Source organism: Pseudomonas bohemica, assembly GCF_002934685.1.
Taxonomy (GTDB): domain Bacteria; phylum Pseudomonadota; class Gammaproteobacteria; order Pseudomonadales; family Pseudomonadaceae; genus Aquipseudomonas; species Aquipseudomonas bohemica.
The window spans coordinates 11,237-105,207 of sequence record NZ_NKHL01000102.1 but is presented as its reverse complement, the minus strand read 5'-3'; the positions used below and the strand labels follow the sequence as shown (position 1 = coordinate 105,207).

Below are 93,971 nucleotides of genomic sequence, written 5' to 3'. Positions count from 1 at the left end.
GTCACTTTACTGTCTTGTCCATGTAATCGGTTCGGGTGGATTGGTTTGTGATTCCAAAGTTGGAGCACCCAGCCATGAGTAATATTGAGACCGAAGACGTTCGCAAGTGTGTTGTAGGCGGCGTGGATACCTGAAGACACCACGATCATGAACTTCCGGCACCTGCTGGAAAAGCATCAACTGGCCCCTGCGATCCTCTCGGTCATCAACGGTTATCTGCATGAGAAAGGCCTGTCCCTGCGCCAAGGCACCATCGTCGATGCCACCATCATTCATGCCCCTTGCTCGACCAAGAACGAGGAAGGAAAGCGCGATCCCGAGATGCATCAAACCAAGAAAGGTAACCAATACTTCTTCGGGATGAAGGCGCATATCGGCGCCGATGCGGAGTCGGGACTGGTTCATCATGTTCATGGCACTGCGGCCAATGCCGCCGATGTCACGCAGGTCGCCGAGCTGTTACATGGCGAAGAAAACGCGGATTATGCAGACGCTGGATACACCGGTGTCGAGAAGCGTGAAGAGCATGAAAATCGTGAGGTCATATGGCAAATCGCTGCGCGGCGCAGCACGTATTCCAGGCTCAATAAACGCAGCGTCCTCTACAAGGCCAAGCGCAAGATCGAGTACTGCAAAGCTCAGACAAGAGCCAAGGTCGAGCATCCGTTTCGTGTAATCAAGCGTCAGTTTGGCTACGTGAAAGTGCGCTTTCGTGGGCTGATGAAAAACACAGCTCAGCTGACCACGCTGTTCGCCTTGTCGAATCTGTGGATGGCTCGAAAACAGCTAATGGGTATGGGTGAGTTGCGCTCTTAACACGCAGAACCGGGCGAGAAACGCCCTCGACGACCGCTGCACTAGGCCGTTTTCAGCAAATAGCGCTGTGTGCTGAGAAAATTACGACTTGCGGACGCTGTAAAGCAAGTTGATCGGAGCATTCCTTGGCGCTCTCAGTCCCGTTGAGTATCGTGAGAGCCTGGGCTTCGCGGCATAACCAGTCCAAGTTTTTATCCGCATCCCCCATTTATTGGGGCCAGCAAGTTGGACGATTTAGTATTGGCTGCCATGGTCGGATTTCCGCGTCGCTATGATAGAAACCGCGCGCCGCAACTACAGGGAAACGACCCCGTGCGTTACGGCGTCCCTTTCGCAGTCTTACTCGCCGAGCTTCGACTCGACGCAGCCGGTACTGGTGCACTCGCGTTCGCGTTCCTGTAGGAATGCCATGCGTTTCTGAGTCATGTCGACCGCACAGTCCAGATTGACGAAGTAGCCGGTAGATTTCTCTTCGCTGCATTGATTATCGCGTTGCTTGATCCAAGCGACTTGGCCATTTTTCAGAGAGCTCTGCTGTGTTGGATTGAGATGCTTACGCAGGCCTGTATATTCCTGATTCAGATCGCGGTCAGCTTGTGAGAAAAGGTTGCCCGCACAGTAAACCTGATCGAACGCATTACGGGGCTTGGCGCAACCTGCGGCGTATGCCCCGAGGGGGAAAACGACAGTCATCAGGACAATTGCGATTTTCTTCATAGTCACGCTCACTTCTCTTGATTAAAATTCTTGGCTGAGTAGAGATATTCCTGCCCGTCAGGGCTGGCAAGCAATTACCCCTTGCGAATTGCATTTGCGATCTTCGCAATCGTTGCGGGGTTCTGTAAGCGTGGTTCCTCGTCGGGATTGGCAATTACACCCGCTTCAGCGAGTACAGCCGGCATCGGGGTCGTTTTGAGCGCGATCAGATCGTCGAAACGTTGAATACCGAGTCGCTGATCGATAAGCGGCCGGTTTTCTCCTCTGATCGGCGTAGCATGATAAAGGGTGGGCATTTCGCCAGCCGCGAGCAGCTTTTCACCCATTATCTTTGCGTAGACGAGCCTTTGTCGATAATGCGCGTTCAGTGTGGACACGAAAATCGAGTATCCCTTGAACTCTCGAAGGCGACCCGCGTCCCTCCACGGCTGCAGAATCGAGTCATAATGAACTGAGACGAACAGGTTTGCATCCGGTTCGGCATTAGGTCTGTCGGCTAGCGCGATTTCCCGATTGGTGGCACCTGTACGCGTGACGCGATAACCGTCGGCCTGAAGGTCGTGTGCGACTGCCGCGCTCATATCCAGGTTGTAAAGATGCTTGACCCTGCCACTTGCCCCTGTTGCACTTGGATGAGCAGGTGTGTGACCCCCATCGACGATGACCCGGCCTGCGTAGCAAGGCGAACCACACAACATGAACGCAAATGAAATAATTCTCGAAGTCAGCACTTTGAGCATCGTATTTTACAGACCGTATTGGTTGATATATCCTTATCATTTTAACGATGGGTTGGCTCTGGCAAAACTGAAGAAACACTTAGAACCGTATCCGGGATTAGTTGACCACTACAATATCGGCATAAGTCAACACAGGCAATGGTTAGCTAGGCGTCAGACTGGGTTTTGCGACAGCTCGGCAACTGGGTCAAATCGACGTCGGTCCCCACATTTCTATGAGCTCTTTGTACAGTTCCCTCGTACCTGTAGGGAGAGGCGAGCGCTTTATGTCCACCAGTATCGCACCAAATGAAAGAAAATCGGTGCCGCAAAACACACCGAGTCCAGCCGATCCAGCATTCCGCCGTGCCCCTCAATCATGTGGCCCCAATCCTTCACTCCTCGGTCGCGTTTGATAGCCGACATTACAATCCCGCCCGCAAACCCCAGCAAGTTGATCAGCAGTGCAATCAGGAACGACTGCCAAGGGTTGAACGGCGTGATCCACCACAGTGTCGTACCGAGTAGCGATGACAACAGAACCCCGCCGACAAAGCCTTCCACAGTTTTCGACGGTGACAAGTTGGGGGCGATCTTGTGTTTGCCGAACAACTTGCCGCACACGTACTGCAGCACATCCGACAGTTGCACCACGATCACCAAGTAGGCAATCAGCAACAAGTTGCGGCCTTCGTAGCCCGGGATGTCGAGGGTCAGCAGGGCGGGCACGTAGGATACGCAGAACACCGCGATCATTAGGCCCCATTGCACTTTCGAGGCGCGTTCCAGGAAGTGAGTGCTATCGCCGCCGAGGGAGGCGAGGATTGGTAGCAGCAGGAACACATAGACCGGGATAAAGATCGAGAACAGCCCGTACCAGTCGAAATAGATCAGCAGGTATTGCAGCGGCAGGGCCAGGTAAAACGCAGCGACCAAGGCCGGGTAGTCGCTGCGCCGAGTGGGCGTGAGAGTGAGAAATTCGCGCAGGGCGTAGAACGACACCGCGTAGAACAACAGGATCACCGCGCCGGTGCCGAGCCAGAAGGCGATGCCGACCACTACCACCATCACCCACCAGGTATTAATGCGGGCGTTGAGGTTGTCGATCACTGCATTCGGGGCGCCACGGGTGCGCCATTTCAGGGTCAGGCCGATTAGCGAGGCGAGTACCAGGATCGCGCCGATCCCGCCGAATAACATCAGGGTTTGGCTATCCATCTCAGGAATGCTCCGGGGCAAGGGCGAGCAAGGCGTCGCGGGTTCGGGCAAGGAACGCGGCTTTGTCTTCGCCTTCTTCCAATAGCAACGGTGCGCCGAAGCTGGTGGTGCACAGCAGGGGCAGCGGCAGTACGCGGCCCTTGGGCATGACCCGCTTGAGGTTGGCGATCCACACCGGGATCAATTCGGACTGCGGGTAACTTTTCGCGAGGTGATACAGGCCGCTTTTGAATGGCAGCAGGCCGTCTTCCAGATTGCGTGTGCCTTCGGGGAAGATGATCAGCGAGTCGCCGCCTTCCAGCGCGGCGAGCATGGGCTGCAAGAGGTTATCCACAGGGTCCTTGCGCGCGCGGTCGATCAATACGCCATTGAACACTCGATTGATGATGTAGCGGCGTAGGGGGCTTGTGTTCCAGTAATCGCTGCCGGCCACCGGGCGCGTGAATTTGCGCAGGTTCTGCGGCAACGATGCCCACAGCAACACGAAATCGCCGTGGCTGCTGTGGTTGGCGAAATAGATGCGTTGCACCGGGACCGGCGAGCAGCCCAGCCATAGGCTACGGGCGCCGGTGACGGTGCGGGCCATGGAGGTAATCAGCGTGGCGACCACGGGTTCGAACATAGGAATTCCTTATCCGGCGAAGGGTAGCCAGGGACTGGCGAGGATCACGGCCAGGGTCAGCAGCGCTTGCGCGCCCAACAGCCAGGCTTGTTTGCGCAGCAGTTTGAGGGCACCGCGACGGCGTTCGGTCAAGGGCCTGCCAACGCGCTTGGCCGACTGCAGGCCGAGGGTTTGCAGGGCCTGGTCGAGGCACGGGGTACGGTCGGTGTTGCGGGCCAGCAGGGCGAACAGGTCGGCGTCGAACGCCACGCGCAGCGACCAGTACTTTTGCAGCAGGCCGAGGATAATCATCCACAGGCTGAGCAGCAGGCAGATCGGCAAAATACTGGCCATCAGCAGTTGTGCCAGGCCGAATAACACGCCGAGCAGCGTCAGGCCTGTGGATAACTGATCCAGCGAACGGCCACGGCGCAGCAGGCTGGCGACGACTTGGAGTTCCATATCAGCAGGCATGGGGCAAGCCCTCCAAAGCTTCACGGTGAGCAGGATGCAGCACCACATCGGTCCGCGCTGTACGAATAATGACCATCGCTTCATCGACCGTGGCGGCGCGCTCGCTGTGCAGCAGCCAGGCGGCGACGGCAGTGGCGCTGCGCGAGTAGCCGAGGGCGCAGCACACCAGCAGCGGGCCGATTGGACGGAGACGTTCGATGGTTCGCGCGGCTTGCAGGCATTCGGCAGGTGTCGGGGCGATCAGGTCCAGCACGGGGAGGGATTGATAGGCGCGGCCTTGTGGATTAACCGGTAATTCGGCACACAGATCGACGATGGACTTAAATGAACCCTGCTCGCTTGTCGTGGGAATTCGGCCGAGCCAAACGTTATCCATAATCAGGTCGGGTTGTGGATGCTTGCGTGTCCACAGGCGCGAATTGATCCACGCGGCAGCCAGGTAGGGTGCATACAGCCAGCGCGCAGCGGGCGTCAGTCGGCCATCGGCACGTTTCTGGAACCCTGATGCACCAAGCCCCCAGTAATTCGCCTGGATCAAGCCCAGGGATACCGCCGGCCAAAACAGCCATAACCACCAGCCGCCCAGGCCAAGGGCGAAAATCATCAGGGCCAAGGCGCACAGGCCGTAGCGCACACCCAGCCGCCATCGCCTCGAATCCCGGGTAAACCGAGCATTCAGCAGTGGTCCTGAATGTTCCAACGGCCACAACCATACACACAGCCAGCCGGCAAGGGCGCCTGTGGGTAAGTCGATAAAGTGATGTTGATACGTTGTCAGCACCGAAATACCGATCAACGCGAACCAGCCATGTACCAGCCAGCGCCAAAAGCCTTGGGTGTGGCGTTGGTACATGACCCACAGGATCACCAGCAGTGCGATATGCAGCGACGGCGCCTGGTTGAACGGCTTGTCGAACCCCGCCAACACTGCAAACAGCCAACCAAACACGCCATCCAGTTCCGGCCGCTCGAAAGTGAAGCGCAGCGGCCAGATCAGGAAGCAGCTTACGGCGATCACTTGGGCGGTCAGCAGGCGCAGTGCATGTTGTTTCAGCTCATGGCGGCTGTTGGGCAGCAGCAGGGAGAAGCCGTAAAGCAGGTCGATGGACCAGTAGGGCACGATGGTCCAGGCCCAGAACGGCATATGGGTTTCCCAGTCGAATACCAGAGTGCCCACGTCGCTGCGCTGGCTGGTGACCCAGGTTGCGAAGCCATAAGTGCTGAAAAACAGCGGTGCCAACAGCAGCAGCCAAAGGACTGCGGGCTTTAACAGGCCGGGTTCGCGCATGCTCAGATCTTCTGTGCCAGGGACACGGTAAAGATGCCCCACTCATCCACACGCTGGGTGATCTTGCGAAAGCCCGCAGCCTCGACCAGTTGATCCATTTCCGCCTGGCTGCGACGGCGCATCACCCAGGCCTGGCCTTGGCGATGGCTGGTCAACGCGCGGGCGATCAGCTCCAACTGCGGGTGCCACGGTTGACCGGTGTAGACCAGGTAACCGCCAGGCTCCAGCGCTTCGGCCAGGCCGGCCAACGAGCCGCTGACCACGCCGTTATCGGCAAACAATTCATACAGCCCGGACACCACCGCCAAGGTTGGCTTGGGCGCCAGCGCCGCCAGATCCGCCCGGTCGAAGGCGTCACCTTTGACGAATTGCGCAATATCCCCCAGGCCTTTCTCGCGAATCAACGCGCCGCCGTCGCGCACGTTGATGTCGCTGTAGTCACGTAGCAGGATCGATTCCGGCAGCGGCGACACGCCCTGCAAGGCTTCGAGAATATAGCGACCGTGGCCGGCGGCGATGTCCACAATGCGTACTTCGCGATCATCTGAACGCAACTTGGCCATGGCCAAGCGCAGCAGCTCTTCGACGTTCAGTTTGCGCTGGCGAATACCGCGCCAGCCAATGGAGTTGAGGTAGTTGCTGTCGATCATCCGCCCCAGCCCGCCCTTGCCGGTGGGCGTGTTGCGGTACACGTAGTCCAGGGTGCTGCCGGAGTCGAAACCGGTGTCGAAGCCCAGTTTCACCCCGTCCGACAGGTTCTTGCCCAGGCCCATGCCGGCGCGGGTCAGGCGCCAGTACAGGTCGCGCAGGGAGTTGCGCGGCAGCGGTGCGGCGAGGGATTCGGATTCGGCGCAGGTGGCGCCCAGTTTGTCGGCATCCAGCAAGGCGGGGCGGTCCAGCGGGTGTGCGAAGTTCTGCAGGATAAAGCGCTTGGCACTGGCCAGCGCCACGGCGCGGTCGTGTTCACCGAGGGTGTCGTGGAAAAAGCCGGGGAGGATCTGCAGTTCTTTTTTCAGGCTGCCGAGGCGGTCGAAAAATTGCTGCTGGGGTTTGCGGTGCACCACAAAGTCGGCGGCGGAGACCAGCAATTGGGTCGGTACCTGGATTGCCTGGGCATCGGCTACAACCCGGTCGGCCGCTTCGTACAGGCCCAGCAGCACATTCACCGAAATCGCCTTGGTGATCAGCGGGTCGCTGTCGTAGGACGCCACGCGTTCCGGGTCATGGCTGAGAAACTTGGCCTTGACGTAACTGTTGACGAAAAAGTTGCCGCGAAACTTGCGCATCAGCGCCAGGCCCGGGCGGGCGAACGGTACGTACAACTTGACCTTGAACGCTGGCGAGGCGAGCACCAGGGCGCGGATTTTCGGCGCGTAGTCGTGTACCCACGTGGCGGCGATCACCGCGCCGACGCTTTGGGCGATGACCGCGAAGTTTTCTTCGTCGATGCCATAAGTGGTGCCGATATGGTCGCAGAAGGTCTGCACGTCGCGGGCACTGGTGGCGAAGCTGGGGCTGTCACCGCGCTCGCCCGGCGATTGGCCGTGGCCACGGGCGTCCCAAGCAAAGAAGTCGAATTGCGGCAGGTTGAGTTCGTCAACCAGATGCGCGATGCGGCCCGAATGCTCATGGCCGCGATGGAACAGCAGGATCGCTTTGTGCGGCTCTGTATCTGCTGGAGTTGCAGCCGGCCAGTGCCGATAGAAAAGCTCGACGCCATCATGGGTACTGAAGGTGTGTTGTTGCTGTTCGCGCATCGCAAAATCCTTATGCAACAGGAGAGGGGGCTTGAGCTTCTTTGATCCCTTGGCGCACACGGTTAACCAAGGTGCAGGCGAGCAGGGCGGCGACGAGCCACATTACCGAGTCGACCCAACCGGCTCCGAACCAGCCCAGCGCCACGCCAGTGGCCAGCACGCCGAGTACGAAGGCCCGATCACTTTTGCCCATTGGCCCGTCGTAGCGGCGAGAAGCACCGACCAGCGGCCCTAGCACGCCGGCGTATTCACTGAACACCGCCAGCAAGGTCACCACCAGCACCGACGCCATGCTCACGCCGGGGATGAACGCAAAAGGAAGGATCAGCGCGCTGTCGGCACCTATGTCGCACAGCTCATTAAGGTAGGCCCCCAGCCGCGACTGCTGGCCGAATTCCCGGGCGAGCATACCGTCGATGGCATTCAGAGCCATGCGCAGGATCATCCACAGCGGGACCAGCGCAAACACCCATACATGTTGAGCGACACCGCCAACCAGCAATCCCACCACCAGGGAAACCGCCCCGGCCAGCACAGTGATCTGGTTGGCGGTGGTGCCTTGGTCGTGTAGGCACTTCACCAAAGGCCGCAGTAGGTCCTGAAAACGCGGTTTAAGCTGATAAATTGAAATCATTGGAGTGCTGATTCCTTGTACGTTAGCCTCTAACTGATTTGGTGTGTGCCTAAAATTCATACCCGACACAGTGTGGTCCACGAGATAGCTTTCAAAATCAGCAAAACTCCTGCAGCCTACGTCGCTTCTGCCGAAGCCCTCATATCAATCACCAGCAGCAACGGCGTCAACGGAGCGTTCAGATCATCAATGGATGCACGTTCCGTTTACTTTATTGGCTTGAGCGTCAAACCGTTCTCGCCGCTCTCTCTATGCCAACACCAACCTGTCAAAACTCGACGGCGGCGGGATTTTAAGAATTAAAGCTGTCGCAGATAGCTTGACATGTTGATTCGAAATAGCCCCTGAGCCCGTTAACGTCATAATGTAGCCGAGGTCACTTAGTCGCCACCAACGTACGGCACACCTGCCAAGGACTGTTCGCCCTGGCTCATGCGGCTTTGCAGTTGGTTCAGATGTGAGTCAACTATCCCTACTGCCTCAGCGCTGTTCCACAATGCGGAGACAACCTACCGGTTACCAGGCTATGAGAAGACAATGTCGATGATGTTATTGACGCTCAACTGCCCAACCGCCTGTGCTTCGGTGAGGCAAGCTAAGCGTCAAACTGAAATGCACTGCACGAAGCGGTGAGTGTGAAAGGTCCCAGATGCTACCGCTAGAACCAGACATTCGCATTCCTTTCGCTAGTCAAATTGAGACCAAAGCAATATCACATCCGAAAGGCGAAAGACCATACTAAATTGCTCCACGTTTTCCTAGAGGGTGTAGACAAAATCAAGCCGTTAGTCGGCGTGCGAGTATTCGTGCCTCGGCCAGCCACACCCATGCCTCACTCACAGCGAACAACCGGTCGTGGTGCATGATCAGTCGTCGAGCCCTCTCGTTCCAGGCATGAGTTCGCTCCACCACCCATCGCCTGGGCATCACCACGAAACCGGGCGGAGCAGGTGTTAGCGTGAACAAATCACCTTGCTCTGAGCACCATTGCCCCGTTCTTCTATTGTTTGGCCCTCGGATCACTTGAACGTCGACCGCGTGCGTTTGATGCATGCGCTGAGCCCATTTTCCCGCGTATGCACTATCGACGAAGAGCGTATTCAATGAAGGGTATTTTTCCTTCAAATAAGCCACGGCATCATCCGCTGCGTCGCGATCCTGCACACTTGCCGCGCTGATACTCACCGCCAAAAGCAGGCCCAGCGTATCGACTATCAGACTCCGCTTGCGCCCCTTCACCTTTTTGCCAGCGTCGAAACCACTGTCCCCGCCTTGCGGAGAACTGCGAGTCGATTGGGAATCCAAAACAGCCGCTGACGGGGCGTCATCGCGATCTTCCCTCTCCCGCCATTGCGCGCGCAAACGATCATGCATCTGCTCAAATTTGCCCTGCGTACTCCACCGGCGGAAAGTCTTGTAAACATTGTCCCAGTGAGGAAAATCGCGCGGCAGCATGCGCCATGAGCACCCCGTGCGTACTACATAGCAGCAGGCTTCGAGCAGCGTCCGTCGAGAATGACGCGGTGGCACACCACGACCACCCTGGTTTTCAAACAAATCGGCGACCAGCGCCCATTCAGCATCAGTCAAGCAGCTGGGATATCGTTGCTCCGGCAACTGGCGTCGGTGCGTTTCGTTGTAGCCATAGGACTTGCGAGGTTCGGGTGAGACAAAGCTGCCCTTGGCGCGCTGCTTTATGCGTGTAATCCCCGCCAGCTTCAAGGCTTTTGCAAACGTGTCGGGATGAGCGGCGATACCCGTTTCAGCGTGGAATGTATCCGCTAATTCAGCTTGGCTGGAGAAGGGATGGGCTTGTGCAAGCTCGACGAGCATTGGGTAGTGCTCTGCGGCAATCGCCGGCGGGCGTCCGGTTCGAGGCATGATTTTCAAGGCTGTCCAGGCAGAAAGAGTGGTGAGTTTAGTTTATTTTGTCTACACCCTCCTAGGCGGTAAGTTTTTATTCTGACTAGCCATTAAATTCTACAGCGAGTTGAAGCCGATGCTGAACTGACCCCGTTGCCGAGGCAAGACAGACCTATATCCAAACCTGCGCAAATCCAGCACCGCAACAATCCGCGTGAAGTCAGACTGGGACAGTGCTGTGTTGGTGCCGATAGATTGCCAGCAAATAGCGCTGCATTCCGAGCAAATTATGACCTTCCGCCACGGCCGTGCGGCAAAATTGATCCGAGCATTCTAACTGGTTGTGTATCCCTCGACGGGCTGGTGCATAACAGCTATCGCACCGAACTGCTGGAAAAGTAATAATCCACAGACGCATAACGATGTTGACGGCGGTCGGTATTTTAGAGTAAACACAGACTCTTTCTCGCCACGTCCCGAGTATCAAGGTGGATGAGCGTCGACGAAAAATTGAATAAAGTTTGTTTCCTATAGCGAATGCTGCTGTACAGCCATTTGAGTTTCTGATAACACTTTTGTTTGTGTCTTTATGGAGATTAAGTAGGTGGCCGCGCTCGTGTCCAATCATCGACGATACATTGATCAGGGGCACATAAATCATAAGCAACTGAAAGTTATGAGATTGTATGTTTCGTCGTTGACTATTTTTCTCGCAACCACTAGCGCCGCAGCGGAGCCTTCGGCCCAGTTATCCGACCCCGTCAGTGGTTGGCGCTATAACGGCCTGCTCAACCGCAGCGAGAATCCACAAGTTGCCTATCCGACCCCGCCCATCGACCGCGGCATCCAGCGCAACCGAAGTATGATCGAGGGCGCAATTAAGGCCGCGAGCAGTCAGCGTGCCCCGCATACCCTTTCAGTCAATGGCAATCCGCTCAATCTATACACTGACGAAGAAGGGCGCTTTGTCCGCCCCTACGCGTTCGGCGCTGGCTCCAATAGTGTTGAAGTGCGCAGCGCTGAAGGCAAGTCACTCAAGCGTGTGCAATTCTATGAAGCCAACAACCTGCGCACGCCGGTACGTATCCGTGTGGTATTAGGTTGGGACGATCCAAAAGCCGAACTGGACATGCACATAATTACACCCGACGGCCAGCATGCGTTTTTCGGCCATACGGCGTTAACCAACGGCGGAGGTCTGGACCCGGACGGTGTCGATGGTCCCGGCCCAGAGATGTTTACCATGACGGCCCCGCTGCATGGCACCTATCTGGTGTACGTCAACTATTGGGGCAACTACGGCGCCGAAGGTTACAACTTCGACGAAGGCAGTAATCAGAATGTGGTCATTACGGCGAACATCAATCTGGTGCTCAACGAAAATACCGCCGACGAAAAACGCGAAACGTTCGTCGTGCCCATGCGGGCGATCGGTGACCTGCTACTGATCAAGACTTTCAACTATTAAGCATCCCGCACCAAGGATGAATTGGGTTTGTGAACATGGCCGATAACACTGTATCACCGGAAGCTGATGTACTTGCCAGCGACGCCCCTGCTACCCCGACTTCGCGGCGCCGGCCGATCGTGCTGCTGGGGTTGTGTCTGTTTGCGGGTGTCGCGGGTGGATTGGGCTGGTTCATGCACAAGCCCCCGGTGTTGCCGGCGGCGGCCCTGGCCAGTGACAAGCTAGGCATGAGCCGCCCCGATGGCCTGCTCGAAACCAGCTCCCTAAAACAGTTGCCCAAGGATCTGCTGATGGAGCCGTTCCTCAAGTCCACCCTGACCGAAGATTTCGTCTTCTACTACGAGGCCAACGCCGATCGACTGGGCTTGATCGGCAGCCTACGGCGGATCATTTACGAGCATGATCTCAACCTGCAGGATAACTTGATTGAGCAGCTCTTCGACCAGCCTGCCGACGTGGCGCTGTGGCGCGGCGACGATGGTCGTCTGAAAGACTTCCTACTGGTTATGGACCGTGGTGGCCTGGCCAAGGTGCTGGAGCCGCTGGCCAAAGTCGCGCTGGATGACTCGCAGCTGAGCAAGGTCGGCGAGGTGAAGGTTGGCAGCGATGACGTAGCTCTCTATCAATTAACCTATAACGCCAGAAAGTCACTGTTGTTCGCTTCCCATGACGACAAGCTGGTGGTGCTGTCCAACCCGGCCAGACTTGTGGACGCGCAAAACGGCACGCAGCCGGAACCAGGCAACGTGTCGAGCCAGGCCATCGCAGCGTTGCTCAACGGCGACAAGCTTTTCCCAGAAGCCTTCGGCCTGCAACCTCGCGCGCCGGAGGTGAAGCAGCGCCTGTCGGTCAACGCCAGCGTACTGGCCATGGGGTATCAGCGCTTCATCCCCAACTTCGCTGGCCTGCGCTTCGACATGGACGATAAAGGCTGGCACAGCTACCTGGCGATGGACGAGCTGGACAACCAGTTGGACTTCGATTTCAAGCCGATCTGGCAGGCCATGCCCATGGGGGCCAGCGCCTGCGTGGCCTTGCCCCTGGCGGCGGAACAGCAAAAACCGCTGCTGATGAAACTGGGCGCCGACGAAGCCAGTGCACAAGCTCTGACCGAGAACATGGCCGGCGCCGCGGGCCTGTGCTGGTACGCCGATTCGCGCCTGTACACGCCGCTGCTGGTGGCCAGTCTGAAAGATCAAGACAGCGGTAAGCTTGACGGCGAACTGGGCAAGCTGTTCGGCTCCATGTTCGGCGCGTACGAGGGCAACGTCGACGCGCACGTCTTCCCGGTAGTAGAGAAACAAGCAGGCACCAGCCATGAGTGGCAGCGCCAGGTCAGTTCCAGCTTCGGCCCCTATGCGGCCAAGGATGCCGAGAACCCGGACGCCATCAGTGGCAAAGCGTTCATGAAAGTCAGCATGGCCCGGCATGGTTCGACATTGCTGCTCTCCCTTGACGACACGCTGGTGAACAAGGCCCTCGGCACGCTGACCAAGAACTTCCCGCCAATGGCCGACGTGTTGCCCAAGGACCTGTTGATGCCGTTCTACTTCGGCCCGGACGCCATGGCGCAGCTGATGCAAAAGGAAACCCTCGACAGCCTGCCGCAGGACATGGAACCGGTGTTCTACAACGCCGCGCAAACCCTGCTGATTCCCAAACTGCGTACCCTCGGCGGCTATGGCAAATACGCGCTGACCTTGCCCAAAGGCAGCGTGCCGAACGGCCACTGGCAATGGCTGCCACTGGAATGGAAAGCTCTGTGATCGCGCTTGCCAAGGCCATCGCTCGAGCGGCGGTGATCGCCAGTGGCTTGCTGGCGACGCTGTTCGGCAGTGGCGCCTGCGCCAGCGACGCAGCGTCCCTCGACGTGGCGCAATCTCAGGTGTTCCGCGCCTGGTTCGTGCGTATCGCCGAGGAGCAGTTGACCAAGGGCCCGAGCCCGCGCTGGTATCAACAGGACTGCGCCGGCCTGGTGCGCTTCGCCGCCAACGAAGCGTTGAAGGTTCATGACGACAAGTGGCTGCGCAGCAATGGCCTGTCCAATCACTACCTGCCGCCGGAGCTGCAACTCGGTGACGCGCAGCGCAACCTGGCTCAGCAATGGCAGCAGGGGGGCGGCAAGGTTGGACCTTACGTCAACGCGATCAAGCTGATTCAGTTCAACAGCCGCTTGGTGGGCCGTGACATGGCCCAGGCGCGGCCCGGCGACCTGATGTTTTTCGACCAGGGCGATGACCAGCACCTGATGATCTGGATGGGCCGTTACATCGCTTATCACACCGGTACCACCACCCCCACTGACAACGGCATGCGATCCACGAGCCTGCAGCAACTCATGACATGGAAAGACACGCGATGGATACCCGACGCAGCCAACCCCAACTTCATCGGCGTCTATCGACTGAGCTTCCTCTCCCAATGACCGGTGCCCGTATGTTGCGTTTCTGCGCTCGTATTTTCTTGCTTCTGGCCGTGCTGATGCCCGTGGCCAGCGTCAATGCCGATGACAGCGTCGACCCCAGCGGTTACACGTCAGTGGCTGGCGAAAGCTTCTTCCTGCTGGCCGACAGCAGCTTCGCAAGCGACGAGCAGGCCGTGGTGCGCCTGGAAGCGCCGGGCCGAGACTATCGGCGCTTTCGTATGGAGCCCTACGGCGGCGCGGACATCCGCGTGTACCGCATCGGCAAGCCGCTGGACTTCCTCAAGCGCCAGAAGAACCTGCACCGGGTGGTCAGCGACGGTCAGTTCAAGGGCGAAGGCTTGTCCAACACACTGGCGTACCTGTGGGACAATTGGTACCGCAAATCTCGCCGTGTGATGCAGCGGGCGTTCTCCTACGAAACGCGCAAGCAGGTCACCGACGAGGTACCGGAGCTGAAAATGGGCGACGCGCTGACGGCCCCGACGCCATACGACGCGCAGCCGCAATACGCGCTGATCCCTGGCTTGGCGCTGGTCACGCAGTTCCGTTATCCTTTGTGGCAGGCCGAGCCGATCCAGCCGCCCAAAGGCGTGAGTCTGGGCGGGTCCTCTAGTGAATTCGTCAGTCCCAACCCGGGCAACGTCTATATCCCCTTGGGCCACCTCAAGCCCGGCCTATATCTGGTCGAAGCGCTCGTGGGCAAATACCGCGCGACCACCATGGTGTTCGTTTCCAACACCGTGGCGGTGAGCAAGATCGCCAGCGACGAGTTGCTGGTGTGGGCCGCGCGCAAGCACGAAGGCAGTTCGGTGCCCAAGGTCAATGTGCTGTGGACCGACGGCCTAGGCGTGATGAGCAGCGGTGCGACGGATGCCGATGGCTTGGTGCGCTTGCAGCACGCCAGCCCCGAGCGCTCGTTCGTGATCGGCGAAGATGAAGAGGGCGGGGTGTTCGTCTCCGAGAACTTCTACTACGACAGCGAAATCTACGACACCAAGCTCTATGCCTTCACCGACCGGCCTCTGTACCGGCCGGGCGATTGGGTGTCGTTGAAGATCGTTGGGCGTGAGTTCAAGAACGCCCGGGATTCCGTGGCGCCCGGTACCGCCGACGTCAACGTGAGCGTGCTCGATGCCACCGGTACCGCGCTGCAGACCCTGGCACTTAAGCTCGACTCCATGGCCGGTACACAGGGGCGTTTCCAACTGCCGGAAAACGCCGTGGCCGGTGGTTACGAGCTCCGCTTCACCTACAACGACCAGGCCTACAGCAGCGCCTTCCGGGTGGCCGAATACATCAAGCCGCAGTTCGAAATCTCGCTGAACCTGGCCAAGCAGGACTATCGCACCGGCGAAGCGGTCAAGGGCAGCCTGGTGCTGCTCTACCCGGACGGCAAGCCGGTGGCCAATGCCAAGTTGACCCTAAGCCTGCGGGCCCAGCAACTATCGATGGTGGATAACGAACTGCAGTACCTCGGGCAGTTCCCGATCGAGCTGAGCAGCACCGAGCTGACCACCGACGCCAAGGGCAACGCCAGCCTCGAGCTGCCGGCCGCCGACAAGCCGAGCCGCTACATGCTCACCGTGTTCGCCAGCGATGGCGCCGCGTATCGGGTCAAAACCACCAAAGAAATTCTCATCGACCGCGGCGCCGCGAGCTTTCGCTTGAGCGCGCCGCAGCGCTTCAGCGCCGCCGGTGAAAAGGTCGCGTTCAGCTACGTCAACGAGGGCGGCAGCGAGCAGAGCAAGGCCGCGACCCCGAGCAGCTACAGCTGGGTGCGCCTTGAAGATCAAAGCAGCGCAGAAGGCAAGCTTGACGCCAAGGCCCAAGGCTTCAGCCTAGCCTTCGAACGGCCGGGCACCTACAACCTGACTCTGAAGGATGACCACGGCCGGGTGGTCGGCGCCACCGGCCATTCGGTCACGGGCGATGGCATCAAGGCCGTGCCGGGCACTGTCGAAATCGTCCTCGACAAACCCGAGTACCAGGCCAGTGACGAAGCGCTGGCGTTGATCACCTTCCCAGAGCCGGTTAGCGATGCATTGCTGTCGCTGGAGCGCGACAAGGTCGAGGCCACGGCCTTGCTGTCCAAGGGCGGCGACTGGCTGAAACTGGAAAAACTCAGCGACACCCAATATCGCGCGCGTATCCCGGTGCAGGACAACTTCACGCCCAACCTGACCTTCTCGGTGCTCTACACCAAGGGCGGTCAGTACAGCTTCCAGAACGCCGGCATCAAGGTAGTGACGCCGCAGATCGACGTGGCCATCGCCACCGACAAGGACAGCTACCAGCCGGGCGATACCGTGTCGGTCGACCTGACCACTCAGTTCGCTGGCAAGCCGATCCCGGCTCACCTGACGGTCAGTGTGGTCGACGAAATGATCTATGCATTGCAACCGGAAGTGGCGCCGACCATCGACCAGTTCTTCTATCACCCGCGCCGCAACAACGTGCGCACCAGCGCTAGCCTGTCGTTCATCAGCTACGACGTGGCGTTGCCGGGTAGCCCGGGTGCGCCGGGCAAGGCCAACCGCAGCGAGCGCGGGGTCAAGGTGCTGGAGCGCCCGCGTCGCGAAGACGTCGACACCGCTGCCTGGCAGCCCGAACTGGTCACCGATGCCAACGGCAAGACGCGCTTTACCTTCACCATGCCGGATTCGTTGACCCGCTGGCGCATCACCGCGCGGGCCATCGCCGATGACGGTCACGTCGGGCAGAAGAAGCAGTTCGTGCGCTCCGAAAAGCCGCTTTACCTGAAGTGGAGCGGACCGAGCAAATTCCGTAACGGTGACAAGCCGGCCCTGGGTGTGTTCGCCTTCAGCCAGTCCGAGCAACCGGTCAGCGCCGAGCTGGTAACTCATTTCGCTGGTAGTGATCAGCGCGTACCGGTGACCCTCGACAACGGCATCAATTACATCCCGTTGCCCACCTTCGCCCTGGCCAACGGTGACTGGACCGCCGAGCTGGTGCACGACGGCAAGACCGCTGACGCTCTGGCCGTGCACCTGACTGCTAGCGGCGAAGGCTGGCAGGTCAGCCAGACGCAAAGCCTGGACGCGGCCAGCGGCGATACCCCGCTGACCCTGCCGGCCGACGCCACGGCGATTCGCTTGCGCCTGGATGACAGCCCGCAAGCGCTGTTCCGTTCGTCCCTGGATGACTTGCTCAGCTACCCCTACGGCAGCGTCGAGCAGACCGCCAGCCAATTACTGGCGCTGAGCATCGCTTACCCGGTGCTTTCGGCTGACCCGCCAGTGCGTGACCGCCTGCGCCTGATCATGCAGAACAGCCGCCTGCGCCTGGTGCAAATGGCCGGGCCGGCGGCGTACTTCACTTGGTGGGGTGAGGAGGGCGAGCCAGATGCCTTCCTTACGACCTATGCCTATTACGCCGACTGGTACGCCAGCAAGGTCTTGGACCTAAGCCTGCCGGCGGAGCATTGGCAGCGGGTGCTGGAGGTGTATGCCAAGCAAGCGAAGAACACCCCGCTATTGCAACGCGCGTTGATCCTTTCGTTCGCCAGACAGATGCAGTTGCCGGTCAATACCCTGCTCGGCGGCCTGATGGACGATCTGGCGAAAGCCGGCGATGGGTCCGCCGAGAGCCTACTGGACGATGGCGAGGAGAGCCTGGTCATGGGCGCTCCCGACTCGGCGCTGGGGTTGGTAGCGGCGCGTGCGCTGACGGCCTCCCTGGCCAAACAGTTGAAGGTCGCGCTGCCAGAGGCCTTCAATCGCCAACTGCCCGACGCGCAACAGCGCCTGGGGGTCAGTTCGCAGCCATTCGCGGAGGCTTTGAACCTGTCCCTGCAAGCCTTCGATCAAGCCCACGCCCAGGCACTGTTGCAGCGCCTGCTGCCACAGCAATCGACGCTGGAACGGGCCTTGGCGCTGAGCTGGCTGCAACGCAGCATTGAACAGGCCTCGCCGACCATCGCGCTGGCACCGGGTGAAGGCTGGAAGGAACGCTGCGGGGCCGCCGGTGACATGTATTGGACCTGGCAGGGCGCAACGCCAGTGCCGCCGGTGTTGTCGCTGTCGGGCACCCAGGAGCGTCCGCTGCGTGCCGCGCTCAGCTACCAGACGCGACAGACACCGGTCGAGCAGATGGGCGTGACCATCATCCGGCGCCTGTCGCGTCTGGTACCGGGTGACGAAGCGTTCGAGTTCAAGCTCGAGGCCGTGGGCAATAAGCCGGTGTCCAGTGACAGCCTGTATCTGGACGAAGTGATCATCACCAGCAAGGCCGCCAAGCCGCTGCGTTACGGCATGCTCGAAGTGCCGCTGCCGCCGGGCGCCGATATCGAGCGCACCACGTGGGGCATCAAATTGCTGGGCAAGGCGGGCAGCGAACCGTCGGCGCTGGAGAAGGCGCGCTTCGAGCCGGGGCAAATGGCCTACGCGATACCGATAGACGCCTTGAGCGGCGAACTGCGCTTGCGCCACTTGGTGCGGTTCTCGCAGAAGGGCCAGTTCAATCTGCCGCCCGTGCGTTTCACCCAGGTCTATGCGCCGCAGTATCAGGCTCAGGAGCAGAAACCGGCGCTGGGCCAGGTCACGGTCAACTGACATGACCCGGCCTCTGTTCTGGCTACTGCTGTATCTGCTGCCTGCGCTAGCGACGGCGCAGGAAGCGACCCTGCGCCTGGGCCTCAAGGGTGAACTGCTGACCCTCGGCCAGACGCAACTGATCGCCCGCGAGCCCTTGCCGGCGAAGCTGCAGGCGCCGTTGGGCAGCCTGTGGAAGCTGTTCGTCTACAGCTGGCTAGTGGATACCGAGGCCCATGAGCCAGCCTATGCGTGTCGCGGGCAGGCCAAGGACGAAGTCTATTGCTGCACGGCGGGGGGCAGCATCGCGCGCGATCAGGCGTTGGTGAAGTCCTGCGGGCTGTATTTCGAGCCGGCGCGCCTGGGTATTCAGGCGGCTGACTGGCGCAGCTATTGGCAGGCGCGGCAGGCGCCGCAATGGTTGCTCGATCTGCCGGCGCTGCAGCCTTCGATGCGGGTGCCGGTGGCCGAATTGCTCCAGGTGCTGGCGGTGTTGCCGGCGCAGGCGCAGATGCGCCGCGTGTTGCTCGATGTGGTGCTCAATGCCGCGGACGGCAACGTGGTGGGCGAGTTGGGCGGCCGCTTACGGGTGAAAACCTGGAGTTGGCTGGGCGATCAGGACCCGACCTCGCGCCAGGGCGGCTTCGGCGGTTGGACGGCCGATGGCACGCCCATCTGGGCCGGTGGGCGCGGCACCAGTCAAATGGTGCTGCGCCATTACCGTCAGGCACTGGCTGAGGTTTTGCCGGTAGAGTGGCCGGCGGACGCTGGCCGCTGTGTCGAGGTCGGGCTGTTTTCCCGCTATCCCATCGCGCGGGTGCTGAGCGGCGAACGCGCGGCACCGAGCGGGCCGTTGCGGGGCGGCTACCGGGTGGAATTCAGCAACGGCAATCAGCTAGATATTCACAGCGACGGCGAGCTGTTCCTGCTGCAGGACAAGCTGGTCGCGCGCCTGGATCGCGAAGAGTACGTCGCCCGTGTGCTGCAACGCGAAGCCCGGCCGGAACCTGCCGAAGCGGCCAAGGCGCTGGCCATCGCCATTCGCACTTACCTGCTGCAGAACGCAACCCACCATGGTGAGTGCCTGAGCATCGATGACAGCAGCAGCCGCCAGCGTGTGGCGCCGCGCCCGGCCACGGCCGAGTCCCGCGCGATCGCCGCCTGGACCAGCGACCTGGTGCTGGCCGGCAGCAATGTCACCTATCACTCCGATCAGCCGGGGCCGGACAAACTGTCCTGGCATCAAGCCGTCGAGCAGGCCAACGCCGGGAAGCGTTTTGACGCGATCCTGCTGCATGCCTACCCGCGCGCGAGCCTCAGCCGTTGGGACAACCCCGTCGCCTCCTGCGAGGCCCTGCCGGCGGGTCAGGAGTGGCTGCAAACCCAGCGCAGAGCCTGGCGCCCGCGCCTGGAGAGCGAAGTCGGCTACAACGAAATCAGCAACTTCGCGGTCTGCCGCCTGGCGTTCGGTCGCCCCTATGTCAACCGCGAACGCCAGCGCATCTACGTGCGTGGAGTGCTGTCGCTGCAAGACCGTCTCGACCTGACCCACGAATACCTGCACCTGGCCTTCGAAGCCCATCCCAACGGTCAGGATGAAAACTACATCGAAGGGCTCGCCCGTCATCTCTTGCTGGAATAGGCCGTGAAACTCCGTTATCCGCAGGTCCTGCTGTTGCTTTGCTGCTGTGGCGCATGGCCGACGATTATCGCCGCCGTGGCCGGGGCGATTCACTGCTCGGAGGAATCGCGAGGAGATCGCAGATCTGTAGTACGGGAATTGATGAATGGTTTCGATCAAAGAGTTGGGCGATCTGCTGGAGAGAATCGCCTTTCTGCCATTGATCCCACATCTGCTGCTTCTGGTTTTCGGTTGAGTGGATCCGTTGTCTCTGCTTCATCTGCAACACTGCTTCTGTTTACACAGAATTTAGTTGTGTTGCGTCGACCGGATGAATCAACAACCCATAGCCGCCATTCATCCGCGAACGGATTAGGTGGGCAGGCGTTGCCTGTTCCCAACAAAGGTGCTGCTGATGCAACTCATAGATTGGTGCTGAAGGATTCATTGCATGTGGAGCGTTTTTAGTTGCCGTCGCTCGCTACAAATCCTAAATCACTTGATCTCCACCGTGTAATGAAATCTGTCTGCAGGTATGTATGACAGTCGCCATTCGAAAGGTGCGCCAACATGATCGTGCATCGTTCTTTCGATCTGGATTGCCATCGCCCCCTGAGCGAGTTGGAAGAGTTTGGCATCTTGGTCGGTCAGTGGCTGTGCGGTGAGATCGTCGACCGCGCGGGCCACGAGTACATCGCATTCGGATTCGTACACGGGGTACAGCAAGACCGGAGAGTTAGACTCGAGATACGCAGACAACTTCTCAAATTTCGGTAACGGCAGCCAGATATGCTCCACCAGCACAATCTCCCCGCCGAAAGATCTGCATCGATGCATGTAGAGCGCGGTTTGCCCAGGCGCGAGCCGTAATTGCTGCGCAGCTTTTTCTGGAGGGGACAAGATTTTTGTCGCGAGGATTTGGGCGGTGGGCAATTCGTTTCCTTTTGTCCCCCTGAATCGCACGAAGCGCAGCATCGAGGAACGTTCGAAGGAACGCGACACAAACGTTCCCAGCCCTCGGATACGCTCGACCAAACCGTCCTGCACTAACGCGTCAAGCACGTTGCGCATTGTGCTTACGGAAACTGAATACTCTGCGGCGAGTTTGTCTTATGAAGGCAACGCAATGCCCGTCGCCCAAGTCCTCTGATTGATTCTTTGCGCCAGGTCGTCACGGATCTGCACGTAGCGGGGAAGGCGGCTATCCGGCTTTTGGCTAGAAGCGTGATCAGAAACCATTTCACTAATCCTTGAGTTTAAACGTGGCGCGGTACAGGGAGCGCACATTACCAGACGTTGACAGGTCGCTTAATAACTCTATACGTCTGTACAGAACTACCTGTGGAAGACACTTATGACGACCTGCTCAAGCCGCGTTTCAACGGTGGATCTGTGCGATCTCTACTGGGACTCCATCGGGCCCAACATCCAGCAAGCTTTTCAGGGCCTTGTCTCCCTAGGCGGCAAACGCACCTGCGCTGGCCCAGCCATGACAGTCACATGCGTTGATGACAACGTGCTGATCCGGGAACTGGTGTCTTCCCCAGGCAACGGCCAGGTGCTTGTGATCGATGGAGGGACCTCTGCAAACCGTGCCCTGCTGGGCGACGTCCAGACGGCCAAGGCAATGAACAACGGTTGGGCTGGGCTAGTGATCAACGGCTATGTAAGGGATCGAGAGCTCCTATCATTCATGGCTTTACGATTCTTGCTGGGAGTCGCCGAAGCGGGATTTTTTCCCGGTATGGTGCTCTACATCAGCTACTGGTTTCCTCAGGAGTACCGGGGTCGATTGACAGCATTGTTCATGACCGCGATTCCCTTATCCGCTCTCATCGGTGCGCCGCTGTCTGGTTTTCTGCTTGAAAGCGCGAACTTCTTGAGTATCGCCAGCTGGAAGTGGATGTTCATTATCGAAGGCGTTCCAGCGATCGTTTTGGGCGTAGTGGTTCTGATATACCTCACCGACAGGCCGTCTGAAGCCAAGTGGCTCACTCCAGAGGAAAAGGATTGGCTGATTTTCAAGCTGTCCGTGGAAAAAACGGGCGGTCATCTCTCCAGCTTCAAGGACGCCTTCAAAAGCCTGGACGTGATGCTCATGGGCGTTATTCATTTGGGATTCGCCGTTGGCTCCTACGGTATTGCGATTTGGCTGCCACAGATCCTCAAAGCGCACCGCTTGAGCAGCTTCCACATCGGGCTGATGTCGATGATCCCTTACGGTGTCGCAATTGTAGGGATGATCGCTTGGGGCGCTTTGTCGGATAAAAGCCCTAACCGCTCTCTCCATGTGGCTGCCAGTTGCATGCTCGGTGCGACAGGCCTGTTGATAGCTGCCGCTGTACCCACCCTGTTCGGAGCCATTGTGGGCATCTCAATCAGCACCTTGGGTGTGATTGCAGCACGCCCAATATTCTGGACTCTACCGGGTAGCTTTCTCACCGGCTCAGCGGCGGCGGGTATAGCGTTCATCAATGCTTTTGGCAATCTCGGCGGATTCATAGGACCTTACGTGATCGGTCTTATTAAAGACCAGACGGGTTCCTTCACTCTTGGTATCGTGGCCACTTCCTTGCCATTGGCGTTGAGTGTCGTTGCAGCATTAGTGCCGGCCAAACGCCTGGCGCCACTCAGAGCTGACGCTGCGACCAATACTTCTGAATCCGTGCAGGAGCCTATCTAAGGGCTGCCTCAATTATGTGTGGAGTTGTCGATGTTCAAATCACCTATGTTTCCCGTCTCCCAGAATGGCTTTAGCTCTCGGATGCATGCTGGCGTGATGGAGTTGCCAGTGCATTACATGAGAGGAGGTACTTCGACGGGCGTGGTGATTTGGGAGTCCTTGCTACCCCGTGATGAGAGTCTGCGAGCAGAGCTATTGCGCCATCTCATGGGAGTACCTCTTGCTGAAAGTCAGCAGGGTAATCGGCAGATAACCGGTCTGGGCCGGGGCCCAGCTACCAGCAATAAAGTGTTTTTGGCACGGATCGAGTACACGCCTTCGGGGCCTCAAATCGTCAGTACGCTTGCCCAACTGGCCAGTGATCATAGCGACATAGACTGGAGCGTGAACTGCGGCAACATGTCTTCCGCGTTGCCGCTCTGGGCTATCGACTCGGGCTTGATCGAAGTGCCTGCGACAGGGAGCTATGACATCGAAATCAAGAACACCAACACCGGTGCTCTTACCGTCGCACGGATGTCCCGTGATTCCCAGGGAGGATTTGTGAATGCCGAAATTCCAGGGGTTGCCGGCGCATTTCCACGCGTCGATCTTTTCTTGCAGTCCCCGGTCGGCAACAAGACCGGCGCTCTTTTACCTACAGGCAACGTCCTGGACACAGTCGCCGGGCACTATGTTTCGTGTGTAGACGTGGCTGTGCCTATGGTCATTGCCGATGCCGCCAGCTTTGGCAAAACAGGCCACGAAGCCATTTCAGAGCTCGAAGCCGACGCTGTGTTCATGGCGAAGCTGAGGCAAGTCTGGATTGAGGCGGGTTTGAAGATGCAGCTTCGGCGTCGCGACGGCGGGCTCATGAGCCCGGCCGATCTCGAACGAAGTGAAACCATTCCCAAAGTGTGCATCGTCGGCGCACCCCGTCACGGCGGGCACATTGCAGTCCGGTATTTCACGCCTCAGACCGGACACGCCTCGATGGCCGTCTCCGGCGGCTGCTGTCTCGCCGCCGCATGCCTGCTCGCGGGGAGTACCGCCCATGCGGTGGCCGAGGGCCTGAAAGGTATCTCAGCGACGTATTCGGATGTAGAGGTGAGTATCGAGAATCCGGCTGGCAAGTTGGATACCACGGTCAGCGTCAAAGCTGATGCCGATAGCATAGACATTCGCGCCGCTGCTTACCGACGTAATACCCAAATCTTGATGCGCGGCCATGTCCCCTTTTATCGAGCGTCAGCGCACTTGATCGAAGCGATGGAGACAGCGGCGAAATTGGTGATCGATTGAGCGTCATCTTTGAGTGTTTCGAGTCATCACGCGACCAACACCTCACTGTAAGAGGTGACCTAGGGTCTGTTCCCGTTTCGATCTAAGCCATTGTGTTTGAACGAGCCCCATGAAAGACAGGACACCGTTCCCCCCTTAAGATAAGGGATAGGCAAACGGGTATGTTTATGACTAACAGCAACCATAAGGGTGGCGAGCTGCTCGGCCAGGAACGCCGGCGCCGCTGGAGTACCGACCAGAAACTGGCCATGGTTCGAGAGAGCCTGGAACCGGGACAAAGCGTTTCCGTGGTGGCCCGACGCAACGGCATCAACGCCAACCAGCTATTCCTGTGGCGCAAGCTGTACCAGGACGGAAGCTTATCGGCGGTCAGTGCTGGCGAGGCCGTTGTACCGGCGTCGGAACTGAGCGATGCGCTCAAGCAGATCCGCGAATTGCAGCGGATGCTGGGCAAGAAGACGATGGAAGCCGAAGTCCTCAAAGAGGCCGTGGAGATTGCCCGGTCGCGAAAATGGATTGCGCACTCACCCTTGTTGCCGGGGGACGACCAGTGAAACTGGTCAGCAAATGTCTCGGTGTGTCGCGCTCGCAATTAACGGCTCGGATCAAGCAATTGGTATCGCCCAAAGTACGGCGACGTCGGCTCGTGAACGATACGGAGTTGGTCGCCGAGATTAAGCAGCAAGTCAGCGAGTTGCCGAGCTAGGGCTACCGCCGTGTTTGGGGGTTGCTGCGCCGTGAGCGTGAAGTCCAGTCACTGGCCCCGATCAATGTGAAGCGGGTTTACCGCGTCATGCGCGATCACAATCTGTTGCTGGAACGCCGCATCAAGCGGCCTGGCGTGCAGCGCCGGCATGAAGGCCGGATTGCCGTTACTACCAGCGATACGCGCTGGTGCTCGGACGGCTTCGAGTTTCGCTGCGACGACGGTGCAAAGTTGAGCGTGACTTTTGCCCTGGACTGCTGTGACCGCGAAGCTATCAGCTGGGTCGCCAGCCCGACGGGCTACAGCGGTGACGACATCCTAGACTTGATGTTGGAAAGCGTGGAGAAGCGTTTTGGCAATCAGCTACCCAGCGAGCCCGTGCAATGGCTGAGCGATAACGGCTCGGCCTACATCGCCGAGCAGACGCGTCTGTTTGCTCGCCAGATCGGCTTGCAGCCGGTAACCACACCGGTGCGCAGTCCACAGAGCAACGGCATGGCGGAAAGCTTCGTGAAGACGATCAAGCGTGATTACGTGGCGCACATGCCCAAGCCTGATCGAGAAACGGCGCTGCGCAATCTGACGATTGCCTTTGAGCATTACAACGAGCAGCATCCGCACAGTGCTTTGAAATATCGGTCGCCGAGAGAGTTTAGGCGCTTGGCAGCAGCATCAATTTAACGGGGAGTTGGTGTCCGGTTTGGTAGGGGCAAGTCCAGGCAGGAGATCTACTTTTTCAACAGAATCGGTCGGATGCTGCCGATCACTACAGGCCACAACCCAAAGCGGACGCTCACCACGGGGCGCAGATGACGGAGGCATCATCAGGTGTAAATGCCCCAGCTCGAACAGCGGGGCGTTTACGACCGACAGAAGGAGGTAGCGATACTGAGCTACCTGGAAGTGGATGTGCGGCTGACTTTGTGGGTTACACCTACTTTCACTCGCGTTTTGGGCCGCGCTTCCCGAATCACCTGTCTAGCCCCTGATGGCTGTGTCAACACCACTTGCCCGTCCACCACCTCCATCACGGAATGGCCCGCCGCCAAAGTAGCGACATAAGCCTGTCGGCTTGCGCTCACTACAAGCTCCGGGATGAGCGACTCCAGATGGTCTATTTCTTTCTCAGTGAGAGCTTTCATTGCACTTATCCTCACGATAATGCCATTCGGGCACTACAAGCCTATAGACCTCCCACCTGTCCTGGGAGAATTGAGTTTGCTTCGAAGCTCACTGCGAGCCCTCTCTTCAGACAATCCAAGAACAGGGTCAACGGCAACCAATCGAAAAAGATCAGCGTCAGCCCAGCCCTCCGTATCATCGTCAAGCGCTACCCAATCGCTGACTGCTGAGCGAGCTACGTAGCGCAGGATCTGGCTATACCGAGAAGACTGATCCCACAAATTCTCATCCGCCCATCCGCTAGCCATGGAGCTGTGCCACGTAGCCCCTACGACACGCTGCTGGACTGCGAGAGGCAAACGCTTAATTGCTCGGGAATACCCGATATTGCGAATCCAGCTTGTGCTCAAGACGATTCTCACGTCTGGGAGGTCTTGGAGTATGTCCTCAAGAAAACCCACCCACATGAATAGCTCACCCTCGCTGCGCAGCTTCGGGCCTTTGCGACTGAGGAAAACCGAATCAGGGTGCAGCACGCCATCAAAGTCCAAAAAAAGGATCACCTTCCGCCCCCGTGAAAATCTAGCACCAGCATGGGCCGGATAGTGTCGCTCCGAAGACGCCAAGGTCTATGGAGCAAAACACCGGCGCCGAGTCAGCATCCTACGCCACAAAAACTGTTTCTGGGTGGCCTGCCGCCAGTGCAGCGATGTCTAATGCCAAGAGGAGATCAAGAATAGGTGATCAGAAGGACAGTGACGGTTCCGCGCAGCTGGCCGCGACGTGTTAACCCTCATCGTAGGTCGAGTGACTCAAGTTCATCGGCCACATGGGCAAGGATTTCGGACGCAGGTAACCCTTCCTTTTTTGAGTAGCAAATAGCCATCAAGGTAAGCGGATGAACATCAAGCACCCCACAGATCTGCGAAAGCTTTTCGATCGTAGGGATCGTCTTTGATCGTTCCAATAGACTGAGGTTCGTTCTGCTGCTCACACCCGTAAAATCTTCTTGGGTCAAATTGCGAAGGGCCCGCAAATCAAGTAGCGCCGAGGCGAACGCAGATTTTAGTTCCATTTTGCGTACTCACAAAAGGAACGATATGCCCGTATTGAACAATATATGACTACAACATATATTGTTCATATCTGTTATGGAGGCTAGTGAATGATTCGTTCTGCGCCGTGCTTTCCGACTGCCCACTTAAAAGCTCATGACTTCCTATCGACCGAGGTCGTGTGGCACCCAACGGAGTTCCCTTGGTTTAACGTTACAGCCAAGTTAGAAAAAATGGGGATGGTGGTCAGGAGGTATTCATGGTTCCCTCGCTGGAGGGGCTCAAAAAGCTTCTCGGGCAGCAGAACGACAGCTTCCAGATCGACGCTATTGACTATGTCACGCCTGGATTTATGAACGGATCCGGACAGTGGAAGATGGAACGACTGATAGAGCTTTCGGAGCTCTTTAATGATTTTGGCTGGAGCATTCCTCGGTGTACCGTTGACGGAAATCGTGTGTATCGAGGGCTGCATCTCGTTCAGACAGATGAGTGGACCATCGAGCGGCAGGTTTACTCAGCACGCTGATGTGGCGGCGTCGCCTTTTTAGCCAGCAGGATAGGAACCAAAGCCGGGCCCCGCCCCTCAGCCAGGAGCACAGCCAGGAACGAACATGCGCTGATGGATGTAACACTTGATGTGAAACACAGGTTAGAGCGAACCTATTTCAAATGTCCGCCCACCAAGGCTTAGGTGAAATGTTACACCACGTCTTGACACATAACCCTTAAGGATGATCCCGGCAGCGTTATGCGCCAACGCCCGCTTCACCACCTGCCTGGCGTGAACATGCGCCACGTTGATCGAACCCTGAAACAGCGCTTCGAATGCCTGCACCCTGTTTTTGCTGTCCAGAAACAGGCAACCGAACACTTCATGAGGCTCATGCCGAAGTAGCGCCTTGAGATAGCTGCGTACCTGGGCCGGGCTTTTCAGGACGCTGCCACGCCTGAGGCCCTCATCCATGTTCCGTCGCGCCATTTCCATGACTGCCTGCAACTGCGCATATTTCGCAGGTCCAAGACCCAACTCGTTGCTGAACGCGGAGAGGTTGGCCTCGAGCAGTGCGCGCAGGCTGCCGAACCGCGTCAAAAGATGACGCGCAAGGTCAACAGCACTTTTTCCCGACACGCCCGTGCGCAGAAAAATGGCCAGTAATTCGGCATCGGAAAGACTCGCCGCACCTCGCTCCAGTAGCTTCTCCCGCGGCCGCTCCGCAACAGGCCAATCGCGAATACTCATAGCACCTCCCTGTCTGTGTACGCCGCTGTTCCCGTACGGTCGCTGTGCTATCTTAGCCATCTTTTTTGCGCGTCGATCCGGCCCCGGGAGGCCACTTGATTGCCGCGTGTAACTCGACCAAAAAGGCAGGCCTATGCAACGGCTGTATCGGAAACGCATCGTTCTCGGCGTAGGCGGCGGCATAGCGGCCTATAAAAGCGCCGAACTGGTTCGCCGGTTACGCGATCACGGAGCCGAGGTGCGCGTCGTCATGACCAAGGGCGGCGCGGAGTTCATTACGCCCCTGACCATGCAGGCGCTATCCGGCCATCCTGTCCATCTGGACCTGCTGGATCCCGCAGCCGAGGCGGCCATGGGGCACATCGAACTGGCCAAATGGGCCGACATGGTGCTGATCGCGCCAGCCACCGCCGACCTGATCGCACGGCTGGCCCAGGGCATCGCCAACGACCTGCTGACCACCGTAGTACTGGCCACCGACGCTATCGTCGCGGTTGCTCCGGCCATGAATCAGGCCATGTGGCGCGATCCTTCGGTGCAGGCCAATCTGCAGACCCTCCAGGCCCGGGACTTGCGGATGTTCGGCCCGGCCAGCGGCAGCCAGGCCTGTGGCGACGTGGGTTACGGCCGGATGCTTGAGCCCAATGATCTGGCGCAATCGGCGGCCGACTGCTTCCAGCGCCTGAGCCTGACGGGCAAACATGTGTTGATCACCGCCGGGCCGACCCAGGAAAACATCGACCCAGTGCGTTACATCACCAACCACAGCTCCGGGAAAATGGGCTTTGCCCTCGCCGAAGCCGCTGCCGAAGCGGGTGCACGGGTCACGTTGATCACCGGCCCGGTCAATTTGCAGACGCCGGACCGTGTGTCTCGCATCGACGTCGTCAGCGCCCGCGACATGCTCGCCGCCTGCGAAGCCGCGATGCCCTGCGATCTGTTCATCGCCTCGGCCGCTGTAGCGGATTACCGCCCGGAAGTCGTCGCCCCGCAAAAATTGAAGAAAGACCCTACGAACGGCGATGGTCTTCTGCTGCAGATGGTTCGCAACCCGGACATTCTCGCCACCATCGCCCAGCGTCAGGATCGTCCATTCAGTGTCGGTTTCGCCGCCGAAACCGAACACCTGCTCGACTACGCCGCACGCAAGCTCAAGGACAAGAACCTCGACTTGATCATCGCCAACGACGTCGCCAATCCAAGCATTGGCTTCAACAGCGAAGAAAACGCGTGCAGCGTGATCGACCGAGCGTTGCAGACAACGCTCTTCGCCCAGACCAGCAAGGCCAAGATTTCCCGCCAGCTGGTGACCTTTATCGCTGATCGCTTGAACCAGGTTTAATCACGTATGCACGCTCTACAAGCCAAGATCCTCGACCCTCGCATTGGCGGCGAATTCCCGCTCCCGGCCTACGCCACCATCGGTTCCGCCGGGCTGGACCTACGCGCCATGCTCAAAGAGGAAACGGTGCTCGAACCCGGCCAGACCCTGTTGATTCCCACTGGCTTGTCGATATATATCGCAGATCCAAGCCTTGCCGCGCTGATACTGCCGCGCTCGGGACTGGGGCATAAACACGGCATCGTGCTGGGCAATCTGGTGGGTCTGATCGACTCCGATTACCAAGGCGAGCTGATGGTGTCCTGCTGGAACCGAGGCCAGACCGCTTTCAAGATCTCCGTCGGCGAGCGTATCGCCCAATTGGTACTGGTGCCGGTGGTTCAGGCGCACTTCGAAGTGGTTGAGGAGTTCGACGAAAGCCAGCGCGGCGCCGGTGGCTTCGGGCATTCCGGCAGTCATTGATTGTTTGTGAAGCCGCTTGGCAAGGATGTCGCTAAACGCTTGAGTCGGCCATGTCCGATGGATAAAACAACAACGCCTCAGGTAGTCAGAGCAGGGAGACTCAAGTTTGAAAGGCATCAAGCGCACAGCCAAGGCGGCTTCTCGTCCAGAAACGACTGACGCGACGGTCAAGGACTCAAACCTGAGCCTGGCGAGCCCGGGCCTTCTTCCCTCGCTCATCGGCCTGATAGCCGCGGGTGTTCTGGTCTGGCTTGGCATGCTCAGTCAGCCCCAGCAGAAAGACCAGCTGGCTCAGGCTTGGGGCACGGCGCAAGCGGGTGCAATCGGCAAGGCTCTGCGCCTGATCACGGCCGACACCCAAGCGGCAGCCACCGACGAAGCGCTGGCTCAGGCGCTGCAGAGCAACGACCCGGTACAAATCCAGAACGCCCAGCATCGCCTGCTCTATCGAGACAGCGTGGTCGGCGCGCGCCTGAATCCGCTGGGTTTCAACAGCCTCGACAATGAGGGACCACTGCCGATCAGCTTCGCCACGCTGGACATGCTCGCCAAAGCCAGCAAAGGCGAAATGCCGGCACCGGAAGCCCGCAAGGTGGGCGATAGCTGGATGATCTACAGCGTCACCCCACTGCGCGCCGCCTCCGATGCACCGATTACCGGCACCCTGCTGCTGGCCTTCAAGGTTCAAAGGCTGACCAATGCGCTGCCGGAGGCGCCGCCTGAAGTCGGCCAGATTGTGCTCAGCCAGCAGTTCGGCGATGCCACGGCGCAAAGCTTTCTGACACGCGGTCAGAGCGATGGCGGTCGCGCCGTGGATTTTTCGACGGGTTATGCCAACTGGAAGCTGTCGTTCACGCCCGGCCCCGCTCTGCAATCTTCCCCGCCCTCTTTGATGCTGCTCCTGGCTGCGCTGGTGGCTATCGGCAGCGTGCTGTTGGGCCTGTATCTGAATGAAAGCGCGCTCAAACGTCGCGTGGCCGCCGACGCCCGACAGCTGGAACAACTGCTGCAAGAACTCTCGGGGGGTAAAGCCGTCAAATCGTTCGTTTTGAGCATGCCGGCGCTCAATGGGTTGGCGCAGGCCTTGGCGAGGTTTTCGTTGCGTAACCAAGCAACAACGCCCGTCACGGCGGTCGGCAGTGTTTCGCCTGTCGCCACTGCCGATTCTGCAAGCAGTCAGGCCGTATGGTCGTCCGTCGATAGCGATGACAATGATTTGACCGATCCGCTGTTTCAAGACACCGACATTCTCGACATCGACCTGCTCGATGATCCACAAGACTTCCAGAACTCGGAGCGCTCTCACGCAATGAGCAGTACCGTTTCCATCGCCCCCGAATTTCCGGACTCGATCTTCCGCGCCTATGACATCCGCGGCATCGTCGGCGAAACCCTGAGCGCAGAAACCGCCTACTGGATCGGCCGCGCCGTTGGCGCGCAAAGCCTGTCGCAAGGCGAGCCGCACGTCTGCGTGGGTCGCGATGGCCGCCTCTCGGGACCAGAGTTGGTCGCGCATCTGATCAAGGGGCTGTATGACAGCGGCTGCCATGTCAGTGATGTCGGGCTGGTTCCGACTCCTGCCCTGTATTACGCCGCCCACGTGCTCGAAGGCCGCACCGGCGTGATGCTCACCGGCAGCCACAACCCCAAGGACTACAACGGCTTCAAGATCGTCATCGCAGGCGATACCCTGGCGAACGAACAGATTTCGGCATTGCACGACCGCATCAAGCACAACAACCTGCCGCCAGGCAAAGGCAGCGTGAGCCGCGTCGACATTCTCGACCGCTACGCCAGCCAGATCACCAGTGACGTCGTCCTGGCTCGCCGCCTGAAAGTGGTGGTCGATTGCGGCAACGGGGCCGCGGGTGTCATTGCACCGCAACTGATCGAAGCGCTGAATTGCGAAGTCATTCCGCTGTTCTGCGAGGTGGACGGCAACTTCCCGAATCATCATCCCGATCCGGGCAAGCTGAAAAACCTTAAGGACCTGATCGCCAAGGTCAAGGAAACCGGGGCTGACCTGGGTCTTGCATTCGATGGCGACGGTGATCGTGTAGGTGTCGTCACCAACGCAGGCAGCGTCATATATCCTGATCGCCTGCTGATGCTGTTCGCCCGCGACGTGATCAAACGTAATCCCGGGGCAGATATCATCTTCGACGTGAAATGCACACGCCGATTGATACCGTTGATCCAGGAATATGGCGGTCGCCCGGTAATGTGGAAGACCGGTCATTCGTTGATCAAGAAGAAAATGAAGGAAAGCGGCGCACTCCTGGCTGGCGAGATGAGCGGCCACATCTTCTTCAAGGAGCGCTGGTTCGGTTTCGACGACGGTATTTACAGCGCTGCACGCCTGCTGGAAATCCTCAGCCAGGAGAAACTCAGCGCCGAAGAGCTTTTCCAGACCTTTCCGAACGACCTGTCGACCCCGGAAATCAACATCAAGGTCACCGAGACCAGCAAATTCAGCATCATCCACGCGCTGGAGCGTGATGCAGAATGGGGCAACGCCAACCTGACGAGCATCGACGGTGTACGTGTCGATTATCCGAAGGGCTGGGGCCTGGTCCGTGCTTCCAATACCACTCCAGTGCTGGTATTACGCTTCGAAGCCGAGACCGAGGCCGAGCTTCAACGGATCAAGGACGTGTTCCATACCCAGCTGAAAACCGTAGCACCGGATCTAGAACTTCCTTTTTGATCAAACTTTTTTGAGTGGAGCCCAAATGACCCTCGAACGCGATGCCGCAGCCAATGCCGCCAAAGTCCTTTCCGAAGCGTTGCCCTACATCCGACGCTTCGTCGGCAAGACGCTGGTGATCAAGTACGGCGGCAACGCCATGGAGAGCGACGAGCTGAAAACCGGCTTTGCGCGCGACATCGTGCTGATGAAGGCAGTGGGTATCAACCCGGTCGTGGTTCACGGCGGCGGCCCGCAAATCGGCGATCTGCTCAAGCGTCTGTCCATCGAAAGCCACTTCATCGACGGCATGCGCGTGACCGATGCGCAAACCATGGACGTCGTGGAAATGGTACTCGGTGGTCAAGTCAACAAAGACATCGTCAACTTGATCAACCGCCACGGCGGCAGCGCCATCGGCCTGACCGGTAAAGACGCGCAGCTGATCCGCGCGAAAAAGATGAACGTCACTCGCCAGACACCCGAGATGACCAAGCCGGAAATCATCGACATCGGTCTGGTTGGCGAAGTGGTGGGCATCAATACAGACCTGCTGAACATGCTGGTCAAGGGCGACTTCATTCCGGTGATCGCGCCGATTGGTGTGGGCGCTGATGGCGAGTCCTACAACATCAACGCAGATCTGGTCGCGGGCAAGGTGGCCGAAGCACTGAAAGCCGAAAAACTGATGCTACTGACGAACATCGCCGGCCTGATGGACAAGGAAGGCAAGGTGCTGACCGGCCTGACTACCGAACAGGTCAACGGCCTGATTGCCGACGGCACTATCTATGGTGGCATGCTGCCGAAGATCCGTTGCGCGCTGGAGGCTGTGCAGGGTGGCGTGACGACGTCGCACATCATCGACGGGCGTGTACCGAATGCCGTGCTGTTGGAGATCTTCACCGATACAGGCGTGGGTACGTTGATCAGCAACCGCAAGCGTCACTGATCGCTCCATCGCGCAAACAAAGACCCCGCCGGCGAAACTGGCGGGGTCTTTTCGTTTGAATCGGCTACTGCGACAACAACTGCTGCAATCGCGCCCGATCCTGAGCGAACTCGGTATCGGCCTGCTCCCGGGCGGTCTGGTATCGCAAAATATCAACTTTGAGGTTCTGTTGCTGGTCCTGGAGATCAGACATCTGATCGATCAGGGCTTGCTGAACCTGATGGCCGGCGCGCTCCTGATCGGCGGCCTGACTCTGCAACGAGGCTTGTTGGGTTTTCAGATTCTGAATGTCGCTCTGGGCCACGGAAATCAGCGCATCCAGCTCTGCCAACTTGCGAGCTCGTGCCCGATCGACATCGGTCACGCCGCTGTACAGATGTAGCAACTGCGCATCGGCGTCGGACTGAATCTTGGCGGCTTGCGCAGCGGCTTGCGCCTTACGCGCCTGATCAGCGGTCGGTGCCGGCGGGACCACCTGGATCACCCGCCCGCGCTGGTTCAGCACCTCATACCCTTTGCCAGAGTACTCGGCAGGCACGCCTTGCCGATCAAGCACGGTCACACCGCGGCTATCGATATAGCGATAGAACACGACATCGGGGCTCTCGTCGGCTTGAACGCTTCCAATGCAGCCAACACCCAGCACCAAACAAAGACCTACCGCGTCCAGTTTGAGCATAACCATCAGATCCTCTGACGCATCAGATTCCGTACTGAGCCCGATACGCTTCCACGGCGGGCAAGTGTTGCCTGAGCTGAGAATCGTCCGCCAGGAACTCGAGAACCTGGTTCAGCGAAACGATGCTCACTACGGGAATGCCGAAGTCACGTTCGACTTCCTGAATCGCCGAAAGCTCGCCATTCCCGCGCTCCTGACGATTCAACGCAATCAGCACGCCAGCAGCGTTCGCAGCCTGGGCCTTGATGATGTGCATGACTTCACGAATCGCGGTGCCAGCGGTGATGACGTCGTCGATGATCAGCACGTTGCCGGTCAATGGGGCGCCGACCAGGCTGCCGCCCTCGCCATGAGCCTTGGCTTCCTTGCGGTTGAAACACCAGGGCATATCGAGGTTGTGATGATCGGCCAAAGCCACGGCTGTCGCGGCCGCCAGGGGGATACCCTTGTAAGCCGGGCCGAACAGAACATCGAAGGAAATACCGCTTTCGACAACAGCAGCCGCATAGAACTTACCCAGTTGGGCAAGTGCCGAGCCGCTGTTGAAAAGGCCTGCATTGAAGAAGTAAGGACTGGTGCGTCCCGACTTCAAAGTGAACTCACCGAAGCGCAAAACCCCGCGATCGATGGCAAAACGAATGAAATCGCGCTGATACGCCTGCATGAAAAAAGCCCCGAATACCACGGATTTAGCTAATTAGGTAGAGCTCGGGTATCATACACGCACGTGATTTTTGGGGCCATTTATGCGGATCATCAGTGTGAACGTTAATGGTATTCAGGCTGCAGTCGAGCGTGGTTTGCTCAGTTGGCTGCAAGCCCAGAATGCCGACGTCATCTGCCTTCAGGACACCCGCGCCTCCGCCTTTGAAATGGATGATCCAGCCTTCCAACTGGATGGCTACTTCCTGTATGCCCGCGATGCCGAAGTTCCTGCCCAGGGTGGCGTGGCACTTTACTCGCGACTGCAACCAAAGGCGGTGATCTACGGTCTGGGCTTTGAAACAGCCGACCGTTACGGGCGTTACCTGCAAGCGGATTTCGATAAAGTCAGTATTGCAACTTTGCTGCTGCCCTCCGGGATGAACGGCGATGAAGACTTGAACCAGAAGTTCAAGCTCATGGACGATTTCGGCAAGTACCTGGATAAGCAACGACGCAAACGACGCGAGTACATCTACTGTGGCTCGCTCTACGTTGCGCAGCAGAAACTCGACATCAAAAACTGGCGCGACAGCCAGCAATCTCCAGGCTTCCTGGCACCGGAACGTGCATGGATGGACGAGATTGTCGGCAACATGGGCTATGTCGACGCCCTGCGCGAAGTCAGCCGCGAAGGCGATCAGTACAGCTGGTGGCCGGACAACGAGCAAGCCGAGATGCTGAATCTGGGCTGGCGGTTCGACTACCAGTTGCTGACTCCGGGCTTGCGCCGTTTCGTACGCAGCGCACGCCTGCCACGCCAGCCGCGGTTCTCGCAACACGCGCCGCTGATCGTGGACTACGACTGGACGTTGACCATCTGACGTCCAGTTGCCCAAAAAAAGCCGACGTGTAGTCGGCTTTTGTTTGCGTGGCGGATGCTCTTGAAACCCGATCGATGTAGCAGCACGCCGAGATCCCTGTGGGAGCGAGCCTGCTCGCGAAGGCGTCGGCCCAGCCAATGTCATACTGCTTGACCCGCCGCATTGGCGAGCAATCTCGCTCTCACAGGATATGCGTCAGTGGCAAACGCGGTGATCAAACCGCACCACAGTGTTCCATGCCCGAGGGACTACTTAATCAATCGCCAGGTAAACGGATACCGATAGGGAACTCCGTCATTGACCTTGATCCCGGCGATGATCGTCAGCACCAGTGCGCCGATGCCCACCAGCATCAGCAACGGGAAGCCGATGACGATCACCATCAGCAGGAAGCAGATCATCGCGGCGATGGCGACGGTGATCTGGAAGTTGAGGGCTTCCTTACCCTGAGCGTCGATATACGGATCGGTCTCTTTCTTCAACTGCCAGACAATCAACGGCCCCAACAGATTCCCGAACGGGAAGATCAGCCCGAAAAACGCCGCAAAATGGCACAACATGGCCCACTGACGGACTTCCTTGCTCGGCACTGGCAGCGGCGTTTGACTATCGATCATCATGCTTTCCCTGTTCTGATGGAGGTTGAAGGTCTGATCAGTCGGCCAACGCCGCCTGTTGCAACTCGAAAATTTCGTTCATGCCCTTCTGCGCCAGCGCCAGCATCGCGTTCAGCTCTTCGGGCTGGAACGGCGCGCCTTCCGCGGTGCCCTGCACTTCGATGAAACCGCCCGAGCTGGTCATGACCACGTTCAGATCGGTCTCGGCAGCGGAGTCTTCCAGGTAATCCAGATCGAGCACCGGCTCGCCCTGATACATGCCGACGGAAACGGCCGCAACCATCTGCTTGAGCGGGTCGCCAGCTTTCAGTCCGCCGCGCTTCTTGATGCTTTTCAGTGCATCGACCAGCGCCACCATGGAGCCAGTGATCGACGCAGTGCGCGTGCCGCCATCGGCCTGGATCACATCACAGTCGACGTACAGAGTCACATCGCCAAGTTTGGACATATCCAGCGCAGCGCGCAGAGAGCGGCCGATCAGGCGCTGAATCTCCAGCGTACGCCCGCCCTGCTTGCCACGGCTGGCCTCACGCTGGTTACGCTCGCCGGTCGCACGCGGCAGCATGCCGTATTCGGCCGTCAACCAACCCTGGCCCTGGCCTTTGAGAAAACGTGGTACGCCATTCTCGACGCTGACGGTGCAGATCACCTTGGTGTCGCCGAACTCGACCAGCACAGAACCCTCGGCGTGCTTGGTGTAGTTGCGGGTGATGCGGATCGAGCGGAGCTGATCGGCAGCGCGACCACTTGGACGTTTCATCTGGGATACCTGTACTGAGACGGAAAACTGACGTGCATTATAGAGGTGCAAGCTCGCGCTTGGGACATCTTATGAACCATCAATGACCACTGGCGCGTACCCGCGGTTACAAAACGCGTTGCCCGGCAGCAAAATCGCGACATCTGCGACAACGCCACATTTGGGCGCACACCCTGCTCTGAGCTACAATCCTGCGCCTTTATAGCCTGTCGATTGTTCACGACATTTATCGGGCAGCACATCGCCCCGTACGCCTGACTTTATAGAGGTACTTCCCATGGTGCACAGCATGACGGCTTTCGCCCGTGCCGAACGAGCCGGCCCACAAGGCACGCTGAGCTGGGAATTGCGCTCGGTCAACCATCGTTATCTCGAACCACACCTGCGACTACCGGAATCTTTCCGTGATCTGGAAGGCGCCGTACGCGAAGCGCTGCGTCAGGGCCTGTCCCGCGGCAAAATCGAATGTACATTGCGCTTCACCGAGGAGACGGCCGGCAAACCGCTACAGGTCAATCGTGAGCGCGCCAGCCAGTTGGTCGCCGCCGCCGAAACCGTCGCCAGCCTGATCAAGCAACCGGCCGCGCTCAACCCGCTGGAAGTCCTCGCCTGGCCTGGCGTGCTGGTGGCGGATGCAACCGATCCGCAGGCGCTGAACAATGAGGCTCTGGCGCTGTTCAACGAGGCACTGCTCGAGTTGAAGGCCGGCCGCGAGCGGGAAGGCGCGGACCTGGCCAGACTTCTCGACGAACGGCTTGTCTCGATCAAGACCGAAGTCGCTACCCTGCGCACCCTCGTCCCGCAGATGCTCGCTACCCAGCGCCAGAAGGTGCTCGATCGCTTCGCCGATATGAAGGCCGAACTGGATCCGCAACGTCTGGAACAGGAAATGGTCCTGCTGGCACAGAAGAGCGACGTTGCCGAAGAACTCGACCGCCTGAGCACCCACGTCACCGAAGTGCGCCGCGTGCTCAAGACCGGCGGACAGGCCGGGCGCCGACTGGACTTCCTGATGCAGGAACTCAACCGCGAAGCCAATACACTGGGCTCCAAAGCCTTCGACCCTCGCAGCACGCAAGCCGCGGTCAACCTGAAGGTGTTGATCGAGCAGATGCGCGAACAAGTGCAGAACATTGAGTAAGGCCAATCACGACATGACCCACAGCACCGGCACTCTCTACATCATTTCCGCCCCGTCGGGCGCGGGCAAGACCAGTCTGGTCAAGGCCCTGATCGATGCCCAGCCGCAGATTCGCGTCTCCGTTTCCCACACCACGCGAGCCATGCGCCCCGGTGAAGTGGACGGCGTGAACTATCACTTCGTCGATCGCGCAGAGTTCGTGCGGATGATCGAGCATGGCGACTTCCTGGAACAGGCAGAGGTCTTCGGCAACATGTACGGCACCTCGCAAAGCCGTCTGCAGCAGACGCTGGACGAAGGTCATGACCTGATTCTGGAGATCGACTGGCAGGGCGCCGAACAAGTGCGCAAGCTGATGCCCCAGGCCCGCTCGATCTTCATTCTGCCGCCGACTCAGCAGGCCTTGCGTCAGCGCCTGACCAACCGTGGCCAGGACAGCGACGAAATCATCGAAGGCCGCATGCGCGAAGCAGTCAGCGAAATGAGCCATTACGTCGAGTACGACTACATCGTCATCAACGACGACTTCGCCACTGCGCTGGAAGACCTCAAAGCGATCTTCCGCACCAACCTGCTCAGTCAGGAACATCAGCAGCAGCGTCATAGCGAGTTACTGGCACAGCTGTTGGCGTAATTAGCTGTAGGAGCACGCTTGCCCGCGATCGACTTCGCAGCAGTCGCAAACCGACTTCCCGGTTGCGTCTGAAACACCGCGTCGCGAGATGGTGCTGCGGCTACGCGCCAGACCGCGGACAAGCGCGCTCCTACAGGCTGAAAACCGACCGCTTGTGGCTTGCCGCTTGAAGCTTGTAGCTGTCCGCTTGTAAACTACCGAGTCCGCTCGCCCATCCGGGCACCGCGCATCCGCATTTGCTACGAGGAATACCCATGGCCCGCGTGACCGTTGAAGACTGCCTGGAACATGTAGATAACCGTTTTGAGCTGGTCATGCTCGCCACTAAACGCTCGCGTCAATTGGCGACCGGCGGCAAAGAGCCGAAGCTGGCCTGGGAAAACGACAAGCCTACCGTTGTTGCCCTGCGCGAAATCGCGGCTGGCCTGATGGATTACGCCGTCATTGCAGAAGCTGAAATCGTTGAAGATGAACCACTGTTCGCTGCGTTCGAGGACGAGTCCAACGAGGCCGTCTAAGCCTATGCCCGGTCGACGTAGCAAGGCGCAGGGTCAAAGCCTTCGGCAAGGAGTTCTCTCTTGCCGAGCATAGACGCCCTCGCCGATCGCCTGTCGACCTATCTCGGCACAGATCAGGTCAACCTGGTCCGCCGAGCGTATTTCTACGCCGAACAAGCCCACGACGGCCAACGCCGTCGTAGCGGTGAAGCCTACGTCACGCATCCGTTGGCGGTGGCCAATATCCTTGCCGATATGCACATGGACCATCAGAGCCTGATGGCCGCGATGCTGCATGACGTGATCGAAGACACGGGCATCGCCAAGGAAGCGCTCTGTGCGCAGTTCGGCGAAACCGTGGCCGAACTGGTCGACGGGGTCAGCAAACTGACCCAGATGAACTTCGAGACCAAGGCCGAAGCCCAAGCTGAAAACTTCCAGAAAATGGCCATGGCCATGGCGCGCGACATCCGCGTGATCCTGGTCAAGCTCGCCGACCGCCTGCATAACATGCGCACGCTGGAGGTGCTCTCCGGCGAAAAACGTCGCCGCATCGCCAAGGAAACCCTCGAAATCTATGCACCCATCGCCAATCGCCTTGGCATGCACAGCGTGCGTATCGAATTCGAAGACCTGGGTTTCAAAGCCATGTACCCCATGCGCTCCTCGCGCATCGGACAGGCCGTCAAGCGCGCCCGTGGCAACCGCAAGGAACTGGTCAACAAGATCGAAGAGTCGCTGAGTCACTGCCTGGCGGTGGACGGCATCGAAGGCGAAGTCAGCGGGCGACAGAAGCACCTGTACGGCATCTACAAAAAGATGCGCGGCAAACGCCGGGCCTTCAACGAGATCATGGACGTCTACGCGTTCCGCATCATCGTTGATAAGGTCGATACCTGCTATCGCGTGCTTGGCGCTGTACATAATTTGTACAAGCCGCTGCCAGGCCGCTTCAAGGATTACATCGCGATTCCCAAGGCCAACGGCTATCAGTCGTTGCACACCACGCTGTTCGGCATGCATGGTGTACCTATCGAAATCCAGATTCGCACCCGCGAAATGGAAGAAATGGCCAACAACGGTATCGCCGCGCACTGGCTGTACAAATCCTCCGGCGACGAGCAGCCGAAAGGCACCCACGCTCGCGCCCGGCAGTGGGTCAAGGGCGTGCTGGAAATGCAGCAACGCGCCGGCAACTCGCTGGAATTCATCGAGAGCGTGAAGATTGACCTGTTCCCGGACGAGGTCTACGTGTTCACGCCAAAAGGCCGAATCATGGAGCTGCCGAAGGGCTCCACAGCGGTCGATTTCGCCTACGCGGTGCACACCGACGTCGGCAACAGCTGCATCGCCTGCCGGATCAATCGTCGTCTGGCGCCGCTGTCCGAGCCATTACAGAGCGGCTCGACGGTCGAGATTGTCAGCGCACCCGGCGCACGGCCAAATCCGGCCTGGCTCAACTTCGTGGTCACCGGCAAGGCGCGCACGCACATCCGTCATGCGCTCAAGCTGCAACGTCGCTCCGAGTCGATCAATCTGGGCGAGCGCCTGCTGAACAAGGTGTTGAACGGTTTCGACAGCACCCTGGAAAAAATTCCGAACGAGCGCCTGCAGTTGATCCTCGCCGAGTACCGCGTCGAGGTCATCGAAGATCTCCTCGAAGACATTGGCCTGGGCAATCGCATGGCCTACGTCGTTGCCCGACGCTTGCTGGCCAGCGAAGGCGAAGAGCTGCCAAGCGCCGAAGGGCCACTGGCGATTCGCGGCACCGAAGGGCTGGTGCTCAGTTACGCCAAGTGCTGCACGCCGATTCCGGGCGACCCGATCGTCGGCCACCTGTCTGCGGGTAAAGGCATGGTCGTGCATCTGGATAACTGCCGAAATATCAGTGAAATCCGCCACAACCCGGAAAAATGCATCCAGCTGTCCTGGGCCAAGGACGTCACTGGCGAATTCAACGTCGAGTTGCGCGTCGAGCTGGAGCACCAGCGCGGCCTCATTGCGCTGCTTGCCAGTAGCGTCAACGCCGCCGACGGCAACATCGAGAAAATCAGCATGGACGAACGCGATGGTCGTATCAGCGTGGTCCAACTGGTGGTCAGCGTGCACGACCGCGTGCATCTGGCCCGCGTGATCAAGAAACTGCGCGCCCTGACCGGGGTGATTCGCATCACCCGCATGCGCGCGTAGCCAACTGCCAACAGGAGTTTTTCATGAGCAAGACCGTTATCTCCAGCGACAAGGCCCCTGCCGCCATCGGCACGTATTCTCAGGCGATCAAAGCTGGCAATACCGTCTACATGTCCGGTCAGATTCCTCTGGATCCGAAAACCATGGAGCTGGTCGAGGGTTTCGATGCCCAGACCACTCAAGTTTTCGAGAACCTCAAGGCCGTGGCTGAAGCGGCAGGCGGCTCGTTCAAGGACATCGTCAAGCTGAATATCTTCCTGACAGACCTGAGCCACTTCGCCAAGGTCAACGAAATCATGGGCAAATACTTCGAACAGCCTTATCCAGCCCGCGCCGCAATCGGCGTCGCTGCACTGCCACGTGGCGCACAGGTCGAAATGGACGCTGTGCTGGTCATCGAGTAAATCCCTCGCGGAGCGCGTCCACGCTCCGCCTCCCTAAGAGCAAAGGAAGGACTCCGCTATGCGTATGCGCGTTGCGTTCGCCCTCTCGCTGCTGGCCGCGCTGCTGAGCGGTTGCGCCAGCCATTCCAACAAGACCCCTGACGGCGTTTGGATCAACCAGGCGGCCATCGATGCCGCAGCCTCTGGTGGCAATCTGCGCCAATCGCTGCTGGCTTACGGGCCAACGCTGGAGTGGAACATCAATACCGCTGCTGGCCAAGCGACGTCCTATAACGGTTTTGAGCTGACCGAGGGCAAGATCGCCAAGGACCCGAACGGCACCTGGAAAGTGAACGTCTACGGCAGCGCCTCGGACGATCTCAAGCTCAAGAGCGATGAATTGGTGCAGAGCGCCAGCGATTCCGGGCCCGAGCAGCATTTCCGCGTCCCGAAAGAGGCCGCGCAGGCAGGTGCTCAACCGGGCACCAGTTTCGAACGTGCGCTGTATACCGCGTATCTAGGCGGCAAATGGACCATTGTCAACGGCGACGGGCAAGGCAGCGTCGTGGAGTTCGCACCCGATGGCAGCGTCACCGGCCTGCCGGGTAATGACCGTTATGCCCTTTGTCTGGCGGGCGACTGCGCGGCCATGAGTGGCGAATACGACAGCATGTGGCTGGAGAAGAATGAGCGCGGCAGCCCATGGGTCTTCGTGCGGCAGGGCAAGCAACTGGAGATTTTCCAGGCTGTGAACAATGCCCAGGCGACCGAGATGCCGGACCTTCGTCCAGGCGAGCGGCATTGGGTGTTGGAGAAAAACTGATTTCGCGCGGTTCTGTAGGGGCGCTTGCCTGCGATTGCATTTCGTCAGCAATGATATCGTTCAATTTGCCGAAGCCATCGCGGGCAAGCGCGCTCCTACAATGGACCTGCGCCAGATCAGGTTACTCCGCAAGCTACTTTGCCAACATCGCTTCGTACCCTTCCTTATAACTCGCATAGCGCGGCACCCAACCCAAGGCTTTCGCTCTGGCATTGCTGCAGCGTTTACTGCCTGCGCGGCGAACGCTGTTTTCGTCCGACCAATGCGTCACGCCCAGACGCTTGCGCATCCAGTCCACTACCTCGGCCAATGGGACTGGCGCGTCGTCGACACCGATATAGATGCCATCCAGCGCCACACCTCGAGCATCGGCCTGCAGCAGAAACGCCAACAGACCGGCCGCGTCATCGGCGTGTATCCGGTTGCCATATAAAGGTGGGTCCATGGCCACGCTGTACCCCTGTCGAACTCGGTTCATCAAGTCGCTACGTCCCGGCCCGTAAATCCCGGTGAGCCTGACGATACTGGCAGGCAAGCCGCTGGCGAGCGCCACCTGTTCGGCCTCGCGCATCACCTGCCCTGAAAACCCCGAGGCCTCGGCGCAAGACGTTTCGTCGACCCACTCCCCGTGCTGCTGCCCGTAAACACTGCTGCTCGAGACGAACAGGATGCGTCGGGGCTTCTGCCCGCTGCGCTCGACCCAGCCGAGCACATTGCGCAATCCCTGAACGTAAGCCGCGCGATAACCGGCCTCATCACGCTCAGCGGGCGTTACGCAGTACACCAGATAGTCAATGCGGCCTTCAGGCCACTGCACGGGAATGCGTGCATCGAACAGATCACCACTCACACCGCGCACGCCTTCGGGCAACTTCGCCACGCTTCTGCGCAAGCCGTATACGGTCCATCCCTGGGGCAACAACTGGAGGGCCAGACGCCCTCCGATGTCACCACAGCCAGCAATCAAAACGGACGGCGCTGCCATCACAATCTCCACATCAAAAGTAGGTTTGAACCAATGAAACGGGGGTCGAATGCGACCATCGGGACGCATTCGTGTTAAAAAAAGAGACTCTATTACTTTTGTTAACAAGAATTACTTGCAATAATGTCTGCCCTTTGTTCTCCTCCGCTCGCCGCACGCCAGCGTGACGCTTTCAGAACGAAACACCTTATTCATATCAGGTCGGGCCAGCATGACACTTACTCTATCCCCCGCTTCGTCAACAACGTCTACAGGTCTGCCACGCGCAGTACGCGCCGTCGCAGCGGTGCTTTTCGGCCTGATGCTGGCACCCGTCGCCCTCGCCGACTCCAACGCTCCCGCGCAGCCTGCGGCGGTGCAATCTGCCGCTCCGGCCGCTACGCCAGTGGACACCACGGCGGCGCCTGCCGTTCAGGATCCTGCTGCACCGACCGAGTCGCTGGAAGCTGCCGCCGAAGACAACAGCCTGGGCATGTCCCACGACCTGTCGCCCTGGGGCATGTACAAGAACGCCGATATCGTCGTCAAAGCCGTGATGATCGGTCTGGCCATCGCCTCGATCATCACCTGGACCATCTGGATCGCCAAAGGCTTCGAGCTGCTGGGTGCCAAGCGCCGCCTGAAGGGCGAAATCGCAGCCCTCAAGCGCGCTCGTACTCTGGACGAATCCAGCGCCAGTGCCAAGAAGCAAGGTACGCTGGCGAATCTACTGGTCCATGACGCACTGGAAGAAATGCATCTGTCAGTCAACAGTCGCGAGCGCGAGGGCATCAAGGAGCGTGTCAGCTTCCGCCTCGAGCGTCTGGTCGCCGCCTGTGGTCGCAACATGAGCATGGGCACCGGCGTGCTCGCCACCATTGGTTCCACCGCGCCCTTCGTCGGTCTGTTCGGCACCGTGTGGGGCATCATGAACAGCTTCATCGGTATCGCCAAGACCCAGACCACCAATCTGGCTGTCGTCGCTCCCGGCATCGCCGAAGCTCTGCTGGCAACCGCACTGGGGCTGGTTGCCGCAATTCCTGCAGTGGTCATCTACAACGTCTTCGCCCGCTCCATCGCTGGCTACAAGGCGCAAGTATCGGACGCATCGGCTCAGGTTCTGTTACTGGTCAGCCGCGATCTGGATCATCAGCCCACCGCCGACCGTGCTCAACAGCCGCACATGGTAAAAATGGGGTAAACCATGGGCCTGCATCTTAACGAAGGTGGCGACGACCTCGCCGAGAACCACGAAATCAACGTGACGCCATTCATCGACGTCATGTTGGTGCTGCTGATCATCTTCATGGTGGCGGCGCCTCTGGCCACGGTGGACATCAAGGTCGACCTGCCCGCCTCCACGGCGAAACCGGCGCCCCGACCCGAAAAACCGGTATTTCTCAGCGTCAAGGCCGACCAAAGCCTGTACTTGGGCGATGAAAAAGTCGCTCGCGAGCATATCGGTCCGGTGCTGGATGCCAAGACCAAGGGCAAAAAAGACACGACCATCTTTTTCCAGGCCGATAAAGGCGTGGACTACGGCGATCTGATGGAGGTCATGAACCTCCTGCGCGGCGCTGGTTACCTGAAGGTCGGTCTGGTGGGTCTCGAGACGGTTGGTAAGAAATGATCAATACGCGCCAAAAACTGACGCGCTATAGCGGTAGTCTGTTGTTGGTGCTGGCGGTACACGCCGTTGCGATCCTCGTCGCACTGCGCTGGCCCACCTCGCAGGCCATCGAGCTGCCACCGGCGGCGATGATGATCGAGCTGGCGCCTGTTCCCGAGCCCGCTCCGCCGCCACCGCCGAAAGTGGTTCAGCCGCCGCAGCCCCCTGCGCCGGAAGAGCAACTGCCGATTCCGCCTATCGCAGAAGCGCCGAAACCGGAAATCGCGATTCCCAAGCCGGTCAAGCCAAAGCCAAAGCCACAGCCGCCCAAGCCGGTGAAAAAGGTCGAGCCGCCGAAGGAAGAGAAACCAGCCGATGAAAAACCGGTAGACACTCCGCCCTCCAACGCCAAACCTGAAAAGTCGGCAGCGCCTGAACAGGCTCCGCCAGCGCCACCAAGTACTGCACTGCCAAGCTGGCAGGGCGATCTGTTGCGTCACTTGAGCAAGTTCAAGCGCTATCCGGAAGACGCTCGTCGTCGCGGCATGCAAGGCATCAACCGTCTGCGATTCGTCGTCGATGGTGAAGGCCGGGTACTGTCCTACGAAATCGCGGGCGGCTCAGGCAGCGCGGCGCTGGATCGGGCCACACTGGAAATGATTCGTCGTGCCCAGCCCCTGCCCAAGCCACCGGCCGAACTGCTCAACAACGGCACGCTGGAAGTCGTCGCGCCCTTCGTTTATTCGTTGGATAAGCGCTGAAACGACGATTTTGTAAAGACGGTGAGCCTGATAACGTGCGTCTATCGATTGCACCCGCTATGCTGGGGCCGCAACTTCATGGACGCACGCTATGACCCTCACAGAATTGCGCTATATCGTTACCCTCGCTCAAGAGCAGCATTTCGGCCACGCGGCCGAGCGCTGCCATGTTAGCCAGCCGACATTGTCGGTAGGCGTGAAGAAGCTGGAAGATGAACTCGGTGTGCTGATTTTCGAGCGCAGCAAGAGTGCGGTACGTCTTACGCCGGTCGGCGAGGGCATCGTGGCTCAGGCGCAGAAAGTGCTCGAGCAAGCTCAAGGCATTCGTGAACTCGCCCAGACGGGTAAAAACCAGCTGACCGCACCGCTGAAAGTCGGCGCGATCTACACAGTCGGTCCTTACCTGTTCCCGCACCTGATTCCGCAACTGCATCGGGTTGCCCCACAAATGCCGTTGTACATCGAAGAGAATTTCACCCACGTGCTGCGCGACAAGCTGCGCAATGGTGAACTCGACGCGATCATCATCGCCCTTCCGTTCAACGAAGCCGACGTATTGACGATGTCGCTGTACGACGAACCGTTCTACGTGCTGATGCCGGCCGATCACCCCTGGACGCAGAAAGACACCATCGATGCGGCGGCGCTGAACGACAAGAGCCTGCTGCTGCTGGGCGAAGGTCACTGCTTCCGCGACCAGGTGCTCGAAGCCTGTCCGACGCTGGTCAAGGGCGGCGACAGCGCCAAGCACACTACCGTCGAATCCAGTTCGCTGGAAACCATTCGACACATGGTAGCTTCAGGCCTCGGGGTTTCGATCCTGCCGATGTCCGCAGTCGACAGCCACCATTACGCTCCCGGCGTGATAGAGGTCCGTCCGCTGTCGCCGCCGGTGCCGTTCCGCACAGTGGCCATTGCCTGGCGCGCAAGCTTCCCACGACCAAAAGCCATTGAGATCCTTGCCGACTCGATCCGCCTGTGCTCCGTCGCTCGCCCCAAAGCCCAGGCCAAAGCGAGTTAAGTGGGTTGTATGACTGAGCTGTCCCACGTCTCGGTCACCGCGCTTAAGGGCGTCGGCGAGGCCATGGCTGAAAAGCTGGCGAAGGTGGGCCTGGAGAACATTCAGGACGTACTTTTTCACCTGCCCCTGCGTTATCAGGATCGCACCCGTGTCGTACCCATTGGCGCACTGCGACCTGGGCAGGACGCGGTCATCGAGGGTGTGGTCAGCGGCGCCGACGTGGTCATGGGCAAACGCCGCAGCCTGCTGGTGCGCCTGGGTGACGGCACCGGCGTGCTGAGTCTGCGGTTCTATCACTTCAGCAATGCGCAAAAGGACGGCCTCAAACGCGGCACACACGTGCGTTGCTACGGCGAAGCACGGCCAGGGGCATCGGGGCTTGAGATCTATCACCCCGAATACCGCGCCATCACCGGCGAAGAACACGTCGCGGTGGAACAGACGCTCACGCCGATCTACCCGACGACCGAAGGCTTGACGCAACAACGATTACGCCAGCTGTGCCAGCAAAGCCTGGGTATGCTCGGCCCCCGAAGCCTGCCCGACTGGTTGCCCGAAGAACTGGCTCGGGATTATCAACTCGCGCCGCTGGCCGACGCCATCCACTACCTGCATAACCCGCCCGCCGATGCCGATGTCGAAGAACTGGCCCTCGGTCATCATTGGGCCCAGCATCGGCTGGCGTTCGAGGAGCTGCTGACGCACCAGCTGTCCCAGCAGCGTCTACGTGAAAGCCTGCGTTCCCAGCGCGCCCCTGCGCTGCCGCTGGCTAACCGTCTGCCGAAAAAATTCCTCGCCAACCTGGGTTTCCCGCCAACAGGCGCTCAGCAGCGAGTGGGCAAGGAAATCGCCTACGACCTCAGCCAACAGGAACCCATGCTGCGGCTGATTCAGGGCGACGTGGGCGCGGGCAAGACGGTTGTCGCGGCGCTCGCCGCCCTACAGGCACTTGAAGCGGGTTATCAAGTCGCGCTCATGGCGCCCACGGAAATTCTCGCCGAGCAGCATTTCATCAACTTCAAACGCTGGCTCGAGCCGCTGAACATCGAAACCGCGTGGCTGGCGGGCAAGCTCAAGGGCAAGGCTCGCGCAGCGTCCCTTGAGCAGATCGCCAGCGGTGCGCCGATGGTGGTCGGCACCCACGCACTGTTTCAGGATGAAGTGCAGTTCAAGAACCTCGCCCTGGTCATCATCGACGAACAGCATCGTTTCGGCGTTCAGCAACGTTTGGCCCTGCGCAAGAAAGGCGTCGGCGGCCTGATGTGCCCGCACCAGCTGATCATGACCGCCACGCCAATTCCGCGAACACTGGCGATGAGCGCCTACGCGGACCTCGACACCTCGATTCTCGATGAGCTGCCTCCAGGCCGAACCCCGGTCAACACCGTACTGGTCGCCGACAGCCGTCGCATCGAGGTGGTCGAGCGCGTTCGTAACGCCTGCGCCGAAGGTCGTCAGGCGTATTGGGTCTGCACGCTGATCGAGGAATCCGAAGAGCTGACCTGCCAAGCGGCCGAAACCACCTTCGAAGAGCTGACCAGTGCATTGGGCGAAGTCAAGGTCGGGCTGATTCACGGGCGCATGAAGCCCGCTGAAAAAGCCGCGGTCATGGCTGAATTCAAGCAAGGCAATTTGCAATTGCTGGTGGCCACGACCGTCATCGAGGTCGGCGTGGACGTCCCCAACGCCAGCCTGATGATCATCGAGAACCCGGAACGACTGGGTCTGGCGCAGCTTCATCAGTTGCGTGGACGGGTGGGGCGCGGCAGTGCAGCGAGTCATTGCGTGCTGTTGTACCATCCGCCCTTATCGCAGATCGGCAGGCAGCGGCTGGGGATCATGCGCGAGACCAACGACGGGTTCGTAATCGCTGAAAAGGACCTGGAGCTTCGCGGACCAGGCGAGATGCTCGGCACGCGCCAAACGGGCCTGCTGCAGTTCAAGGTCGCGGACCTGATGCGCGATGCGGACCTGCTGCCCGCTGTCAGAGACGCTGCCCAGGCATTGCTCGAGCGCTGGCCAACACACGTCAGCCCACTGCTGGAACGCTGGTTGCGCCACGGCCAGCAGTACGGCCAAGTGTGAAGTAGTCAGCAAGAAGAACGCATCTCACCTATATAACAACCAAGCTGGTTATACTTCAGCGATTGTAAGAATCTGGATACAGGCTATGACAGAAGTTGCCCACATCGACGACGCCCAACACGCCCCGTCTGTCATCCGGCAGTTGCTTGGCAAAGCGTCCATTGACTACCGCGAGGTCATGGACGCCGAGTCTCTTCCCGTTGCGCAGAAGGTCCAGGCCATTCTGCTCCACGACACTGTGGGCGCGTTGCTGGTCCTGTTCCCGCAAAGCCAGCTGCTGGACCTCAATCGCATCACTGAACTGACGGGGCGCAAGCTCACGGCGGTGACGAAGGAGCATCTGGACAGCATGCTGGGCAAGAACAACTTGCGCGCCTTGCCTGCCCTTCCGGCGCTGACCAGTTCACCTTGCCTGTACGAAGAACGCATTCTCCAGGAGCCGACAGTCCTGATCGACTCCGGCGAGCCCGGCCTGCTGCTGGAAATCGGCAGCGAAAACTTCAAGTCGCTGCTGAGCAAGGCCAGCGCTGCCACCTTTGGTGAGCCGGTTGCGTCTGTGCAGCCGAACCTGGACCGCCCTGACGACGACCGCGAAGAGATCACCAAGGCGGTGCAGAACTTCACCGCGCGCCGTATTCAGCAGCGCCTCGAGGCGACGGTGGAGATTCCGCCGCTGGCCGACACCGCACAGAAGATCATCAAGCTGCGGGTCGACCCGGACGCTACTATCGATGACATCACCGGCGTCGTCGAAACCGACCCGGCGCTGGCGGCGCAAGTGGTGAGCTGGGCAGCCTCGCCATACTACGGCTCGGCCGGCAAGATTCGCTCGGTCGAAGACGCCATCGTGCGCGTGCTGGGCTTCGATCTGGTGATCAACCTGGCACTGGGTCTCGCCTTGGGCAAAACCCTTTCATTGCCCAAAGACCATCCGCAGCAGGCAACGCCGTACTGGCAGCAGTCTATCTACACCGCGGCAGTCATCGAAGGCCTGACCCGTGCCATGCCGCGGGCCAAGCGTCCTGAGAGCGGCCTGACATACCTGGCGGGGCTGCTGCATAACTTCGGCTACCTGCTGCTTGCCCACGTGTTCCCGCCGCATTTCTCGTTGATCTGCAGGCAGATCGAGGTCAACCCGCACCTGCACCACAGTTTCGTGGAGCAGCATCTGCTAGGCATCACCCGCGAGCAGATCGGCGCCTGGCTGATGCGCAACTGGGACATGCCGGGAGAACTGGCCACAGCCCTGCGCTTCCAGCACGACCCGCAATATGCCGGCGAGCATCACGAATACGCCAACCTCGTATGCCTGGCGGTTCGTCTGTTGCGCAGGGAAGGCATCGGCTCAGGACCGATGGAAAGCATTCCCGACGAGCTGTTCCTGCGCCTGGAACTGTCTCGCGAGAAAGCCGAGGATGTGGTGAAGAAGGTGCTGGAAGCCGAGGTGCTGTTGCGCGAGCTGGCTTCGCAGTTTCATTGATTGCTAACTCTGCAGGGATCTCGGACCTATCGAGATCTCTGTGGGAGTGAGCTCGCTCACGAAAGAGGCGGTAATCTCACAACTGCTTCCGCGCCAGAAACTCAGCCTTCGTGAGCAAGCTCACAGGAGACCGTGTTGCTCCGCGACAGCGCAGCGTCGAAGACGGGGCGGGATCTCCCACAGATTCAGCGCTCGGCCGAGCCCCTCGGCAAAAAAATTACTTCTTCTTCCTCGGCCCCAAATACTTTGTCAGGCCCTGAAACCACATCACCAGGCCGGTATTGCCGGTGACTTGAATATGCTTGTCCTGAATCCCCTGCATGAACGCCAGCTGCTTGTTCTTCGCCTGCATCGTGGCGAAGCCGTAAGTTGCGTCCTTGAATGAAATCGCGAACGCTGGCTCGGCGATTGGGCCTGCCCGGCTACTCACGCGCTGATCGCGGACCACGAAATGGCGGGCGACCTTACCGTCGGTGGTCTGCAGCAGAAAGGTCAGGTTCTTGCCGGCCAGTTGTTGTTTGAAGGCTGGGTTGTTGCGGCTGGCACGCGCCATCAACAAGCCCAACATCCAGAGAAGAAGACGGAACTTCATGCTTAATGCCTCTACCGAGTCAGATGCGGATATCGCGACTTGCGGCAGTGTAGCGAGCTTGAGATAGACATGAGGAAATAGAACTGACCGGTCGAAAAGTGGCGAGCTAGACAGATCGAGAGGTTCGGCGCGACGCGTCTGCGCGCATAAAAAATGGGCATCCACCGCATTGGCGTGCCCATTTTCGTACTGTTCGCCTTCCGCAAGGCGTACAGCGATCTACTTCTTCTTCGGAGTTGTCGCTTTAGGCTTGGGTGCAGGCTTGGGTGCAGGCTTTGCCGCCGACCCCGGATTGACGCTGTCTTTCAGAAGCTTGCCCGGCCTGAACGCAACCGTGTTGCTGGCCCTGATTTGCACCGGCTCGCCGGTCTGAGGATTTTTACCCTTACGTGCGCCGCGATGGCGTTGCAGGAAAGTGCCGAAACCGACGAGGGTCACGCTGTCCTTTTTGTGCAAGGCATTGGTGATCTCCTCCAGGACGGCATTGAGGACGCGATTGGCTTGTTCCTTGGTGAGATCTGCTTTTTCCGCGATAGCGGCTGCGAGTTCTGGTTTACGCATATGAAGCCTCTTTTACGGTTTTTGTTTTTATGTCCCGTGCAGCCCTTGGCGGGCAGCCAGCAGGTGCCGCGACGGCTCTACGTAGCGGCAGACCGAAATGAGGATGGCATGCTGCCGAACTCGGCGCCAGTGCGTGAGCGACGTTTGTAGCAACAAAAACGTGCCTTATCCGACAGAACGACAAGTATTTAGGCCAACAACGACGGGAGGGCTTTGTTCAGCGCCAGTTTGTCCATCACCGCAGCGCCTGTCAGGGCATAACCCAAGAGGTTTCCGTCTGCATCATGGCACAGCGCCTTGATGTCAGCGCCCTGCCCTTCGACGCTCCAGATGCCCTCGCGCCCCTTGGGCACAGGCGACACCACGAGCGGGCAGACAGGGGTTTTGACGGTGACCGGCATCGGCCCATATTTGACAGGAGTTGGGGTTCCGGCAAGGGTTTGCGCCAGCGCACGAGCGCAGCTCATCAACGGCATGACGTACAGCAGATTGAGCCCATCGACTTCAGCGCAATCGCCCAGCGCATAGATATTGGCGTGGGAGGTCTTTAGATGACGATCAACCACTACGCCCCGGCCGATTTCGAGACCCGCCGCAGCCGCCAGATCGACACGCGGACGCAGGCCAATGGCCGACACTACCAGATCACAGTGCAGCACCTCGCCGTCGGACAGGTGCGCCTCCAGGCCATTCTCGACTTTCGACAGTCGCGTCAGCACCGGCCCCAGATGGAATCGCGCGCCCAGGTTCTCAAGCCCGGTCTGGACGGCAGCCGCGGCGGCCGGATGCAGCAAGGTTGGCATGACCTGCTCGCAAGGTGCTACCAGATCGGCCTCGTAGCCGCCGAGGATAAGATCGTTGGCGAATTCGCAGCCGATCAGGCCGACGCCCAGAATCAGCACCCGACGCTTACCTGCCGCCGCCGCGCGAAAGCGCGCGTAGTCTTCCAGATCGTTGATCGGGAAGATCGCTTCGCTGCCGTCGCCCTCCACCGGCACACGCACGGTTTCCGCGCCCCAGGCCAGAACCAGGTCGCGGTAATGCACCGACTCTTCGCCTATCCACAACCGTTTGTGGCCAGGGTCAATGCCGGTGACGTGGGTGTGGGTGCGGACCTCAGCCTTCAATTGCTCAGCCATCGCGCCGGGCTCGGCCATGCTCAGGCCGTCAGCTTCCTTGTTCTTGCCGAAGCCGGTGGAGAGCATGGGCTTGGAATAGGAACGACCGTCATCGGCGGTGATCAGCAACAGCGGTGTTTCGCCATCGAGCTTGCGAAATTCGCGGGCCAGGTTGTAACCCGCAAGGCCGGTACCGATGATCACCACAGGCGCGTTCATGCATATCTCCAGAGTCAGTCAGGGAAACGGGTATCAGGCGATTTCGATCATTTCGAAATCCATCTTGCCGACGCCGCAATCAGGGCACAGCCAGTCTTCAGGCACGTCTTCCCAGCGGGTGCCCGGTACAATGCCGTCATCCGGCCAACCATCGGCTTCGTTGTAAATCAGGCCACAGACAATGCATTGCCACTTTTTCATCGGTTGGTTCTCTCGGTTCTCAGGCTATACGGGCCCAGACGTTCGGCGTTCGTCGCGCTTTTTTCGAATGGGTCAGGGCGTTTTACTGATCGAAGGACGATCACGCAAGCTTCATCGACGCTCAAGGTCTGGTCCGGGCGTCGGCCAGAATCGCCAATCATGCTAAGCTCGCCGCCTCGATTGCTGCCAATAACTGCTCACTGTGATCCAGCAAAATCCTGCATGTCCGACGCCCGATTGGCTGTTGCGCGATCAACTGATCGAAGCGCCCGCGCCGGTGGTCGTCGAGTGGCTGTTCCATGAAGACTCCCTGACCCGCCGACTCACCCGGCTTTGCGACGATAGCTTCAGCGTCATGCCGTTGTTCGAAGGCTGGCAGCGGCTGCGCGTCGATGAGTGCGCCGCTCTGGAGCTGCCGGAAGGCAGCGAGGGCTGGGTGCGCGAGGTGTATCTGCTTGGGGCTGCCCACAAGTGGGTATTCGCTCGTAGCGTCGCGGGTCGCGCGGCGTTGGAAGACGACGGCCTGCATATGGACGAACTCGGCACGCGGTCGTTGGGCGAGCTGCTGTTCAGCGACCGAGCCTTTACGCGCGGGCCTTTGCAGGTTTGCCAATACCCAGCGGCGTGGCTGCCGCAGGCCAACACAATATCGGGACTCTGGGGTCGTCGCTCCTGTTTCCGCCGTGGTCCGCTCAGCATTCTGGTGGCCGAAGTGTTTTTGCCGACTGTCTGGCGCGCCATCGAACAGGCCGCCGACTCCAACAAGGAACGTCGCTGATGTACCTGTCGCTGCTCAAATCCCTTAACCGTCTGCATCCTCGCGCCTGGGACTTCATCCAACTGATGCGGATGGAGAAGCCTATCGGCATCTATCTGCTGCTGTGGCCGACGCTATGGGCGCTTTGGATTGCAGGCAAGGGTTCGCCCTCGCTGGGCAATGTGCTGATCTTCGTGATCGGCGTGTTCCTGATGCGCGCTGCGGGGTGCGTGATCAATGACTTCGCCGACCGCAAGGTTGATGGCCACGTCAAACGCACCGAGCAACGTCCGCTGGTGAGCGGCAGGATCACGTCAAAACAAGCGCTGGTATTGTTCGCAGTGCTGGTGACGCTGAGCTTCGGGCTGGTGCTGATGACGAACGCCACCACAATCTGGCTGTCCTTCGGTGGTCTGGCGCTGGCGGCTACGTATCCGTTCATGAAGCGCTACACCTATTACCCGCAGGTGGTGCTGGGTGCAGCGTTCTCCTGGGGCATGCCGATGGCGTTTACGGCGCAAACCGGCGAACTGCCTGCTGCGGCGTGGCTGCTGTACATCGCCAATCTGCTATGGACGGTCGGCTACGACACCTACTACGCCATGACCGATCGCGAAGATGACCTGAAGATAGGGGTAAAATCCACGGCCGTGCTGTTTGGTGATGCCGATCGGGTGATCATCCTGACGCTGCAATGCCTGGCGCTGTTCTGTCTGATGTTGGCCGGTTCACGCTTCGAGCTGGGGCTGTATTTCTTCCTCGGCCTGCTGGTCGCTGCCGGCTGCTTCGTCTGGGAGTTCTGGTCGACGCGGGATAAAGATCCGCAAGCCTGCTTCAAGGCCTTCCTGCATAACCACTGGGCAGGTTTGGCGATCTTTGTCGGCATCGTGGTGGATTACGCGCTGCGCTGACCCAGGTTGGGACAGCGCAGGCTGAGCGGACAGATCAGGGTTTGGCCACGTGCCAGACGTCGCCCTTGCCGTCGCCCGTCTTGTCGCCAGCGGCTTTGTCGTTCTTGAAGGTGTAAAGCGGTTTGCCTTTGTAAACCCACTGCGACGCGCCGTCTTCACGCTTGATGATGGTCCAGTCGCCTTCGGCTTTGTCACTGTCGCTGGCGGTTAAAGGTGGCCAGTTGGTTGCGCATTGATCGTTGCACACCGATTTACCTGCGGACGTGTCTTTGTCGAAGGTGTAGAGCGTCAGGCCCTGGTGGGTGGTCAGCACACCATCAGTGGTCATGGCAGGATCGGCGGCGAAGGCCAGGCCTGACGATGCCAATGCTGCGGCAGCCAGCAGCCCCATAAAAGCAGAACAAATCTTAGCCATAGGTACATCCTCTTTTTATTCGTCGTTGTTTAGACAATTGTTGTAGGACAGGAACGATAGCTTAGCTCTAGACCGGCCATTGCGCACCGTTCGCACCAACCTGTCACACGACTGCAATAATTCCGTTATCTAATGCGCCCCAAGACAGTTAAATGACATGAGGTTCGAGGCATGGTTGGCAGGAGCATTCTGATCGTCGATGACGAAGCGCCGATTCGCGAGATGATCGCCGTCGCACTGGAAATGGCCGGCTATGACTGCATGGAGGCAGAGAACTCTCAACAAGCCCACGCCATCATTGTCGACCGCAAACCCGATTTGATCCTGCTCGACTGGATGCTGCCCGGCACGTCTGGCATTGAACTGGCGCGGCGTTTGAAGCGTGACGAACTGACCGGGGATATCCCGATCATCATGCTTACCGCCAAAGGCGAAGAGGACAACAAGATCCAGGGTCTTGAAGTCGGCGCCGACGATTACATCACCAAACCCTTCTCTCCCCGCGAGCTGGTGGCGCGCCTCAAGGCCGTGCTGCGTCGCGCCGGTCCCAACGATGGCGAGTCGCCTATCGAAGTCGGCGGCCTGCTGCTCGACCCGATCAGCCACCGCGTGACCATCGACGGCAAACCCGCCGAGATGGGCCCGACCGAATACCGATTGCTGCAGTTTTTCATGACTCACCAGGAACGCGCCTACACTCGCGGCCAACTGCTCGATCAGGTCTGGGGAGGCAATGTCTATGTTGAAGAGCGCACCGTCGACGTACACATCCGTCGTCTGCGCAAAGCCCTCGGCGATGCCTATGAAAATCTGGTACAAACCGTCCGCGGTACTGGCTACCGATTCTCCACCAAAAGCTGAGCAGGCTTTTGGACTCAGCCTGCGCTGATGACAAGGACGCGTTAATTGAATCACAATTGGCATGGCACCCTGATCCGCCACTTGCTGCTGTTGGTCACGGCCTCGCTGCTGGCCGGCCTGATCAGCGGGCATTACGGCGGGTGTCTGGCCATCGGTTTGGGGCTGTATTTGGCCTGGACCCTCAAACAGTTGCTGCGCCTGCACGATTGGCTGCGCAACCACAAACCTGACGAACCTCCGCCGGATGGCTACGGCTTGTGGGGCGATGTCTTCGACAGCATTTATCACCTGCAACGGCGCGACCAGCGCGTACGTGGCCGGCTGCAAGCGGTCATCGACCGGGTTCAGGAATCCACCGCTGCGTTGAAAGACGCCGTCGTCATGCTCGACAGCGAAGGCAATCTGGAATGGTGGAACCGCGCTGCCGAAACCCTGCTCGGTTTGAAGACACCCCAAGACAGCGGCCAGCCGGTGACCAATCTGGTACGTCATCCGCGTTTCAAGGAATACTTCGCGCAAGCCAGTTACACCGAGCCGCTGGAAATCCCCTCGCCGGTCAATGACCGCCTGCGCATCCAGATGCTGATCACCCGTTATGGCAACAACGAGCACCTGATGCTGGTGCGCGATGTCACCCGGCTTCATCAGCTGGAACTGATGCGCAAGGACTTCGTGGCCAACGTGTCCCATGAACTGCGCACGCCATTGACAGTGATCTGCGGCTATCTGGAAACGCTGCTGGATAACGTCGAAGAAGTGAATCCGCGCTGGGTCCGCGCTCTGCAGCAAATGCACCAGCAAGGCGGGCGCATGCAGACCCTGCTCAATGACCTGCTGCTCCTGGCCAAGCTCGAAGCCACCGATTACCCGTCGGACAGCCAGCCCATCGCTGTGTCTGCATTGCTGCAGAGCATCACCAATGATGCACAGGCATTGTCCGGCGCCAAGAACCAGGAGATCACGCTGGACCTGGAAAGCGACTGGAACCTTAAAGGCAGCGAGGCAGAGCTGCGCAGCGCGTTCTCCAACCTGATTTTCAACGCAGTGAAATACACCCCGGCCGAAGGCAAGATTCGCATTCGCTGGTGGGCTGACGGGCGCGGCGCGCACTTGAGCGTGCAGGATTCGGGCATCGGCATCGACAGCAAGCACATCCCGCGTCTGACCGAGCGCTTCTATCGTGTCGATTCCAGCCGCGCCTCCAATACAGGTGGCACAGGGCTGGGGCTGGCGATCGTCAAACATGTGTTGTTGCGCCATCGCGGCTCGCTGGAGATCAACAGCGTGTTGGGCAAGGGCAGCGTGTTTATCTGCAACTTCGCCCCAGTCCAGATGACCAAGCCCTAGCAAAGCACGTGGATAGCCGCTAAATTGCTTCGCTTATGCCCTCCATTTGTGGGGGTTTATTCCATCCTCTTTCAAAACGGAACCTGCAAAACTCCATCATGGACCCTTCCCCTGGTATTAGCCTGGCTTCAATTTTCGCCGACTTCGGCATGATTCTCTTCGCAATGATTCTGGTCCTGCTCAACGGTTTTTTCGTTGCCGCAGAGTTCGCCATGGTCAAACTGCGCTCCACGCGTGTGGAATCCATTGCCGAGAAAAACGGCTGGCGCGGCCGTATCCTGCGCACGGTTCACAGTCAGTTGGACGCCTATCTCTCGGCCTGTCAGCTGGGCATCACCCTCGCCTCGCTGGGCCTGGGTTGGGTCGGTGAGCCGGCATTCGCGCATCTGTTAGCGCCACTTTTGGAAATGCTGGGCGTGAATTCGCCGGAAGTGGTCAAGGGCGTCTCGTTCTTCACGGCCTTCTTCGTCATTTCCTATCTGCATATCGTGGTCGGCGAACTGGCGCCCAAATCCTGGGCCATCCGCAAACCCGAGCTGCTGTCGCTGTGGACGGCCGTTCCGCTGTATCTGTTTTATTGGGCCATGTACCCGGCCATCTACCTGCTCAACGCCAGCGCCAACGGCATTTTGCGGATTGCTGGCCAGGGCGAACCCGGCCCGCATCACGAGCACCACTACAGTCGCGAAGAACTAAAGCTGATCCTGCACTCGAGCCGCGGCCAGGACCCGAGCGACCAGGGCATGCGCGTACTGGCTTCTGCCGTGGAAATGGGCGAGCTGGAAGTGGTGGACTGGGCCAACTCCCGGGAAGACCTCGTGACGCTGGAGTTCAACGCGCCGCTCAAGGAAATCCTCGCGCTGTTCCGCCGTCACAAATTCAGTCGTTATCCGGTGTATGACGCCGACCGTGGCGAGTTCGTCGGCCTGCTGCACATCAAGGATTTGCTGCTGGAGCTGGCGGCGCTGGACCACATTCCCGAGTCGTTCAACCTGGCCGAGCTGACGCGTCCGCTGGAGCGGGTTTCCAAGCACATGCCGTTGTCGCGCCTGCTGGAGCAGTTCCGTCAAGGCGGCGCGCACTTCGCATTGGTTGAAGAAGCAGATGGCAAGGTAATCGGTTACTTGACCATGGAAGACGTGCTGGAAGTGCTGGTCGGCGACATTCAGGACGAACACCGCAAGGCCGAACGCGGCATCCTCGCCTATCAGCCGGGCAAGCTGCTGGTCCGTGGCGATACGCCGCTGTTCAAGGTCGAGCGCCTGTTGGGCATCGATCTGGACCACGTCGAAGCCGAGACGCTGGCGGGCCTGATCTATGACAGCCTCAAGCGCGTGCCTGAGGAAGAGGAAGTCATGGAGATCGAGGGTCTGCGCATCATCATCAAGAAGATGAAAGGCCCGAAGATCGTGCTGGCCAAGGTCTTGAGGCTGAATTGACGATCGTCTGAACGAACGCCGCCCCGTGTAGGAGCGCGCTTACCCGCGATTGCGGTGTGTCTCAAACATGTCCTGTGACTGACACACCGCAATCGCGGGCGAGCGCGCTCTTACAATGAATCACGGCTACCCACGAAAACGAATCAATTCCCCCCAATCGCAAAATTCTGCAGACTCTGCACCGGCTGTGCGAATTCGTAGGGGATCGACTCCAGCGCCAGCCCGACGTTGCGCTGCACCACGAAATGCAGGTGCGGGCCGGTGCTGTTGCCGGTATTGCCTGAGCGCCCCAGCGGCGAGCCAACAGCGACCCGCTCGCCTTCCTTAACGCTGACCGATCCCTGCTGCAGGTGCAGATAAACGCCCATCGTGCCGTCGTCATGCAGGATGCGCACGAAGTTGCCCGACGGATTGGCGCCTTTGCCAGTCTGGCTGTTTTCGGTCTTGATCACCGTTCCGCTGCGTGCTGCGATGATCGGGGTGCCTTCGGGCATGGCGATGTCGATGGCGTAACGGCTCTTGGCGCCTACGTGGCTGTATGAGCCTTGCGGGCCCTGGCTGATGCGGAACGGGCCACCGACCCAAGGCAGCGGATAGCGATAGGCGAAGCCACTGCCCGAAATACTGCGCTGCGGATCGCCGACAATGGAGCGCAGGCTCGACTTGTAGGCCATAGCCTTGCCCGGCGTCACCGGGCTCAGTGCGATCAGGCGTTCATTGCTGCGGGCGGGAATGGTACGGCGGATGACTTGATCGGCGACGCCTACCACGTTCTTTACGCCGGAGAGCTTCAACTCGATTTCCACGGGCGCATACAAATCGTTGCGCACGTAGAGGCTGTCGGTGCCTTTGGTTTTCTTGACGTTGAGACGCACCTGAGTGTCGATGTGCTCGACCATGCGTTCGCGAAGCTTCATCACCTGCGCACCGGGCACGGGTTGGTCGGTAAACGAAACCACTCCGTTGGCGTCGGTGAATCTGTAAATGGTCACCGCTGCGGCCGATTGAGCAGCCAGCAGCAATGCACACACTACCAGCAAGCGCTCTAACATCTGGATAGGCCTGGCGTAGGGAACGATGGGGGCAAGCCTAACAGCGAAGCCGATAGAAAAGGACTTATCCGTATCAATCGGTAATAGACGAAGCGTCAAGGAAATCGCGTCAGGGTCGGACGCGAAGGGTTTTGCAATTTCTATGCTGGGTTGGAGAGCGAGTCAATCGTTGTAGGAGCGCTTGCCTGCGATAGCAATCTGTCTGACCCATCATGTGCGTCTGAACCACCGCAATCGCGGGCAAGCGCGCACCTACAAATGTCGTGTGCGCGGCTTACGCGCCGGGGACGAAGTGCTTCAGCGCCGTACCCCGGGCAATCAGCCGCGAGAGGTAGTCGAGCTTCTGGGTGTCCTGATCGACGAAACGGAAGGTCAGTTGCAGCCAATCGCTGTCCGGCTTTTGCTCGAATGCGGCGATGGCGTGCAGGTAGCCGTTCAGCCGGGCGACCTCGGCGTTTTCACCCTGCTCCAGATCGAGCACGGCGCTGTCCAGAATTTGCGGCAGGGTCTCGCCGCGGCGTACCACCAGCGAGGCTTCCTTGAGCGTCAACGCCTTGATCACGCACTGCTGAGTGCCGCTGGACAGACGCAACTGGCCCTGGCCGCGGCCGGTAGGCGCTTTCGACGCCACGGGCTGGGCTGCAGGCTTGTTCAGTGGCTGTGCAGGGGCAGAAACGCTCGGCGTCGCGGAAACCGCCTCGGGCCGGTTGCCGGTCAATGCACCCAGCGAGTCGTTGGCGAATGCCGCGTTCGCACGTGGCGGCGCGGTGGACATCAACGCTTCCAGCTTGCCTACCTTATGCAGCGCTTTCTTGACCTTGGTCAGCAATTGCTCGTTGGTGAATGGCTTGCCGATGAAGTCAGAAACACCGGACTGGATCGCCTGAATGACGTTTTCCTTGTCGCCGCGGCTGGTCACCATGATGAACGGCATGGTTTTCAGGCTCTCTTGCTGACGACACCAGGCCAGCAACTCGAGTCCGGACATCTCGGGCATTTCCCAATCGCACAACACTAGATCGAAAGCCTCACGGGCCAGTAGGACCTGGGCTTTGCGACCGTTGACTGCGTCTTCAAGCACGATGCCGGGAAAGGCGTTACGCAGCCCTTTCTTGACCAGATCGCGGATGAACGGCGCGTCATCCACCACCAATATACTGACTTTACTCATCGACGCTCCTGATGGCGTGTTCACCGCAAATGGCGAGCATATTCGCTGGCTGGTGGCCAGCTGCCAAATTGTTTGACGACACCGGGATATTTATTCGCGGGTGACAGATGATAGGCGACCGGAAAACGGATCACTCCCCCAAAAAAAAGCCCGGCATTCGCCAGGCATTTTTTCTCAGGCAATCTTACTTATCGTCAGGTGCGTCTGGAACATTAGGTATTTCGGCGGACAATCCTTTGACCTCTTCCTGCATGCGCTTGAGGCCCAGGTGGCGCACGTCGGTACCGCGAACCAGATAAATCACCAGTTCCGAGATATTGCGCGCGTGGTCGCCGATGCGCTCCAGTGAACGCAGGACCCAGATCACGCTGAGCACGCGGGAGATCGAGCGCGGATCCTCCATCATGTAGGTGACCAGTTCACGCAGCGCAGTCTTGTATTCGCGGTCGATGTTCTTGTCGTATTGCGCCACCGATAGCGCCAGATCGGCGTCGAAGCGGGCGAACGAGTCCAGCGCGTCACGCACCATTTTGCTGACCTGATCGCTGATGTGGCGCACTTCCACATAACCGCGCGGCGCCTCGCCTTCTTCGCACAACTGAATGGCGCGACGGGCGATCTTGGTGGATTCGTCGCCGATGCGCTCCAGGTCGATCACCGACTTGGAAATGCTGATGATCAGACGCAGGTCCGAAGCCGCAGGCTGACGACGGGCCAGAATGCGCAGGCATTCTTCGTCGATGTTGCGCTCCATCTGATTGATGCGGTCGTCGACTTCACGAACCCGTTGGGCCAGGCCCGAATCGGCTTCGATCAGCGCGGTGACCGCGTCGTTGACCTGTTTCTCCACCAGACCACCCATTTCCAGCAGGTGGCTGCGAACTTCTTCCAGTTCAGCGTTGAACTGCTGGGAGATGTGATGTGTGTGGCTGTCTTTGATCATGCTGAGTGTCCGTCCGATTGATTGCGCGGTGGTTCAAGGCTGACGAAACACGTGCTAGCCATAACGACCGGTTATGTAGTCTTCAGTCTGTTTTTTGGTCGGATTGGTGAACAACGTATCGGTGTCCCCGAACTCGACCACCTTGCCCATGTACAGAAACGCGGTGTAATCCGATACGCGCGCCGCCTGCTGCATGTTGTGGGTCACGATCACAATGGTGTATTTGGATTTCAGTTCGTAGATCAGCTCTTCGACTTTTAACGTCGAAATCGGGTCGAGCGCCGAGCACGGCTCGTCGAGTAGCAGTACTTCGGGTTCGACGGCGATAGTGCGGGCGATCACCAGGCGTTGCTGCTGACCACCGGAAAGCCCGAGCGCCGACTCATGCAGGCGGTCCTTGACCTCATCCCACAGCGCCGCGCCGCGCAATGCCCATTCGACCGCCTCGTCGAGAGTGCGCTTCTTGTTGATGCCCTGAATCCGCAGGCCGTAGACCACGTTTTCATAAACGGTCTTGGGAAACGGGTTGGGCTTCTGGAACACCATGCCGATCCGACGACGCAGCTCGGCGACGTCTTCGCCCTTGGTGTAAATGTCGTGGCTGTCGAGCTTGATCTCGCCCTGCACGCGGCAGCCGTCCACCAGATCGTTCATGCGATTGAAGCTGCGCAGCAACGTCGACTTGCCGCAGCCGGACGGGCCAATGAACGACGTCACCCGGCGCTTGGGGATGTTCATCTGAATGTCGTACAGCGCCTGTTTTTCGCCATAGAACAGATTCAGGCCCGGCACCTCCAGCGCCACTTCTTCGCTGGCGAGGTCCAGCACCTGGCGCTTGCGACCCAGTGCCGACATGTTGATGGCGTGGGTGTGGGAATCTTGCATGGTCGGTCTCACTTCGTTCGTAGCTGCGAGCTTTAAGCTGCAAGTCTGGTATGGAAACGCACGGCTTTTGGCTTGCCGCCTGAAGCTCGAAACGGGTTCTGGTTCACCCGTCCAGAGCTTTGTACTTCTCGCGTAGGCGGTTGCGGATGAACACTGCCGACAGGTTCAACAGAGCGATCACCAACACCAGCAACAGCGCCGTGGCGTACACCAGCGGCCGCGCGGCCTCGACGTTGGGGCTCTGAAAGCCGACGTCATAGATGTGGAAGCCCAAGTGCATGATCTTCTGGTCCAGGTGCAGATACGGATAGTTGCCATCCAGCGGCAGCGACGGCGCCATCTTCACAACACCCACCAGCATCAGCGGCGCGACCTCGCCGGCGGCGCGGGCCACCGCGAGAATCAAGCCGGTCATCATCGCCGGGCTGGCCATCGGTAGAACGATCTTCCACAGCGTCTCGGCTTTGGTAGCGCCCAAAGCCAGCGAGCCTTCACGCAGGGTCAGCGGGATACGCGCAAGCCCCTCTTCGGTCGCGACGATCACTACCGGCACCGCCAGCAGCGCCAATGTAAGCGAGGCCCAAAGCAAGCCCGGCGTGCCGAAGGTCGGTGCTGGCAGCGCCTGGGCGAAGAACAGTCGGTCCAGCGAGCCACCCAGCACGTAGACGAAGAACCCCAGGCCGAACACGCCGTAGACAATGGAGGGGACGCCCGCGAGGTTGTTCACGGCGATACGGATCAGCCGCGTCACGAGCCCCTGACGCGCATATTCGCGCAGGTAGACCGCCGCAAGCACGCCGAAAGGCGTCACGATCACTGCCATAATCAGGGTCATCATCACCGTGCCGAAGATAGCTGGGAAGATGCCGCCTTCGGTGTTGGCTTCACGGGGGGCGTCGCTGAGGAACTCCCACAGCTTCTGGAAGTAGAAGCCCAGTTTGGTCGCGATACCCATCGCGTTGGGCTGATAGGCGTGAACCACGTTGCCAAGGCTGATCTCGACTTCCTTGCCGTTGGCGTCGCGGGCGGTCAGGCTGTCGCGGTTGAAGTCGGAGTGCAGCGTGCCGAGACGGGATTCGATCTCCTTGTAACGCGCATCGTATTCAGCACGTTCGGAAGCCATATCCGCCTGAGCTTCGGCGTTCAGTTGGCCGTTGAGCTCCAACTTGCGCGCTTGCAGTCGCAGGCGCTCGATGCCGTGGTTGATCGCGCCGATGTCGGTCTTTTCCAGCCCGTCCAGCTCGGCGGAGATCTTCTGCACCCGCGCGATACGCTCATGGAGTTGCGGCCACGCGGCTTCACCCCCGGCGACGACCCGCCCATTTTCTTTGACGTTGACCAGATAGCCGTAGAAGTTACCCCACTCGCGGCGCTCGAGGGTCATCAGTTCCGCGGGCTTGCTCTGCTCGGTCAGCCACTCCCCCACCACCCAGGTGAAATCGCTGGAGTTGAGATCGCGGTTGCCGACCTTGAACAGGTCGCGCGTCATGAACTCCGAGCCTTGATCAGGCACCGGCAGGCCGGCGCCCTTGAGCCGCGAACGTGGCACTTGCTCGGACTGCACCAGCTCGCCCGCCAGCACGTGTTTAGCCTGACCGGGCACGTCGTACTGGGCGAATATCACGTCCGCCGGCCAGAAATGCCCCAACCCGCGCACGGCAATTATCGCCAGCAGGCCGATGGTCATGATCACAGCGATCGATACCGCGCCCGCACTCATCCAGACGCCAGGAGCGCCGCTGTTGAACCAACTCTTCAGGGAGGTCTTCTTCATCTGTTTCTACCTGCCCTAGAGAGACGAATACTTCTTGCGCAGGCGCTGACGAATCAGCTCTGCCAAGGTGTTCATGACGAACGTGAACATCAGCAACACCAGCGCCGCGAGGAACAGCACCCGGTAATGACTGCCACCCACTTCGGATTCCGGCATTTCTACAGCCACGTTCGCGGCCAGCGTGCGCATGCCTTCGAACAGGTTCATGTCCATGATCGGCGTGTTGCCGGTAGCCATCAGCACGATCATGGTTTCGCCGACCGCACGCCCCATGCCGATCATCAACGCCGAAAAAATGCCGGGGCTGGCGGTCAGGATCACCACGCGGGTCAGCGTCTGCCAAGGCGTGGCGCCGAGGGCCAGCGAGCCCAGGGTCAGGCCGCGCGGCACGCTGAACACGGCGTCTTCGGCAATTGAATAGATGTTGGGAATGACCGCAAAGCCCATCGCCAGACCCACCACCAGAGCGTTGCGCTGATCGTAGGCAATGCCCAATTTATTGGTAATCCAGGAGCGCATGTCGCCGCCGAAAAACGAGCTCTCCATGTGCGAACTCATGCCCAGCGATGCCCAGCCCACTAACAGAATGACCGGCAGCAGAATCGCGCTTTCCCAACCCTCGGGTACCCGCAGGCGAATCGAATCAGGCAGACGCGTCCACAGAAAGCCCGCCAGCAAAATGCCGATCGGCGTGAGTATAAGCAGACTGAAAATCCCCGGCAGATGCCCTTCCAGATACGGCGCCAGAAACAGCCCGGCAAAGAAGCCGAGGATCACCGTCGGCATCGCTTCCATCAGCTCGATCACCGGTTTGACCTTGCGCCGCATGCCGGGAGCCATGAAGTAAGCGGTATAGATAGCGGCAGCCACTGCCAGCGGCGCGGCCAGCAACATGGCGTAGAACGCAGCCTTGAGCGTGCCGTAGGTCAGCGGCGCCAGGCTCAGCTTGGGCTCGAAATCGCTGTTGGAGGCGGTGGACTGCCAGATGTACTTGGGCTCGTCGTAATTCTCGTACCAGACCTTGTCCCACAACGCGCTCCAGGAGACTTCCGGATGCGGGTTATTCAGCGTCAGTGGCAGAAGCTTGCCATTGTCTTCGACGATGACGCGATCGGCGCGCGGCGACAGGCCCATGACTGCCGGGCCGCTGGCAACCGGGTCGATCAACAACGTGCGATGCGCAGTGCTGTGGAACACGCCCAGCTTGCCGGAGAAGTCCATCGCGATGAAACCTTTGCGGCGCTGTTCGGAGGTGATCTGCGAAATCGGCGAGCCACCCATCCTGAAATCACGGATGTGCTGCAAACGCATTTCGCCGTCGACGTCACGCGCCATGAACCACTGGGCGATGTTGCCTCTGGAGCTGCCGATCACCAACGAGATGCCGCCAACCAGCTGCGTGCTGGCGGTGGTTTCGGCGTTGGCGTCTTCGAGCAGTTTGTAGCGGCCGTTCAGCGTGCGATCTTGCAGGTCGAACACATCCGCCTGGGCGCGACCGTTGATGACGTACAGCCATCGCTGACGTGGGTCGACATAGATCGCTTTGACCATTGCCGACAATTGCGGCAGCTCGATGCGGCTTTGCTCGGTGGTGGTTTCGCCGGTCATCAGGCTGTCTGTCTGGGTCAGAGACAGCACATGCAACTGCGCCCCGGTGGCGCCCGCGAGAATCAGCGTGGTGACGCTGGCGTTGAGACTGACATGCTCCAGCGCCCGCCCTTCTTCATCCAGCGCCAGCGGGGTTTGACCGTAGGGCCAGCTGATGGTCGGCGTGATGGTCTTTTCGTTCTCGGGATAGCTGATCGGGTAAGTGTGCTTGAACACCAGCACCTGACCGTTGGACAAGCCCACGGCCACCAGCGGCTTGCCGGGCTGATCCTGAGCGACGGAGGTGACGTGAGTTCCGGCAGGCACAGGCAGCGTCACGCGGGACAGTTCGTGGCCGTCATCGACATTGAAAAACAACGCCTCGCCTGTGTCGGACACGCGCATGCCGACCTGATCCTGCTCTTCGATGGCCAGCATCATGGGCTTGCCAACGTCGTGCATCCAGGCAGGGGCCTGCGGGGTTTGGGCTGTCAGCTTCGCGCCCTGAAACAGGGGGGCCACGACATAGGCCAGGTAGAAGAAGATCAACGTGATTGCAGCGAGAATGGCCAAGCCACCCACCAGCACGTACCAGCGCGTCAGACGGTCTTTGAGCGCACGAATACGACGCTTGCGTTGCAGCTCCGGGGTATTGAAATCAATACGCTCGGGCGGGGATTTTTCGCTCATCGATGAATTGGCCAAATCATTCATGCGCACACCCTAGCGGCTATGTATGACAGATACATGACAACATGGTGACGCAAAAAAGCCCGTCGCCTCGATACCGTGGCAACGGACTGTTCATGTTTTCGCAAGCCTCGTTCCACAAGGCCCTTTATCCAGCAGCGCGACGAACCTGTCACTGCGCATCAGGGTGCTCTCGACTATAAGAGCAGACCGCGCACCGTGCGACCCGTTGTTATAGCCCCAGATCAGCCAGTGTCTTGCTGACAACCTTGGCTGGTAGAGGAATGTACCCGTCTTTCATGACAACTTCCTGACCTTGTTTGGAAAGGACCAGTTTGACGAATTCGGCTTCCAGCGGGTTGAGCGGCTCGTTCGGCGCCTTGTTGACGTAGACATACAGGAAACGCGCCAGCGGATAGGTGCCGTTCAGGGCATTGGCCTGGTTGTCCTCGATGAACGCATCGCCGTCTTTCTTCGCCAGCGGCACGGTGCGCACGCTGGACGTTTTATAACCGATGCCCGAATAACCGATGCCGTTCAGCGAGCTGCTGATGGAACTGACCACGGAGGCCGAGCCGGGCTGTTCGTTGACGTTGGGCTTGAAGTCGCCTTTGCACAGCGACACCTCCTTGAAGTAGCCATAGGTGCCGGACACTGAATTGCGCCCAAACAGCTGAATGGACTTGCCGGCCAGATCACCCGTCACACCGACATCGCCCCAGGTTCTGGCGTCGGCCTTGGCGCCACACAGGCGCGTTGCGGAGAAAATCGCGTCCACCTGCTGCAGGGTCAGGCCCTTGATCGGGTTGTCCTTGTGCACGAACACCGCCAGCGCATCCGCCGCCACCGCAATCGCCGTCGGCTTATAGCCGTACTTCTGCTCGAACGCCGAAATTTCCCCATCCTTCATCCTGCGGCTCATCGGCCCGAGCGTTGCGGTGCCCTCGGTCAGCGCCGGTGGCGCAGTCGATGAACCCGCCGCCTGAATCTGGATGTTCACGCTTGGGTATTCGCGCTTGTAGGCCTCGGCCCACATGGTCATGAGGTTGGCGAGAGTGTCAGAGCCGACGCTGGATAGATTGCCCGAGATGCCGGAAGTTCTTACGTAAGGTTTGATCGCAGGATCAACCGCAGCACCGGCGCTGGCGGTGGCAAGGCCGGCTGCGACAAAAGTGAAAGCTGTCATCAAACGCTTGAAAGTCATGCCTAGCTCCTGGCGAGGGCGAAAACGGCCCGGTCGGTGGTGGCCATGTGACTACTCTATGACCGATATATGACAAAAAAATGAAAGGCCGCCATCCTTTTCAGATGGCGGCCTTAGGGGCAGCCGATTATGTCCAGTTAACGCCGGTTTGGCGCTCAGGCGACTTTTTTCGACAATAGATAGACGCCAATCACCATCCCCATCGCACACAGAATGGCCACATACCACGCAGGCCCCATTGGGTTGGCCTTGTTCATCAAACTCACAACCATTGGCGTCAGGCCGCCGAAGATGGCGTAGGCAAGGTTGTACGAAAACGACAGCCCGGAGAAGCGCACCACAGGCGGGAAGGCTTTCACCATTACGAATGGCACGGCGCCGATGGTGCCGACGAAAAGGCCGGTGATGGCGTATAGCGGGAAGAGCAGATCCGGGTGGTCGCCAACGGTGTGGTAGAAGGTCCAGGAACTGATCAGCAGTCCCAGCGAACCCAGCAGGAACACCAGGCCTGCACCGAAACGGTCAGCCAGTGCGCCCGCACCGATGCAGCCCAGGCTCAGCAGCACGATCGCCAGGCTGTTGGCCTTGAGCGTGACGGCCGGTGTGAAACCATAGGTGGTTTGCAGCAGGGTTGGGGTCATGAGGATCACCACTACCACGCCTGCCGAGAGCAGCCAGGTCAGGGCCATCGACAACACCACGGCGCCGCGGTGATCTCGCAGCACAGCCTTGAGGGGGACTTCTTCAGCAAGTTCCTTGCGTAGCTGCAGCTCGGCGAAGACCGGGGTCTCGTGCAGCCAGCGCCGCAGGTAGACCGACATCAGACCGAACACTCCCCCGAGCAGGAAAGGAATGCGCCAGGCGTAGTCCGAAACCTCTGCTGCGGTGTAGAGGCTATTGATCCAGGTGGCGACCAGCGAACCGAGCAAAATGCCCGCGGTCAGACCGGACGTGAGGGTACCGCAGGCGTAACCGACGTTACGTGCGGGAACATGCTCGGAAACGAATACCCACGCACCCGGCACTTCGCCACCAATTGCGGCGCCTTGAATCACGCGCATCAGCAGCAGTAAAAGCGGCGCCCAAACTCCAATCTGCGCATAGGTCGGCAGCAGCCCCATGATCAGCGTCGGCACTGCCATCAGAAAGATGCTGAGGGTGAACATTTTCTTGCGGCCCAGCAGGTCGCCGAAATGCGCCATGACAATGCCGCCCAGCGGGCGCGCCAGATAGCCAGCGGCGAAAATGCCAAACGTTTGCATTAAACGCAGCCATTCCGGCATATCAACGGGGAAAAACAGCTTGCCGACCACAGCCGCGAAAAACACGAAAATGATGAAGTCGTAGAATTCCAACGCGCCGCCCAAGGCGGACAGCGACAGGGTTTTGTAATCGTTGCGGGTCAGCGGACGCGAAGGCTGCGCGACACTTGAAGACACAGAGGACATGACAATGGCTTCTCTTTTGAGGCTCTCTCGGGACGAATGATCAGTTGCGATGCAGCCATGGGTAATGGCTGTGCACGCGATTTATCGACTCGAAGCGTTGATCGGGCATCAAAATTGCGTGCCAATACCGGCGTAGTGCGCCAAATCGGTCCGGCACGATAGCAAATTGCGCGCCGATGCACATGGATTGCAATGCGCGTGATGCGAAATCGAGACCGGGCGGTCGTAGGAAGGTCTTACGGCCGATATACTTGGCGACCGCGACTCAATCGGTCTCTCAGGGAATTTGTGCGAAACCATTTACCCAAGTCGTTTTCGCAGAGTTTCCCTAATTAACGTAAAGAAGACTTGAGAGTCATGGGTCAGAGGGACCCCTTAATGAACGAACTTGAACAGGAAGATCCAATTCCGCAGGGCGATCTCGCCTTGCAAATCACTGCACTGCCACGGGAAACCAACGGCTTTGGCGACATTTATGGCGGATGGCTGGTGGCGCAGATGGACCTGGCCGGTACAGCAATGGCCAGCAAGGTTGCAGGCGGACGCGTGGCAACCGTTGCCATCGATCGCATGGCGTTCCTGGTCCCGGTGGCCGTGGGCGCGCAGCTGTCCTTCTATACCCAGACCCTGGAAATCGGCCGCAGCTCGATCCAGATGATGGTCGAGGTCTGGAGCGACGATCCGCTGTCCAGTGAATGGCGCAAGGTCACTGAGGCGGTATTCGTTTTCGTCGCTATCGATGGCAGCGGTCGCACCCGCTCGGTTCCTGCCCGGCGCTGAACCGGCTTCATCGCACTTGGCATCGCGCAGTAAACTCATCAAGCTTGGCACAGTCAGATTCAGTCACTGTCCTTTGAGTGAGTACCCCTATGCCTACGCCAGAAGTCGAATCCATCCAGCTCGGTGAGCTCAATTGCTGGCGTATTCGCCACGGTCAGGCCGAACTGGTGGTCGCCCAGCAGGGCGCGCACGTCATCAGCTATCAAATCGAAGGCGATCAGCCCTTAATCTGGTCCAACCCGGGCGCGGTGTTCAAGCACGGCAAGGCTATCCGCGGCGGCATGCCGGTGTGCTGGCCGTGGTTCGGTAATTTCCAGCGCAACCCGCAAAGCGTGCAGGACATGCGCCGGAGCAGCGAACCGGCGAACGCGCACGGCGAAGTCCGGGCGATCGACTGGGAGCTGATGGGCATGGGCGAAGATGGCGATGCGCTGATCGTCGAATTCATTCAACCCAAGGCCGAAGGTCATCTGCCGGGCTGGCCACACACGGTCGGTGTGAAGCTGCAGATTCGCATGGACGCTGCGTTGAACGTCAGCCTGATCAGCTTCAACGCCGGCCCTGAAGACGTCACGCTGAGCCAGGCGCTGCATAGCTATTTCGCCGTCAGCGACGTGCATCAGGTCAGCATCGAGGGCCTGGACGGTGTGAGTTACCTGAATACCCTGGAAAGTTGGGATACCGTGAACGTGCAGGCGGGTGACATTACGTTCACCGGTGAGACGGATCGTATCTATCAAGACACACCCGACCTGATTTCCATCGTTGACCCTGAGTGGAAACGCAGGATTCGGATCCAGACCGTTGGCTCGAAATCATCAGTGGTCTGGAACCCGTGGATCGAGAAGACCAAGACCTTCAGCGACATGGAAGCCGATGGCTGGAAGGGCATGGTGTGCGTCGAGACGGCGAATGTCATGAGGGATATCGTGACGCTCAAGCCCCAGGACATGCATGTGATGGGCGTGAGTATCTGGGCCGAGCCATTGACCGACGAATGACCGCTAACTTGTAGGAGCGCTCTTTGCCCGCGATTGCGATGTGCCTGACAACATATCGATCGCATACCCACCAATGGCGGGCAAGCGCATTCCTGCAGGGGTCGCGTCGTCTTACAGATCCGCCTCAGTCACCACCCTTACCTTCGCCGCGTCCAGCGCATAGGCCGCATCGGCCAGATCATTGCTGACCTTCTCGACTTTCAGCGTGCCGATGACCCACAACGGCGTGTAGATGTCGTCGATTTTCAGGCCTTTGGGGTAGCGCACCAGTACCAATTGGTTAGGCGGCGGTGGCGGGACGTGGATGCAGGCGCCTGGGTACGGTACCAGGAAGAACAGCGTACTGTGACCCTTGGCGTCGGTTTCGAGCGGAACCGGGTAGCCACCCAGGCGAATGTTCTTGCCGTCCATGGTCGCAACGGTCTTGGTCGAATACATCACGGCAGGCAAGCCCTTGCTCTGCTTCAAACCGCCCTTGCTGTCGAACGTACCCTGGGCTTCCGGAGAGTTGTGGTCGATTTCGGGCATGGCTTCGAGCGCTTTCTGGTCCGACTTGGGCATCAGTTCGAGCCAGTCGGTTTCAGGCAAATCAGCGGCGCGTGCCAGTCCACAGACCAGCAGCAGGAAAACGAGGAGGATACGACGCATTGAGGTGCTCGGTAGGCGGGCTTGAGTGCCGCGCATTCTAGCCCTCCGCGCCGCATTAGCGCAGAGGGCCAGATTCACTTTCATTTCTTTTTGATCAAGCCGTATATCACCAACAGGACGACCGCGCCGACCAGCGCGCCAAGGAAACCTGCGCCCTCGCCTGCCTGATAAATGCCCAGCGCCTGGCCACCATAGGTCGCCACCAGAGAGCCGGCGATACCCAGAATAATGGTCATTATCCAGCCCATGCTGTCGTCGCCCGGCTTCAGAAAGCGAGCCAACAGACCCACGATGAGGCCGATGAAGATGGTTCCAATGATTCCCATGCCATGTCCCTCTGTTTTGAATGAATATGCCAAAGCCTAGTCGGCTATTGGCAACACGCTATGAGAGGGGTGTGGGGAGGGAATGGTTCAATGGGAAAACAACACGAGCTTGCAGGAGTGCGCTTGCCCGCGTTGGCAATTTGTCTCCGACAACATGAGCGCCTGACACACCGCCATTGCGGGCAAGCGCGCTCCTACAAGGAACAACGCAAACGCCCGCTGATCAATCCTTGATCAACGCCTCAACCAGCTTCACCTGACGGTCAAGCGTCGCGCGGTCTTTGCTGCGGACGGTGGCGTGACCTACCTTGCGGCCGGCCTTGAAGGCCTTGCCGTAGTGATGCAGATGGCAGTCGTCGATGGCGATGACCTGCTCAACGGTCGGCACTTCACCTATGAAGTTGAGCATGGCGCTTTCGCCTACTTTGGCGGTTGAGCCCAGCGGCAGGCCGGCAACGGCGCGCAGGTGGTTTTCGAACTGGCTGCATTCGGCGCCTTCGGTGGTCCAGTGACCGGAGTTGTGAACGCGCGGGGCGATTTCGTTGGCTTTCAAGCCGCCATCGACTTCGAAGAACTCGAACGCCAACACGCCCACGTAATTAAGCTGCTTGAGCACACGACCGGCATAGTCTTCGGCCAGAGCCTGAAGCGGATGCTCGGTACTGGCAATTGACAGACGCAGGATGCCGCTGTCGTGGGTGTTATGCACCAGCGGATAGAAGCGGGTTTCGCCGTCGCGGGCGCGCACGGCGATCAGCGAAACTTCGCCGGTGAACGGCACGAAGCCTTCCAGCAGGCACGGCACGCTGCCCAGTTCGGCGAACGTGTCGACTACATCTTCCTGTGTACGCAGGACCTTCTGGCCCTTGCCGTCATAGCCCAGGGTGCGGGTTTTCAGTACCGCAGGCAGGCCGATGCTGGCAACAGCGGCGTCCAGGTCAGCCTGCGACTGAATGTCGGCGAAGGCAGGGGTCGGGATGCCCAGGTCCTTGAACAAGCTCTTTTCGAACCAGCGATCACGGGCGATACGCAAGGCTTCGGCGCTCGGATACACCGGCACGAACTGCGAAAGGAAGGCCACGGTTTCAGCCGGCACGCTTTCGAATTCGAAGGTCACCAGATCCACTTCATCAGCCAGCTGACGCAAGTGATCCTGATCGCCGTAATCGGCACGCAGATGCTCGCCCAACGCAGCGGCGCAGGCGTCCGGTGCAGGATCGAGAAAGGCGAAGTTCATTCCCAGCGGGGTGCCCGCCAGAGCCAACATGCGACCGAGCTGGCCGCCACCGATTACGCCGATCTTCATGAAAACCTCAGGCCTCGCGTGGGTCTGGATTGTCCAGAACGCTGTCTGTCTGCTCAGTGCGGAATTTTTTCAGCACTGCGTGGAACTGCGGGTGCTTGGCGCCCAGGATGCTGGCTGACAACAATGCGGCGTTGATCGCGCCAGCTTTGCCGATGGCCAGGGTCGCGACCGGAATGCCAGCAGGCATTTGCACGATGGAGAGCAGCGAGTCGACACCCGACAGCATCGAAGACTGCACCGGCACGCCCAATACAGGCAGGTGAGTCTTGGCAGCGCACATGCCCGGCAGGTGAGCGGCACCACCCGCACCGGCGATGATCACCTCGATGCCACGCCCTTCGGCGTCTTCGGCGTACTGGAACAGCAGGTCCGGCGTGCGATGGGCCGACACCACCTTGACTTCGTACGGAATGCCGAGCTTTTCCAGCATGTCGGCGGTGTGGCTAAGGGTGGACCAATCGGACTTGGAGCCCATGATCACGCCAACCAGTGCGCTCATCGTCGTGCCTCTTCATCGGGCGCCCGCAGGCGCGTCTAAAAACAAGAAGCCACGCGGGAAAACCGGCGTGGCTTGTCGTACGAATTATGACCAGTGCAACCGGCCAAAGGCCGCGCAGTATACCGCAAAGATCGCGGATAAATAGACCTTCTATCCGGGCTGGAAACCGCGACTTCGCTGACTTTCGAGTCAAACACAAAAGGATGCCGGGCGCACGGTCGGAGCCGCCCTGACAGCGAGCTTTTCAGGGCTCGGAAAGCTCGCCGCCAAGCCAGTGGCTAGAACGCCGGATCAGGGGCGCTTCAACTGGCGGCGCAGCCTAAAGTTATCAGCAACCAATAGCACCAGCGCCACGATATTCAGCACCGCAAAACCATCGGCCCCAAGAAAGTGCCAGAAGCCCCAGGCGACCACGGCGATAACCACGCCAGCAAGCAGCAACGAGAAGGAATCTTTCATACGATCACCATCGCCTGACGGTAGTGAAGCTTGCCTTGCACTTCAGGCTTATAAATTCCCGGAAACTTGATCAGGCAGGCACTGAGCCACTGGCGGTCGAGGTTGTGGGTGCGGGCCATGGAAAGCACGTCGGAAATCGATGTGCCGCCGGCGAGCGAACGCCCTGTGGCGACCGCAATGCTGCCAATTACCGCGCCTACATAGAATCCGGCGGAGCAGGCTGCGATGACACCCAGCTGCTCCAGGCGTGTGCCGGCACCGATCGCTTCACCCACGGTGACGGTCTTGCCGAACTTGTCGATCTGGGTCAACAACGTGCCGGCGGTAGCGGTGGCCGCAGACAGGGTGCCAAACAGCGACGCGGGGGCAGGCAGTCCAAGAGCGTCCATGTTTTCCTTGAAATACTCGTAAAACTTCGACATCCACTCAGTCCCTTGAACCTGGTAACCCTTGCAGGCGGCCAGCCTAAGGGATCGAAAACAAAAGCTCAATTCGCTCAGGCGATCAACCGCTCTGTGCCGCACCGCCTTCGAGCTTGCGCCACAACAGCCGCACGTTAGCCTTGCGCACGAGGGCGCAGCGATACAGGCGAATTTCCAGCGGCACATGCCATTGAGCCCCGCCACAAATCACCAGCTCACCGCGCTCAAGCTCGGCAGCAATACTGAGCCGGGGCACCCACGCAATACCCAGTCCCTGCAGGGCCATGCCTTTGAGGCTATCGGCCATGGCAGTCTCGTACACCGTGGTAAACCGTAGGTTGCGCTGGCGCAGCAACAGATTGACCGAGCGCCCGAGAAACGCACCGGCGCTGTACGCCAGCAGTGGCACGCTGTGTTCGCCTTCCAGATCGAACAACGGCTTGCCCTCGGCGTCGGTCGAGCAAACGGGCAGCATTTCCGTCATGCCCAAGTGCAACGACGGGAAGATTTCGGCGTCCATTTGCAGCGCAGCATCGGGGTCATAGAACGCCAGCATCAAGTCGCAGCCGCCTTCACGCAGCGCGTGCACGGCGTCGCCGACGTTGGTGGCGACCAGACGCGTGGCGATGTTCAAGCCTTCATTTCGCAACTGCGCAATCCAGCGCGGGAAGAAGCTCAAGGCCAGGGAGTGCGCGGCTGCAATCTGCATCACCTCGCCCTGCCCGCTTTCCAGATGATGCAGATGGCGCAGCACTTCGCCGAGCTGATCGACCACCGTCCGAGCGGTGACCAGGAACAACTGCCCCGCCGCTGTCAGCTCGATCGGCGTGCGTGAACGATTGACCAGTTGCAGCCCCAGCGCAGCTTCCAGGCTGCGAATCCGCCGACTGAACGCCGGTTGCGTCACGAATCGCCGCTCGGCTGCCTGAGAAAAGCTGCGGGTCGCGGCCAAGGCGCTGAAGTCTTCCAGCCATTTGCTTTCCAGGTTCATCGTGTCCTCCCGCGGGACTGCCTTGCAATATTTCGGCTAGGGACCGTGCTGCGATCGGAACTTGCGGTCATCAAACATGAGACAGGGCCCTGATTTATCAAACGACTGAAAACCTGAGGAAGTGAGCTTGTTCACGGATACGCCAGTACATCCACATCAGATGTAGGGCCTGGAAGTCAGTCTTCGTGAGCAAGCTAACTCCCACAGGAATTGGCCCATGTCAGGTACTTGCCACCTGCCTCACACGCTTCGCCCAATCCTAACGTCACATCAACATTATGCCGTTTGTGCATAGGCTAGCGCTTAACAGCATTGGTTCGCAATCGCCCACAAGCCTAGTATTAAAGGCGTTCCGGCTTAGTCCGTGCCTCTCTTGAGACTTTCTCTATCATGTCCTGCGCTGCATCATTTCGCATCGAAAAAGACCTGCTTGGCGTTCTCGAAGTACCCGCTGAAGCGTATTACGGCATCCAGACCCTGCGGGCGGTGAACAACTTTCACCTCTCCGGCGTTCCGATTTCGCATTACCCGAAACTGGTTGTCGGTCTGGCCATGGTCAAGCAGGCGGCCGCTGATGCGAACCATCAGTTGGGCCATTTGAGCAGCGAAAAGCACGCCGCTATCAGCGAAGCCTGCGCACGTCTGATTCGCGGTGATTTCCACGAACAGTTCGTGGTCGACATGATTCAGGGCGGCGCCGGTACGTCCACCAACATGAACGCCAACGAAATCATCGCCAACATCGCCCTCGAAGCGATGGGCCATGCCAAAGGCGAATACAAATATCTGCACCCGAACAACGACGTGAACATGGCGCAGTCGACCAACGACGCATACCCGACGGCCATTCGCCTGGGCCTGCTGTTGGGGCACGATGCCTTGCTCGCCAGCCTCGACAGCCTGATTCAGGCGTTCGCGGCCAAGGGCCAGGAGTTCAACCACGTACTGAAGATGGGCCGTACCCAGCTGCAGGACGCCGTGCCGATGACACTCGGCCAGGAATTCCGCGCCTTCGCCACCACGCTGACCGAAGACCTCAACCGCCTGCGCAGCCTGGCGCCTGAGCTGCTGACCGAAGTAAACCTGGGCGGCACCGCCATCGGTACCGGCATCAACGCCGACCCGGGTTATCAACACCTGGCTGTAGAGCGTCTGGCGATCATCAGCGGCCAGCCATTGGTGCCAGCAGCCGACCTGATCGAAGCAACCTCCGACATGGGCGCCTTCGTGCTGTTCTCCGGCATGCTCAAGCGCACGGCGGTCAAGCTGTCGAAGATCTGCAACGACCTGCGCCTGTTGTCCAGCGGCCCACGCACCGGCATCAATGAAATCAACCTGCCAGCGCGCCAACCGGGCAGCTCGATCATGCCGGGCAAAGTGAATCCGGTGATTCCGGAAGCCGTGAACATGTGCGCCTTCGAAATCATGGGCAACGACCTGGCCCTGACCGTCGCTGCCGAAGGCGGTCAGCTGCAGCTGAACGTGATGGAGCCGCTGATCGCCTACAAGATCTTCGATTCTATCCGCCTGCTGCAACGCGCCATGGACATGCTGCGTGAACACTGCATCGTCGGCATTACCGCCAACGAAGTGCGCTGCCGCGAACTGGTCGAACATTCGATCGGCCTGGTGACCGCGCTAAACCCCTACATCGGTTACGAAAACGCCACCCGGATCGCTCGCGTCGCCCTGGAAACTGGCCGTGGCGTACTGGAGTTGGTGCGCGAAGAAGGCTTGCTCGACGACGCGATGCTCGCCGACATCCTGCGCCCTGAAAACATGATCGCTCCACGATTGGTGCCACTGAAAGCCTGATCGGCTCCCGCTTTACCTGCAACACAATCACCAGGCTGAGGGTCTAGACACCCCTCACCCTTTTGAGGGCCGGAAGTAGACACTTCCAGGCCCTTTTTTTTGGCCGAATGATGAGTGGTTGAAGGTGGTAATGCATAAAACGACTCGAACCTGTGGGAGTGAGCTTGCTCACGAAGAAGACTGTCTGGCGCTAGGGATGAAAAAGAGCCCCTTCGGAAGCAAGCTCACTCCCACAAGGCCGTTGGCTCTGCCCCATGTCCGCGGACTTATCTGAATTTGCCGACGAAATGAGCTCAAAAGCAGAAACGGTTTACAGACTCCAATAACGCGCACCGGTATAGTGCGGCCCCTCTAAAAAACGAGGAAACATCAATGCTTGAAGTCATCAACGACTTCCTCTCGGGAAAACTGCTGATCGTGCTCATAGTCGGGCTCGGTGGATATTTCACGATTCGCTCACGTTTCGTCCAATTACGTCACTTCTTTCACATGTTCGTGGTTTTTCGCGAAAGTCTGCGCAGTAGCTCCGGTCAGTTGAGTTCGTTCCAGGCGCTGATGCTGAGCCTCGCCGGTCGTGTAGGCGCCGGTAACATCGCGGGTGTCGGGATCGCCGTTACCCTCGGCGGGCCGGGCGCGGTGTTCTGGATGTGGGTGACGGCCCTGGTCGGCATGGCCAGCAGTTTCTTCGAATGTTCCCTCGGCCAGCTCTATAAACGCTGCGACTCCGAAGGCCAGTATCGTGGTGGTCCTTCTTTCTATATTCAGCATGGGCTAGGCAAACGCTGGCTGGGCATGGTCATGGCACTTCTGTTGCTGGTGACATTCGGCTTTGCGTTCAACGGCCTGCAATCCCACGCCGTCACCCACTCACTGAATGACGCCTTCGGTGTATCCCCGATGTATGCCGGCCTCGGGCTGGCTGTGCTGCTGGGTCTGGTGTTCATCGGCGGGATCAAACGCATCGCCGCCGTGGCCGACCTGCTGGTACCGGTCAAGACCTTGATCTACATCGCCGTCACTCTGTACGTGATTGGTGTGCAGTTCGAACACGTCCCGCACATGCTGATGACCATCGTTAAAAGCGCATTCGGTATGGATGAAGTGTTCGGCGGCCTGATCGGCAGCGCGATCGTGATGGGCGTAAAACGTGGCGTATTCGCCAACGAAGCCGGTCTCGGCAGTGCGCCGAACGTCGCGGCCGTTGCCGAAGTGCTACACCCGGTTGCACAGGGCGTGGTTCAGGCGTTCAGCGTGTTCCTCGACACCTTCGTCATCTGCACCTGCACCGCGCTGCTGATTCTACTGTCGGGCTTCTACACCCCAGGCTTCGAAGGCGACGGTATTGCGCTGACGCAGAACTCGCTGGCCGCGGTCGTGGGCGACTGGGGCAAGCTGTTCATCAGCGTGGCGCTGGCGTTGTTCGTTTTCACTTCGATTCTCTACAACTACTACCTGGGCGAGAACAGCCTGCGTTTCCTGCTGGGTGAGAGCCGCAAGGCGCTGATGAGCTACCGTGCATTGGTGCTGGCGCTGATCCTGTGGGGCGCAGTGGAAGACCTGGGCACGGTGTTTGCCTTTGCCGATATCACCATGACTCTGCTGGCGTTCGTGAACCTGATCGCGCTGGCGATGCTGTTCAAAATCGGTTTGCGTATCCTCGGCGACTACGATGCGCAGCGTAAGGCAGGCATCAAGACGCCAGTCTTCGACTCCAGCCAGTTCCCCGATCTGGATCTGGACTTGAAAGCCTGGCCAGAACCGGGTCACAAAGCGACAGCGGCCAAACCTGCGACAGCGGGCGGCAAAGCAGTCGTCGACCCACGTTAATCCTCCGACAGTCAGCCCAGGGAGACACGCATGAATCGCGACAACCACGTAGCGGCCAGGCAAGTGATGGTGCTCTACACCGGCGGCACCATCGGCATGCAGGCCAGCGAAAACGGTCTGGCGCCCGCCTCCGGTTTTGAAGCGCGTATGGCCGATCAATTGGCTGGCCAGCCTGCGCTGGTGGTGCCGCAATGGCAGTTTCGCGAGATCTCTCCCCTGATCGACAGCGCCAACATGACGCCCGCCTACTGGCAGCGTCTGCGCGAGGCGGTGGTCGATGCGGTCGAGGTTCAGGGCTGCGATGCCGTGCTGATCCTGCATGGCACCGATACTCTCGCCTACAGCGCCGCGGCGATGAGCTTCCAGCTGCTGGGCCTGAATGCGCCGGTCGTGTTCACCGGTTCCATGCTGCCAGCCGGCGTGGCGGAAAGCGACGCGTGGGAAAACGTCAACGGCGCGCTGCAAGCCTTGGGCAAAGGGCTGTCGCCAGGCGTGCATCTGTATTTCCACGGCGAGTTGTTGCAGCCGACACGCTGCGCGAAAATTCGCAGCTTCGGCCGCAACCCGTTCGCCGCGCTGAACCGCGCCCAGGGGGGCGAAACGCTCGGCGAGCTGCCGGCGGCGCTGGATTATCGTCAGCCCAAACAGCTGGCCAACGTGGCTGTGCTGCCGTTGTTTCCCGGCATTGGCGCGGCGCAACTGGATGGCCTGATCGACAGCGGCATTCAGGGCCTGGTCCTGGAATGCTTCGGCAGCGGCACCGGCCCCAGCGACAACCCGGCCTTCCTCGACAGCCTGCAACGCGCCCGCCAGCAAGGCATCTGCGTGATCGCGATCACTCAATGCCATGAAGGCGGCGTCGAGCTGGACGTCTACGAAGCCGGCAGCCGCCTGCGCGGGGTCGGCGTCCTCTCCGGCGGCGGCATGACCCGCGAAGCGGCATTCGGCAAACTGCATGCGCTGCTGGGGGCGGACCTGCCAGTCGATGAAGTGCGTCGTTTGGTGGAGCTGGATATGTGCGGTGAGTTGCGCTGATCACAGTCGGAACACACTTGCTGTAAAAGCGCGCTTGCCCGCGATGGCGAAGGGGGTCAGATAGCGCCGCGGTGTCTGGACAATCGCACCGCGGGCAAGCGCGTTCCTATAGCACTTCGCGAACAATCAATGATCTTCGGCACATCTCTTGCTCCCTCTTCCGATCAGAAAAACAATCGGAAGACCCTCATGCTCCATTCTCACCTCACCACCCTCAATGCCGTTTCTCTGGTGTTGGAGACGTTCTCGGCCGAGGGTTGGGGCAGTGAGGCGTTGCTGGCCGGGAGCGGCATCACTGAGGCGGACTTGAGACGGCCGGATATTCGCATCACCACCTTTCAGGAAATGCAGGTCTGCGCCAATGCGGTGGCGCTTCGCAGTGAGATCGGCTTGCCGCTTGGGCGGCGCATGCATGTGTCGTCTTACGGGATTCTTGGTTACGCCCTGCTCACCAGTGCCACTTTCGGTGACGCCCTGCGCCTTGCCCTGGAATATCCGGCGCTGCTGGGCACGCTGTTCGAGCTTCAATTGCTCGAAGACGGCGAGCGTATCTGGTTCAGCGCTAGCGATTACCGCGATGACGAGGGTCTGCGGGTGTTCAATGCGGAGTTGTGTATGGCGTCGCTGAAAGTGATCTGCGATGACCTGCTGGGCAGGCCGCTGCCGTTGCTGGATTCACGCTTCGCTCACGCTGCGCCGGATTACCAGGCCAGCTACCACGAGAGCTTTGACTGCCCTTTGCATTTCAACGCCGAAGACAATGCCTTCGCGTTCGGCAGACGCTGGCTCGATCAACCATTGCCCCTCGCCGACCCGGTCACCCATCGCGACATGCGCGAGCGCTGCCGTCGCCAGAACATCGAGTTCACCGGGCGTCAGGCGTGGCTGGGGCGGATTCGTCATCTGCTGGCCGATCAGCTCGATCAAACCCCAAGCCTGCGCACCCTCGCGCGGAAAATGAACTGCTCCGAGCGCACCCTGCGTCGACATCTGCAGGCAACCGGCAGCAGCTATCAGCAGTTGCTCGATGAGCTGCGGTTCGACCGGGCCAAGCAGCTGTTGCAGGACGACCAGTTGCCCATCCATCACATTGCCGAGGCGCTGGGCTTTAGCGAAACGGCGAGCTTTCGTCATGCATTCATTCGCTGGAGCGGCGTGGCGCCAAGTCAGTTTCGGGTTTAAGCACACCCTTCCCTACAGCGGTACGGCCTGCCGGCGGCAGCAATGCCAGCGATGCCACCGCCGGCAAGCCGTACCGCTATAGATCTTCCAGCGCCTGCCTCCAAACGGGGCACGCCGCGTTATTCAGGGGCGATTTTCGGACAGCTTTTATGGCCGGATATATCTCCTTTTGACCGTTTGTGTCGTTCTCCGAAAAGCCGTCCGCCACAAGAATGTCGGACACCAAGCCCACAGGAGAACAAGAAAATGCTGACGATCTACTCAGACGATCATCATCTTCACCACGGCCGCTGCGAGTTGATCGACGGCAAGCTGATGCCCTGCTTCGAAATGCCCTCTCGCGCCGACCATGTGCTGCAACGGGTCAAGGATCGTGAGATAGGCGCCGTGGAAGGCCCGCAGGATTTTGGCATCGAGCCGATCAAGCGCATTCACACCGAGGCGTTTCTGGACTTCTTCAAAGGTGCGTGGGCACGCTGGGCCGAAACCAACCCGGAGGGCGATCTGCTGCCCTACACCTGGCCTGCGCGCACGCTGCGGTCAGTCATCCCGACCAGCCTGCATGGTCAGCTGGGCTATTACACCTTCGACGCCGGTGCGCCAATCACCGCTGGCACCTGGCAAGCCGCCTACAGCGCGGCCCAGGTCGCCCTCACCGCCCAGGCCGCCATTGAGAACGGCGCGCGCAGCGCATTCGCTCTCTGCCGCCCGCCGGGTCACCACGCCGCCAGTGACGTCATGGGCGGTTATTGCTACCTGAATAACGTTGCCATTGCCGCGCAGGCGTTTCTCGATCAGGGGCATAAAAAGGTTGCGATCCTCGACGTCGACTACCACCACGGCAACGGCACGCAGTCGATTTTCTACGAACGCAGCGACGTGCTGTTCACTTCGATTCACGGCCACCCGGAGGCCGAATTCCCGTTCTTCCTCGGCTACGAAGACGAACTGGGCGCAGGTGCAGGAGAAGGCTTCAACTTCAATTATCCCCTGGCGGCTGGCAGCGACTGGGCAATCTGGAGCGCGGCTCTGGAAAACGCCTGTGACGAGATTGATCGCTTCGGTGCCGATGTCGTCCTGGTGTCGCTGGGTGTGGACACCTTCAAGGACGACCCGATCTCGCAATTCAAACTCGACAGCCCGGATTACCTGCGTATGGGCGAACGCATCGCGCGGCTGGGCAAGCCGACGCTATTTGTGATGGAAGGCGGCTATGCCGTCGAAGAAATCGGCATCAACGCCGTGAATGTGCTGGAAGGTTTTGAACGCGTCTGACCCCCTTCGAACCCGAAGAAGAGAGATATCGATGAGCAGATTCATGCGTTTTATTGCACCCGCCTTGTGTGCTGCCATGCTCGGCGGCGCGGCCCATGCCGATGAGCGCAAAACCCTGCGCGTTTACAACTGGTTCGATTACATCACGCCGCAGACCCTGGAGAACTTCAAGAAGGACACCAAGGTTCCACTGATCTACGACATCTTCGACACTAACGAAGCCCTCGAAGCCAAGCTGCTGACCGGCAACTCCGGCTATGACGTGGTGGTGCCGTCCAACGTGTTTCTCGCCAAGCAGATCGAGGCCGGTGTGTTTCAGCCCTTGGACAAGTCCAAGCTGAGCAACTATGCCCACCTCGACCCCAAGCTGATGAGGTTGCTGGAGGCCAACGATCCGGGCAACAAGTTCGCCGTGCCCTACATGTACGGCACGATCTTGATTGGCTTCAACCCGGACAAGGTCAAGGCCGCTCTGGGCGACGATGCGCCGGTGGACAGTTGGGATCTGATTTTCAAGGAGGAGAACATCAGCAAGCTGAAGCAATGCGGCGTGACGCTGCTCGATTCGCCTTCAGAGATTCTGCCTTTGGCCCTGCAACATCTGGGGCTGGATCCGAACAGCAAAAATCCAAAGGACTACGACAAGGCCGAAGCTTTGCTGATGAAGATCCGCCCCCATATCACCTATTTCCATTCATCCAAGTACATGGCTGATATCGCCAATGGCGATATTTGCGTGGCCGTGGGTTATTCGGGCAGCTTCTCGCAGGCGGCCAACCGTGCCAGAGAAGCGAAGAATGGTGTGGTGGTGGACATGCGCTTGCCGAAGGAAGGCGCGCCGATCTGGTTCGACATGCTGGCAATCCCCAAAGGCGCCAAGGACGTGGAAGATGCCCACACATTCATCAACTATCTCCTGCGACCCGAGGTAATCGCGCCAATCAGCGATTTTGTCGGATATCCGAACCCGAACAAGGACGCGACCGATAAGGTCGACCCGGCCATCCGCAATAACCCGAATCTGTATCCGACGGAGGAGGCAATGAAGACGCTGTACACGCTAACGCCGTTGCCACGTGACGCAGAGCGCGCACGGACGCGGGTCTGGACCAGGATCAAATCCGGAACCTGACGGACCGAGACCTATCCCAAAAACACCACGTAACCCTGTGGGAGCTTCCGGAGGTTACGACGGTGGTGAATGCGTTCCGTCTGACGCTGCTTTCGCCACCGTCGTAACTCCGGAAACTCCTACAACGTTGGTAGCGATATCAGCGTTGTTTTTCCGACGCGTCGCGCAACATCGAATTCAGATTCCCCGAGATGTTGGCGCACAGCGCCTTCATCTGAATCTCATGCTCGGATGCCTTGAACGGGCTCTGCAGATCGGTGCCGATCCTTTCGATCGCCAGCAGCATGAACCCCACCACAGTCGACGCCAGCGGGGTGAACCAGCCCAGGGTTTCCACCAGCCCGATCGGCACGATGATGCAGAACAGGGTGATGAACAGCCGCGGAAAGGTCACGTACGGATAAGGCAACGGCGTGTTGGCGATGCGCTCCATGCCGCCTTGGCAATTGGAGATTTCCACCATCGTCGACTCGAGCCGCGCCAGGCGAATGCTGTCCAGGCTACCCGCCTTGTACTCAGCGGAGATGATCGCCGCGGACTCGTTGAGAATGTCATTGGGAAAATTATTGCTGCGCCTGCGCCGGTCGTATTCCTCTCGCGGAATCATCGCCGTGACATCTTCCCCGCAATCGCCGCCTTTGAGGTGAGCCGACAGACACTCCACGTAGGCCACATGACGACGCAACAGTACGGCTTTTACCGGATTGAGCTCACCTTCATCGTCGATCAACGTCAGTACTTGCCGGGCAAAGCTGCGGGAATTGTTGACCAGCGCGCCCCATAACGTGCGCGCTTCCCACCAGCGGTTATAGGCGCTGGTATTACGAAAACTGGTCAGCACCACCAACGCCGAACCGAGCAAGGTCAGTGGCATCGACGGCAAGGTGATCTTGCGCTCCAGATACAGCATGAAATCGACTGTGACGATCACGTCCCAGATCAACAGCCAGAACAGCGACCAACCGATGTAGGTAAACGTCCTGATCATGGCGCGGTATTTCTTGATGATCGTTTCCTGCAAAGGCCACCCCGTTTTGTAATTCATCGGCCAGGCCACAAGCCCGGATCCCACCGGCATTCGAATGCAGATGACCCACATGGTTCGCGCCTGAAACATTTCAGCGATAAATCGCCGCCTTGGTCGGGTGACAGAGATTTCATGGAACGAACCCACCGTACGGGCGCTCAACACCTATCTGGAAGCATCAGCCACACGTCACGAGGAGAATGTTAATGAGCTCGTCTGCCACCTCTACCGAACGACCTGCTGCCGCAAGCACCTTTAAAGAGCACGGGGATCGCGACCAACTGACTATCAACACCATCCGCACCCTGGCCATGGACGCCGTGCAGAAGGCCAACTCCGGCCATCCCGGCACGCCAATGGCTCTGGCACCGGTGGGCTACACGGTCTGGAAAGATTTCCTTCGCTACCATCCGGAACATCCTGACTGGCCAAACCGCGATCGCTTCGTGCTGTCTGTCGGGCACGCCTCGATGCTGCTCTATTCGTTGCTGCATCTGGCAGGCGTGGTGGAAATCGACGAGCACGGCAAACCCTCCGGCAAGCCCGCCATCAGTCTCGAAGACATCAAGCAGTTTCGGCAGATGGACTCCAAGACCCCCGGTCATCCGGAATACCGCATGACCACCGGCGTTGAGACCACCACCGGTCCCCTGGGTCAGGGCTGTGCCAACAGCGTGGGGATGGCGATGGCCGAGCGCTGGCTGGGCGAACACTTCAACAAACCGGGCGCCACGCTGTTCGACTACAACGTTTACGTGCTTTGCGGCGACGGCGACATGATGGAAGGCGTGACGGCCGAAGCGGCCTCGCTTGCCGGTCACCTGAAGCTATCGAACCTTTGCTGGATCTACGACAGCAACACCATCAGCATCGAAGGCCATACCGAACTGGCCTACAGCGACGATCCGCTCAAGCGCTTCGAGGGCTACGGCTGGAAAACGCTGCATGTGAAGGACGCCAACGACGCAGCTGCGCTGGCCAAGGCGATCCAGACCTTCCAGCAGACCGACGACGCGCCGACTCTGATCGTGGTCGATAGCGTGATCGGCTACGGTTCGCCGAATAAACACAACACGGCGGCAGCCCATGGCGAGCCTCTGGGTGTGGACGAGATCAAGCTGACCAAAAAGGCCTATGGATGGGACGAGAACAGCAGTTTCCTGGTGCCTGAACAAGCCCGTCATTACCTGCGCGACGCGCTGTTGGAACGTAACGGCGCTGATTACAAGGCGTGGCAAGAGACGTTTGCCCGCTTCGAGAAAGAGCAGCCCGCGCTGGCCGATGAACTGCAACGGATGCGTGACGGCGAGATGCCAGAGGGCTGGCGCAACACTGCTATCAGCTTTGACGCCGACGCCAAAGGCGTTGCCACGCGGGCCTCGGGCGGTAAAGTGCTCAACGGTTTTGCGCAGCAGATCCCCTGGCTGATCGGGGGTTCGGCTGACCTTTCCCCGTCCACTAAAACCAATCTGACGTTCGAGGGTGCAGGCAGCTTTGAAGCCGGAAGCTACAACGGCCGCAATCTGCATTTCGGTGTTCGCGAACATGCCATGGGCTCGGTTGCCAACGGTCTGGCGTTGTCCTACATCCGGCCATACACCTCGACCTTCCTGGTATTCAGCGACTACATGAAACCGCCGATTCGTCTGGCGTCGATCATGGAATTGCCGGTGATCTTCGTTTTTACCCACGACTCCATCGGCGTTGGCGAGGATGGCCCGACTCACCAACCTATCGAACATTTGACGCAGCTTCGGGCCACGCCGGGCTTGGTGACGTTGCGTCCGGGTGACGCCAACGAAACCGCCGAAGCCTGGAAAATTGCATTGGCGCAGACTCATCGGCCAAGCTGCCTGATTCTGTCGCGCCAGCCGATGCCAACGCTGGATCGTTCGAAATATGCCAGTGCTGAAAACGTTGCCAAAGGCGCGTATGTCTTGGCTGACGCGGTGGACGGCAAAGTCGATGTGATTTTGATCGCTACCGGCAGCGAAGTCGGCATGACCGTCGAGGCGTTCGAGAAGCTAAAGGCCGAGGGAATTGCCGCGCGGATAGTCTCGATGCCAAGTTGGGAACTGTTCGAGGATCAGGACAAGGCCTACCGCGACAGCGTGCTGCCGCCGGACGTGAAAGGGCGTTTAGTGGTGGAACAGGCCGGCCCCGTGGGTTGGGATCGTTACGTCGGCCAGACCGGCGAAAAGATCGTGATGAACACCTTCGGCGCGTCGGCCCCCATCGAGAAGCTGCAGGCCAAGTTTGGGTTCACGACCGACAACATCGTCAAAGTCGCCAAAGACCAGGCTGGCAAGTGACACCAGGCTTTAAGTGCGAGTGATACGGGTAGGGGGGGCTACATCCAGCCCCCCTGCTCGACGCATTACGTGGAGGAGCTAGCTTGTTCGCGAATCCAGCGTTAGAGCGCTATCAAAACTGCGGCGTATCTTCGTCGAGCCGGCTCGCTGGCTCTGCTCGGACTCACTGTTAATCTTTCCAGACACCTCGCAATCTCTGCAGCGCTGAGGCGATATCAGCCTCCGGCACCGCCGCGAACCCCAGCACTAACCCCGCCCGGTTATCCACAGGCATCTCTGAGTCCGGCAGCCAGTAATCACTTAGCGGCGAAATCTCTACCCCAACGCTTTCGGCCTTCGTGACCAGTTCCGTCTCCCGCTGAAGGCTTTCAACCGCGACCGACACATGCAAACCCGCCAAAGGTTTGGGCATCGCGCTGCACCCTCGCAGATCTTCGGGCCAGCCTGCCAGCAGAGCATCCCGACGACTCAGCGCCGCACGCCTCATGCGCCGGATGTGCCGCTGGAAATGTCCCGCCGCAATGAACTCCGCCATCACTGCCTGCGTGCCGATCTCCGAATGGCGCATGTCCACCGCGCGACGCTGACTGAACGGCTTGACCAGATTGCGCGGCAGCACCAAGTACCCCAGGCGCAAAGCCGGAAACGCCACCTTGCCGAACGTGCCGATGTAAAGCACCCGGCCATGCCGATCCAGCGCCGCCAGTGGTGCGAGGGGCGCGCCGCTGTAACGGTATTCGCCATCGTAATCGTCCTCGACGATCCAGCCCTGAGCGCGCTCTGCCCATGCCAGCAGCTCCAGCCGCCGCGCCAGACTCATGGTCACGCCTAAAGGGTATTGATGGGACGGCGTGACATAGGCCAGCTTGCAGTCACTTTTATCCGGATCCGGACTGCGCATGCCGTCGATATCCACCGGCATGCCAACTAGTTTCGCCCCCGCGACCGCAAACGCATGGCCTGCGGCGCGATAGCCGGGGTTTTCAATCGCTACCCCGTCACCTTCGTTCAAAAGCAACTGTGCACAAAGGGTAATCGCCTGCTGCGCACCACTGGTGATCACAATTTGTTCAGGAGCACACCGCAAGTCACGAGATGTTCTTAAATACATCGCGATCAGCTCACGCAGCCGCCATTCACCTGCCGGGTCCCCATAACCAAGCTGATGCAGACCCGGTTTTCGCCAGAAAGCCGCGTGCAGCTTGCCCCACACGTCAAATGGAAACAGATCGAAGGCCGGAATTCCTATTCGAAAAGCCCTCGGTACTCCGGTCATATGGCTCTTCAAATGATGTTGTTTCAGGCGTTTCAGCGATGCGCTGTGGATAGATTCACTGGATAAATCACCAGCGCTATTTAGCCAAATTGTGGATAAATCTGTGGGTAAGCCTGGTGATAACCCTGTGGACAATTTTGTGGATAGTTTTTTGGCGCTGGTGGGTTTTGGGGATAATTGGGCGACGTAAGTACCGTCACCAATTCGTCCTTCTGTGAAGCCCTCGGCGTGTAGCTGATCGTATGCGCGCATTACGCTGTTGCGAGAGATCGACAGTGAAAGAGCCAGATCTCGACTTGCAGGCAGTCGCGTGCCACTGCTCAGGCGTCCTTCGAGGATTCTCTGGCGCAATGCCTGATAGAGCTGTCGACTCAGTCCCTGGCGACGATCCAACTCGATCCCGGCGAAATCGAAGGTCAGGGATGGCGTGACGATTGGCATGAAATGGCCCTATGAAATTGACCGCGAATGGTTCTTACAACGGACCAATAGGCTGCCTAGGATTGAGCCAATCGCCAAGGAAAATCATATGTACACACCCAGCTATTTCAAAGATGAAGACCTCGCCAGCCTGCACCGGCAGATTGAAGGCTCGCGGCTGGCAACGCTGGTTAACTTCGACGGAACGGAAATGCAGGCTAGCCATGTGCCGCTGCTACTCGACCTCACGCAAGGAGCCAATGGCACGCTGTTCGGTCACCTGGCCAAGGCCAATCCGCAGTGGGAGACGCTGGCATCCGGCGAGGCGTTGATCATCTTCCAGGGCCCTGACGCCTATATCAGCCCGTCGTTCTATGCCGCCAAGGCCGAGCACGGCAAAGTGGTGCCGACCTGGAATTATCTGGCAGTGCACGCCTATGGTCGCGCTGAGGTGTTCACCGATCCCGCGCGACTGCTGCAGATCGTCAGCGAGCTGACCCAAAAGCACGAAGCTACCCGATCCGAGCCTTGGGCCGTGAGCGATGCTCCGGCCGACTACATCGAGAAGATGCTCAATGGCATCGTCGGATTCGCCATCCCCATAGAACGGCTGGAAGGCAAACGCAAACTCAATCAAAACCGCAGCGCCGAAGACGTTGCAGGCGTAAGCAAAGGGCTTGCCACCAGCCAGGATCAAACCGATCAGCAAATCGCTCGCTTGATGAGCCAAGGAGAAACCCGTGTCTGATGTACAAATCCGCCCCGTTACCGCTGACGATCACGACGCCTGGCTGCCGCTGTGGCAGGCCTACCTGACCTTCTACAAAACCGAGTTGGCGGATGCCGTAACGCAAAGTACCTGGAGGCGCTTTCTCGACCGCGATGAGCCGACCAACGCAGCGCTCGCCTGGCAGGATGGCAAGGCGGTCGGCATGGTCCACTTCATCTACCATCGCTCCAACTGGAGCATCGATTGGTCGTGCTACTTGCAAGACTTGCTCGTTACGCTCGAGCAGCGCGGCACAGGTGTCGGTCGTAAGCTGATCGAGTATGTCTACGCCACGGCCAAAAAGGACGGCGCGGACAAGGTCCACTGGCTGACCCACGAAACCAACGCCACCGCCATTACGCTATACGAACGCATTGCCGAACGCCCCGGCTTTATCCAATTCCGCAAACCGCTTTGAGCTCAGGAACCCTGAACATGTCGAATCTTGAACACTGGCAATCGGCAAAGCTGCCCGACAACCGCACGCTGAACGGACGCTTCATTCGCCTGGAAAAACTCGATGCGGTGCGTCATGCCGACGGCTTGTGGACAGCGCTGGAAGGCCCTGGCGCCGACCCGAAACTGTGGGACTACCTGGCTGTAGGCCCATTTCCCGAGCGCAGTGCTTTCGATGAGTATCTGGTGAGCCTACAAGCTTCGACCGACCCGTGGTTCTACACCGTGATCGATCAGCAGAGCGGCGCAATCGACGGCTTCCTCGGCCTGATGTCGATTGTCCCGAGCGCTGGCCGTATCGAAATCGGCCACGTGACTTTCGGCGCATCGATGCAGCGCACCCCGAAAAGCACCGAAGCGGTTTACTTGCTGGCCAAAGAATCATTCGCGCTGGGCAACCGTCGTCTGGAGTGGAAGTGCAACGCCGACAACGCCCGCTCGATGAGCGCTGCCGAGCGTTTTGGCTTCAGCTTCGAAGGCACTTTCCGCCAGCACATGGTGGTCAAGGGCAAGAACCGCAACACGGCATGGTTCTCGATTCTGGACAGCGAATGGCCCGCGTTGGACCAGGCATTCCAGGCGTGGTTGTCTGTGGATAACTTTAAGGACGGGCAGCAAATCACGACACTGAAGCACTTGCGCAAGTCTTGAATTGTAACAACGGCTGTGGGGTGAGCTTGCTCACTGTCACGGGGTCATGCTCACAGCCGTATATCCGCGCGCCGAATTCAGAACAAAAAAAGGGAGCCACGAGTGCTCCCCCAGAGGTAACCATTCAGCCGTGCGCGTCTGTGCGCGGAGGCTGGTTATTTTTTGAGCGTTAAATCAACCTTCGATCTCGACCAGAATTTCACCCGGATTCACTCGGTCGCCCTTGGCGACGTGGATCGACACGATCTTGCCGGCAACAGCGGCCTGGACCTCGGTTTCCATCTTCATCGCTTCAGTGATCAGCACAGCCTGACCGGCTTTGACGGTATCGCCTTCCTTGACCAATACATCCACGATATTGCCCGGCATGGTGGTGCTGACATGGCCCGGTTTGCTGGCCTGCGCACGCTTGCCGATACCGCCGCCTACGAATTCATTGAGCGGCTCGAACACCACTTCTTCCGGCATGCCGTCGATTGAGAGATAGAAGTGGCGCTTGCCTTCGGCCTTGACGCCAACGCCCGTGATGTCGACGCGGTAGCTCTCGCCGTGAACATCGATGACGAACTCGGTCGGTACGCCCTCGCCACCCACCTTCGCCATGGCGCCCGGCTCGGGGATTGGCAACAGAGGCTCTGGGGCCAGCGTCCCTGCCGCGCGCTCTTCGAGGAACTTGCGGCCAATGTCCGGAAACATCGCGTAAGTCAGCACGTCTTCTTCGGACCTGGCCAGGGCACCAATCTCGGTGCGCAGTTTGGTCATCTCTGGCTTCAGCAGGTCCGCAGGACGCCCTTCAATCACCTCTTCGTTACCAATTGCCTGACGACGCAGCTTCTCGTCGACCTGGCCCGGCGCCCTGCCGTAACCGCCGGTGAGGTACAGCTTCACCTCATTGGTGATGGTCTTGTAGCGTTCGCCCGCCAGCACGTTGAAGAACGCCTGAGTGCCGACGATCTGCGAGGTTGGCGTCACCAGCGGTGGGTAGCCCAGGTCCTTGCGCACGCGCGGTATCTCGGCCAGCACTTCGGCCATGCGGTTCAGCGCGCCCTGCTCTTTGAGCTGGTTGGCGAGGTTGGAGATCATGCCGCCCGGCACCTGGTTGACTTGTACGCGGGTGTCGACTGCGGTGAATTCGCTCTCGAACTGGTGATATTTCTTACGTACTGCGTAGAAATACAGGCCGATTTCCTGCAGCAGTTCCAGATCCAGACCAGTATCGAATTCGCTGCCTTTCAATGCCGCAACCATCGACTCGGTGCCCGGATGGCTGGTGCCCCACGCAAAGCTGGAGATGGCGGTATCGATGTGATCGGCGCCGTTTTCCACAGCCTTCAGTTGGCACATTGCGGCCAGACCCGCCGTGTCATGGGAATGGATGAACACCGGCAGCGACTGTTCCGCTTTGAGCGCTTTGACCAGTTCGCCAGTGGCGTAAGGGGTCAGCAGCCCGGCCATGTCCTTGATCGCAACCGAATCGCAACCCATCGATTCCATTTGCTTGGCCTGGGCGACAAAGGCTTCGATGGTGTGCACCGGACTGGTGGTGTAAGCGATGGTGCCCTGGGCGTGTTTGCCTGCCGCTTTTACCGCTTCGATAGCCACGCGCAGGTTGCGCACGTCGTTCATGGCGTCGAAGATGCGGAACACGTCGATGCCGTTGTCGGCCGCCTTGGCGACGAACGCGTTGACCACGTCATCGCTGTAATGGCGATAGCCCAGCAGGTTCTGGCCGCGTAGCAACATTTGCAGCCGAGTGTTGGGCAGCGCCGCGCGCAGTTGGCGCAGACGCTCCCAGGGGTCTTCCTTCAGAAACCGTACGCAGGCATCGAACGTCGCGCCGCCCCAGACTTCCAACGACCAATAGCCGACTTTGTCGAGCTTCTCGCAGATCGGCAGCATGTCCTCGGTGCGCATGCGCGTCGCCAGCAACGATTGATGAGCGTCACGCAGGATGGTATCGGTAACAAAGATCTTCTTGGACATTCTTATCTCCTCATAGCTGCAAGCTCCAAGCTACAAGCCCCAAGAAAAAGCCGATCCGCTTCTACTTGTCGCTTGCCGCTTACAGCTTGCAGCTGCTTATTCAAAGGCCTGCGTGGGCGGCAATGGCGGCGGCGATGGCCAGGGCCAACTCTTCGGGTTTGCGCTTGATCGAGTAGTTGGTCAGTTCAGGGTGGCTTTCAACAAAGCTGGTGTTGAACTGGCCGCTGCGGAATTCCGGGTTGCGCAGGATTTCCTGGTAATACGCGGCGGTGGTCTTCACCCCTTGCAGGCGCATGTCGTCCAGCGCGCGCAGGCCACGGTCCATCGCCTCTTCCCAGGTCAGCGCCCAGA

Annotated in this window: 82 protein-coding genes and 6 pseudogenes; 44 read left to right on the top strand and 44 right to left on the bottom strand. The window is 59.4% G+C overall.

All coding sequences use genetic code 11. The features are described from left to right. Window positions 1-126 precede the first annotated feature (126 nt). Window positions 127-816: pseudogene (locus CE491_RS10980) on the top strand (IS5 family transposase); the annotation flags it as partial. Window positions 817-1,155: 339 nt separating this feature from the next. Here CE491_RS10980 and CE491_RS10975 read toward each other — a convergent pair. The 9 genes from CE491_RS10975 to CE491_RS10935 form a co-directional block, all read right to left on the bottom strand. After that, window positions 1,156-1,533: a lysozyme inhibitor LprI family protein gene (locus tag CE491_RS10975; RefSeq protein ID WP_110948368.1), complete on the bottom strand. Its 378-nt coding sequence runs from the start codon at window positions 1,531-1,533 to the stop codon at window positions 1,156-1,158. A gap of 74 nt (window positions 1,534-1,607) precedes the next feature. Beyond that, complete coding sequence (locus CE491_RS10970; RefSeq protein WP_110948367.1) at window positions 1,608-2,273, bottom strand: N-acetylmuramoyl-L-alanine amidase; 666 nt, start codon at window positions 2,271-2,273, stop codon at window positions 1,608-1,610. Between the two features lie 264 nt (window positions 2,274-2,537). Continuing rightward, complete coding sequence (locus CE491_RS10965; protein WP_110948366.1) at window positions 2,538-3,470, bottom strand: phosphatidate cytidylyltransferase; 933 nt, start codon at window positions 3,468-3,470, stop codon at window positions 2,538-2,540. Window position 3,471: 1 nt separating this feature from the next. Then, window positions 3,472-4,092, bottom strand: coding sequence for a lysophospholipid acyltransferase family protein (locus CE491_RS10960; RefSeq protein ID WP_110948365.1), 621 nt, complete (start codon window positions 4,090-4,092; stop codon window positions 3,472-3,474). Window positions 4,093-4,101: 9 nt separating this feature from the next. Continuing rightward, a complete protein-coding gene (locus CE491_RS10955; protein ID WP_110948364.1) occupies window positions 4,102-4,545 on the bottom strand; it encodes a hypothetical protein in 444 nt (147 codons plus the stop codon). Then, window positions 4,535-5,833 carry a phosphatase PAP2/dual specificity phosphatase family protein gene (locus CE491_RS10950; RefSeq protein WP_110948363.1) on the bottom strand — a complete coding sequence of 433 codons (1,299 nt, stop codon included), beginning with the start codon at window positions 5,831-5,833 and terminating at the stop codon, window positions 4,535-4,537. Before CE491_RS10950 ends, CE491_RS10955 begins: the two co-directional genes overlap by 11 nt. Before the next feature lie 2 nt (window positions 5,834-5,835). Further along, a complete protein-coding gene (locus CE491_RS10945) occupies window positions 5,836-7,590 on the bottom strand; it encodes a bifunctional alpha/beta hydrolase/class I SAM-dependent methyltransferase (protein WP_110948362.1) in 1,755 nt (584 codons plus the stop codon). Window positions 7,591-7,600: 10 nt separating this feature from the next. Continuing rightward, complete coding sequence (locus CE491_RS10940; protein WP_110948361.1) at window positions 7,601-8,224, bottom strand: CDP-alcohol phosphatidyltransferase family protein; 624 nt, start codon at window positions 8,222-8,224, stop codon at window positions 7,601-7,603. A 777-nt stretch (window positions 8,225-9,001) separates the two neighbouring features. Continuing rightward, on the bottom strand, window positions 9,002-10,105 hold the full coding sequence (locus CE491_RS10935) for an IS5 family transposase (protein WP_110948360.1): 1,104 nt from the start codon (window positions 10,103-10,105) through the stop codon (window positions 9,002-9,004). Window positions 10,106-10,763: 658 nt separating this feature from the next. Here CE491_RS10935 and CE491_RS10930 point away from each other — a divergent pair. The 5 genes from CE491_RS10930 to CE491_RS10910 are packed head-to-tail and all read left to right on the top strand — an operon-like array spanning window position 10,764 to window position 20,172. Next, window positions 10,764-11,555 (top strand): YfaP family protein, encoded by a 792-nt coding sequence (locus tag CE491_RS10930; RefSeq protein ID WP_110948359.1) that lies wholly within the window; start codon window positions 10,764-10,766, stop codon window positions 11,553-11,555. Window positions 11,556-11,590: 35 nt separating this feature from the next. Then, entirely contained in the window at window positions 11,591-13,321 is a 1,731-nt protein-coding gene (locus CE491_RS10925; RefSeq protein ID WP_110948358.1) for a DUF2138 domain-containing protein, read from the top strand. After that, window positions 13,306-13,980, top strand: coding sequence for a DUF1175 domain-containing protein (locus CE491_RS10920; protein WP_110948357.1), 675 nt, complete (start codon window positions 13,306-13,308; stop codon window positions 13,978-13,980). Before CE491_RS10925 ends, CE491_RS10920 begins: the two co-directional genes overlap by 16 nt. Further along, complete coding sequence (locus CE491_RS10915) at window positions 13,977-18,551, top strand: alpha-2-macroglobulin family protein (RefSeq protein WP_110948356.1); 4,575 nt, start codon at window positions 13,977-13,979, stop codon at window positions 18,549-18,551. Before CE491_RS10920 ends, CE491_RS10915 begins: the two co-directional genes overlap by 4 nt. Before the next feature lies 1 nt (window position 18,552). Further along, window positions 18,553-20,172: a DUF2300 domain-containing protein gene (locus CE491_RS10910; protein WP_110948355.1), complete on the top strand. Its 1,620-nt coding sequence runs from the start codon at window positions 18,553-18,555 to the stop codon at window positions 20,170-20,172. Window positions 20,173-20,308: 136 nt separating this feature from the next. Here CE491_RS10910 and CE491_RS30740 read toward each other — a convergent pair. The 3 genes and pseudogenes from CE491_RS30740 to CE491_RS30970 all read right to left on the bottom strand — a co-directional run. Beyond that, window positions 20,309-20,431 (bottom strand): annotated as a pseudogene (locus tag CE491_RS30740) (IS30 family transposase); the annotation flags it as partial. A 215-nt stretch (window positions 20,432-20,646) separates the two neighbouring features. Beyond that, window positions 20,647-21,126 carry a GntR family transcriptional regulator gene (locus CE491_RS10900; protein ID WP_267894483.1) on the bottom strand — a complete coding sequence of 160 codons (480 nt, stop codon included), beginning with the start codon at window positions 21,124-21,126 and terminating at the stop codon, window positions 20,647-20,649. 36 nt (window positions 21,127-21,162) lie between these two features. Beyond that, window positions 21,163-21,246, bottom strand: a pseudogene (locus CE491_RS30970) (GntR family transcriptional regulator); the annotation flags it as partial. 259 nt (window positions 21,247-21,505) lie between these two features. Between CE491_RS30970 and CE491_RS10895 the strand changes: the two are divergent. The 3 genes and pseudogenes from CE491_RS10895 (at window position 21,506) to CE491_RS10885 (ending at window position 25,502) form a co-directional block, all read left to right on the top strand. Further along, entirely contained in the window at window positions 21,506-22,834 is a 1,329-nt protein-coding gene (locus tag CE491_RS10895) for an MFS transporter (RefSeq protein WP_199885068.1), read from the top strand. Between the two features lie 30 nt (window positions 22,835-22,864). Continuing rightward, a complete protein-coding gene (locus CE491_RS10890; protein WP_110948354.1) occupies window positions 22,865-24,115 on the top strand; it encodes a PrpF domain-containing protein in 1,251 nt (416 codons plus the stop codon). A gap of 167 nt (window positions 24,116-24,282) precedes the next feature. After that, window positions 24,283-25,502, top strand: a pseudogene (locus tag CE491_RS10885) (IS3 family transposase). 494 nt (window positions 25,503-25,996) lie between these two features. On the opposite strand, the gene CE491_RS10875 reads toward CE491_RS10885, so the two are convergent. Both CE491_RS10875 and CE491_RS10870 read right to left on the bottom strand, forming a co-directional pair. Beyond that, window positions 25,997-26,506, bottom strand: coding sequence for an HAD domain-containing protein (locus CE491_RS10875; protein WP_110948352.1), 510 nt, complete (start codon window positions 26,504-26,506; stop codon window positions 25,997-25,999). 230 nt (window positions 26,507-26,736) lie between these two features. Further along, on the bottom strand, window positions 26,737-27,018 hold the full coding sequence (locus CE491_RS10870) for a helix-turn-helix domain-containing protein (RefSeq protein WP_110948351.1): 282 nt from the start codon (window positions 27,016-27,018) through the stop codon (window positions 26,737-26,739). 239 nt (window positions 27,019-27,257) lie between these two features. Here CE491_RS10870 and CE491_RS10865 point away from each other — a divergent pair, with 239 nt between their 5' ends. Further along, on the top strand, window positions 27,258-27,527 hold the full coding sequence (locus CE491_RS10865; RefSeq protein WP_110948350.1) for a hypothetical protein: 270 nt from the start codon (window positions 27,258-27,260) through the stop codon (window positions 27,525-27,527). A 201-nt stretch (window positions 27,528-27,728) separates the two neighbouring features. Here the strand turns inward: CE491_RS10865 and radC are convergent. Then, window positions 27,729-28,241: pseudogene (gene radC / locus CE491_RS10860) on the bottom strand (RadC family protein); the annotation flags it as partial. A 133-nt stretch (window positions 28,242-28,374) separates the two neighbouring features. Between radC and coaBC the strand changes: the two are divergent. From coaBC to argB, 4 genes are all read left to right on the top strand, one after another. Then, window positions 28,375-29,583, top strand: a complete 1,209-nt coding sequence (coaBC, locus tag CE491_RS10855; protein ID WP_110948348.1) for a bifunctional phosphopantothenoylcysteine decarboxylase/phosphopantothenate--cysteine ligase CoaBC — start codon at window positions 28,375-28,377, stop codon at window positions 29,581-29,583. Window positions 29,584-29,589: 6 nt separating this feature from the next. Beyond that, complete coding sequence (dut, locus tag CE491_RS10850) at window positions 29,590-30,045, top strand: dUTP diphosphatase (protein ID WP_110948347.1); 456 nt, start codon at window positions 29,590-29,592, stop codon at window positions 30,043-30,045. A 1,309-nt stretch (window positions 30,046-31,354) separates the two neighbouring features. Beyond that, window positions 31,355-32,752 carry a phosphomannomutase/phosphoglucomutase gene (locus CE491_RS30735; RefSeq protein WP_234407574.1) on the top strand — a complete coding sequence of 466 codons (1,398 nt, stop codon included), beginning with the start codon at window positions 31,355-31,357 and terminating at the stop codon, window positions 32,750-32,752. A gap of 25 nt (window positions 32,753-32,777) precedes the next feature. Further along, on the top strand, window positions 32,778-33,683 hold the full coding sequence (argB, locus tag CE491_RS10840; protein WP_110948346.1) for an acetylglutamate kinase: 906 nt from the start codon (window positions 32,778-32,780) through the stop codon (window positions 33,681-33,683). Window positions 33,684-33,747: 64 nt separating this feature from the next. On the opposite strand, the gene CE491_RS10835 is transcribed toward argB, so the two are convergent. Further along, complete coding sequence (locus CE491_RS10835; RefSeq protein WP_199885067.1) at window positions 33,748-34,362, bottom strand: DUF4124 domain-containing protein; 615 nt, start codon at window positions 34,360-34,362, stop codon at window positions 33,748-33,750. A gap of 22 nt (window positions 34,363-34,384) precedes the next feature. Further along, on the bottom strand, window positions 34,385-35,026 hold the full coding sequence (gene pyrE / locus CE491_RS10830; protein ID WP_110948375.1) for an orotate phosphoribosyltransferase: 642 nt from the start codon (window positions 35,024-35,026) through the stop codon (window positions 34,385-34,387). A gap of 82 nt (window positions 35,027-35,108) precedes the next feature. Here pyrE and CE491_RS10825 point away from each other — a divergent pair, with 82 nt between their 5' ends. Continuing rightward, complete coding sequence (locus CE491_RS10825; protein WP_110948345.1) at window positions 35,109-35,888, top strand: exodeoxyribonuclease III; 780 nt, start codon at window positions 35,109-35,111, stop codon at window positions 35,886-35,888. 248 nt (window positions 35,889-36,136) lie between these two features. On the opposite strand, the gene CE491_RS10820 is transcribed toward CE491_RS10825, so the two are convergent. Further along, entirely contained in the window at window positions 36,137-36,505 is a 369-nt protein-coding gene (locus CE491_RS10820) for a DUF4870 domain-containing protein (RefSeq protein ID WP_110948344.1), read from the bottom strand. 37 nt (window positions 36,506-36,542) lie between these two features. Further along, a complete protein-coding gene (gene rph, locus CE491_RS10815; protein WP_110948343.1) occupies window positions 36,543-37,265 on the bottom strand; it encodes a ribonuclease PH in 723 nt (240 codons plus the stop codon). A gap of 277 nt (window positions 37,266-37,542) precedes the next feature. On the opposite strand from rph, the gene CE491_RS10810 reads away from it, so the two are divergent. The 6 genes from CE491_RS10810 (at window position 37,543) to CE491_RS10785 (ending at window position 42,933) form a co-directional block, all read left to right on the top strand. Beyond that, complete coding sequence (locus CE491_RS10810) at window positions 37,543-38,406, top strand: YicC/YloC family endoribonuclease (RefSeq protein ID WP_110948342.1); 864 nt, start codon at window positions 37,543-37,545, stop codon at window positions 38,404-38,406. A 13-nt stretch (window positions 38,407-38,419) separates the two neighbouring features. Continuing rightward, complete coding sequence (gene gmk, locus CE491_RS10805) at window positions 38,420-39,040, top strand: guanylate kinase (protein WP_110948341.1); 621 nt, start codon at window positions 38,420-38,422, stop codon at window positions 39,038-39,040. A gap of 254 nt (window positions 39,041-39,294) precedes the next feature. After that, complete coding sequence (gene rpoZ, locus CE491_RS10800; protein WP_004887180.1) at window positions 39,295-39,558, top strand: DNA-directed RNA polymerase subunit omega; 264 nt, start codon at window positions 39,295-39,297, stop codon at window positions 39,556-39,558. Between the two features lie 60 nt (window positions 39,559-39,618). Beyond that, the gene (spoT, locus tag CE491_RS10795; RefSeq protein ID WP_110948340.1) at window positions 39,619-41,727 is read left to right on the top strand and encodes a bifunctional GTP diphosphokinase/guanosine-3',5'-bis pyrophosphate 3'-pyrophosphohydrolase; all 2,109 of its coding nucleotides are present in this window, start codon (window positions 39,619-39,621) and stop codon (window positions 41,725-41,727) included. 23 nt (window positions 41,728-41,750) lie between these two features. After that, a complete protein-coding gene (locus CE491_RS10790; RefSeq protein WP_110948339.1) occupies window positions 41,751-42,131 on the top strand; it encodes a RidA family protein in 381 nt (126 codons plus the stop codon). A 64-nt stretch (window positions 42,132-42,195) separates the two neighbouring features. Next, a complete protein-coding gene (locus CE491_RS10785; RefSeq protein WP_110948374.1) occupies window positions 42,196-42,933 on the top strand; it encodes a hypothetical protein in 738 nt (245 codons plus the stop codon). Between the two features lie 133 nt (window positions 42,934-43,066). Here the strand turns inward: CE491_RS10785 and CE491_RS10780 are convergent, their stop codons facing one another. After that, window positions 43,067-43,918, bottom strand: a complete 852-nt coding sequence (locus tag CE491_RS10780; RefSeq protein WP_110948338.1) for an SDR family oxidoreductase — start codon at window positions 43,916-43,918, stop codon at window positions 43,067-43,069. Between the two features lie 211 nt (window positions 43,919-44,129). Here CE491_RS10780 and exbB point away from each other — a divergent pair, with 211 nt between their 5' ends. The 6 genes from exbB to CE491_RS10750 all read left to right on the top strand — a co-directional run bounded on the left by exbB (window position 44,130) and on the right by CE491_RS10750 (window position 50,853). After that, window positions 44,130-45,098 carry a tonB-system energizer ExbB gene (gene exbB / locus CE491_RS10775; RefSeq protein ID WP_110948337.1) on the top strand — a complete coding sequence of 323 codons (969 nt, stop codon included), beginning with the start codon at window positions 44,130-44,132 and terminating at the stop codon, window positions 45,096-45,098. A 3-nt stretch (window positions 45,099-45,101) separates the two neighbouring features. Beyond that, window positions 45,102-45,527 (top strand): TonB system transport protein ExbD, encoded by a 426-nt coding sequence (gene exbD, locus CE491_RS10770; RefSeq protein WP_110948336.1) that lies wholly within the window; start codon window positions 45,102-45,104, stop codon window positions 45,525-45,527. After that, a complete protein-coding gene (locus CE491_RS10765; protein WP_110948335.1) occupies window positions 45,524-46,267 on the top strand; it encodes an energy transducer TonB in 744 nt (247 codons plus the stop codon). The genes exbD and CE491_RS10765 overlap by 4 nt, the downstream gene beginning before the upstream one ends. Window positions 46,268-46,358: 91 nt before the next feature. Then, window positions 46,359-47,288, top strand: a complete 930-nt coding sequence (locus CE491_RS10760; RefSeq protein ID WP_110948334.1) for a hydrogen peroxide-inducible genes activator — start codon at window positions 46,359-46,361, stop codon at window positions 47,286-47,288. Window positions 47,289-47,297: 9 nt separating this feature from the next. Then, entirely contained in the window at window positions 47,298-49,373 is a 2,076-nt protein-coding gene (gene recG / locus CE491_RS10755; RefSeq protein ID WP_110948333.1) for an ATP-dependent DNA helicase RecG, read from the top strand. Window positions 49,374-49,458: 85 nt separating this feature from the next. Then, window positions 49,459-50,853, top strand: coding sequence for an aminoacyl-tRNA deacylase and HDOD domain-containing protein (locus tag CE491_RS10750; RefSeq protein ID WP_110948332.1), 1,395 nt, complete (start codon window positions 49,459-49,461; stop codon window positions 50,851-50,853). A 217-nt stretch (window positions 50,854-51,070) separates the two neighbouring features. Here CE491_RS10750 and CE491_RS10745 read toward each other — a convergent pair whose 3' ends face one another. The 4 genes from CE491_RS10745 to CE491_RS10730 all read right to left on the bottom strand — a co-directional run bounded on the left by CE491_RS10745 (window position 51,071) and on the right by CE491_RS10730 (window position 53,544). Then, entirely contained in the window at window positions 51,071-51,445 is a 375-nt protein-coding gene (locus CE491_RS10745) for an SCP2 sterol-binding domain-containing protein (protein ID WP_110948331.1), read from the bottom strand. A gap of 219 nt (window positions 51,446-51,664) precedes the next feature. Then, window positions 51,665-52,006, bottom strand: a complete 342-nt coding sequence (locus CE491_RS10740) for an HU family DNA-binding protein (protein ID WP_234407570.1) — start codon at window positions 52,004-52,006, stop codon at window positions 51,665-51,667. Window positions 52,007-52,194: 188 nt separating this feature from the next. Continuing rightward, window positions 52,195-53,343, bottom strand: coding sequence for an NAD(P)/FAD-dependent oxidoreductase (locus tag CE491_RS10735; RefSeq protein WP_110948330.1), 1,149 nt, complete (start codon window positions 53,341-53,343; stop codon window positions 52,195-52,197). A gap of 33 nt (window positions 53,344-53,376) precedes the next feature. Beyond that, window positions 53,377-53,544, bottom strand: coding sequence for a rubredoxin (locus CE491_RS10730; protein WP_081564703.1), 168 nt, complete (start codon window positions 53,542-53,544; stop codon window positions 53,377-53,379). Between the two features lie 202 nt (window positions 53,545-53,746). Here CE491_RS10730 and CE491_RS10725 point away from each other — a divergent pair, with 202 nt between their 5' ends. After that, complete coding sequence (locus CE491_RS10725; RefSeq protein WP_199885066.1) at window positions 53,747-54,322, top strand: chorismate--pyruvate lyase family protein; 576 nt, start codon at window positions 53,747-53,749, stop codon at window positions 54,320-54,322. Next, complete coding sequence (gene ubiA, locus CE491_RS10720) at window positions 54,322-55,212, top strand: 4-hydroxybenzoate octaprenyltransferase (protein WP_110948329.1); 891 nt, start codon at window positions 54,322-54,324, stop codon at window positions 55,210-55,212. Before CE491_RS10725 ends, ubiA begins: the two co-directional genes overlap by 1 nt. Before the next feature lie 34 nt (window positions 55,213-55,246). Here the strand turns inward: ubiA and CE491_RS10715 are convergent, their stop codons facing one another. Continuing rightward, window positions 55,247-55,627 (bottom strand): COG4315 family predicted lipoprotein, encoded by a 381-nt coding sequence (locus CE491_RS10715; RefSeq protein ID WP_110948328.1) that lies wholly within the window; start codon window positions 55,625-55,627, stop codon window positions 55,247-55,249. 171 nt (window positions 55,628-55,798) lie between these two features. On the opposite strand from CE491_RS10715, the gene phoB reads away from it, so the two are divergent. The 3 genes from phoB (at window position 55,799) to CE491_RS10700 (ending at window position 59,274) form a co-directional block, all read left to right on the top strand. Further along, window positions 55,799-56,488, top strand: coding sequence for a phosphate regulon transcriptional regulator PhoB (gene phoB, locus CE491_RS10710; RefSeq protein WP_110948327.1), 690 nt, complete (start codon window positions 55,799-55,801; stop codon window positions 56,486-56,488). 45 nt (window positions 56,489-56,533) lie between these two features. After that, entirely contained in the window at window positions 56,534-57,835 is a 1,302-nt protein-coding gene (phoR, locus tag CE491_RS10705; protein ID WP_110948326.1) for a phosphate regulon sensor histidine kinase PhoR, read from the top strand. A 98-nt stretch (window positions 57,836-57,933) separates the two neighbouring features. Beyond that, entirely contained in the window at window positions 57,934-59,274 is a 1,341-nt protein-coding gene (locus tag CE491_RS10700) for a hemolysin family protein (RefSeq protein ID WP_110948325.1), read from the top strand. A gap of 143 nt (window positions 59,275-59,417) precedes the next feature. Here the strand turns inward: CE491_RS10700 and CE491_RS10695 are convergent, their stop codons facing one another. The 8 genes from CE491_RS10695 to CE491_RS10660 form a co-directional block, all read right to left on the bottom strand. Beyond that, window positions 59,418-60,326: a peptidoglycan DD-metalloendopeptidase family protein gene (locus CE491_RS10695; protein WP_110948324.1), complete on the bottom strand. Its 909-nt coding sequence runs from the start codon at window positions 60,324-60,326 to the stop codon at window positions 59,418-59,420. 274 nt (window positions 60,327-60,600) lie between these two features. Continuing rightward, complete coding sequence (locus tag CE491_RS10690; RefSeq protein WP_110948323.1) at window positions 60,601-61,497, bottom strand: response regulator; 897 nt, start codon at window positions 61,495-61,497, stop codon at window positions 60,601-60,603. Between the two features lie 184 nt (window positions 61,498-61,681). Then, the gene (gene phoU / locus CE491_RS10685; RefSeq protein ID WP_110948322.1) at window positions 61,682-62,440 is read right to left on the bottom strand and encodes a phosphate signaling complex protein PhoU; all 759 of its coding nucleotides are present in this window, start codon (window positions 62,438-62,440) and stop codon (window positions 61,682-61,684) included. A gap of 54 nt (window positions 62,441-62,494) precedes the next feature. Next, complete coding sequence (pstB, locus tag CE491_RS10680; RefSeq protein WP_110948321.1) at window positions 62,495-63,325, bottom strand: phosphate ABC transporter ATP-binding protein PstB; 831 nt, start codon at window positions 63,323-63,325, stop codon at window positions 62,495-62,497. 103 nt (window positions 63,326-63,428) lie between these two features. Continuing rightward, on the bottom strand, window positions 63,429-65,099 hold the full coding sequence (pstA, locus tag CE491_RS10675; RefSeq protein ID WP_110948320.1) for a phosphate ABC transporter permease PstA: 1,671 nt from the start codon (window positions 65,097-65,099) through the stop codon (window positions 63,429-63,431). Between the two features lie 15 nt (window positions 65,100-65,114). Next, window positions 65,115-67,400 (bottom strand): ABC transporter permease subunit, encoded by a 2,286-nt coding sequence (locus tag CE491_RS10670; RefSeq protein WP_199885065.1) that lies wholly within the window; start codon window positions 67,398-67,400, stop codon window positions 65,115-65,117. Window positions 67,401-67,608: 208 nt separating this feature from the next. Then, window positions 67,609-68,580, bottom strand: coding sequence for a phosphate ABC transporter substrate-binding protein PstS family protein (locus CE491_RS10665; protein WP_110948319.1), 972 nt, complete (start codon window positions 68,578-68,580; stop codon window positions 67,609-67,611). A gap of 155 nt (window positions 68,581-68,735) precedes the next feature. Further along, complete coding sequence (locus CE491_RS10660; protein ID WP_110948318.1) at window positions 68,736-70,028, bottom strand: MFS transporter; 1,293 nt, start codon at window positions 70,026-70,028, stop codon at window positions 68,736-68,738. 378 nt (window positions 70,029-70,406) lie between these two features. Between CE491_RS10660 and CE491_RS10655 the strand changes: the two genes are divergently transcribed. Next, window positions 70,407-70,808, top strand: a complete 402-nt coding sequence (locus CE491_RS10655) for an acyl-CoA thioesterase (RefSeq protein ID WP_108236231.1) — start codon at window positions 70,407-70,409, stop codon at window positions 70,806-70,808. A gap of 89 nt (window positions 70,809-70,897) precedes the next feature. Beyond that, window positions 70,898-71,809 (top strand): D-hexose-6-phosphate mutarotase, encoded by a 912-nt coding sequence (locus CE491_RS10650; RefSeq protein WP_110948317.1) that lies wholly within the window; start codon window positions 70,898-70,900, stop codon window positions 71,807-71,809. A 111-nt stretch (window positions 71,810-71,920) separates the two neighbouring features. On the opposite strand, the gene CE491_RS10645 is transcribed toward CE491_RS10650, so the two are convergent. The 7 genes from CE491_RS10645 to CE491_RS10620 form a co-directional block, all read right to left on the bottom strand. Beyond that, on the bottom strand, window positions 71,921-72,457 hold the full coding sequence (locus CE491_RS10645) for a DUF3299 domain-containing protein (protein WP_110948316.1): 537 nt from the start codon (window positions 72,455-72,457) through the stop codon (window positions 71,921-71,923). Window positions 72,458-72,537: 80 nt separating this feature from the next. Beyond that, window positions 72,538-72,783 (bottom strand): GlsB/YeaQ/YmgE family stress response membrane protein, encoded by a 246-nt coding sequence (locus CE491_RS10640; protein WP_110948315.1) that lies wholly within the window; start codon window positions 72,781-72,783, stop codon window positions 72,538-72,540. Between the two features lie 223 nt (window positions 72,784-73,006). Then, window positions 73,007-74,089, bottom strand: coding sequence for a 5-(carboxyamino)imidazole ribonucleotide synthase (locus tag CE491_RS10635; RefSeq protein ID WP_110948314.1), 1,083 nt, complete (start codon window positions 74,087-74,089; stop codon window positions 73,007-73,009). Between the two features lie 7 nt (window positions 74,090-74,096). Next, a complete protein-coding gene (gene purE, locus CE491_RS10630) occupies window positions 74,097-74,588 on the bottom strand; it encodes a 5-(carboxyamino)imidazole ribonucleotide mutase (RefSeq protein ID WP_110948313.1) in 492 nt (163 codons plus the stop codon). A gap of 291 nt (window positions 74,589-74,879) precedes the next feature. Then, window positions 74,880-75,047 carry a hypothetical protein gene (locus CE491_RS30230; protein WP_199885064.1) on the bottom strand — a complete coding sequence of 56 codons (168 nt, stop codon included), beginning with the start codon at window positions 75,045-75,047 and terminating at the stop codon, window positions 74,880-74,882. Further along, complete coding sequence (locus CE491_RS10625) at window positions 75,044-75,469, bottom strand: hypothetical protein (protein ID WP_110948312.1); 426 nt, start codon at window positions 75,467-75,469, stop codon at window positions 75,044-75,046. Before CE491_RS10625 ends, CE491_RS30230 begins: the two co-directional genes overlap by 4 nt. 82 nt (window positions 75,470-75,551) lie before the next feature. After that, window positions 75,552-76,460 carry a LysR substrate-binding domain-containing protein gene (locus CE491_RS10620; protein WP_110948311.1) on the bottom strand — a complete coding sequence of 303 codons (909 nt, stop codon included), beginning with the start codon at window positions 76,458-76,460 and terminating at the stop codon, window positions 75,552-75,554. Between the two features lie 390 nt (window positions 76,461-76,850). Between CE491_RS10620 and CE491_RS10615 the strand changes: the two genes are divergently transcribed. The 6 genes from CE491_RS10615 to CE491_RS10590 all read left to right on the top strand — a co-directional run bounded on the left by CE491_RS10615 (window position 76,851) and on the right by CE491_RS10590 (window position 84,726). Continuing rightward, window positions 76,851-78,275, top strand: a complete 1,425-nt coding sequence (locus tag CE491_RS10615) for an aspartate ammonia-lyase (protein WP_110948310.1) — start codon at window positions 76,851-76,853, stop codon at window positions 78,273-78,275. 372 nt (window positions 78,276-78,647) lie between these two features. Beyond that, window positions 78,648-80,102: an alanine/glycine:cation symporter family protein gene (locus tag CE491_RS10610; RefSeq protein ID WP_110948309.1), complete on the top strand. Its 1,455-nt coding sequence runs from the start codon at window positions 78,648-78,650 to the stop codon at window positions 80,100-80,102. A gap of 30 nt (window positions 80,103-80,132) precedes the next feature. Then, window positions 80,133-81,137, top strand: a complete 1,005-nt coding sequence (locus tag CE491_RS10605) for an asparaginase (protein WP_110948308.1) — start codon at window positions 80,133-80,135, stop codon at window positions 81,135-81,137. Window positions 81,138-81,326: 189 nt separating this feature from the next. Continuing rightward, a complete protein-coding gene (locus tag CE491_RS10600) occupies window positions 81,327-82,319 on the top strand; it encodes an AraC family transcriptional regulator (RefSeq protein ID WP_110948307.1) in 993 nt (330 codons plus the stop codon). 246 nt (window positions 82,320-82,565) lie between these two features. After that, complete coding sequence (locus tag CE491_RS10595) at window positions 82,566-83,594, top strand: histone deacetylase family protein (protein WP_110948306.1); 1,029 nt, start codon at window positions 82,566-82,568, stop codon at window positions 83,592-83,594. A gap of 31 nt (window positions 83,595-83,625) precedes the next feature. Then, a complete protein-coding gene (locus CE491_RS10590; RefSeq protein ID WP_110948305.1) occupies window positions 83,626-84,726 on the top strand; it encodes a polyamine ABC transporter substrate-binding protein in 1,101 nt (366 codons plus the stop codon). Window positions 84,727-84,865: 139 nt separating this feature from the next. On the opposite strand, the gene CE491_RS10585 is transcribed toward CE491_RS10590, so the two are convergent. Beyond that, entirely contained in the window at window positions 84,866-85,747 is an 882-nt protein-coding gene (locus tag CE491_RS10585; protein ID WP_110948371.1) for a bestrophin family protein, read from the bottom strand. Between the two features lie 212 nt (window positions 85,748-85,959). On the opposite strand from CE491_RS10585, the gene tkt reads away from it, so the two are divergent. Further along, window positions 85,960-88,065, top strand: coding sequence for a transketolase (gene tkt / locus CE491_RS10580; RefSeq protein ID WP_110948304.1), 2,106 nt, complete (start codon window positions 85,960-85,962; stop codon window positions 88,063-88,065). A gap of 169 nt (window positions 88,066-88,234) precedes the next feature. On the opposite strand, the gene pdxR is transcribed toward tkt, so the two are convergent. Then, window positions 88,235-89,782 carry a MocR-like pyridoxine biosynthesis transcription factor PdxR gene (gene pdxR / locus CE491_RS10575; RefSeq protein WP_110948303.1) on the bottom strand — a complete coding sequence of 516 codons (1,548 nt, stop codon included), beginning with the start codon at window positions 89,780-89,782 and terminating at the stop codon, window positions 88,235-88,237. A gap of 88 nt (window positions 89,783-89,870) precedes the next feature. Between pdxR and CE491_RS10570 the strand changes: the two genes are divergently transcribed. The 3 genes from CE491_RS10570 to CE491_RS10560 are packed head-to-tail and all read left to right on the top strand — an operon-like array spanning window position 89,871 to window position 91,637. Continuing rightward, entirely contained in the window at window positions 89,871-90,509 is a 639-nt protein-coding gene (locus CE491_RS10570) for an FMN-binding negative transcriptional regulator (protein ID WP_110948302.1), read from the top strand. Continuing rightward, the gene (locus tag CE491_RS10565; RefSeq protein ID WP_110948301.1) at window positions 90,502-90,948 is read left to right on the top strand and encodes a GNAT family N-acetyltransferase; all 447 of its coding nucleotides are present in this window, start codon (window positions 90,502-90,504) and stop codon (window positions 90,946-90,948) included. The genes CE491_RS10570 and CE491_RS10565 overlap by 8 nt, the downstream gene beginning before the upstream one ends. A 17-nt stretch (window positions 90,949-90,965) precedes the next feature. Then, the gene (locus tag CE491_RS10560) at window positions 90,966-91,637 is read left to right on the top strand and encodes a GNAT family N-acetyltransferase (protein WP_110948300.1); all 672 of its coding nucleotides are present in this window, start codon (window positions 90,966-90,968) and stop codon (window positions 91,635-91,637) included. 174 nt (window positions 91,638-91,811) lie between these two features. Here the strand turns inward: CE491_RS10560 and oadA are convergent, their stop codons facing one another. Together oadA and CE491_RS10550 are read right to left on the bottom strand one after the other, a co-directional pair. Beyond that, on the bottom strand, window positions 91,812-93,620 hold the full coding sequence (gene oadA, locus CE491_RS10555; RefSeq protein ID WP_110948299.1) for a sodium-extruding oxaloacetate decarboxylase subunit alpha: 1,809 nt from the start codon (window positions 93,618-93,620) through the stop codon (window positions 91,812-91,814). A gap of 100 nt (window positions 93,621-93,720) precedes the next feature. Continuing rightward, a pseudogene (locus CE491_RS10550) lies at window positions 93,721-93,971 on the bottom strand (acetyl-CoA carboxylase biotin carboxylase subunit); the annotation flags it as partial.

Excerpts from the sequence above, each read along its gene's own strand:
- CE491_RS10560 (WP_110948300.1), top strand. The coding sequence starts at position 90,966 with ATGTCGAATCTTGAACACTGGCAATCGGCAAAGCTGCCCGACAACCGC.
- ubiA (WP_110948329.1), top strand. The coding sequence starts at position 54,322 with ATGTACCTGTCGCTGCTCAAATCCCTTAACCGTCTGCATCCTCGCGCC.
- CE491_RS10960 (WP_110948365.1), bottom strand. The coding sequence starts at position 4,092 with ATGTTCGAACCCGTGGTCGCCACGCTGATTACCTCCATGGCCCGCACC.
- CE491_RS10890 (WP_110948354.1), top strand. The coding sequence starts at position 22,865 with ATGTTCAAATCACCTATGTTTCCCGTCTCCCAGAATGGCTTTAGCTCT.
- CE491_RS10970 (WP_110948367.1), bottom strand. The coding sequence starts at position 2,273 with ATGCTCAAAGTGCTGACTTCGAGAATTATTTCATTTGCGTTCATGTTG.
- coaBC (WP_110948348.1), top strand. The coding sequence starts at position 28,375 with ATGCAACGGCTGTATCGGAAACGCATCGTTCTCGGCGTAGGCGGCGGC.
- CE491_RS10640 (WP_110948315.1), bottom strand. The coding sequence starts at position 72,783 with ATGGGAATCATTGGAACCATCTTCATCGGCCTCATCGTGGGTCTGTTG.
- CE491_RS10945 (WP_110948362.1), bottom strand. The coding sequence starts at position 7,590 with ATGCGCGAACAGCAACAACACACCTTCAGTACCCATGATGGCGTCGAG.
- CE491_RS10925 (WP_110948358.1), top strand. The coding sequence starts at position 11,591 with ATGGCCGATAACACTGTATCACCGGAAGCTGATGTACTTGCCAGCGAC.
- phoB (WP_110948327.1), top strand. The coding sequence starts at position 55,799 with ATGGTTGGCAGGAGCATTCTGATCGTCGATGACGAAGCGCCGATTCGC.
- CE491_RS10620 (WP_110948311.1), bottom strand. The coding sequence starts at position 76,460 with ATGAACCTGGAAAGCAAATGGCTGGAAGACTTCAGCGCCTTGGCCGCG.
- CE491_RS10870 (WP_110948351.1), bottom strand. The coding sequence starts at position 27,018 with ATGGAACTAAAATCTGCGTTCGCCTCGGCGCTACTTGATTTGCGGGCC.
- CE491_RS10760 (WP_110948334.1), top strand. The coding sequence starts at position 46,359 with ATGACCCTCACAGAATTGCGCTATATCGTTACCCTCGCTCAAGAGCAG.
- tkt (WP_110948304.1), top strand. The coding sequence starts at position 85,960 with ATGAGCTCGTCTGCCACCTCTACCGAACGACCTGCTGCCGCAAGCACC.
- CE491_RS10765 (WP_110948335.1), top strand. The coding sequence starts at position 45,524 with ATGATCAATACGCGCCAAAAACTGACGCGCTATAGCGGTAGTCTGTTG.
- CE491_RS10950 (WP_110948363.1), bottom strand. The coding sequence starts at position 5,833 with ATGCGCGAACCCGGCCTGTTAAAGCCCGCAGTCCTTTGGCTGCTGCTG.
- CE491_RS10695 (WP_110948324.1), bottom strand. The coding sequence starts at position 60,326 with ATGTTAGAGCGCTTGCTGGTAGTGTGTGCATTGCTGCTGGCTGCTCAA.
- CE491_RS10600 (WP_110948307.1), top strand. The coding sequence starts at position 81,327 with ATGCTCCATTCTCACCTCACCACCCTCAATGCCGTTTCTCTGGTGTTG.
- CE491_RS10625 (WP_110948312.1), bottom strand. The coding sequence starts at position 75,469 with ATGTCGAAGTTTTACGAGTATTTCAAGGAAAACATGGACGCTCTTGGA.
- CE491_RS10965 (WP_110948366.1), bottom strand. The coding sequence starts at position 3,470 with ATGGATAGCCAAACCCTGATGTTATTCGGCGGGATCGGCGCGATCCTG.
- CE491_RS10645 (WP_110948316.1), bottom strand. The coding sequence starts at position 72,457 with ATGCGTCGTATCCTCCTCGTTTTCCTGCTGCTGGTCTGTGGACTGGCA.
- CE491_RS10700 (WP_110948325.1), top strand. The coding sequence starts at position 57,934 with ATGGACCCTTCCCCTGGTATTAGCCTGGCTTCAATTTTCGCCGACTTC.
- pyrE (WP_110948375.1), bottom strand. The coding sequence starts at position 35,026 with ATGCAGGCGTATCAGCGCGATTTCATTCGTTTTGCCATCGATCGCGGG.
- CE491_RS10570 (WP_110948302.1), top strand. The coding sequence starts at position 89,871 with ATGTACACACCCAGCTATTTCAAAGATGAAGACCTCGCCAGCCTGCAC.
- CE491_RS10820 (WP_110948344.1), bottom strand. The coding sequence starts at position 36,505 with ATGATCGATAGTCAAACGCCGCTGCCAGTGCCGAGCAAGGAAGTCCGT.
- CE491_RS10835 (WP_199885067.1), bottom strand. The coding sequence starts at position 34,362 with ATGCTCAAACTGGACGCGGTAGGTCTTTGTTTGGTGCTGGGTGTTGGC.
- CE491_RS10810 (WP_110948342.1), top strand. The coding sequence starts at position 37,543 with ATGGTGCACAGCATGACGGCTTTCGCCCGTGCCGAACGAGCCGGCCCA.
- argB (WP_110948346.1), top strand. The coding sequence starts at position 32,778 with ATGACCCTCGAACGCGATGCCGCAGCCAATGCCGCCAAAGTCCTTTCC.
- CE491_RS10690 (WP_110948323.1), bottom strand. The coding sequence starts at position 61,497 with ATGAGTAAAGTCAGTATATTGGTGGTGGATGACGCGCCGTTCATCCGC.
- CE491_RS10715 (WP_110948328.1), bottom strand. The coding sequence starts at position 55,627 with ATGGCTAAGATTTGTTCTGCTTTTATGGGGCTGCTGGCTGCCGCAGCA.
- CE491_RS10660 (WP_110948318.1), bottom strand. The coding sequence starts at position 70,028 with ATGTCCTCTGTGTCTTCAAGTGTCGCGCAGCCTTCGCGTCCGCTGACC.
- CE491_RS10910 (WP_110948355.1), top strand. The coding sequence starts at position 18,553 with ATGACCCGGCCTCTGTTCTGGCTACTGCTGTATCTGCTGCCTGCGCTA.
- CE491_RS10940 (WP_110948361.1), bottom strand. The coding sequence starts at position 8,224 with ATGATTTCAATTTATCAGCTTAAACCGCGTTTTCAGGACCTACTGCGG.
- pdxR (WP_110948303.1), bottom strand. The coding sequence starts at position 89,782 with ATGCCAATCGTCACGCCATCCCTGACCTTCGATTTCGCCGGGATCGAG.
- rpoZ (WP_004887180.1), top strand. The coding sequence starts at position 39,295 with ATGGCCCGCGTGACCGTTGAAGACTGCCTGGAACATGTAGATAACCGT.
- pstB (WP_110948321.1), bottom strand. The coding sequence starts at position 63,325 with ATGCAAGATTCCCACACCCACGCCATCAACATGTCGGCACTGGGTCGC.
- CE491_RS10920 (WP_110948357.1), top strand. The coding sequence starts at position 13,306 with ATGGAAAGCTCTGTGATCGCGCTTGCCAAGGCCATCGCTCGAGCGGCG.
- CE491_RS10595 (WP_110948306.1), top strand. The coding sequence starts at position 82,566 with ATGCTGACGATCTACTCAGACGATCATCATCTTCACCACGGCCGCTGC.
- recG (WP_110948333.1), top strand. The coding sequence starts at position 47,298 with ATGACTGAGCTGTCCCACGTCTCGGTCACCGCGCTTAAGGGCGTCGGC.
- CE491_RS10735 (WP_110948330.1), bottom strand. The coding sequence starts at position 53,343 with ATGAACGCGCCTGTGGTGATCATCGGTACCGGCCTTGCGGGTTACAAC.
- CE491_RS10650 (WP_110948317.1), top strand. The coding sequence starts at position 70,898 with ATGCCTACGCCAGAAGTCGAATCCATCCAGCTCGGTGAGCTCAATTGC.
- CE491_RS10930 (WP_110948359.1), top strand. The coding sequence starts at position 10,764 with ATGAGATTGTATGTTTCGTCGTTGACTATTTTTCTCGCAACCACTAGC.
- CE491_RS10975 (WP_110948368.1), bottom strand. The coding sequence starts at position 1,533 with ATGAAGAAAATCGCAATTGTCCTGATGACTGTCGTTTTCCCCCTCGGG.
- CE491_RS10655 (WP_108236231.1), top strand. The coding sequence starts at position 70,407 with ATGAACGAACTTGAACAGGAAGATCCAATTCCGCAGGGCGATCTCGCC.
- CE491_RS10665 (WP_110948319.1), bottom strand. The coding sequence starts at position 68,580 with ATGACTTTCAAGCGTTTGATGACAGCTTTCACTTTTGTCGCAGCCGGC.
- CE491_RS10825 (WP_110948345.1), top strand. The coding sequence starts at position 35,109 with ATGCGGATCATCAGTGTGAACGTTAATGGTATTCAGGCTGCAGTCGAG.
- purE (WP_110948313.1), bottom strand. The coding sequence starts at position 74,588 with ATGAGCGCACTGGTTGGCGTGATCATGGGCTCCAAGTCCGATTGGTCC.
- CE491_RS30735 (WP_234407574.1), top strand. The coding sequence starts at position 31,355 with ATGAGCAGTACCGTTTCCATCGCCCCCGAATTTCCGGACTCGATCTTC.
- CE491_RS10785 (WP_110948374.1), top strand. The coding sequence starts at position 42,196 with ATGCGCGTTGCGTTCGCCCTCTCGCTGCTGGCCGCGCTGCTGAGCGGT.
- CE491_RS10915 (WP_110948356.1), top strand. The coding sequence starts at position 13,977 with ATGACCGGTGCCCGTATGTTGCGTTTCTGCGCTCGTATTTTCTTGCTT.
- CE491_RS10670 (WP_199885065.1), bottom strand. The coding sequence starts at position 67,400 with ATGAATGATTTGGCCAATTCATCGATGAGCGAAAAATCCCCGCCCGAG.
- oadA (WP_110948299.1), bottom strand. The coding sequence starts at position 93,620 with ATGTCCAAGAAGATCTTTGTTACCGATACCATCCTGCGTGACGCTCAT.
- exbD (WP_110948336.1), top strand. The coding sequence starts at position 45,102 with ATGGGCCTGCATCTTAACGAAGGTGGCGACGACCTCGCCGAGAACCAC.
- exbB (WP_110948337.1), top strand. The coding sequence starts at position 44,130 with ATGACACTTACTCTATCCCCCGCTTCGTCAACAACGTCTACAGGTCTG.
- CE491_RS10895 (WP_199885068.1), top strand. The coding sequence starts at position 21,506 with ATGACGACCTGCTCAAGCCGCGTTTCAACGGTGGATCTGTGCGATCTC.
- CE491_RS10955 (WP_110948364.1), bottom strand. The coding sequence starts at position 4,545 with ATGCCTGCTGATATGGAACTCCAAGTCGTCGCCAGCCTGCTGCGCCGT.
- CE491_RS10935 (WP_110948360.1), bottom strand. The coding sequence starts at position 10,105 with ATGCCTCGAACCGGACGCCCGCCGGCGATTGCCGCAGAGCACTACCCA.
- CE491_RS10780 (WP_110948338.1), bottom strand. The coding sequence starts at position 43,918 with ATGGCAGCGCCGTCCGTTTTGATTGCTGGCTGTGGTGACATCGGAGGG.
- CE491_RS10730 (WP_081564703.1), bottom strand. The coding sequence starts at position 53,544 with ATGAAAAAGTGGCAATGCATTGTCTGTGGCCTGATTTACAACGAAGCC.
- CE491_RS10790 (WP_110948339.1), top strand. The coding sequence starts at position 41,751 with ATGAGCAAGACCGTTATCTCCAGCGACAAGGCCCCTGCCGCCATCGGC.
- CE491_RS10590 (WP_110948305.1), top strand. The coding sequence starts at position 83,626 with ATGAGCAGATTCATGCGTTTTATTGCACCCGCCTTGTGTGCTGCCATG.
- CE491_RS10615 (WP_110948310.1), top strand. The coding sequence starts at position 76,851 with ATGTCCTGCGCTGCATCATTTCGCATCGAAAAAGACCTGCTTGGCGTT.
- CE491_RS10750 (WP_110948332.1), top strand. The coding sequence starts at position 49,459 with ATGACAGAAGTTGCCCACATCGACGACGCCCAACACGCCCCGTCTGTC.
- gmk (WP_110948341.1), top strand. The coding sequence starts at position 38,420 with ATGACCCACAGCACCGGCACTCTCTACATCATTTCCGCCCCGTCGGGC.
- CE491_RS10745 (WP_110948331.1), bottom strand. The coding sequence starts at position 51,445 with ATGAAGTTCCGTCTTCTTCTCTGGATGTTGGGCTTGTTGATGGCGCGT.
- CE491_RS10610 (WP_110948309.1), top strand. The coding sequence starts at position 78,648 with ATGCTTGAAGTCATCAACGACTTCCTCTCGGGAAAACTGCTGATCGTG.
- CE491_RS10605 (WP_110948308.1), top strand. The coding sequence starts at position 80,133 with ATGAATCGCGACAACCACGTAGCGGCCAGGCAAGTGATGGTGCTCTAC.
- CE491_RS10635 (WP_110948314.1), bottom strand. The coding sequence starts at position 74,089 with ATGAAGATCGGCGTAATCGGTGGCGGCCAGCTCGGTCGCATGTTGGCT.
- CE491_RS10900 (WP_267894483.1), bottom strand. The coding sequence starts at position 21,126 with ATGCTGCGCTTCGTGCGATTCAGGGGGACAAAAGGAAACGAATTGCCC.
- pstA (WP_110948320.1), bottom strand. The coding sequence starts at position 65,099 with ATGAAGAAGACCTCCCTGAAGAGTTGGTTCAACAGCGGCGCTCCTGGC.
- dut (WP_110948347.1), top strand. The coding sequence starts at position 29,590 with ATGCACGCTCTACAAGCCAAGATCCTCGACCCTCGCATTGGCGGCGAA.
- CE491_RS10865 (WP_110948350.1), top strand. The coding sequence starts at position 27,258 with ATGGTTCCCTCGCTGGAGGGGCTCAAAAAGCTTCTCGGGCAGCAGAAC.
- CE491_RS30230 (WP_199885064.1), bottom strand. The coding sequence starts at position 75,047 with ATGAAAGATTCCTTCTCGTTGCTGCTTGCTGGCGTGGTTATCGCCGTG.
- phoU (WP_110948322.1), bottom strand. The coding sequence starts at position 62,440 with ATGATCAAAGACAGCCACACACATCACATCTCCCAGCAGTTCAACGCT.
- rph (WP_110948343.1), bottom strand. The coding sequence starts at position 37,265 with ATGAAACGTCCAAGTGGTCGCGCTGCCGATCAGCTCCGCTCGATCCGC.
- CE491_RS10740 (WP_234407570.1), bottom strand. The coding sequence starts at position 52,006 with ATGCGTAAACCAGAACTCGCAGCCGCTATCGCGGAAAAAGCAGATCTC.